Below are 115,343 nucleotides of genomic sequence, written 5' to 3'. Positions count from 1 at the left end.
GAGTGTTTGATGACAACTGTTGTCCAAGCTGCAACATGGTCTGTTGAAGTTGAGATGACTGAATCATCATGACTGGAATTTCGAGCGCTTGTGCTCTTTTGCTTAGTAATTCTAAATGATCGGCTAATGGCTGGTTCATCCAGTCAGGGGTATTTTCAAGTTCATTTAACCCAACCATGAGCAAAATACTTTGCGTAGACTCAATAGGCCAATTTGAAGTACTTGCGGCTAACTGGATTTTTCGAGGTAAGGGATAAAACATTGTTCTCTACAAATATAAAAATAGCTCAAATTAAAAAGCCCGTTTAAAACGGGCCTTTTTGCTTACTTCATTTCGGCAAATGTTTCTTTTGCAGCCTGAATCGTATATTCGATATCTTCATCAGAATGAGCAGATGAAATAAAGCCTGCTTCAAATGCCGATGGCGCTAAGTTTACACCGCGCTTTAACATACCATGGAAGAATTTTTTGAAAGCTTCAATATCACATGCCAACATTGAGTCAAAGCTTGTAATATCTTCTTGGTCTGTAAAATAAAGACCGAACATTGCGCCAGCTTGCTGAGTTTTAAATGGAATACCCGCTTCATTAGCTGCTGCTTGTAAGCCTGCAAGTAACTTTTCAAGTTGAGCAGATAATTTGCTGTAAAAGTCAGGTTGGCGTAAATGTTTAAACATCTCGATACCCGCACGCATAGCAAGTGGGTTACCAGATAACGTTCCTGCTTGGTATACACCACCTAAAGGTGCGATGCATTCCATGATTTCACGCTTACCGCCAAACGCGCCTACAGGTAAGCCAGCACCAATAATTTTACCTAAAGTCGTTAAGTCAGGTTTTACATTATAAACTGACTGAGCACCGCCCAATGCAACGCGGAAACCTGTCATCACTTCATCAATAATGAATACAGATTTATATTCATCACAAATATCACGAATGGCTTCTAAGAAACCGTCAATTGGTTTCACCATATTCATGTTGCCCGCTACAGGTTCAATAATAACACCCGCAATTTCATGACCGAATTTGGCAAAACACTCTTTTAATGCAGCAATATCATTATAAGGCAGCGTTAAAGTATGTTTAGCAAAATCGACTGGAACACCTTTTGAAGTTGGCTCACCCTCGCCTAAAGTCAGTAAACCCGAACCCGCTTTTACTAAAAGTGAGTCAGAGTGTCCATGGTAACAACCTTCAAACTTCACGATTTTGTCACGGCCAGTATAACCACGCGCTAAACGAATAGCGGTCATAGTCGCCTCTGTACCAGAGTTCGTCATACGTACCAATTCAATTGATGGCATGATTTCACAGATAATATCTGCCAAAGTCGTTTCGTGTACGGTTGGTGCACCAAAACTTAAACCATCTTCTGCTGCTGTTTGTACCGCTTTAATAATTTCTGGATGAGCATGGCCCAAAATCATCGGTCCCCAAGAGCCAACATAATCTACATAGCGCTTGCCATCGACATCCCACAAATACGCACCTTTGGCTTTCTCGATGAAAACAGGTGTTCCTCCAACGCCATTAAAGGCACGTACTGGAGAGTTCACACCACCTGGAATGTGTTTGCTGGCTTGTTTAAATAACTGTTCTTGCTTTGGAGATAAACTCATGGAAATGCTCGTCTTAAATATCTAAAAAATAATTTTGAAAGCTTAAGAAAATAATTGTGCCCAGGCCTGTACACGGGCAGGAATTTCAGCAGTTGATCGACCTAATATATCACTAATGACTGCACAGAGGTCAGCTCCAGCCTCAATCACGGGTTTTGAGTTTTCAACTGTTAAACCACCAATTGCACAAATAGGTAAATCATATTGAGCCGCTGCTTGCTTAATGACTTCAATACCGACATTGCCTGCTTCTGGTTTTGTGGCAGTTGCATACACAGCACCAAAGGCAACATAAGTTGCGCCATCGGCAATTGCTTTTCGAGCAAGATCTAAAGAGTTGAGGCAAGTACGGCCAATAATGACACCTTCAGGAAGTTTCGATTTTGCATCTGTGATTTCACCATCACTTTGTCCTAAATGCACACCTAAACCAAATTGAGCAGCCAGTTGTAAGTCATCATTAATGACAAAAGGAACCTGATATTTTTCACATAACTGTTTGATCTGCTCAACTTCAGCAGGCTGGTCGGCTTTTTCTACTTTTTTACGGCGGTACTGTAAAATTGCGACCTGACGAGTTGCGAGCGCGGCATCTAGTTTTTCTAATAATAATTGGATTGGGTCATCATTGGTAATGAGATATAAACCGCGCATACTCTACTCTCGCTTTAAAAAACTTCGCTAGTATAACGGATTTATAAGTCATCATAAGTACCGATTGATATAGGCTTATCAGTACCAATCGGTATATTTAGAATAGAAAGTAAAATTAACTTGGTATTTTGTCATGCTTGCGATCAATCAAACTTAATCGGCCAATTGCAACATCAGATAGCATTCGCCAATCAGAAATAAAGCTATACAGAGGCTGTTTAAAACTGGCAGGTTTATTTTTCTCAAATACGAAATGTCCAACCCATGCACATGCATAGCCAGAAACTAAACCATAAAGTGCGTATTTGACCTGTTTTTTACGAATGGCTTTTGAAAAAAAGTATATACCAATGCTGCTACCCACCACATGTAAGCGTCTGCTCATAATGTTACGGTGTTCGGTTAAATAAAAACGATAAAATTCCTGATAGTTTTTAATCGGTAATTCAAACTCTGGCTGAGCTTCATGATTGAAGTTTACTGGTGCATTCACGATCATCTTCCTGATTTTTATTTGATCAAAACATCACCTGATTGTACACCTAAAAGAAAGCCTAAAGTCATATGTTTGATTGTAACTTTCTCTATCAAAAGCATTATTTTTAGCGCTAAGCTATTATACTTATTCAAGATAGTTTAAATACCTGATTCAGGGAGATCCATTATGGTTGAAGTTGAGCTTAAGTTTCAGTTACCTGAATCGAAGAAAAAAACTGTTCAGCAGTATTTAAAAAAGCATAAAGCGCAGAATATTCATTTGCAGGCCAAATATTACGACACACCAAATCGCCTACTCGCGAAAAATGGTATGGCCTTACGTTTACGTAAAGAAAATGATTTGTGGGTACAAACCTTTAAAGCTGCGGGTCAAAGCCATTTACACCGTGTCGAAGAAGAAGTTTTTTTGGGTAAATGCGAACAAGAACCCGAGTTAAACCTTGAGCTATACAAAGATAATAAAGCAGTTACCGATTTACTTACTCAAGCTTTAGGCACTGAAGTTGAAAAGCTAAGCTTGCAGTTTGAGACCGATGTACATCGTACTTATCATGTGTTTGAAGCCGATGACACCGCTATTGAAGTCTGTCTTGATGACGGTGTAGTAAAAACGGCAACCACCCAAAGTAAAATTTGTGAAGTTGAGTTTGAACTTAAACAAGGTGCTGTTAAAACACTAATTCAATTTGCACAGCAATGGATTAATCGTTATGAGTTATGGCTCGATGTTAGAAGTAAAGCCGAGCGTGGTAATTTATTAGCCTTAGGACAAGCTGCTTCACCTGCTGTTCACGCAAAAGGTTTGAGCTTAGATAAGAACATTTCAGCAGAACAGGCACTCAAAAAGATTGTAGAAAACTGTTTAGGACAATTCTTACCGAATATGGCTGCAATTGCCGATGGCGTTGCCGAAGCTGAGCATATTCATCAGGCACGTGTGAGCTTACGTCGTTTACGCAGTGCACTTCATCACTTTTCAGCATGGTCAGACGATTTAAACCCTGCTTGGGAAGAACAAATTGCCGAGCTTTTCCGTAAGCTTGGAGACACGCGCGATGAAGATGCTATCCGTACTGAAATTTTACCGATGATTGTGCAGCATGGTTCACCTGAGCTTTTGCTTCCGATCTCTGAGCAGCCGTTAAAAGACCTTGCCACGCTGTTTAAATCAGCAGATACCATTAAGCTTATACTTGCCTTGCTAGCATTTGCTTATTCTGAAGAAGATGATCAAAACACCAAAGGAAAATTAAAAAAACAGATAGAAAAAAGCTTAGACAAGTTACATCATCAAGTCGTGAATCATGCCGAGCATTTCACCGAACTTGAAATCACTGAGCAGCACAAAATACGCAAAAAAGCAAAGCAATTACGTTACTGCATCGAATTTATATCGAGCTTATACCCTAGCAAAAATGTTCAGCAGTTTTTAAAACAATTACAACCTGTGCAAAATACCTTAGGGCTTTATAACGACTTGTTTATTGCTGAAGATCTATTTAATAAAGCAATTGAACACGACCCGCACTTTTGGTTTGCATTAGGATGGATTAAGGCCAAACAACCTTATTTACAAAATCAGTCTGCCGAAGCTTTGCAAAAATTTAAACAAGTAAAAACTTTTTGGTAAGCATCTTAAAGTCGCGACACATATGTCGCGACTTTTTATCTTATCGGTATTTACCAAATACTTTCCACACACCATTATCTGCTAACGGGTCATTATAGCTATCGCTACGTTGCTTTCTTGGTTTATCTCGGGCATCGACGAGTTCAAAGTGAGGTTCTACCCCTAGTACAATACCATTGGTATAAAAACGTGAACGTGTATATTCACTTTGACCATGCTGGAACACATAAGTTCTTAAATCGATAAATTCACGGTGAGCAACGAGTGCTGCCGTATCATCACTCTGCAACCATTCTTGCATGGTAAAAATCTGATCTGTTTCGAACTGACCGCATTTTTCAATAAGACTTGCCACACCACGAAAAGTTTTCGACTCTTTAGCACGTGTTTTATTAATACGAATGCGATCTACATGAAAAAAGAATAATGGTAAGTTCAAATGGCTTGGTAAATGAATTGCATCTGGTAATTCATCTTCCATAAAAGGCTGAAAAAGCTCTTGTGCCCTTTCGATTAAATCTTTCCATTGTTGGTAATAAGCCAAGACTTCGTCTTGTAAACCATAATAAATTGGCAGCCCTTCGACATGCTCTAAATATTGGGGTGGAAAAATATGCTGGCGTAATAGGGCAATGTCTGTTTTTAAACTTTGAACGGCTATCGCATCTTGCATAATTAGAACTTCCAACACTTAGGCTATTTACAGACTAAGGCAAAGGTTTTGTTTCCGCAAGCGTTTGCCTATAATAAGCAGCTCTATTTTTGCGGGAATATGTCATGTCTCAAAAGATTAATGCAACAGATATTACTGAAGAAGAAGCGTTAAATGCTGTTTTCTTTGAGCGTGCGGATGAATTCATTAAACAAGCGAATGATTTTTGTCGCCCGCCTAAAGGCCAAAAGCCTGACCCCGCTGAGCTTCGCGGCCAAGTGAGTGCAGCCATGTTATTTGCAACTGCCCGTTTTAATACGTGGGTGGCTGCAAACAATTTTAAAGATGGCAATGAAATGCGCGATGCAAAAGAGCAAGTAATGTCTTATTTGCTTCAGCAATTTCAAATGATGCTCGAAGATAACTTTGATGAGTATTGTGAACAGTTCGAAAACTACTTACGTTTCCGTAAGAATGAAGATTTCCATGCTCACAAACATGACCATGATCATTAATAAGTTTTAAATACTCAAATAAAAAGCCACTTCATGTGGCTTTTTATTTGATAAGTTAGTTATTGCTTTTGCGCTTGGCCATATTGGTCAGCCATTACTTCCACAAGGTTTGAAGGTTTAATATATTTTTTAATAACTGCGTTCACATCGGCAACGGTCAGCTTAGTTAAGTCTTGATCATGCTTAACACGGTCAAGTAAAGTTTTACCCGACTCAAGCTCAATATTTAACATACCGTGAATGTTGCGCTCATCTTCTAATGCAGTAACACGTTTCTTCATGAGATCTGCTTTAGCTGCTGCAAGCTCTTGCTCAGTAATACCCTTCGTTAACAAGTCATTTAGTACTTTATGAACTGAATCAGAGACTTGTGCTGAACGCCCAGCCGTATAATTTGCACTAATACTTAACGCACCAACATTCGTGTCCTGATCAAGTTGTAGACCTGTTCCAAAACCATATACCAATGCATTTTTTTCACGAAGCTCTTGAGCCAAACGTGATGAGATTTGAGAATCACCTAAAATATAATTCATTAAAATTAATGCAGGTGCATCAGGATGGTTTTTCCCAACTGGTAGTGTGATTAGACTTTGATAACTACCAAACTCACGTTGTTCAGATAAAGCATGTACCTTCTGAGCAGGAAAATCGACATGTTTAATTAAGATTTTTTCGTATGGTTGCTTACTGTTCCAGCTCCCAAACTCTTGATTCAAGAGATTTTTCATTTTCTTTACATCAAATGCACCCGTAATCGCAATTTGCGCATGGTTCATTGCAAAGAAATGCTGATATAGCTCTTTCACTTGCTCTTGGGTCACATTCTTTAATTGTTTTTTAGCCAATTCAGGTTCAAAGTGATAACGCAAATCACCTGGTTGGTATTCTTCAATTAAACGCGACAATGTTAAACCTGCCACGACATCCGGTTCAGTATATGGGCGATCAAGGCTAGATAAGCTTTGCGACTTAATTAAATCGAATTGAGATTGTTCAAATTTAGGATTTTTCATGACCTCTAAAACAAATTTGAAGAACTCATCAAATTTTTCAGTTTTAGATTGAATATTAATGGTCATGCCATTGCCGTCGGCACTCGCATAAGCTGCACCGCCTGCATCAATCGACTTATCTGCAATATCTTGCAAACTATATTTGTCAGAGCCACGCAGTAATAAATATGAAGTTAAATCAACAACTGTACCTTTATCAAATAAAGATTTTTCTGTACCAAAATCCATAGTAATAGTGGCATAGGTACGATCATCACGAGTTTCTACAGGGAACAAAGCATACTTCATTCCATTTTTAAGTTTGCCGCGAATAATCTTTTTCTCATTACTTTCGGCATATTGCTTAGAGGTTTTTAAAAACTCGTTAACTTCTTGTTGATAAACTTTCGGGTCTTTTAAAGGCTCTGGTTTAACATCGCTTTGATCTAAAGTTTTAGGCTTATCTTTTGGGTCGAGTTGCAATGCTTTCTTTTGATCTTCAGGTGTCGGTAAAATATCGCCATCAATACGATGCCCAGCAACAAGGAACTGTTTTAAGGTTTGATTTACTTCATTGAGTTTCACTTTCTCAACTGCATCTAAATCTTTAAAATATTGGTCCCACTGCCCACCAGCTACAGTGTAATCACTTAAACGCGAACCCAAAGCAACGGCGTCTTTATTGACTAACTCACCTTGCGTTTTCATTAAGCTTTTTATACGATTTAGCTCAGTCTCTGTAAAAGGTTTACCCTTTTCAATTCCAGAGAGCAAAGCATTTTCAACTTTGTTAGGGTCATTTTTTGGCGAGTAGACCGCACCTAAAAATACGACGTTAAAATCTTGGTCTAACCATGTTGATGCCTGAACGTCTGTACTAATACCTGTTTCAACCATGTTCTGGTACAAATGACCACTTGGCTGCATGGTATATAACATTGGTGCTAAAGCCAGTGTCGGCTGAATTTTTATATTTTTCCCATTCATATAAATATGGAATTTGGCCAAATCACTGCCCTTTTTTACCACAAACTCACGATCTTTCATTTTTGTGGAATCTAACACTGGCACCTGAACAGGCTTCGGCACAGCTCGCGCAGGAATTGGACTAAAATATTGGTCAATTGTCTTTAAAACATCTGTTTTATCAAACTTACCTGAAATCACCATAACCGCATTGTTCGGTGCATACCAACTGCGGTAGAACTGGTTCAATTCAGGCATTTTAATAGACTTAAGCTCAGGTAAATCACCAATTGGTAATCGCCCTAAATACTTGTTTCCATAAGCCGATTTCCACATTTGATCCATTAAGACAGCAAAAGGCTGATCCATACGGACTTCACGTTCACGCTTTACGATTTCAATTTCAGAAGGTACAAATTTTTCTTGTAGAACTAATTTATCCATACGTTCAGATTCAAGGTACAACACTTGATCTAACGCATTTTTTTCTGGACGAACAATATTGGTATATTTGGTTGAATAGTAATCCGTGCTCGCATTTGTCATTAATGTATATTGATCTAAACGGCGCTGAAATTCTTCACCCTTTACGTTTTGCGTGCCTTTAAATGCCAAATGCTCAAGTAAATGTGCTAAGCCACTTTTACCTTGTGGGTCATTTAAAGAACCTGTCAAATAGATAGTATTAATAAAGATTTTATTTTCTTTGTCATTCGGTGCAAGCACTACCCGAAAGCCATTATCTAATTTATATTCCTCAATATTTTGCTTACTTTTTACTAATGTCGTTTGTGCAAAAGACGCAGCACTTAAACCAAGAATACATAGGGAGAGAGTCAGTTGTTTAAACTGCATAAACATATAAATACCAATTAATTTGAATAATAAAAAATCAATAGTTGTGGGACTATAGTAGGAAATTTAAGCTGACATTAATAGTAAAGATTTGAAAAAAAAGCCGTTTATTTAAACGGCCTTATATTTTAAGGAAAAATTTCTGCTTGCATATAAAGTTTGCCATAGCCTGAAATTTCAATACGTTCCTGATTTAGGATATTGCAATATAAGACGCCTCCACGGCTAGAAGCCTGATACGCCACAATATTATTTTTAGCGAGTTTCTCTGCCCATAGCGGTGCTATTGCAGTATGAATTGAACCCGTAACGGGGTCTTCGTCAATACCCGCAATAGGCGCAAAATAACGAGATACACAATCATATTGCTGATCGGCTTTTGAGGTAATTGCAACCTCCATGCCTGTAGTTGTAATAGCAGTCCGTTTACCTAAAGTCTTGAGGAGGTTCATGTCAGGCTGCTCATCTAATACATCTTGAACTGACTCATATTCAACAATATAAGCTTGAACATTTTGATAAACCGCTTTAAAGGGTTTCGTTAATGCTTGACGTAAAACAGCCGGATAATCTTCAACTTGATGAGCCTTACGAATTGGAAAATTCATTCTGATTTTGCCATCATCATCTTGATGAACGATAAAAAGCCCTAAATTTCGGACATGAAAATTAATGGTCTTTTTATCAGTAAAATCTTTAAATATTATAAAAGCACTGGCAAGCGTCGCATGCCCACAAAAATCAGCTTCAACCGTTGGCGTAAACCAACGAATTTCATAGTTTTCAGCGTCTATGATTTTTACAAAAGCAGTCTCAGACAAATTATTTTCAAGTGCTATCTTTTGCATTAAATCTGCATCTAGCCATTCTTTTTCAACAATCACAGCAGCCGGATTGCCACGAAATAACTCTTTTGTAAAAGCATCGACTTGATACATTTTCATGATAGTGCTCTCTTTTGTAATAGGTTCATTTTCAAAAATTATTTAAAAGAAAAACAGATACAGTTTTTTAAAAATTAACATCACAGCGGCAATTTAAGCATATAAAAAAACGGCTCATCCAAAGTGGAGAGCCGTTTCATATTAACTTTTAATGATGTTGAGTTAACTCAATTTCATCTTCACTATTTAATATGTCTTTATCGGTCTGACCCATAAATTGGCTCGTCACTACACCCGCAGTCATTGAACCATTTACGTTCAATGCTGTACGTCCCATATCAATTAACGGTTCAATTGAAATAAGAAGTGCAACCAACGTTACAGGTAAACCCATGGCAGGAAGCACGATTAATGCTGCAAAAGTTGCACCACCACCTACTCCTGCTACGCCAATTGAGCTTAAAGTCACAATACCCACTAAGGAAGCAATCCACATTGGGTCTAGTGTGTTAATACCCATCGTTGGAGCAACCATCACGGCTAACATGGCAGGATATAAACCCGCACAACCATTTTGACCAATAGTAGCACCAAAAGAAGCAGAGAAGCTTGCAATAGACTCAGGTACGCCTAAACGACGAGTTTGTGCCTCAATATTCAGTGGAATACTTGCTGCACTTGAACGGCTCGTAAATGCGAATGTTAAAACTGGAGCAACTTTTTTAAAGAACTTAAGTGGAGAAACACCTGTCAGAGTCAAAATAATGGCATGTACGGCAAACATAATCGCCAAGCCTAAATAAGACGCCACCAAGAAACCGCCTAAGTTTAAAATGTCGGCAACATTTGAACTTGCCACAACCTTAGTCATAAGCGCAAAAACGCCATACGGAGTAAGCGTCATGACTAAGCGAACCAGCTTCATTACCCAAGACTGTAACGTCTGAATAGCAGTCAAAATACGCTCACCTTTCTCTGCGTCATCTTTCATTAGGTTGAGTGCTGCGATCCCTAAAAAGATAGCAAAGATAACCACGCTAATAATTGAAGTCGGATTTGCACCCGTTAACTCAGCAAAAGGGTTACTTGGAATAAAGGAAAGAATAAATTGCGGTACGCTTAAGTCTGTTACTTTACCCACATAGTCTGTCTGAATTGCAGTCAGACGTGCTGTTTCAGCGGCGCCTTGTACTAAACCTTTGGCAGTTAGGCCAAATAGGTTCGTCACAAATACCCCAACTAACGCAGCGATAAGTGTTGTAAATAACAAAGTTCCAATAGTGTAGACGCTGATTTTTCCTAAAGAGGAAGCTTGGTGTAACTTCGCTACCGCGCCTAAAATCGAAACAAAGACCAAAGGCATCACGACCATTTGTAAAAGTTTTACATAGCCGTTACCAACAATATTAAACCAGCTAATAGATTCAGCAAGAATCGGATGGCCACCGCCATAAATCAAATGTAGTCCTAAACCAAACACTACACCTAAAATTAAGCCAGCTAGAACTTTTTTAGATAAGCTCCAGTCTGTTTTACGTGTTTGGGCGAGTAAAAATATTAACCCGACAAAAACCACAATATTGATGATTAAGGGTATATTCATTCCCAAACTCCAAATTATTGCTTGTGTCATCTTTTAAGGGGGCATATTTGACCATAGCCGGTCTATATAAACTACCCTTTTCAACAATTTTCTAGCATGCAGATCATTACCGATCTGAATGAGAATATAAAATGACTTTTAAATACATATATATCACTTTTAAAACATAAGTTAAGTAGGATATTTATGTATAAAAATTAAGCGCATTTCTGTATAAACTGTTGCTCAATAAAACAAATAAATTGCTTTAAATTACTGCCCCATGTGTCAGCAGGCTGGGCAACTAAATAGGTGGTGAAATGTGCTGATTCAGTGTTAATTTCAAAACAACTTAATGAGACTTTATCGGCCACTTTAGTCAAATATGACTTTGGCAATAAAGCAAAACCAACACCTAATTCCACACAGCTTACAATCCCATCTAGGCTGCCCATTTCCATAATTTGCGAAGGCGGCACACTGTGATCATTTAAAAACAGCTCAATGGCATGGCGATATGAACACCCTTGTCGGAACGCAATAAATCGGGTTTTTGCAAGCGTAGCAATGTCGGGAAATTCAGTTTGTTGTTTTGGGCAAACCAAAACCAATTGTTCTTGCCACACCGGCAAGCTATATAGCTCTGGAATCACATATTTAGAAGCAACAAAAGCACAATCGACCTCGCCTTGTTGCACAGCATTTAACAAATATCCTGTCGGGTGAGTTTGAAGTTCAAGGGGCAAATTCGGATATTGCTGCATACATTCATTAAGCAATTGAGGCAGTCTTATCGCTGCTGTCGTTTCCATACTGCCCAAACGAATCGTTTCATTCGGGTCAATATCACCTTCTTGAAAGATCTTTTTAGCTTTATTGTGCAATGCAATCATTTGAACAGCGTAGCTATGTAGCTGTTGCCCTGCATTGGTTAATGTCACGGGATTATGGCGATTTAATAAAATCACACCTAACTCTTCTTCAAGCTTTTTCACATGACTGGTGATATTCGATTGAACCGTATACATTTTTTGTGCAGCCAATGAAAAACTTCCACTCTCTGCAACTGCTAAAAAAAACTCTAAAGACTTAAGCAACATACCACTATCTTAAAACAAGATAATTAATATCATATTAAATCATTTTTAAAGATTATAAAACTCGCTTTTAATAATAAAAAAATTGAGAGACTCCTCATGACTACGCTTTATCGAATGAGCCTGCTCGTCTTTCTAGCAACTTGCTTAGGTATTGGTATTTTTAGATTTTCTTACACTGCACTTATGCCCATCATGATTGTGCAATATGGATGGACTCATGACTTTGCAAGTTTCTTAGGCAGTGCAAATTTATTGGGCTACTTGCTTGGCGCTCTATTGGCCCTGTTTAGTATTAAAGAAAAATCTATTCCAACTCTTATTATAAGTTCTGCACTTGCAGGCAGCTTAAGCCTAATCTGCTGTGCCTTTATACACATGCCTTTGGCTTGGTTTGTGTTCTGGCGGACCCTCTCTGGTATTGCTGGTGGTCTACTCATGATTTTGGCACCAAGCTTTGCCATGAGAAGAATTGCAATAAGCCAAAGGCTTAAAGTCAACTTTTTAGGGTTTAGCGGTATTGGCGTGGGGGTACTGTCTGCGACCGTCATTATTCCTGCGCTCAAAAACATGCCTGTCCAATATGTCTGGGGTATTTTTGCAGCACTGTCTATTATTGGCAGTTTGGTACTTTTTCAGTTATTAAAGCACCAATCTACAGAGTCCGTACAAGCGGCCAATCAAGCACCTCAAAACAGCAAACATTCACGCTTGGGGCTGGTCATTATTATTGCCTATATGTGCAGTGCTTTTGCATATATTCCACACTCTTTGTTTTGGATGGACTACTTATCGGGAACCTTACATTTTCCATTAGAGCAACGAAATTTATTTTGGGTGCTTTACGGGGTCGGAAGCTGTATTGGCGCTTTTGTGGCGTATTGTTTAAGCCGCCTTACCGGATACTTACAAGCCATTAAATGGCTATATGGGTTCTACTGCTTGGCAGTTGCCCTACCGTTCTTTTCCCATGCTACTGCTTTGCTCGCTTTATCTTCATTTCTTACAGGTCTACTCACACCGGCCACAGTATTCATTAGTTCTTATAGCCTGCTACACATTTATGAGCAGCGTTATCAAAAAGTCTGGAGCCTTGCCACCATTGGCTTTGCCAGTACCCAACTGCTAGGTGGCGTAGTGATTAGTACTTTGCATCATTTGCATTGGTCTTATGCACATCTTTTTCTTTTGGGTGGAATCGTTCTTCTCTTTGCGGTTTGCCTTTTAATTCCCCTGCGCCCTTCTTTCACCTCAACTTTCAGAGAAACTAAATCATGAAAACTCTGCTCTTTCCTTTATTTCTAGTTGCTTTCGTTCTTATTATTCAAGCCCTAGACCAAAGTTATCAAAAGAAAATCGGGCTACCTAAAACTGCTAAACATCCCGAATTTATGCAATAAAAAATGCCCCGATATATCAGGGGCTTTTCCGATGAGCACTCAAATATTTCTGAAGTAGAAATTGATGAATACATCAACAGTCAAAATCACATAGCAACTATAATTTTAAGTCTTACCAAGAACACCTAGCTGACAAAAAATGTCACATTATGTCAATGTAGAGTGTAATTTTCTGATCTATATTCAATAAAAATTTATAATTTTTAATACTTAAAATAGAGTAAGACATGAGCAATAACAATTATATTGATGAGCTTTTAAAGCTCTTGGCGATGTTCGCTTTTATCTGTGTTTCATTATTGGCATTTAAATGCCGGACTGTTTTCGCACTGGATATGACTACATCATATGAGGTCTCTGTAAAGATTGTTATTTATATTGGCACGGCGGCTATTCTTGGTTTTTTAACACGCGATCATATTGAGTTTACAACACAATTTTTAATTGCTGTTCCATTCGCATACTTTTGGCTAGAGCCAGTTCTTGACTATAAAGCCATTCAAACTATTCCAGATGTTCCATTTTATCTGTCAGGTCATGGTCAAAGTTTAGGGCTATTGATCGTCATTATATTCTGTTTTGCCCTATGGGTATTTAAAGAAACAAGCTCAAATTCGCGTGAGTCTCAAAATGTCTAAATAGGTTTTTTTTGGGAGTTTTATAAAGTTAAAAATAGTCACTGTACTCTATGTTTTTATAATATATATTTTAAACAAATTACTTTATACCAATTAAAAACTTTTAAAAATGTTTAATGTATCAAACCCAGCAAATGCCGTTGTTGTAGGTATTATCACAATAATTGCTACAGTTAGCCTTCTTATATGGAAGTTTAATTTTTATCTTGGCATAGATATATATACCAGTGGAGAAGTGCTTTTTAAAACGCTGCTATATGCAGCCACAATAGGCCTATTTAGTTACTATTTTCGCTATACCATTAAAATTAGTAATACGGTGATCTTATCATTACCTCTTTTTTTCTTTTGTATTAGACCCATTCTGAACTACAAAATGACGCATACCATGGGCAATATTCCACTCTATGCAACTCATCATGGTCAGGGAGGAATCTTATTAAGTTTAACAATATTGGCTTGTATGCTATGGGCATTTACCGCTCACTCTTAGCTTAAATTCTACTATTCCATAAACTTATTTTTATTCATTTCAATACTATAAAAAATCTATAAATAACAATTCTTCAAAGTAATTAAAAAGCCCTCAATTGAGGGCTGTTCTATGAAAGATTAATCTTCCATGTGCTTAATAATAGCATCACCAAACTCAGAGCAACGTAACAAGGTTGCGCCCGGCATTAAACGCTCAAAATCGTAAGTTACCGTTTTAGCTGCAATCGCTCCTGAAATTCCTTTAATGATCAGGTCAGCTGCTTCAGTCCATCCCATGTCTCGCAGCATCATTTCAGCAGATAGAATAATTGATCCGGGGTTTACTTTGTCTTGTCCGGCATATTTAGGAGCTGTGCCATGCGTTGCTTCATAAACTGCGATTGCACCACCAATATTTGCACCAGGCGCAATACCAATGCCCCCTACTTCTGCCGCTAATGCATCAGAAATATAGTCACCATTTAAATTAAGAGTTGCAATCACTGAGTAGTCTGCAGGACGCATCAAAATTTGCTGTAAGAAAGCATCTGCAATCACATCTTTAATTATGATGTCTTTACCATTTTTAGGGTTCTTAATTTTAACCCAAGGTCCACCATCTATGAGTTCACCACCAAAACGATCTAGCGCTAACTCATATCCCCATTCTTTAAATGCACCTTCGGTATATTTCATAATATTTCCCTTATGAACAAGGGTGACCGATGGTTTGTCATTATCTATCGCAAATTGAATGGCTTTACGAACTAAACGTTGCGATCCTTCTTTAGATACAGGTTTGATTCCAATACCACATCCTTCTGGAAAGCGAATTTTTGTGACGCCCATTTCTTCTTGAAGAAATTTAATTACCTTCTTCGCTTCTTCAGAGTCTGCTTTCCATTCAATACCTGCATAAATATCTTCCGAGTTTTCACGGAAAATCACCATGTCGGTTAGTTCAGGGTGCTGAACAGGTGATGGAACGCCTTTAAACCAGCGTACAGGGCGTACACACACGTACAAGTCTAATTCTTGACGTAATGCCACATTAAGTGAGCGAATACCACCACCAACTGGAGTGGTTAAAGGGCCTTTAATTGAAACAACAAACTCACGCAGGGCTTCAAAAGTTTCTTCTGGCATATAGCTGCCATAAATTTTATTGGCCTTTTCACCGCAATAGAGTTCCATCCACTCGATGGAACGTTTACCGCCATAAGCTTTTAAAATAGCCGCATCGACGACTGTTTTCATTGTCGGTGTAATATCTACACCAATACCATCACCCTCAATAAAAGGAATAATTGGATGATTTGGTACATTCAGTGACAGGTCTGCTTTTACTTTAATTTTATCACCGTCGGCAGGAACCACGATCTTCTGATAACCCATTGTGTAGATTCTCCCTTTTATAATATTTAACTAACCAAACAAAAATAATTATCGATAAACAATACTTTCAACTTTTATTAACGCATAATAGCTTAATCGAATTTAATCCTTTTTGAGATTTATGTGGGAAATAAGCAAATTTCACACTTAAATATAGCTCAATGTTTTTACCGCTTATTTGAAAGAAGAAGCCATTTTTTATGAAAATTGTCATTCTCAACAAACCATATGACGTCCTCTCCCAGTTTCGTAAAGACGAAGCACACATGACGGTCTCTGACTTTGTAGATGACCCGACTTTACGCATAGCAGGCCGTCTTGATATGGACTCTGAGGGTTTAGTTTTCTTAACTGATCATGGTGGTTTGAATCAGTTCATTACCAACCCTGCGAATAAAAAATACAAAACGTATTTAGTTCAAGTTGATGGCGATGTAACCGAAGAAGCGCTTGAGCAACTTCGTAAAGGTGTAGAGCTTAATGATGGTATGACTTTACCAGCTAAAGCGATTAAGGTAAGTGAACCTGCATGGTTATGGGACCGTGACCCTCCTGTACGTTACCGTGCCAACATTCCAACGTCTTGGATTGAAATCTCTATTTGTGAAGGTCGTAACCGTCAAGTTCGTCGCATGACCTCTGCGGTAGGTTTCCCGACTTTACGTCTCATTCGTACTAAAATTGGTTCAATTGATTTAGTTCAATTAGGATTACAGCCGGGCGACACCAAAGAAATCGAACCTCTACTCTACCCAGACTTTAAAGATGTTCCAGCCGAGCAACCTTATCGTTCACGTTCTTATGTAAAAAAACCGGGTGGTACAGGTGGCAAACCAATGGTTCGTAAGAATAAAGATGGTTCTGTTAAAAAGTCTGGTACAAAACGTATTTGGCAAATGGATGAAAGTGAAAAACCACGTCGTAAGACCAATGGTACAACTCGTCCAAATACCAAGGCACCACGTGGTCGTGGCCGCAATGGTCGATAAAAACATTTAAGTTTTAAAGCTCACGTCAGTGGGCTTTTTTAATGTCTTTTATTTTTGGCAATAAAAAAACCGGTGCATAGGCACCGGTTTTAAGCTATTTACTAACGAATCAGTAATTAAGCTTGAACACTTGAAAGTGCTGCATTAAATGTAGCGCTTGGACGCATTACCGCATTTACTTTTGCAGGATCAACTGCATAGTAACCACCGATGTCAGCGGCTTTACCTTGTACTTGAGCAAGCTCAGCAACAATCTTCTCTTCGTTTTCAGCTAAAGCTTTCGCAAGTGGAGCAAACTTCGCTTTCAACTCAGCATCTTCGTCTTGAGCAGCAAGTGCTTCAGCCCAGTAAAGTGACAAGTAGAAATGGCTACCACGGTTATCAAGCTCGCCTGTACGACGTGATGGAGACTTGTCATTGTCAAGCAATTTACCAGTCGCTTCGTCAAGTGTCTTCGCAAGTAACTTCGCACGAGCATTGTTTTCTTTAATACCCATTTCTTCTAGAGAAACTGCAAGTGCAAGGAACTCACCAAGCGAATCCCAACGTAAGTGGTTTTCTTCAACAAGTTGTTGTACGTGTTTAGGTGCTGAACCGCCTGCACCAGTTTCGTACATTCCACCACCCGCCATAAGCGGAACGATAGACAACATCTTCGCAGAAGTACCAAGTTCCATAATTGGGAACAAGTCTGTTAAGTAGTCACGTAAAATGTTACCAGTTACAGAAATCGTGTCTAGGCCACGTACTACGCGCTCAAGTGTGTAACGCATTGCACGTACTTGAGACATGATTTGGATATCAAGACCAGTTGTGTCGTGATCTTTCAAGTATTTCTGTACTTTTTTGATCAATTCGTTTTCGTGTGGACGGTATGGGTCAAGCCAGAAGATCGCCGGCATGCCTGAGTTACGTGCACGAGTTACTGCAAGTTTTACCCAGTCACGAATCGGAGCGTCTTTCACCTGACACATACGCCAGATATCGCCTTCTTCTACATTTTGAGTCAATAACACTTCACCAGTGTCAAGATCAGTAATGTTTGCAATACCAGCTTCTGAAATTTCAAAAGTCTTGTCGTGAGAACCGTATTCTTCAGCTTTTTGAGCCATCAAACCAACGTTTGGTACTGTACCCATAGTTTTCGGATCGAAGTTACCATGCCATTTACAGAAATTGATCATTTCTTGGTAAATACGGGCAAATGTTGATTCTGGCATTACTGCTTTAGCATCGTATTGCTTACCATCAGCACCCCACATTTTACCACCAGCACGGATCATTGCAGGCATAGAAGCATCTACGATGATGTCGTTAGGTGAATGGAAGTTTGTGATGCCTTTTGCCGAGTCAACCATTGCAAGTGCAGGACGATGTTCTTGGCAAGCATGTAAGTCTTCGATGATTTCTTCACGTAATGAAGTAGGAAGAGTTTCGATTTTCTCGTATAACCCAGCCATACCGTTATTTACGTTAATACCTAATTCGTCAAATAACTTACCGTGTTTTTCAAAAGCTTCTTTGTAGTAGATTTTCACACAGTGACCGAAAACGATCGGGTGTGAAACTTTCATCATTGTCGCTTTTACGTGTAAAGAGAATAAAATTCCAGCTTCTTTACAATCATCAAGTTCTTTTTCATAGAAATCACAAAGTGCTTTCTTGCTCATGAACATTGAGTCGATGATTTCGCCTTCTTGAAGCGCAACTTTTGGTTTAAGAACAATGCTCTTACCACTGTTTGTGATAAGTTCCATTTTTACATTGCGTGCACGGTCAAGTGTCATTGATTTTTCACCGTGGTAGAAGTCACCTTCTTCCATGTGTGAAACGTGAGTTTGTGACCACTGTTTCCACTCGCTCATTGAGTGAGGGTGTTTCTTAGCGTAATTTTTAACGGCAGCAGGAGCACGACGGTCAGAGTTACCCTCACGAAGAACTGGGTTTACTGCTGAACCTAGGCATTTGCCATAACGAGCTTTAATAGTTTTTTCTTCTTCAGTCGCTGGGTTTTCCGGATAGTCAGGAATTGCAAAACCTTTAGATTGAAGTTCTTTAATACATGCTGTCAATTGCGCAACAGAGGCACTAATATTTGGGAGTTTGATAATGTTAGTATCTGGATCTTGTGTAAGACGACCTAGCTCAGCAAGGTTGTCGGATACCTTTTGCTCTTCACTTAGGTAGTCAGCGAATTCTGCGAGCACACGTGCAGCTACAGAGATGTCACTTTTAACAATCTCGATACCTGCTGGCTTAGTAAAGGTCTCAATGATCGGCAGTAGCGAATAAGTCGCCAATAATGGCGCCTCGTCAGTCAGTGTGTAAATGATAGTTGACTTTTCACCAGCCATATATAGCCCCTTCCGTTGAATTGAGTTTTGAGGACCGAGCTTTTGGCCCAGTGCCTACGAACCGATATGCTTAAATAAAACCCTGAGAGTATCGGCTCTCATTGGCTTTCAGTCAACGAAATATCCAGTGATAACGACATTTCGCAGCGAAATAATACATAATTTAAATCTATTGATAATAATCTTATACCTAACTTATGGTAATACATGTACGTTTACCAACTTTTTAGGTATAGGACATTGTTAAATTACATGAGATATCTTTCAGAGTTCTGACAAATATTATACTTTTCATTCAAAATAAACTCAAAGATAACACCTATTTCAATTTTTAAAATCTACTAAAAAGTAAAAAACCGATGTACGAAACATCGGTTTTTTATAAATTAATTCACTGTTATTTAGGCTTTTAACCATTTATCAGCTTTACTTTGATCTTCAACAATAAGTTCAACTTCAGTTAAGTTTATGCTGTCACCTGTCACTTCAAACGACAATAACTCATCACGGCGGAAAGCCAAAACTTGGTAACTACCCTTTTGTTTAGCATATTTCTCAATAAGTTTTGTGGTCGCTTTTAATCCATCAATTGCAATAATGACATCATTGGCAGAAATACCAGCTTTTGCACCCGCACCCTCACGGTGAGCATTTTGAACTAACACACCTTCAGGTTTATCAGTCAGCTTTAAACCATACGCCAATGTCTTATCATTTTTAAACGTATAACTTAAACCAAACTCAGGGAATAACTGATCTAGCGGTAACTCTTCAGTCGTGTTAATCAAATGATTGATTTGCTCAACCCAACTATCACCTGTTAACTCTTCGCACAAATCAAAAACGGTACGTTCATTAACTTGAATGCCGTTTTGGGTGTTTTCATACAAACGACGCATTAAGGCATCAAGACTAGAACCACGTAAACGCAAGCCTAAATCTAAACATAGGGCAACTAATGCGCCTTTGTTGTAATAGCTAGTGCCCGCATTATTGGTGTTTTCATCTGGACGATAAAACTTAATCCATGCATCAAAACTTGATTCAGCTACTGTTTGAACAAAGCGACCCGGATTTTGTAAATAACGATCAAGCTGTGACTTCAACAAATCTAGATAAGACTTTTGAGAGATCACACCACTACGTAATAAAATGAGGTCATCATAATATGAAGTGAAACCTTCAAAAATCCACAGTAGCGAGGTATAACCTTCTTTATGAAGATTATAGTTTGCAAAATTTTCTGGGCGGATAAACTTCACCAACCAAGAATGAAAATACTCGTGGCTACACAAACCTAAGAAACGTTGATAGTCTTTCGAAGGTTCAGTTGGTTCATTCGATTTTGGTAAATCATCACGTGGTGTAATCAAACTTGTGCTGTTGCAATGCTCTAAGCCACCATAACTATTCCCTGTTGCCATCGTCATAAAGGTATAGTTTTTAAATGGCGCTGAACCAAACATTTCAATTTCAGCTGCACAGATTTTTTCAATGTCCGCTTTTAAACGGTCCACATTGGTACTGTGCTGTCCTGAAATTGCAAATTCATGTGCAATTCCGTGCGCTTCGAAACTAAAACGTGTTTGATCAGCCAGTTCAAATGGACTATCAATCAGTTGATCATAATGATCAGCTTTTAAGGTAAAACGTCCCTTAACTAAGCTTTTTGAAGCTAAGCCAGTTGCTAATTGAAAGTGTTTTAATTCATCAGGCAAAAAGATTTCTAATTCACAAGCAGATTGCTCTTGTCCATCTAAACCTAAGCATACACAGGCTGGGTTAATATATAGACGTGTTTGATCTACATAAGCACCACGTACTGATAAATCGTATGCATAGACATCGTATTCAACAGTAATTAACTCATGATCGGTGTTAAATAAACGCCAGCGATTTTTTTCAGTTTTTTTAATATTGAGCATGCGTCCAGCTTCATCGTAAGCTTTTACAGCTTCAATATGCTTAGAAAATTCACGAATTAAATAACTGCCCGGAATCCACGTTGGTAACCATAGTTCCTGATTTGGATTCGCTAAAAAACGAATTGTTACGTGAACAAGGTGCTGTTTGTAATCATCGAACTCTATTTGATAATGCAACATAAATTCTTCAATTTAAAATAAGAACGGTTTCACCTTAGATTATCACTTTTTTGTATCGACTTGCGTAGATGTATTTTTTGGCAACAATTCAGACTAGCCTTCTACAAAAAAAAGGCATAGCATGCTGGGCATCTGTGTTCCGTATTTGCCAGTAAACGTCAAGGTCACCTAGTGAAATTCTTCCTATCTCTTTTTACGCTGTTTAGTATTTTCTGTACTACTCTTACCAATGCTGCTCTACTTAATATTGCTCCTGAAAGTGTTGAAGCCGCTGCATGGACAATTGTAGACACTCAATCTGGACAAATCATTGCTGAGCATAATAGTCATGTACAACGTGCACCAGCATCCCTAACCAAAATGATGGTTGCCTACATTGCATTAAAAGAGATTAAGGCTGGAAAATTAAAGCTAGATCAAGTCATTACTGCAACCCCTGTCGTAGGTGTGGTTCAGTGGGACGAATCACAAATGTACCTCAAAGCGGGTGAACAAATTTCAGTTGATCAGCTTTTGGCTGGTTTAATTGTGATGTCGGCAAATGATGCAGCTGTGACTTTGGCAGAAAAAATTTCTGGTGATGTGCCTCATTTCGTACAACGCATGAACCAAGAAGCTCAAGCTTTAGGTATGAAAGACACGCATTTTAGTAACCCTGCCGGGATTACAATGCCGGATCATTACACGACAGCTCATGATTTGAGCTTATTAAGTCAGGCAGTAATTCACCAAACACCTGAATATTTACATTATTCAAAAATGCCAAGCTTTAGCTACAATCAACGTTTTCACCATGCGACTAACCTTGCTTTGAAATATGATCCATCTGTAGATGGTTTAAAAACTGGCTATACCAAAGCAGCGGGTTATAACTTGGCTCTCACAGCTTCGCGTCCTTCATTTTCACCAAACTTACCGCAAAGACGTTTACTGGTTATTGTTTTAGGTACACCAAGTGCCGTGAAACGCGCTGAAATTGCCGATAAGTTAATGAATCTTGCGTATGCGTATACACGTGATGAAGTGGTTATTCCACAGCAAAAACTAATTGCTGAGCTACCTGTGATTAAATCAACTTTAAAAATGTTTAAAGTAGAAACTAAGCAGCCGACCATTGTCACGACTTCTTTATATGCAGAGCCAGCTGCAATCGATTTAAGTACGTTTGATTATGCTACACAGCGTATTCAAGTTCTTGATAGTAACAAGCAGCCTAAAACTATTGCTCCACTTGAAACCACTCAAACACGTGTAAACATTGAGTTAAATGAGCAAAAGTTAACTGCACCGTTAATGAAGGCGATGAACTTGGCAACTGTTTCAATTTATCAAAATAATCAATTGATTCGCAGCCTACAAATTGAAAATGATGTGCATATTGAAGAAGCTAACATTTTCCAAAGAATCATGATGTGGTTCTCTAATCTTTTCTCTATTTTTTCATCGAGTAACCATAGTGCAGCAAAACTCTACCCTGTAGATTCGCACTAAAAACATCAAATTGTGCACAGAGGCACAATAAATTTTATAAATAAAAGATGGCATAATTTAGCCATCTTTTTTTATAGAAAAATAATTAGGTGATAAAAATGGCCCAAAGTTTACATCATATTGTTATTGTCGGTGGTGGTGCGGGTGGTTTAGAACTTGCCACGCAACTCGGTGAAACTTTTGGGAAAAGTGGTAAAGCTAAAATTACATTAGTCGACCAAAATTTGACTCATATCTGGAAGCCCCTACTTCATGAAATTGCTGCAGGTTCTTTAAATCCTCACGAAGAACAAACCAATTATTTTGCCCATGCAGAAAAACATCATTACGAATTTGTATTAGGAACGCTTGTTGCAATTGATAAAGAGAAAAAAATAATAGATTTAGTGCCCCCTCAAGTGTCTAAAGAACAAAACAATCATGTTCAACAACTGAGTTATGACACGCTTATTTTGGCGCTTGGTTCTGTATCAAACGACTTTAATACACCGGGGGTACGTGAAAACTGTCATTTTCTCGATAGTCGAAAACAAGCTGATATTTTCCAACAAGACCTTTTGCATTTATACATCGAAGCACAAAATCAACCAGATCAACGTATCTTAAATATTGGAATCATTGGCGCGGGTGCAACTGGCGTCGAACTTGCAGCAGAACTTATTGAAACAACCAAAAACTTTTATCGCTATGGTTTGAAAAAAATCCATCCTAAACAAGTCAAAATTACACTGATTGAAGCATCAGGACGAATTCTTCCTGCCCTAAATGAGAAAACGGCTGAGCATAGTGCAAAACAGCTCCAAAAAATGGGCATCGAAATTTTAACTCAACACCGCGTTGAAAAAGTTGATAAGCATTGCATCTATTTCAGTAACGGTAATCAGCTCAAAAGTGATATTACGGTATGGGCAGCTGGGGTAAAAGCCCCCAAAGTTCTTGAAAGTTTTACCGATTTCGAACGTGACAACATTAACCGTTTAATGGTCTATGCAACCCTGCAAACTTATTCTGACCCAAATGTTTTCGCTTTCGGTGACTGTGCACATTGCCAGCTTGATGCACGAAACCCGCCTCTTGGACCACGTGCTCAAGTTGCTAGCCAACAAGCAAGCTTTTTAGTTGATGCGATGGCTGCCAGACTTAATGGCCGTTCACAGCCGATGTTCACTTTTAATGACAAAGGTTCACTTGTGTCTTTAAGTCGTAATAAAGCCGTTGGAGAATTGCTTGGGGATGTTAGTGTACAAGGATATATTGCTAAAACGATGTATGTATCTTTATACCGTTTACATCAAGCAACAATTCACGGATACACTCAAGCTGGACTACTCACAGTGAAAGATTTACTTACAAGACGAGTACGTCCAAAAATTAAGCTGTATTGAGTTGAATTTTTTAAGTTCATCCCTATATAGACAAAAACGCATTAGAAAAAGTGTTAAAGATTGAGATTTTGTAGTCTACAAAATTTATTTTTCACTTTATGATGTACGCTTTAATTGATTGAATGGATCAAAAACATGACTGCAATTGCAAATAACCACGTGGTTTCATTCCACTATAAATTAACAAACGCTGAGGGTGAAACACTTGATCAATCTCAAGGTGAACCACTTGCCTATTTGCATGGCGCAGGCAATATCATTCCTGGTTTAGAAAATGCATTAACTGGTAAGACTGTTGGTGAGAAATTCACTGTAAACGTACCAGCTGCTGAAGGTTATGGCGAATACAACCCAGACCTAGTACAAGAAGTTCCAGCTCAAATGTTCCAAGGTGTTGATAATATTCAACCTGGTATGCAGTTCCAAGCTCAAACAGATGACGGCGTTCAAATCGTTACTGTTAAAGCGGTTGAAGGCGACAACGTTGTAGTTGATGCTAACTTCCCACTTGCTGGTCAAGATTTAACTTTTGAAGTTGAAATCGTAGAAATCCGTGAAGCTTCTCAAGAAGAATTAGATCACGGTCACGTACACGGTGCAGGTGGTCACCACCACTAATTCATCTTTCACAAGATGATAAAAAGCAAAGCTTCGGCTTTGCTTTTTTTATGCCTTTATTTTATATAATATTCAGAGAGTTAATTTATTATTGGACGATGCATGTCAAATACTTATCCGTTGATTTGGTTCCGACAAGATTTACGAGTACACGATCATGCAGCTTTATGGCATGCCTGTCAGCAAGGACCTTCAATTGGATTAGTCATCTTATCGCCAGAGCAATGGAAACAACACGACGATGCTCCAATAAAAATTAATTTTTATTTACGACAACTCAGAGAGCTTCAAAAAGAATTAGCAGCACTTCATATTCCACTTGTTATCCAAGTCATTCCCAATTGGAAGGATATCGCTAAGTTTATTTCTGATTTCAGCCAGAAATATAATATTGAAAATGTTTATGCCAATATTGAAATGGGTGTAAATGAATTAAAAAGAGATAAAACAGTACAAGACTCTTTAAATAAAGGCAGTAAAGAACTTTTTTTATTTCATGACCGCACAATTTTTCCTCTGCGTTCAATTCGCAACAAATCAGAACAACCGTATCAAGTTTTTAGTGCATTCAAAAAAGCATGTTATGCAAAACTAGATACTAGCGGTTTACCTCAATGCTACCCTTTACCAAATAAACAAACTAAAGTTCCAACTGATTTCTTAAATGTGGAAAATGCAAACTTAGCTGAAATTGAAGAACTATTTTGTTCATCTATTTCTAAAGAACAGCAAGATTTATGGCCTGTTGGCGAGTCATATGCATTAGAACAATTAGATGAATTTATTAAAGACTCGGTGTCTCACTATAAAGTCGAGCGAGATTTTCCTCACGTAGAAGGTACAAGCAAACTTTCGCCTTATTTAAATATTGGCATTTTATCTATTCGACAGTGCTTACAAGCGCTCTTTCGTGCTCAACACGGTAACTTTCACTTAGCCAATGAAGGCCAACAAACATGGTTAGATGAACTTCTTTGGCGAGAGTTCTACCAGCACATTTTATTTGATTTTCCGTATGTGTCTAAACACATCCCATTTAAAAAAGATACTCAAAAAATTCAATGGAACCATAATCCAGAACACCTGAAAGCATGGCAAACTGGCCAAACGGGTATCCCTATCGTTGATGCCGGCATGCGTCAACTTTTAGAGACAGGCTGGATGCATAACCGAGTACGAATGATTACAGCTATGTTTTTATGCAAAAACTTACTGATTGATTGGCGTATTGGTGAGCAATGGTTTATGCAACATTTAATTGATGGAGACCTAGCTGCAAACAATGGTGGATGGCAATGGTGTGCCTCAACTGGAACAGATGCTGTACCTTATTTCCGGATTTTTAACCCCGTTAGCCAATCACAAAAATTTGATCCGAATGGAGACTATATTCGCAAGTGGGTGAAAGAATTAGCTCATCTGGACAATAAATCTATTCATGAACCTTATTTAAGTAAAACGAGTCTTCGCTTAAATTATCCAAAACCAATTGTAGATTTAAAAGAATCACGTATTAAAGCAATTGAAACATTCAAGAGTATTTAGATAAGAATTGAGTCTTATCTGTTTATTTTTGATTAACAATTAACAACAGGATTTGACTATAAAGGGACTTTCAACTACAAATAAATATATTAGATACTTAAAAAGGACATAAACAACAACAACTTCGCAAATCCACACCTTTCATTATAAAAGTATAAAAAAATTAACATTACAAAAAGGTAGCATAACCCGCATGCAACAAAAAAACCCAGGTAGAACACTCGTCTTATGGATTATCGCAGCTCACCTATTTATGGGAATGGTTGCATATGAGTGGTTGCCTGTGAGTTTTAGAGGAAGCTGGATTTTTATTCTTCTTCTTTTAATTTCTGGTGCTTTTTTAGAAGTCGGCTTGTCTTTAATTGTCGGTTTACTCGCATTTATTGGAGTTGCCGTATATTTTCTACTCGACTTAGGGGCTCAAACGCACATTGAACGACAGCTTCTCTTACTTTTTATTATTCCTCTTATTCCGCTCTTTTTAAGTGCTGTACGCCATAATATTGAAATTAATGTTCAAAAATATCGAGATATTCAAAGCTATGACCGAAATTATCGTCGTGATATTTTCCCATTAAGCGCTTTAAAATACTTCCAACGTAGTTTTTTTAAACTACTTGATCACCATAATGTCCAAGACTACGAAGTTTTTGTAATTAGGATTCTTAATCGTAGTTTAATAAAAGAAATGCTCGGTGATGATGTTTGGAAAACCACTCAAAATGAAATGATTAAAATTTTGAGCCAACATGAACCTAATGAGATTATTTTCCAGTTTGCTGATGATGACTTGGAAAATATATACAGTATTGTCATCCGCCAGCAAAAAACTGACGAAGAGCCTGACTTTATTAAAAAATTAAGAGAAATTATGACATTACGCCTTGAGGTGGAATATAAAATTATTCCAATTCCACCAGAGGAGATGAGCTAATGTCTAATCTTCTTAATATTTGTGGAATTGTGATTGCTTCTAGCCAATATCCAGACGCTACTCTACAGCAGTTCTATCAGCAATATTATCATTGTGAAATTAAAGCTGAACAAACAAAAGCCGAAATACAAAGTTCTAGTGATCTTTCCATGTTTTTTCCTTATCAAGATACATGGTGGCCAGTCTTTACCATTGATCAGATTAGTTCAGAAAGCTTTCAAAAGTTTGTCCATAATGGAATTCGACCCGGCATTATCTTGCCAGATGAAGTCTTTGGTTTCCCCCACTATTTTTTATTAAAAGAAGCAGTAAGCCAAGGCGCTATTCCGATCGTACTTTTTAAAACTGAACAGCCTCAATATTTTGCTGCTAAGGCGACATTTTCAACAGCTATTGGTTTACGGCCAATGGCTGCGTTTGTGAGTACAGGGTGGGATGAAAATTTAATTTCACAACCAGCGGGTAGTTATATTATCCAGTTAAATTCGACAAACTTACCTATACCCTCAAGAGAGGTTAAACAAGGTAAACATTTATTTTATTCGGCCAAAGGTTTTAACGGTCATGTTTCAGGTTATGAAATTATTATCAATCCTCCTGCCGATTTACCCCTCTCCAATATTCGCTATCCGCAACTCGGTATTTCGTGGAAATTTAATAATATTGATTATGTAAGCACCCCTGAACATGTCAGTACCAATCTTATTGGTTATATATTTATTGGTTTAAGTATAGTTGTTGTCCCTCTCGATCTGATTTTAACAACAACCTATCCAGATCTACTCGGTACATTTGGTAGTTACATTTCATGGATCTCCTTAGTAGTAGGATTAATTCTATTATTACTACTCATCTCTTCTATTATTAGGAGGGTCCGTAAAAATGGCTCCAATTGATATTCTGTTTTTATTTGGCTTTCTAGGTATTTGGATTCCACAGGCATTTTGGGCATGGTTAAGCTATCAAGCGTGGAAGTATTCCAAAACGGCTGAAAAGGAACTACAAAATCTGCCAATACCAGAAAGATGGCCAGTCTTAAGTGTTTTAATCCCTGCTTATAATGAAGGCGTAGTGATTGAGGACACTTTGCATGCCATTGCTCAACAAGATTATCCAGCAGAGTCTTATGAAGTCTTACTGATCAATGATGGCTCCAAGGACAACACCCTTGAAATTGCAGAAAACCTCGCAAAAATTTATCCGTGCATAAAGATTGTTAATGTCCCCAAAGGTATGGGTGGTAAAGGTAAATCAAGAACACTCAATAATGGCCTTCCTCATGCTAAAGGTGAGTTAATTGTTGTTTACGATGCCGATAGTACTCCTGAACCTGATTGCGTCCGATTACTCGCACAAACTTTACTGGCAGATAAAAAGTTAGTCGCTGTAAATGGCAAAGTAAGAACCCGTAACTGGCAAGATAGTATTTTGACTCGCTTTATTGCGATTGAATTTATCTTTTTCCAGTGGATTTTTCAGGGTGGCCGCTGGCAACGTTTTGAACTCTCAACATTGATGGGGACTAACTACGTTATCTGGCGCGATGCCTTAGAAACTTTAGGTGGTTTTGATGAAAAGTCGCTAGTCGATGATACAGAAATGAGTTTCCGAATTTTTATCGGACAAAAACGAATTAAATGGGTTCCCTATGCAATTGGGTGGCAACAAGACCCTCCTTCGTTAAGCGTATTCGTTAAACAGCGCTCACGCTGGACTCAAGGTAATTTTTATGTGACACGTAAATATTTACCTGTAGCACTGAGAACACCATTTCCCATCGGAATTGAAATTCTGAATAACATTATGTGCTACATCCTTTTCGTACCAGCTCTATTCTGGAGTCATATCACTTTAACGCTTGGCTTACTTGATATTGCGGGTATTTCAGTTCCGGGACCATTTACGCTCTTGTGGGGCCTTTCATTTTGCCTATATGTAGCGCAAATGTGGTTTACGCTATCTTTAGAAAAAGTTAAACCTGAACTCTATTTTTACTCTGTTTTATCTTACGTAAGTTACTCACAAATCTTCTTATTTATTGTATTTAAAGCCGCATTCGACATGCTAAAAAATAAAATACAGGGTAATTCCCTTCAATGGTACAAAACAGAACGTAGCAAGGAGAAAAAATAAATGAAAAAGACTTTCAAACTTTATCCACTCATACAAGCACTCCTTGCTAGCAGTTGCCTTATGTTAGCTGTGCCTGCTCATACCAACACATGGAAATTAGATGATATTAGTACATCAACTAAATATACGGTGGAGCCTCATTTTTTCTATGTGGGAAAAGGCGCTGAATGGCAAAATATCCAGTTTTCTACTGACTATTCCACTGAAAATGACACAACATTACTCGTGAAATATGACGATAAACTCATCTATAACACGACCTTAAATGGTGATGGCCAATTTAAATTTAATATTCCTGCTAGCCCAAGTGGTTTTCACCGTTTAGATTTTATTATTCAACAATATGCTAAACCGACAACTCTAAACCAGACAAAAGAAACATTCTGTACAGAAGATATCGACCATTTAACTTATTTGAGTAATTCCCAACTCGACTTTACGCCTATTCGTAATGTTTATCGTCTAAAAGATTTACCAGATGCTCTATTTAACCCACAAACTAGACGTCCTACGCCATTTGTTGGAATTTTAAAATATAACCGTAAGGAAATTACCGAAGCATCCATGCTAGCTCGGTTAGCGAGCTCTTGGAGTTCTGTAACTCCTATTGAATGGGTCGACTCAGGACAAACTAATTTAAACGCTGAAACAAACTTTATTATTGAAGTGATTCATTCAGCCAATCCCCTTAAAGGTGGTGCTTTAGTACAAATTGCAAAACCGGCACAAGGTGTTCCGACACTATCAATAACTTACCACACACCACAAGAGCTCACTTCTGCTATTAATGGGCTGATTAACCCAGCCTATGTACAACAGCTTAATACTGACAGTGCAATTTTCCCAACCACAATTTCAGCACCTACTTGGGCACAATTTAGAAAAATTGACACGCTTGCAGATTTGGGTATTAGTGACTTCAGACTCAACCATGCTGAAAAGAATCTCTTTCTTGATTTCCCAGCAGTCTGGCAACCAACTGATATCCTCCAGGGACAAATCGCACTTCGTATTCAAAGTGGCTTATTACAAGGCTCGAGTATCACTGCATGGTTGGATGGCGGCCTTGCTGGTAGTATGAAAACGGCGGATCTTGCTTCTGACCCCGTGAACCGACAGTTCAACATCTTTGCCAAGGAAATTTCAAATACAACAAACTTTAGCTTAAAACTTGAAAACTCGGTCATTGCCAACTCACAGTGTTTACCAAATGCTCATGGTTCACTTTGGGTTGATACCGCCAAGTCAACAGTAAAACTTCCACATAAGCTCAAAAATGGTGTGGCAGCACTTTCAATGACTTTAGCAACTAAGCCAACGATTGCAATTGATGACCAATCAGGAGCACTAAATATGGCTATTATTTTAGGGCAAGTTGCTAAAAATATGCTGCTTACACAAGCACCTATGCCATTAAATCTAGTACGTTTTTCACCAAATGCTCCTCAAGCAGTTAATGTCAGAGTCAATAAAGAGATTTATCAGCAACAAGTATCAATGCATCAAAATATTATTTATGCACCAGCAGCAGCAAATGGTTTTATTGTGAGTTATAACAATAACCGCTTTGATGTGATTACTGACTCTGAAAACGGTGCACTCACCTTTATGCATTTATGGGGGAAAATACAACATAAAATTCCAAACAATGTCACCAAAATGCTGGTTTCTGAAAATGGCAATATTTATGTTCTCCAAAAATTAATTGTAGGCAACCAAAAAGCACCTCTAGTTCAGCAATCATCATTCTTTTTGCTAGTTGTGATTATCTCTGCAATTATGATAATAGTGATCTTCTTGTGGTATTGGTTACGACGAAATAATGAGAAAACAGATACCAATTAAAATAACTGCTTTTATTATTTTAATTATATGTAGTGTAGTGGCGTATGCGGGGTTGTTCAAAAATCATGGACAACCTCCAGTTATTGAAGGTATTTTCTGGCAACCCGATAATAACACCACTCCTCCTAAAGGAAATTGGCATTACTTAGGAGTGAACACTTTTGTCCCCCAATGGTCAGTCGTCGAATCTAAATCTTGGTGGAAAAACTCCACTCTTCCTCAATGGGAAAATGCCATTGATATACAGAAAATTAAACAACAACCTTGGGCTAAAAATCTTATCTTGGGTTTAGCAGGTGAATATAACGAACGTGAAGCACGTGCAAATGTCATTGCTTTAGGAGAAAAATCTGCGCAAATTATTCAAGAACAAAAAGATGCACCATTAAAAGGTTATTATTTTCCAGTAGAAGCCGATCCAACATGGCTAAGAGTCAGTACATTAGGCCATGTTTTAGAGAAACTCCCTTCACCTGTTTGGGTGAGTGTTTACAGCGGCGAAAGTGAACCCGAAAACTATGATTTGTGGGTTAAAAGTTGGCTACCTCAACAAGCGGGCATCTTTTTTCAAGACGGCGTAGGTGTGGGAGTAAGGACTCCTCAACAAGCTAGACGTATTTTAGATCAACTTGAGCAAACTCTTGGAAAAGATAAAACGGTGATTGTGCTCGAAGCCTTTCGAACCAAGAAAAATGGACAATTCCGAGCAGCCTATCCTTGGGAAATCATTTCTCAGATTAAAGCTTATGAAGGCAAGAAAATTTATATTTTTGATGGTCCACACTACATGGGACGGTGGTCGGTTTACGTCGTCGGTTTATGGTATCGGCTCACTTATGGCAGCACATCTACCGCCATAAACGAATCGGAAATTTCAAAATAAATGACTTCTATTCATAAGTTTTAGCAATTTCATCCAATATTCGCTGAGCAGCACGCCCATCACCAAACGGATTTTCAACATTTGCCATTTTTTGATAATGCTGTGAATCTGTTAAAAGTTTCTCAGCTTCATCAATAATTTTTTGCTGGTTTGTACCAACCAGTACTCCAGCTCCCACCTCTACCACTTCTGGGCGTTCAGTCGTATCTCGTAAAATTAATACAGGTTTATTAAACGATGGGCTTTCCTCTTGTAAACCACCAGAGTCCGTTAAAATAAAACTAGAACGGTTTATAACGGCCAATAAACTTGGATAATCAAGTGGCTTAACCAAATGAATTTGAGCATGGTTTTTAAACTTATCATGTACTACATCATGTACAGCTGGGTTTAAATGCACAGGCCAAATAAACTGTAAATCAGGATGATGATTAGCTAAATGCTCAACTGCATTACAAATATTTTGGATTCCTTCACCAAAATTTTCACGGCGGTGAGCAGTTATAAGTACAACTTTATCGTTTTGTTTTAATTCAATTCCGTAAGGCTCAAGTTGATTTTTCAAACCCGTCTTTTCAGCTATGAGTTTCCTTCCTAAATATACAGCATCGACTACCGTATTCCCTGTCACTGTAATCAACGAAGGTGGAATCTGCTCATTTAACAAGTTACGCTTTGATTGTTCTGTAGGGGCAAAATGCCATTTGGTAATACGAGAAACTAACTGGCGGTTACCTTCTTCAGGAAACGGATGATCTAAATCATAAGAACGTAAACCTGCTTCGACATGGGCAACAGGTACCTTCATTGAAAATGCGACTAATCCAGCAGCTAACACAGTAGTAGTATCGCCCTGAATGACTATCGCATCTCTTTTTTGACCATCGGTATAGACATGTTCAAGTTGTGTCAAACCATGAATTAACAGCTGATTTAGGCTTTGTCCTGCATTCATAATTTTAAGTCGGTGGTCAATTTCGACCCCAAAGAAATCTATGGCATCTCGCACTAATTCATCATGCTGCCCCGTGAAAATAACTTCTACCTGAAATCGTGAGTCTTGTTTTGCTAATAGAATTACTGGAGCCAACTTTATAAGCTCTGGACGGGTACCAAAAACAATCGAAATAAAAATTTTTTTCATTATTAGAAGTCCTTATAAAAAACAAGTTCTACTCGGGTATTGTTGTAATGATCTTTTGTATTAACAGGCACGTCTTTAAAGTAGTTGCCATATAGACGTTCAACACGTAGTTTTATTGGTTGATAGTTAAAAGGCTGCCATGAAATCCCTGGGCCATATTCAAATAAATTATTGTAATATTCATTTTTACTGTCTGCTAAGCCATGCAATTTCACATAAGCCTGCACAGTTCCCTCATCTCCTTTATATAAATTTAAACCTGTGCGTAAGCGTAAATCTCCAATAACGTTATAGTCTTCTCTTGAATAAGTCGCGACATTACCATAGAGATCCGTAAAGTAATTATCTAAACAAAGTGTATGATTACATTTAGACTGCGAATACCATTCCTGATAACCCGTTACACCGCCTACAACACTTTCACGAAATTTTTTTCTATTTCGATCAATCAAGTCATAACTTCCACCAACTTCGACATAAGCTCGAACAGGAATTGAAGTCCATGGTTGATAATTTGCACCTACCCCAAGAGTAACCGCATTTTCATCAATAATTTCAGGTCGTACTCCACCTTGAGATTTAGTATCACGGTTTAAATTAAGAAAGCCATATACTTGAGCTCGTCCGTTATCGATGTTTTTACCGTACCGAACTTTTAAGGGAAAAATAACATCGTCATAACGTGACTCATAAGAGGGTGCAAAATAAATATCACCAAAATATGGTTTAACCTCACCCCCACTTAAATTTTTAACCGCTTGAGTTGCCTTTGCTGCAATTGCTGGATCTGAAGATGAAGTTAATTCTTTAAATAAAACCAATGCATCACGATCTTTTTTCTGCTGATTCAGCAAATATGCTTCTTGTAATTTTAAATTGTCGTCTTGAGGAGCTAAAGCTCTTGCTTGTCTTAAACTTTGTAAAGCCTCATCTCTTTTTTCGAGCCGAATTTGTAAATAAGTAAGACTTTTCCAGACTTTAATATCTGTAGGGGTCAACTTACTCAGCTCAACTAATATTTTTTCTGCTTCTTGAGGTTGAGACTGCTCTATTTTATAAAATCTGTCCCACTTATCATAAATGAGGTTGCCAGGTTTATAGTCTGAAGCTACTTGGTCCTGTGCATAAACAGAGCTCATACTCACTACCGTTAAAGAAGAGATCACCGCTCCCGTAAGTAATATTGAATGCGTTATAGAATTTATTGTTTTGCTATTTTTCATTTTCACCTCTGCAGTAAATTAGAGTTATTAGGAGCAATTTTTGGAATAATCAATAAATATCATAATTAAAAATAATGATTTAGATCGTTAAGTTAGGTTAAGGATGGTTTAATATAAATAATTTAGTCTCCATTTTTATTATTGATCTATTCTTTAGTATCCCTAAATTTCCTATAATGATGACATATTTTTTGATCAATAAATTGTAAAATTTCATAGCATCTATAAAACATTTATAAGGCAAAACACATGGCTTTTCCACATCATACAGAGCATCATGCAATTCACCGTTCAGGTTGGTTAAGAGCTTCGGTATTAGGAGCCAATGATGGAATTATTTCTGTCACTAGCTTAATTATGGGCATGGCAGCAAGTGGAGCCAACTCACATACCCTATTAATTACATGCATTGCTGGACTAATTTCTGGGGCTACATCAATGGCCGCCGGCGAATATATTTCCGTGAAATCTCAAGAAGATATTGAAAAAGCTGATCTAGCTATTGAAGCAAAAGAACTCTCGAAGCACCCACAAAAAGAGTTAGATGAATTAACTCAAATTTATATTTCTAGAGGCTTGTCTAAAGAACTAGCTCAAGAAGTTGCTTTGCAGCTAACCACTCATGATGCATTGGGTGCACATGCCCGTGATGAAATTGGTATCCATGAAAATACGGCAGCCAATCCTGTACAAGCTGCATTATCATCTGCTGCATCATTTTCTTTTGGGGCTTTTTTCCCCATGCTCGCTATATTACTGAGCCCGAATCAATGGATTATGCCTGTGGTTTTGGCTACCGGTATTCTTTCATTGGCGATTTTAGGCGCACTTTCTAGTTATTTTGCAGGTACATCAAAACTTAAAGGTAGTTTACGTATTACATTATGGGGAATTTTAGCAATGGCTTTTTCAAGCTGGATCGGTTCTTTATTTAATGTCACGCCTTTATAAAAAGATTTTTAAAATAGTCCTCTAGAATATTTAAAAATTAAATAGCCAATATTATTTGCTCTTCATTCTATTTTCACGTTATGGTGAAGTGAAAGAAGTGAGGTGAATAAAATGAGCCTATTACAACAACTTGCAATTAAACATCCAATTTTTCTGGCTCCCATGGCAGGGGTTTCTACACCAGAACTAGCGGCCGAGGTTTCAAATCAAGGAGGCCTTGGATCATTAGGCTTGGGAGCAAATACTCCACAAAGTGCACGTGAACAAATTTTAAGAACTCAAGCACTCACTGAAAACTCATTTCAGGTTAATTTTTTCTGTCATCAATCTACAGAACTTAATCTAGAAAAAGTAAAACAATGGATTGAATATCTACGTCCTCATTTCGAAAAATTTGGTGTTCAACCACCTCAAGAATTGCACTGTATTTATCCAAGTTTTTTAGACAATGATGACTTTTTAAATGTTGTTTTAGAAACTAAACCTAAAGCGGTGAGCTTCCATTTTGGTATTCCGCATCCGCATCAAATTAAAGCTTTGAAAGAAGTTGGTATTTTGACTATGGTTTCGGCTACCAACCTGATTGAAGCCCAAGCGATTGAGGCAGCAGGTATCGATATTATTGTTGCTCAAGGTATTGAAGCTGGTGGACATCGAGGAATTTTCAACCAGACTTTTGATGCAGCGATTAAAACCAGTGACTTGGTCCAATTGATTGTGAAGCATTGTAAGATTCCTGTTGTAGCTGCAGGTGGTATCATGACTGGTTTACAAGCCAAACATATGTTGGGCTTAGGAGCAACTGCAGTCCAGCTAGGTACAGCATTTGTTCAATGCCAAACTTCAAATGCTTCTGCTGAATATCGCAAAGCATTATTTACTGAACCTGTAACGCAAATTAGCGCGAGCCTTTCTGGGCGTCCTGCTCGCGGTTTATTCAACCATTGGCATACCAAAATCGATTCACCTACTCGACCTGCCCAACCAGAATATCCATACGCTTACGATTTAGCAAAGCAACTCAATGCTCTTGCGAGTAAACACCATGACTATGGTTTTGGTGCTTTTTGGGCAGGAAGTAATGTTGCACAAATACGTGAATTAGGCGCATCTGATCTGGTCAATCAACTCGTGGTTGAAATGCTAGATAATGAATAGATAAAGATTTTAAGCAACCAGTCCGTATACTGGTTGCTTTATTTTAGTGAGTAGCTAATAAATTAACTTGTTCAACCTGAACATCGCTCATCAAATTACCTTCTGCAAGTAATTGATTAAAATAACTCTCGACCACTAATGCTTGTTCAGCAGTGGTTTCAACTTTATACATATTTTGTCGGAACTCATTACTCGAACGTAAGCCTTTGGTGTACCAAGCAATATGCTTACGAGCAATACGACATCCGGAATATTCACCATAAAATTGATATAACTCAGACAAATGCCCTAAAAGTACATCTTTGACTTCTTCAATATTTGGAGCAGCCAAATGCTCACCAGTTTTTAAATAATGGGCAATTTCACGGAAAATCCATGGACGGCCTTGTGCGGCCCGCCCAATCATAATTGCATCGGCGCCAGTGTAGTCCAGTACATATTTTGCTTTCTCAGGACTATCAATGTCACCATTGGCAATTACTGGAATATTGATTAACTCTTTAACATGTTTGATTAATTCATAACGTGCTGTATTTAAATACATGTCTTCACGTGTACGGCCATGCAATGCTAACGCAGCAATCCCTGCCTCTTCAGCACGTTTTGCTACCCGTAAAATATTTTCTTGGCCATTTAAAAATCCCAAACGGGTTTTTAACGTCACAGGAACATCAACTGCTTCAACAACCGCATCTAATATTCGGGCAACCAAGTCCTCATCTTGTAATAATGCTGAACCTGCTAATTTATTACATACTTTTTTTGCAGGACATCCCATATTGATGTCAACAATTTGCGCCCCATTTGCAACTTGATAACGGGCAGCCTCAGCCAACTGCTCAGGATCAGAACCTGCAATTTGTGCAGAAATAGGAGCGAGCTCTCCATCAAAATTCGCACGATAAAGACTTTTTTTAGTCATCCGCAAAGTTTTGTCAGCAGTCATCATTTCGCTCACCGCATGACCCGCACCAAAATACTTACACAGTGTTCTAAATGGACGGTCTGTGACGCCGGCCATAGGGGCAACAATTAAATTATTTGACAGTTGATAGGGACCAATATACATATATATTCATACAATTGATGATCAACATAGTATACTTCATCCGCTTGATCAGCTCATCTTTTTTGCAGGTGCTTTCCTCTCCATGAACAAACCGTTGTCTTCCCGTTTTTTATTAAAATCATTCGGTGTAGTCACCGTATGCATGAGTTTAGCTGCTTGTGGAGATAAAGCCTGGTGGTCAAAAAATGATGAGCCCGATTTAGAAAGCCAGCAAATTAAAAAGTTAATTCCATCGCGCGTGCATGATCGTGAGTCATGGGCCAAAGATATTGAAGATATTATGCAGGAATTAAAAATTCCTAAAACCAAGCAAAATGTCTGCAGTATTGTTGCAATTGTAGATCAGGAATCTAACTTTGTTGCCAATCCTGTGGTACCGGGTCTTGGTAAAAAAGCGGTTGATGAAGTCAGTACCCGTTTAAATGAAAAGTTTGAAGACAAACTTGGTGAGAAAGTTGGCGGTACTGTCGCAGGCTACTTCGAAGAAGTATTAAAAACCCAGCCTTCCCCTGACAATAACTACATGAGTCAGATGCGTAAAGTCAAAACTGAAAAAGATCTCGACTTACTTTATCGTCAAATTTTTGATTTTATGACTCAACATTATCATGTCAGTGCATTAACTGGTGCAGCTAAATTGGTTGGACAAGATATTGGCGAGAAAATGAACCCTATTACGACTTTGGGTTCAATGCAAGTTCACATTAATTATGCCAAAGCCCATAAGCGTTCTAGCATGAATATTGCAGACCTTAGAAATGATCTTTATACGCAATATGGTGGCCTATATTATGGTATTCACCGCTTGATGGTATATCCAGCAGACTATGATAAGGCGATTTACCGTTTTGCCGATTATAACTCAGGTATGTACTCTAGCCGTAATGCTGCTTTTCAAAGCATGCTCGATGCCCTTACTGATACTAAACTTACTTTAGATGGTGATTTATTACTTTACAATAAATCTGGTGATCCACTCGCAGTTCAGAGTCAGTCAGAAAAAGAGTTAATGAAATTATTTACTGCAAATAATGTTTTAATTACTCCAAGACAACTTCGCGATGATCTGAAGTTAGAAAAAGAGAAAAAGTTTGAAAGTACAACAACTTATATTGCACTAACTAAACTTTATAAGGCTAAAACTGGCAAAGAACCGATCTATGCCATTATGCCTCAAGTGGTAATTTCTGGGCCTAAATTAAGTCGTGACTACAATACTAACTGGTATGCAACCCGCGTAAACGGACGATATGAATCATGTATGCAACGAGCGAAACGAATAAGACAATAAAAAATCTCGCCCTGTTCGATTTTGATGGGACCTTGTGTAGTAAAGACAGCTTTACAGGGTTCATCTTTTATGCGTTATCTAAGCGCCACATCGTTAAGCAAGGCTTGAAAATCCTGCCATGGATTCAAGCCTATTACCTTAATTTTTATCCCGCCCATGCGATGCGAGCTAAGCTGTTCCGAAGCATGTTCCGCAATACCCCGGCAATTGAGCTACAAAGGTTAGGTGAAGAATATGCACAAGAGCTCGTCTCGACGCTTTCACCTGAAATCTTTGCACAATTACAACAACATCAATTACTTGGTGACCAAGTGGTATTAGTTTCGGCTTCAATTGATATCTATCTTGCTCCACTTTGCAAATTACTTGATATCGAATTAATTTGTACTGAAACTCAAGTTAAAAATGGCATGATGACAGGTTACTACGCAACACCAGATTGTAGTAATGAACAAAAGAAGTTAAGAATACATGAACAATATTCTTTGCAGGATTATTATCAAATTTATGCTTATGGGAATACTTCAGAAGATTTAGACATGCTAAGCCTTGCCACCCACCCTTTTATGGTCGGTGAAGATCGAATCTTGCCTTCATTAACACCACAAAAAAAGCTCGCATGAAGCGAGCTTTTTTGATTGATCACAACTTAATAAATCGCCATATGGTCACGATGGATCATTTCAAGCGAACGGGCTTCTCCAAGTACTTGGTAAACCTTGTCTGAAGAAAGGCCTTTAATAATTTCAGCTGAACGAGAACTAAAGTTTACTCGTCCAACCGCAATACGTTTGCCTTGTTTATCCACACATTCAACCACATCACCACGATCAAAATGTCCTTCAACAGTTTTGACCCCAACAGGGAGTAAACTGCGATGTTTTGATTTAATCGCATCAACCGCGCCATCATCAATGACCAAGCGACCTGCTGTTTGTAAATGTGCAGCAAGCCACTGTTGATGTGCTGTCATACGGTCTTTATCTGTTGTGAATAATGTACCTAACATTTCACCAGCCATTACTCGTGACAACACATTGTCACTTTCACCACTAGCAATCAGTGTTGGACAGCCTGACTTGGCAGCTAAACGTGCAGCACGAACTTTAGTGACCATGCCACCTCGTCCAAGAAGCCCACCACCGCCAGCCATTTCAAATAAAACATCATCCATAGCACGCACAGTTGATAACAACTTTGCATCTGGGTTATGACGTGGGTCTGAATCAAACATACCTTGCTGATCTGTTAAAATGATCAGTAAATCAGCATGTACTTGACCAGCAACCATTGCTGCTAAGGTGTCGTTATCACCAAAACGAATCTCGTCAGTAGAGACTGTATCGTTTTCATTGATAACCGGAATAACACGCCAGTCAATCAAGTTCTGCAACGCATCGCATGAGTTCAAATAACGACGGCGATCTGCCAAATCGTCATGTGTTAATAACACTTGCGCTGTTCGAATACTATGATTTTCAAGCACGCTAGACCATGTATGAATTAGGCCCATCTGCCCAATTGCGGCACATGCTTGTAAACTGGGTAGATCGGTGGGTCGACTCGCAAGCTTCATACGAACCATACCTTCTGCTACAGCTCCTGAAGACACTAAAATAATTTCGTGTCCAGCATTGTGTAAATCTGCAATCTGTTTCGCCCAATGCGAAATAGCTTCCAGATCTAGCCCCTGCCCATTTGCTGTGAGTAAAGATGATCCGATTTTAACAACGATTCGTTTACACTCACTGAGCTTACGTTGCCCATCGACCACTTCTATCATGTTTTCCTCGGTTTTTTAGTCACGAACGTAGATGCTTTCTACATCATTGTCGTCTTCATCATCGTCAAAATCGTCATCATCGTCCATCATACTTTCGAGACGTTGTGCTCGACGCATCGCACGATATGCTTCTTTTGCCGCAATGGTTTGTTCACGTGTTTCAACTTCTAGTTGTTCACGGAAAGCTCTTACTTCTGCTGCGTACTCAGGATCTTCAACTTCGCGTTCACGTTGTTGTTCAATCTGATCCATCAAGTAATATACAACTTCTTTTGTTCCTTCGCTTAATAAGCCTGATGTCTTAAAGACAGGACCAGTCCACTCTAATTCATCTAGAATGTGCTGACACCACTCTTCACGGCTTTCTTCAGCAATTTGATCCAGTTTATTCAGCACCAAAACAACTGGTAGTTTCGCCAAAGTAGGTGAAAACTTAGCCAGCTCGTTCATAATAGCTTTTGCATTATGTGCTGGATCTGAACCATCAATTGGTTGTACATCAATGATGTGTAAAAGAATACGAGTACGGGCCAAATGTTTAAGGAAGCGAATTCCTAGACCTGCACCTTCTGCCGCACCTTCAATAAGGCCCGGAATATCGGCCATTACAAATGAACGATGACGGTCAGCATCTACAACACCCAAGTTTGGAACCATGGTTGTAAATGGATAGTCTGCCACTTTTGGCTTTGCAGCACTTACAGCACGAATGAAAGTAGATTTACCCGCATTTGGCATACCTAATAAGCCAACATCTGCCAATACTTTCAACTCAAGACGAATTTCACGAAATTCACCTTTAGTACCCGTAGTACATTTACGCGGAGCACGGTTAGTTGATGATTTAAAGTGAGTATTCCCCAAACCACCTTCACCACCACCTGCAACCAGAATTCTTTGGCCGTCTTCAACCAAGTCGCCAATAATATCGCCAGAATCTGTATCAACAATTGTTGTACCAACAGGTACTTTTAAAACCACATCTTCACCACCGCGTCCGGTACAGTTAGCACCTGCACCGTTTTTACCACGCTCAGCGCGGAATTTACGGGTGTAACGGTAATCGACTAGCGTACTTGTATCATCATCAGCTTGAATATAGATACTTCCACCACGTCCGCCATCACCACCATCTGGGCCACCAAATGGTACAAATTTTTCACGGCGAAAACTGGCTACGCCATTGCCACCGTCGCCAGCCTCTACGGTAATGACTGCTTCATCAACAAAGCGCATTTGCCAATCCTCTAAAAACTCTAAAACCGCCTATTCTGCCATATTTTCATAAAATTCTCGAATAGAAAATCGAGAGAATTCTACTTTCATAGGTCTTATTTTATTTCTTTTGATATTGATAAAAATTTAGAGCAGATCATTGCCTCTCTTTATGTGTTTATCACTTAAGGATGAACATTACGTAAAGGCAAATCCATCTTCATATCTAAATTAGCTTTTGTGTGCTGTACCGAGTTATACATAATCGCATTAAAGCTTGAGATATTACCCATTTCCATTGCATCGTTAATTTTTAAACTTGGATTAAACTGATGCTTAATTGGTAAGTTTACCGACTCATCAAACTCAAAATAAACCGGACCATTAAAAGCAATTTTAACGGGAATGGTATAACTACGTTTTAACTGAAATGGAATATCTAGATTGATGGGAATATTTAATTTTAACGGAAATCTAGGAAGTAATTTATTTTGATAAATTAAATCGGTGGTTGTTTCTAAAGGCATAACCTGATCGACTTTCAGTGTTGTCGCATAATCGACACTTACTGTAATTGGAGTCTCAACTTCAAACTCTAAATCAGCCAAATATCTTCCCTTTAATGGCACCGAAATCTGACGGTCAATATCAATTGAGGTATCTAGTTTACCTATAGACTGTACCTGTAAATTATTGCCAACATGAATTTTAGTTTCTAAGGACTCTGGTAATCGAATATCTGACTCGTGTGCAGAAACAACCACTGAAGCCTGTATGTTTAAATAGAGCCAAAATAAAATTGCCGTGAGTACCATAATCAGAAAGAAACTGATGAGCATACTTTTTATTGAACCCAACATAAGCCACCCACCTACTTTTTCTGGTTCTGAGCAGGTAAAGATGTAGCATTATCATCTTTAACTCGGTTAAGGCTCATGCTCGACAGTGGTATTTTTAACTCACCATGCTCAATTCTAACTGGCAAGGTGTTTTTCACATCTACCGAAGCATTTAAAGCAGTTTTTACAGGTACATTCAAACTCCCCTGAATTGGAATATTGGTCTTTAATTGAGCATTTAGAGGAATATGAAGATCTTCTTTTAAAACTGTTTTAACTGGAGCATCAAACTTCAAATGAACTTTTTGATCGAGTGGTACTTGAATATCAATAGGTACATCAAGCTTTAATGGAATATTACCTTTTAATGGCAAAGTGATATCCTTACCTAATACTCTGACTTGAACTTTAGTATCTATTGGCAGGCTCTGATCAACTTTTAATGTTTCTTTAACTGGAATAACAGTGCTAATTGGCACCATATTATCGAAATAGACACGAGGAGTTAATGTCTGTGTTAAAGGGATGGTTAACTTTTCATTAATAGGAATATTCGCATTTACTCTACCCTTTACATCAACATTTAAGGCATCTTTGACTTTAACCTGTACCTGCAAAGGTTCTTGTAAATCAATCGCTACAGCTTGGTTTTTCAGCGGGATATAAATATTAAAATGCTTGAAAACCCAAATGGCGATGAGTACACCACATATATTCGCGATGATGATGAAAAAGAAGACGATTAATAATCTTTTAAACTGCTGCAATTCCAATCCCTTTTGCTATTTCTTTTTGTTCCTTAAATCCTATTCTCATTGATTTTTAAAAAATAATCAGCATATATTTTGTACGGTTGTAAAAAAACCCAGTCTAAACTGGGTCTTTTTGTCACAATATTTTATCTAACGTTAAATAGAATTAAGCGTTAGTTTCTGCAGGAATTTTTGTATAGCTTACGCCACACATTTGTTCAGCGATACGTAATACTTGGCAGCTATAACCTACTTCGTTATCGTACCAAACATAAGCAGTTAAGCGGTTACCAGAAGTAATCGTTGCTTGAGCATCATATACACCAGCTGTACGAGAACCGATAAAGTCGCTTGAGACTACTTCTGTAGAGTTTGTATAACCGATTTGACCTTGAAGGTTAGAGTTAATCGAGATTTGACGAATGTATTCGTTCACTTCTTCACGATCAACTTCTTTATCAAGCGTTAAGTTTAAAATCGCTAGAGATACGTTTGGTGTAGGAACACGTACAGAGTTACCAGTTAACTTACCTTTTAATGCAGGTAATGCTTTAGCAACAGCTTTAGCAGCACCAGTTTCAGTAATAACCATGTTCAATGTAGCTGCACGACCACGACGATCAGCTTTGTGGTAGTTATCGATCAAGTTCTGGTCATTTGTAAATGAGTGAACTGTCTCAACGTGACCATTAAGAACTTTATATTTGTCATCCAATACTTTAAGAATTGGAGTGATTGCATTTGTTGTACAGCTTGCAGCAGAGATGATTTTATCTTCATCTAAGATGTCATTGTTGTTTACACCAAATACAACGTTTTTCATTTCGCCTTTACTTGGCGCAGTTAATACAACACGTGCAACGCCTGGGCATTTCAAGTGTTGGCTTAAGCCTTCAGCATCACGCCATTTACCAGTGTTGTCGATTAAAAGGGCGTTTTCAATACCGTATTGTGTATAGTCTACTTCGCTTGGGCTAGATGCATAGATCACTTTAATGAAGTTACCATTCGCAATGATTGCTTCGTTTTCTTCATCAACAGAGATTGTACCAGCGAAAGTACCGTGAATTGAGTCACGACGAAGTAAAGAAGCACGTTTTGCCAAGTCACCGTCAGAAGACTTACGAACAACAATCGCTTTAAGGCTTAAACCACGACCTAAACCTGATTGGCTAATGATTAAACGAGCTAAGATACGACCGATACGACCAAAACCGTAAAGAACTACGTCTTTAGGTTGTTCAGAAGTTGCGCTACCTTTAATTGACTCAACTGCTTGAGCAACAAACGCGTCAACATCACCGCCTTTTTCTTTATATTCAACTGCAAGTTTACCGATATCAACTTCTGCAGAACCAATGTTTTCAACTTTTGCTAAAGCTTCTAAAATTGGGAATGTATTTACAACAGAAAGCTCAACATCTACAACACGTGTACGACGGTGAGTTTTCAAAATTTGAATAACAGAACGGTTAATTAAAGAGCGACCGTAAACAGATACGACAATATTTTTTTCACGGTATAATTGACCGATTACTGCAATCATACGTTCCGCGATTTCTTCACGGTTTTTCCAACGGCCTTGGTGTTCAGCGTGCAGGGCGATGATAGTGTCTTTGCTCACAGATACGTCCTCTAATTAATTATATCTAGGCGTGATTTTTAAAACCCCGTAATTGTAATGGAATTATTAGCAAGAATGAATCAAAAGCTGACGTTAGTGGTTAGATTTTCCTAAAATTCATCATAAATTCATAAAATACCTATAATTATTTTTTATTATCTTATTGTTTAAAGCAGCTAAATTTTTGCTTTTTCTTACTTTTTAGATTCTGATGCTCTAATCGCGAGCATCATTTTTTAATCTTTTTTGATATTTTTCGATATTTAACTGCAAATTTTTGGCTTTTTGCTGCTGTTGATATAGATGGAATGCGCCTTCTAACACCAATACCAAAACGGCACACCAAATTGGAAGATAAGTAAACCATTCTTCTTTACCAATGCTTTCCCCTAGCACTAAAGATGCTAAAGCAAGTAACACTGGTTCAAGATATCCAAGCAGACCAAAAACAACCAAAGGTAAATAACGGCTTGCCAATATATAACATCCCAAGCCTATAGCACTAAGCACACCTAATCCTGCAATAACCAACCCGAGTGTCGGCTGATTGAAAAACTTACTATATGGCAATAACCCTGTATGTGTCAGATAGATTGCAACTGGCATAATAATCAGAAGGTCCCACCAAAAGCCTCCTAAATTATCCGTTTTAATTTTCTTACGTAACAAGAAATAAGCGGAATAACCTATAGCCACTAAAGCAGTTTCCCAAGCAATGCTTCCTAGACGAAAAATCTCATGACCTACACCCACTATTGCCAGAACAATAGCGACCCATTGAAATTTTGATATTTTTTCGCCATATAAGACACTGCCAGCTAACACTAAAACAAGCGGTAAAAGGAAATATCCCAAAGACACTTGTAGACCACGGCCGTGCATGGGTCCCCATAAAAAGAGCCATAACTGTACCGACGTCAAAACGGAGGTTGTGATGAGTAATAAGAGAAAAGAGGGTTTTGCCAAAATACGGTGATAGATATTTTTAATATGGCTTAAGTCACCACTCCACCACATAAACACAGTTAAAAATGGCAAAGTCGCAATAATACGCCACCCAAACGTCTGCTCACTATCGAGTTGACCAAGTAGTTGAGTATAGAAATAAAGCACACCGAAAGTTAATGATGCCATGACAGAGAAAATCACGCCTTTTAACATCACCAACCTCTTTATACTTTAATAAAAATAAAGCGATACAATACTTGATTTATCCACTATACAAAAGAAAAAACCATGTGAAGACATGGTTTTTTCTTAAGCAATTTTTTTATTCTTTGTGCTCAGAGTGGATAATATCTCGAATATCAAATCCTAATGTTTTTGCATAATTGAGATATTCATCAACTACTTCTTTTTTAGGATGTGGCGTTCGAGATAATACCCAAAGATATTTACGAGAAGGCTCTCCAACTAAAACTGTTTGATAGTCTTCATCTAATTTTAAAATCCAGTAATCCCCACGAATAACCGGAATCCACCTTACAGCCTCAGGTAAAAAACTCACTTTTAATTTTGTGTTATACGGTGGATTGACTACGAAAGCCTCACCAATAGATTGCTGTAATTGCTTGCGATTATCATAACAACGGTTATCTACAACGATATTTCCATTTTCATTCAAGGTGTAAGTTGCAGATACGTTGTAAGCACATTTTTTTTGGAAAAAAGCAGGTTTACGCGCGACTTCATACCACACACCTAAATAACGGTCTAATTCAACTTTATCGACAGTTGGTAACGGTTTTTGCTGAGCATAGGCATATGTTCCAACGGCTAAACCAGTCAGAACAATCCCGCCCAATGCAATTTTTGCCAAGCGCCAACTGGCTTGCGGAACATTTTTTCGAAATGCCATTGTTGCCCTCAACTATTAGTTGTGAATACAAAAATAACTTAAACACCTACAGTAGCTTGTTTTTTAAACAAATCATGTAGTGTTATGTATCCATTTATTGCAACATTTGCGCTTTTAAACGAACAATTTCATCACGAATACGTGCCGCTTGCTCAAACTGTAAGTCTTTAGATGCTTTTAACATTTCTTTCTCAAGCTTAGTAATATGCTTACTAAACAATTTAGGATCAGAAAGAATATGTCGATCATCGGCACTTAAAGCTTGTGCCTGCTCTAATACCTTCTCATCAATTTGATCATCTGAAAGCACTTCACCTGCATCAATTTCTTTGATGACCTGACGAACAGCACTACGAGGTGTAATACCATGTAGTTCGTTAAACTCAATTTGTTTGGCTCTACGGCGTTCAGTCTCATCAATTGCTTTTTGCATAGAATCGGTAATTCTGTCTGCATATAAAATTGCTTTACCTTTCACATTTCGCGCAGCACGACCAATAGTCTGAATAAGCGAACGCTCAGAACGTAAGAAGCCCTCTTTATCTGCATCTAAAATAGCAACTAAAGAAACCTCAGGCATATCCAAACCTTCACGAAGCAAGTTAATACCGACTAAAACGTCGAATACACCTGTACGTAACTCATGAATAATTTTGACACGCTCAACTGTATCGATATCTGAGTGCAAATAAGCAACCTTAACGCCATATTCTTTTAAATAAGACGTTAAATCTTCCGCCATACGTTTAGTTAAAGTGGTCACCAACACACGTTCATTTAAATTCTTACGAATATTAATTTCAGAAAGAACATCATCGACTTGAGTAAGGACTGGGCGAACTTCAATTTCTGGATCAATCAAACCTGTTGGACGAACGACCTGCTCAACTACTTGCTCTGATTTTTCCAATTCGTATTTAGCGGGCGTTGCACTGACAAAAATAGTGGTCGGAACAATACGCTCCCACTCTTCAAATTTCATAGGGCGGTTATCAAGCGCGCTTGGTAAACGGAAACCGTAATTGACCAAGTTTTCTTTACGTGAACGGTCACCTTTATACATTGCGCCAATTTGAGGAACCGTTACATGTGACTCATCAATAATAAGTAAAGCATCGTCTGGTACATAATCAAATAGTGTTGGTGGTGCTTCACCTGCTGGACGGCCTGATAAATGACGAGAGTAGTTTTCAATACCATTGGTATAACCTAACTGCTGCATCATTTCCAAATCATAACGAGTACGTTGCTCGATACGCTGAGCTTCAAGTAACTTGTCATGTTCACGGAAGAACTTAAGCTGGTCTTGAAGTTCATCCTTAATGGTATCAATAGCACGCGTTAAGTTGTCTTTTGGCGTTACATAATGACTTTTCGGATAAATCGTAACACGTGGTACTTTGCGCACCATTTTACCGGTGAGTGGATCAAACCAGCGAATTGAGTCTACTTCATCATCAAAAAGTTCAATACGAATTGCATGTTGATCCGATTCAGCTGGGAAAATGTCAATAATTTCGCCACGAATTCGATAAGTACCACGTAAGAATTCAAGCTCATTACGCGTATATTGCATTTCCACCAAACGACGAATGATTTCGTCTCGACTCACTCGGTCACCCTGCACCACATGCAATAACATTTGCATATAAGCATTTGGGTCACCCAAACCATAAATTGCAGATACAGAAGCAACAATAATTGCATCACGGCGTTCTAACAAAGCACGTGTTGCCGATAAACGCATCTGGTCAATATGGTCATTAATTGCTGCGTCTTTTTCAATAAATGTATCTGAAGAAGGAACATAAGCCTCAGGTTGATAATAATCGTAATAACTTACGAAGTACTCAACCGCATTATTTGGGAAGAAGGCTTTAAACTCACCATACAGCTGGGCTGCCAAGGTCTTATTGTGCGCCATCACAATGGTTGGTCGTTGGGTTTGGGCAATCACGTTTGCCATGGTATAGGTCTTACCTGAACCAGTCACACCCAACAGTAACTGATTACGAAAACCTTTTTCGACACCATTCACCAGCTTTTCAATTGCCTGTGGCTGATCACCCGCTGGCTGGTAATGAGTGACCAAATCGAAAGGTTGATTTTCGTTCACAGTTCTCTCTCTTTATAAAAAATTTGAATTTATCGTCTAGCAACTTAATGGGGATTTTTTCCCTAATTTAAAGTCTGTAGCCAGATTAATCTACGGCGAAAATATTAAGCATCTTGATACTTGACCAATGCTTTAAACGGTTGCAACATGGACTCATCCATTAGATAAAAAGCATAACCATGACCTATCAATATCATGATGAAAGTATTGTAACTGAACTCCCTGAAGATACAGTGTTTGTCTTCGGTAGTAATATGGCTGGGCAACATGGTAGTGGAGCTGCACGAGTTGCCAGTCAGCATTTCGGGGCTGTAGAAGGTGTGGGACGTGGCTGGGCTGGACAAAGCTTTGCAATTCCGACTTTAAATGAACATATTCAACAAATGCCACTCTCCCAAATCGAGCATTATGTTGAAGACTTTAAAATTTATGCAAAAAATCACCCTAAGATGAAATACTTTGTGACTGCTTTAGGATGTGGGATCGCAGGTTATAAAGTTTCCGAAATTGCTCCGCTTTTTAAAGGCATATATCACAACGTGATTTTTCCAGAATCATTTAAACCGTATGTTGAAGATAATGCTGTTTCACAGTTTCCGACACTCACTCAAAAAATGGTTCAAAGTTTCATTAACGATGAAGTTATTTTTTACTTTAATCACGGTAGTGACTCTTTTGAAGACGCTTTAGATAAAACTGATTTATCAAATGCTGAAAAAGCGATAGCACTGATTGTTTTAAATGAAGAATTATATCCTCGTGACCGCTATGGCAGAGGCCGAGACCACGAATTGAGTGATATTTTAGGTAAGCTCAATGGCAAGATTTTCAATATGCATGGTAACTCAGAAGGCGCAATGATTTTTGTCAGTGTCATTGTGGCATTGATGGAACTTTACGATTTCGATGAACAAGACTTCATTAAATTATGGCGCGGCGAGAAAAATATCGACCACCCAATTAACCGTTAATTTATTTTGATATTTTATGAGTAAAGCAGATAAATTCTGCTTTCTCATTATTTTAATTATTCTAAAGATTTAAACTGATTATTTTCCCAAATCCTAATTTTTCTCATTATACTTTAAGACGAACTGAATACTTAAAGAAACAAATGGAAACTTTAGATTCTTCAATTTTTGACTTAACCCCAATTCCAATGTGGATTGAAGACTTCAGTGAAGTTAAGCAGTTATTTGACCTATGGAGAAATCAAGGGGTCGAAGACCTATATGAATTTCTAAGTCAAAATGAAAATTTGATTGTTGAATGTGCCCATAAAATTAAAATTATTAAGGTCAACCAAAAAGTATTAGAACTTTTTGAAGCAAAAAACCAAGAAGAATTATGTGCCAACTTAAATCTTATTTTTAAAAAAGAAATGTTTGAAGCCCATATTCATGAACTCGAAGCGTTATGGAATGGTAAAACTCATTTCTCAAGTACCACTATAAATTACACGCTCTCTGGTAAACGTATTGATGTACAACTGCGTGGAGCAATTTTACCGGGTTCTGAAACTACATTTGACCGTATTTTAATTACCACCGAAGACATTACGCCTTATCAAAATGCACTTCGTCAGGAAGAGAAAAATCGACGCCTAGCAGAGTCAATGTTTATCTACTCCCCGACTTCTCTTTGGGTTGAAGATTTTAGCCGTATTAAAAATAGAATTGATCAGCTTAGGCTATTAGGTATTGAAGACTTTAGGACTTTTCTAGATGTACATCCTGAGTTTGTGCGTCAATGTATAGAAGATATTCTAATTTTAGATGTTAACCAGTCGACTCTCGATTTATTTAAAGCACCTGACAAAACGACTCTCTTAAAAAATACCCATAAAATTTTTGCTGAAGAGATGGTGGAAACTTTTAGAGAACAGCTGATCGAACTCTGGCAAGGAAATATTCACCACAAGCGTGAAGCCGTTAACTATGCATTAGATGGTCAAATTAGAAATGTCTTACTGCAATTTACCGTATTCCCCGGCTATGAAGAGACTTGGGGATTGGTACAAGTTGCGCTAACAGATATTACTGCACGAAAGAAAGCTGAAAATTATTTAGAATATTTAGGCCAGCATGATGTACTGACTAAGCTTTATAACCGTGCTTTCTTTACAGAAGAGCTTAATCGCTTAAATCGCAGCATTATTCGCCCTGTTTCTTCAATTTTTTTAGACATGAATGGTTTAAAAGAAACCAATGATCAACTTGGTCACGATATTGGCGATGGTTTATTGCGGCGTGTAGGTAATATTTTAAATCAGACAATCACAAATACTGCATATACAGCTTCTCGAATCGGTGGCGACGAGTTTGTGATTTTAATGCCTGGCGCTGATGAAGCGAATGTTTTAATGATGCTGCAAACTATTCAGGAGCTTTTCAATATAGATAATCAATATTACTCAAGCCATCCAATTAGTATTGCTATTGGACATGCAACCACAAAAGAAAATGAACAAGTGGAAGATATGCTAAAACGCGCAGATCACAGTATGTATCAAAAGAAAAAAAGTTATTATCAAGAAGTGCCACAACAATAAAAAAACAGGCATATTGCCTGTTTTTTAAATTAACGCTTACCCATAGAACGGCGCGTACCACGAGGTGGCATCCAAGTTCTATCTGCATATTGCTCTGGCTTCGGACGCACTTGGTTGTGTACAGCATCATCTGCTTGATTGCTTTCATTCGGCATTGGGAATGGCAATTTCACCAAAGCCTTTTTCTGTTTTGGCTGTTGCTCAGTCATAATTCAGTCTCGATATTTCGATTGCGACTTATTATAAAGGATTTTTCTCATTTCTTTCGAAAAAAGCTTCAATTGAGTAAAACCACAACAAGATCTTTCTTAAATTAAACTTTTTTACATCTAAAAATACCCACATCCGCAAATTGCCTAATTTTTGCGATAAGATAGTATGCTTTTTATTTTTTAATCCCATAAGAGGAATATTGCCGTGGACGTACGTCTTTCTGATCGTGTCAATGCTATCAAACCGTCCCCTACACTTGCTGTAACTAACAAAGCTGCTGAGCTTAAAGCTGCTGGCAAGAATGTGATTGGTTTAGGTGCTGGCGAGCCAGATTTTGATACCCCTCAACACATTAAAGATGCTGCAATTGAAGCAATTAATAATGGTTTCACCAAATATACGGCTGTAGATGGTACTCCTGGGTTAAAAAAAGCAATTATTGCTAAGTTTAAGCGTGATAATAATCTTGATTATCAACCAAACCAGATTTTGGTTTCATGTGGTGGTAAGCAAAGCTTCTTTAACTTGGCACTTGCATTATTAAACAAAGGTGATGAAGTGATCATCCCTGCTCCATTCTGGGTAAGCTATCCAGATATGGTGATTATTGCTGAAGGTACACCAGTTATTGTGAAATGTGGTGAAGACCAACGTTTCAAAATTACACCTGAACAATTAGAAGCTGCAATTACACCAAACACTCGTTTAGTGGTATTAAACAGCCCATCTAACCCAACAGGTATGATTTATAGCAAAGCTGAATTAGAAGCTTTAGCAGAAGTTTTACGTCGTCATCCACAAGTATTTGTTGCTTCTGATGACATGTATGAACCAATTCGTTGGGAAGATGAGTTCTACAACATTGCAACTGTTGCTCCAGATTTATATGACCGCACAATTGTTTTAAATGGTGTATCTAAAGCATATGCAATGACTGGTTGGCGTATTGGCTATGCAGCCGGCCCAGCAAAAATCATTGGTGCAATGAAAAAAATCCAGTCTCAATCAACTTCTAACCCAACTTCAATTTCACAAGTTGCTGCTGAAGCTGCATTGAATGGTCCACAAGATGTTTTAGAGCCAATGATTGAAGCGTTTAAACGTCGTCATGACTTAGTAGTTAATGGCTTAAATGACATCAAAGGTATCTCTTGTTTACCTGCTGATGGTGCATTCTATGCGTATGCAAACATTCGCCCTCTTATTCGTGCAAAAGGCTTAAAGTCTTGCACAGAATTCTCTGAATGGTTACTAGAAGAAACTGGCGTAGCAGTTGTTCCTGGTGATGCATTTGGTTTAGGCGGCTTCATGCGTATTTCATATGCAACAGCTGATGAAGTACTTGTTGATGCGTTAGCACGTATCAAAAAAGCTGCTGAATCAATCGAAGGTGTGGATGCTGCAATTGCATCTATCGAAGCTGAAAAAGCTGCTAAATAATTTGTAAAATTAAAAAGGCCTCGAAATTGAGGCCTTTTTTTATAATTAAAATTATTCTGGGTTAAACAATGCGAACACCTCAGCCTCAGTTAGTTTTTTTGTTTGATTTTGAAAAGTATAAAAATCGGGTTTTGAATCAATAAAAATTTCCATATCCAAATTCAAGCCTTCTACTGGCTCATTTAAAGAAAATGCATTGATATTGCAGTAGCTTTGATCTTTCGTTCTCCAAAAAATTGTTGTTCCACAAGCATTACAAAAGCCTCTTTCGCCCCATTCAGAAGAGTTAAATACGCTAAGATGCTTTTGCTGAATAAACTTTAAACTGCCTTTGACCACATCAACTGTCATATTGACACCACTAGTTTGTCTACGACACATCGAACAATGGCAAGCATGTACATCATGATTTTTTAATTCAACTTCAAAAGTTGTTTCACCGCATAAACACTGACCGTTCATTATTATTTTCCACAAGAAGTTTATATTTTTAGGGTTATAAAATATTCTACTCAACCACATTTTACAAGTTTATAAACTATAAAATAACCATATTTCTTGTACTTGCCAACTTGACAATATGCATTTTGACGCCTAATTTAACATCAAGTTCCATTTTAGAACTTTAATTACTGAAGGACTCAAAAAATGAAAAATCCTATGGAAATGACTGGCCTCGAATTTTTACAAGCTATGATTGAAGGTCACATTCCACCTGCCAGTATAAGCAAAACGATTCCAATGCAACCTACTGAAATTTCTGAAGGATCTGTGACTTTCAAAGCACAAGCAGATCACAACCATTTAAACCCATTAGGTGGTGTACATGGTGGCTTTACTGCCACAGTTCTAGATTCGGTAACTGGCTGTGCAGTACATACGATGTTACCTGCGGGTGTAGGCTATGGCACAATCGACCTTAACGTGAAAATGTGCCGCCCCATTCCAAAGAACCATCCTTTAATTGCGACAGGCAAAGTCATTAATTTAAGTAAAAATTTAGGTATTTCCGAAGGTAAAATTATTGATGAAGAAGGTAAACTTTATGCATATGCAACAGCAACCTGCATGATCATTCGACCATAAAAACTAAGGCAGCTTTAAATGGCTGCCTTTTTTATTAAGTCAGGAAGATCTGGACGGTCACAAGTTTGTGCAACCACATAAGGTGCCCAAATATTCTTAAGTTGAAGCTCTATCACTTTATGACACTGAGTAGACCAAGCTAAAACTTTATTTTTACCTAGTAATAATTCGCCTTCGAGCTGGAAAATATAGAGGGGTTTAGATTGATCTAATATGTTGGAAGACTTTAAAACTTTCAGTGAAGTATGCACATCCCATTTTGAACTAAACCAGAGTTGTAATAAGTCACCTAAGTACAATTCCTGCTTTTTAAATGGAAAAGCATTGATCCATGCATCTTCTACAAGTGTGTAATAAGATTCTGGTTGATTTAAAATATTGAGATAATTGCGTTGATAAAAATCAAAATTAGAAAAAATAGAAGCAACAGTAAGTGTTTTCATACTTATCTCCGATTTAGCCATTTTAGTGCTGGCAAGTTGGTTTAAATCCACACTGTTTGGATTACTCCAAACGCTTGTTCTTTTTTGAATCTAGCAATTGAGTTTTTAAAGTGCAAGTAATTTATATCCTCGCTACTCAACTTGATCAAATAAGAAGCATACAACACAAAAATGAAGGAAACATGACGATTTTCACTTGACCCTTGTCAAAATCTCCTTATAATCGCATGCAGATTCTCCCATAGCTCAGTCGGTAGAGCGACGGACTGTTAATCCGCAGGTCCCTGGTTCGAGCCCAGGTGGGAGAGCCAAATACTAAAAAGCCCGCAGCATTAAAGCGGGCTTTTTTATTGCCATTTATTTTGAATACCTATAAAAAATCCCCTACCTATTTGTAGAGGATTTGCTTTTCATAATTTGAATATTTACTAGATTTAATCATCAGATCTAAATTTAAAGAATATACCTCCATCTTTAGATCATTTTTAAAATTCTATTATTCCGCTTCTACAACTTTTAATGGGTTAAAAGACTGCGTTGTTGGCATCATTTCTATACGGTTAATATTAATATGGGCTGGTTGTGATGCAATCCACGCGACCGTATTTGCAATGTCTTCAGGCAAAATTGGATTTTTCTTATCATAGAGACTACTCACTTTCTCTTGATCCCCTTTAAAACGCACAAGAGAAAACTCAGTTCCCCCACACAGCCCTGGTTCAACGTTAGTTACGCGCACACCAGTACCAGCTAAATCAGCACGAAGATTTAGACTAAACTGCTCTACAAAAGCCTTTGTTGCACCGTAAACATTACCACCAGGATATGGATATGTACCTGCAATTGAACCCATATTAATGATTAAGCCTGATTTCTTCTTTACCATGCTTGGCAAAATTAGTCGGGTAACAGTAACAAGCCCCTTAACATTGGTATCAATCATCGTGTACCAATCATCTAATTCAGCCTTGTCTGCCGATTCTAGGCCTAATGCCAAACCTGCATTATTTACGAGCAAATCAATTTGATCGATTTGAAATTCATTTGGTAATTCTTTGAATATCTTATTTATATTTTCTGCTGTATCCGTCATATCAAATACTAATGGGTAGAATTTTTCACCAAGTTCTTGTTTTAGTTCTTCTAGTTTTTCTGCCCGTCTTCCACAACCAATAACTTTATAGCCTAACTCAATCAGCTTTTTTGAAATGCTATAACCAAAACCTGCCGATGCGCCTGTAACTAATGCTAACATTCTTATATCCTTAGAAATGATCAACTATTTCAGTTGAACTCATGATGAACATATCAGCCTTTATATTTACACAATATTTATTATTAGCCTAAAAAAATAAAAGTTTTTTTAAAAATTTTAAGAGAAATTAAAATCTATAAAAAATATATTTATTAAATAATTATATGCATTTAAAAACTAAAAGCAGAATATGTCTATAGCCAAAAAGATAACGCTCACCTAATAAAAAAGTTTACCTTTCACGGTAAACTTTTTTAACTGAAGCATTCAAAACTATGCAGGAACACCACTATGAAACCGGAAAGTATCATCCGGAGTCAAAATCAGATTTTTTTCAACTTCACGGATGTGTTCAATACGCTGCTGAATATCCTCTTCAGGATCTTTCATTTTTGCAGTTTTTGCGACATCAAGCGCTAGTGCCAAATAGTCTTCAAAATGACGAGATTCAGACTTAAGCAGGTAACGATAATAGCGTCCCAGTTCGTCATCTACACGCGGAGCAAGTGCATAAAAACGTTCGCATGAACGTGCTTCTACAAAAGCTCCTATAACTAGTACGTCAATTAAAGCTTCTGGCTCATATGTGCGTATCTCTTTTCGTAAACCACCTGCATAGCGGCCTGCACTTAAACCTTTCCACTCTTGCCCACGTTTCGTCATAAATTCGAGGACTTGTTCATAATGAAGCATTTCTTCACGTACAAGTTGAGCAAGTTTAACTTGTAGATCTGTAAAAAAACTATAGCGGAACATTAAGTTCATTGCCGTACCAGCTGCTTTTTTTTCGCAATTGGCATGATCTTGCATCAAGATATCTAAATTATTAACGGCCTCATCTAACCATTCATTTGGAGTTTGACACCCCAAAAATGCTAACACTGGCTGCATTAATTCATCGTAATTGATACTCGACATTACTAATTATCCTGCTGCCTGAATCGCTGTTTTCATATCTTTAACAGCTTGTGCCAGACCTACAAAAACACTATCTGCAATAATTGAATGACCAATGTTTAATTCATAAATTTGTGGAATTGCTGCGATTGGTGCAATATTTTTTAAGTTAAGTCCATGACCTGCATTTACAACTAAACCTTTTGAAGCTGCATATTCAACACCTTTTACGATACGTGCTAGTTCTTCTTGTTGTTCTTGCTCAGTTGCTGCATCAGCATATGCGCCTGTATGCAACTCAATTGTAGGTGCACCACATGCCACTGCCGCATCAATTTGAGCAAAATCCGCATCAATAAATAATGATACGTCACACCCCAGAGCAGCTAGGGCCTGAGTTGCAGCCTTAACTTTTTCAAAGTTAGTGACTACATCTAAGCCACCTTCAGTTGTTACTTCTTGGCGTTTTTCAGGAACGAAGCATACATGTTGCGGCTTAATTTCTTTTGCAAACTCAACCATTTCATCAGTAACAGCCAACTCCAGATTCATACGTGTTTTTAACAATGGACGCATGCGGCGCACATCATCATCTTGAATATGGCGACGATCTTCACGCAAATGTAAAGTGATACCCTCTGCACCAGCTTGTTCACAAATAAGCGCAGCTTCTACAGGGTCTGGATAAGTAGTACCGCGCGCCTGTCTTAAAGTAGCAACATGGTCTATGTTCACACCAAGCAATGCAGCCATAAATAAATCCTAATTACGATTGAGTTTGAGTATTTTGAATCCACAATTGTCGACTTTTTAGGGGACGGTCACCTAAAAGCGATGTAATCATTTGACGGTATAGTTTACCTAATAATTGCAATTGTTCGTGAGAAAAATCCTGCCCTTGCTCATAGTTCAGCATAGATAAAATCGCATTTCCGGACAAAGATGAACGGCCTGCCTGAACGACTGGAGCAAAACCTTCAGTCACTTGAAACTGATAAAACTGATGAGGCAAAATTTCTTTTTGTGCGCTATCAACTGAGAAATCAATCGCATAGCCTAGCTCTGGAAGTAAGACATGTTCAAACCGGCGCAAAATCTGTCTGAGAAAGAGATCTGGATTTTCGTGAGAAGATAATTGTTGTAACTGGAGCAAAGTTAACTGATATTGTTCAAAAGTTTGTGGCATTGCCTCTTCTAATGGGCAAAGTCGTAAAACAATTTCATTTAAATAAAAACCAGCAAAAAAAGCATCACCAAAAAAGAAAACTGGCTGATTTAATATTTCCAGCTTCGTAAAATTTTTAAGTTCACTTTTACCTGTGGCTTGCAACCGGATTGGTTGATATTGAGGAGGCGGAGTCTGTCTTAAAATACCATCAACCCGCCCATATTCCTGAGTGAAGAGATGCACAATATGGCTTTTTTCACGATATTTACGATGATGAATCATATATCCATGCAGGACTTCATTGCGCATCATAAAAAGAAACTATTCCTTAGATTCTTTTTCTTTCTTATCTTCATCATCACCATCAGGAATTACAGCTCCTACAACAGCAGCTGTACCCTTCACTACACCTTTCGTTGTTTTATAAGCAATACCTACTGGTACAGTTACAAGCTTATATACGCAACCTTGTAACATCAATGTACACCCAACAATAACCAATATTGATGTAATTGCTTTCATACCAGTATTCCCTGCTTATTAGATATCACTATATCCTAAACTTTTTAAAGCACGTTCATCATCAGACCAACCACCTTTAACTTTAACCCATAAGGTAAGCATGATCTTTTGTTCGAACATTTTTTCCATGTCTTTACGAGCATCCATACCAATCGTTTTAAGCTTGGCACCTTTTTCACCAATCACAATTGCTTTTTGGCCAGGACGATCTACAAAAATAGTTGCATCAATATAGGTACAAGCTGGCTTTAATCGACCAGTTTTCTCATTAACAGTTGCCTCTTCTGTTTTGAAAGATTCAATTTGCACTGTTAAATCGTATGGTAGCTCTTCACCCAACTGACGCATGATTTTTTCACGGATGATTTCACTTGCCAAGAAGCGCTCAGAACGGTCCGTAATTTGATCGAATGAATACAGTGGTGGCTGATAAGGAAGATATTTTTCAATCGTTTCACTTAAATGTTCCAAGTTTGCTCCACGAAGGGCTGAAACAGGAACAATCTCAGCAAAATTCATAAGCTTGGTACGCTCTTGAATCAAAGGAAGAATCTCTCTTTTATCTTCAAAAGTATCAGCTTTGTTAATTACCAAAATAACTGGCATTTCAGCATTCTTGAGTTTCTCAAGTACTAAATCGTCATTTTGAGTCCACTTATAAGCATCGATAACAAATAAAACTAAGTTAACGTCACGTAATGCAGAATGTGCAGCACGGTTCATCATTTTATTGATCGCGCGTACTTCTTTCTTATGCATTCCCGGTGTATCTACATAAACCGCTTGCATTTTTTCACGTGAATCAATACCAATAATTTTATGGCGTGTCGTTTGAGGTTTACGTGAAGTAATTGAGAGTTTTTGACCCAATAAATGGTTCATGAGGGTAGATTTACCCACATTTGGACGTCCCACAATCGCCACAAATCCGCTCTTAAAATCCGAAGGAATTGTAACGCCTTTGGAACTAAAAAATTGATCAATCAGATTGTTTGGATCTTGGTTTTCATTTGAATCTGGATTGATTTGATCAGAATGCATCGACATGCAGGTTATTGCTCCAATAACTTTAAAATTTCCGCCGCTGCTGCCTGCTCGGCAAAACGACGACTTGACCCCTCACCATAAATCTTTGGTAAACCATCTACCAAACATTCGACTTTAAAGTGTTGATGAGGTGCATCACCCTGAATATCTACAACCTCGTAAACGGGGAGAGGTTTTTTACGTGCTTGTAGATACTCTTGTAAACGTGATTTTGGATCTTTGAGTTGATCTGTTGGCTCAATATGATCTAAATAAGGTACGTACCATTTTAACACAATATCTTTGAGTAGGTTCAGATCACTACTATCAAGATAAATTGCACCAATAATCGCTTCTACCGTATCTGCTAATATTGACTCACGATGATGACCGCCAGATTTCAACTCGCCCGTGCTTAATATTAAACACCGACTAAGTTGCAAATCGGTTGCAATTTTACCTAATGCTTCTTGGCGAACCAAAGTTGCTCGCATACGTGTTAAGCGTCCCTCATTTTCATGTGGGTAAGCATGGTATAAATAATTGGCAATGATCATGCCCAACAGCGAATCGCCTAAAAACTCCAGACGCTCATAGTTATACTTATGACTCACCGAACGGTGAGTCAAAGCTAACTGTAGCAATTCAGGCTGCTTAAATTGATAACCGATTCGACTGAGTAAGCGAGGATCACTTAGTTTGAACTGATGTTTTGTCAAAACTCTTCTCAAATGTTAAAACTAAATCAATATTCAGTAAGAAAGGCTTTCTTACCTCATATTTCTTTTTGACCGTTAGACCAGACTGGTTAAACACTTCGGCAATCTCTTCAAAATGGAGATCACGAATATTATTCATTTCCAGTCTTTGATCCATCTGTGCCATAAATTTTTGGGGTGTCGTATCAGCTGAGCTTTGTTGCATAAGCTCGGTAATCTGATTATTAATCACACGATCATCCCAATACGCTGGCCAAACTGCAAGTACAGCTTTCACTGCAATTGCAAATATGACCACCCCAAATAAAATTGCTAAATACGAAGTACCCTGTTGTGCCTTACGCATTTTTGTTTTCCTAATGGTTGTTTTTAATCTATTTTCCCATTTCGGTTAAAGCTTGGCAGGTGGAAACCAGGTTCTTTATGCATCCAGACATAGAAAGCTCGGCCTGTTAAGTTTTCTTCAGGAACGAAACCCCAGAAACGACTATCAGCACTTTGATCGCGGTTGTCCCCCATTGCAAAGTAATGTCCTTTCGGAACGGTTACTTCCCAATATAAACCGTCTTGGTTTGAATATTTGCCATTATCAACATAGTTAATAAATGGTGCCTGACGCGCAACGTTTACGCCTTCAAGCTCACGCATCGTAAAGGTATGATCACCAATAGTTTCTTTATGATAAATAGACGTTGGTGTATCTAAAGCATCTTTTTCACGACTAAACTGTGTTGCTACTTTAGGAACTTTTTGACCATTAATAATCAATTGTCCATGATCATAAACAATATGGTCACCCGGCAAACCAATTACACGCTTAATATAGCTGATGGTTGGTTGAGGTGGGTAACGGAATACGATGACATCACCACGTTTTGGTTCACCTACATCAATCACTTTTTTATTTACGATAGGTAAACGCACACCATAGTCAAATTTATTAACTAAAATAAAATCGCCAGTCTCTAAAGTTGGAACCATCGAGTCTGATGGAATGTTAAATGGTTCATAAAGAAATGAGCGAAGTACAAGTACAACAGCTAAAACTGGCCAAAAGTCATAGGCCCATGTAATAACAAAATTTTCGTTCTCTCGGCCTTTATTCGCACGCTGTTTAAAAACAAGTTTATCTAACAACCACACTGCAAATAAAATCAGCGTAACTGGAACAAGAATTAAATTAAAATCAAAATCCACATGACCTCACTCGCAGCCTAGCTGCTTGCTTTATGGCTGGGAGAATATAAGTTCATCCCAGCCCTTTCTTTTATCTTTCTACTTTCAAAACAGCTAAGAACGCTTCTTGTGGAATTTCTACACTACCCACTTGTTTCATACGTTTCTTACCTTCTTTTTGTTTAGAAAGTAATTTCTTCTTACGAGACACGTCACCGCCATAACATTTTGCTAGAACGTTTTTACGCATCGCCTTAACGGTCGAACGAGCAATAATTTGAGCACCAATGGCAGCCTGAATTGCAACATCAAACATTTGACGTGGAATCAAGTCTTTCATTTTTTCAACTAAAGCAATACCACGATGGCGAGCATCGTTACGGTGACAAATCATAGCCAAGGCATCAACCTTTTCACTATTAATTAATACATCAACCTTAACTAAAGATGAACTTTCGAAACGTACGAAGTTATAGTCTAGCGATGCAAAACCACGTGAACATGATTTAAGCTTGTCAAAGAAATCCATTACGACTTCAGCCATTGGAATTTCAAAAGTAATCGAAACTTGATTACCTAAGAACTTCATGTCTTTTTGGACACCACGACGCTCAATACATAAGGTCATGACATTACCTAAGTATTCTTGCGGCACAAGAATATGACATTCAGCAATTGGCTCACGTAAATCTTCAACAACTGAACCATCTGGCATTTTAGACGGACTGTCGATATAGATCGTCTCACCTTTTTTGGTAACAGCTTCATAAACTACTGTTGGTGCCGAACTAATTAAATCGAGATCGTACTCACGTTCTAAACGCTCTTGTACGATTTCCATATGCAACATGCCCAAGAAACCACAGCGGAAACCGAAACCAAGTGCATCCGAACTTTCAGGTTCAAAGAATAGGGCAGAATCGTTAATTTGTAATTTCTGTAATGCTTCGCGGAATGGTTCAAAGTCGCTTGAATCGATTGGGAAAAGACCCGCATAAACCTGCGGTTTAACCTTTTTAAAACCAGGTAAAGTTGCAACGTCTGGTGTTGTTGCAAGTGTAATGGTATCACCTACTGGCGCACCAAAAATGTCTTTAATACCCGCAATAACAAAACCTACTTCACCAGCTTCAAGAATATCTGTTTCAGTATGCTTAGGATTAAATACACCTACAGAAGTTACCGGATGAGTTTGTCCTGTCGATTTAACCAACATTTTGTCGCCCTTACGGATACGACCTTGTTTAATACGAACAAGAGACACTACACCTAAGTAGTTATCAAACCATGAATCGATAATTAAAGCTTGTAAGGGAGCTTCACGATCACCTTCTGGCGCCGGAATAACGTCAACTAAACGCTCTAATACACCTTCAACACCTAAACCTGTTTTTGCTGAACAAGTCGGCGCATCTGTGGCTTCAATCCCGATAATTTCTTCAATTTCATGAATTACACGTTCAGGTTCAGCCTGCGGTAAATCAATTTTATTTAAAATAGGAAGAACTTCGAGACCTTGTTCAATCGCGGTATAACAGTTTGCAACTGATTGAGCTTCTACGCCTTGCGCAGCATCGACAACCAACAATGCACCTTCACATGCAGCTAATGAGCGAGATACTTCATACGAGAAGTCAACGTGCCCCGGAGTATCAATAAAGTTAAGCTGATATTCTTGTCCATTTGGATGGGTGTAATACAATGTCACTGAAGCAGCTTTAATGGTAATCCCACGTTCGCGCTCAAGCTCCATTGAGTCCAAGACCTGAGCTTGCATCTCACGATCTTGTAAGCCACCACACATCTGAATAAAACGGTCAGCCAAAGTAGACTTACCATGATCGATATGAGCGATAATCGAGAAATTTCGGATATTTTTGATATCAACTGATTTTTTAGCTTGCGCCATGGGCTACCTTGAGAAAATATAAAGTGCTATGTAGCTTGTTTTAATACATAGCCAAAGCGGTTTAACAAATTGCGAGAGATTATAGCAGATGGATATTTTAAAGTATCCAAAATAATCATGAGCTTTTTACTTATGTTCTAAAAAATGACAATTCAAAGCACATGTAATACTTCCGACTATCGAGCATATGAAATAGTAAAATCTAAAGGATTTATGCTTGAATCAAGGGGCTTATAAGCTTGTGTAAAAGTTGGCGACATTCGTTTTGGTCGACCCGATGCAATTTCAATACATGCCCACTTGGTATTCCCAACAAATAAGACTGCCTGATCAGACGGACGGAAAAACACATACTGGCGAAATGAATAAAGCGCATTGATATCGTCTAGCCATGTCCGCAATATAATTTCTTCGCCTTCAAACGCAGCCTTACGATATTGCACATGATGCTCAACAGCAACCATTGCATGCTTAAGCTCAAGGTATTTGGTTACGCCTACCCCTAATGTTTCAACATGAGCAGCAGCAACATCTTGCATCCATTGGACATACATTACATTGTTAACATGACCTAAAGCATCAATATGCTGTGGCTGAACCTGAATATGTAAATCGAAAATACTGCTCACAAAACAATCACCTTAATCATTAAATCCAAAGCTATATTTAGATTAGCTAGATCGAACATTATGCCGAATACAAATAATAAAAAACCACCCATTTTCAGGGTGGTTTAGTTTTATATCATTTTACTGAATGCGTAAACCAAGCATTGCTCGTTGTCCTTGACGAATGATTCCAACACGTGCAACCGTATTTTTTTGTAGGTTAGAAACAACTTTCGCAAAATCTTGGCTATTTAAAATTTGAGTATTATTAACCTGAACAATCACGTCACCCGGAATGATATTTGACAATGATGCCAAGCCACCACGGCGGACATCTTGAACATAAATACCGCCTTTTACACCTAACGTATTTTTCTCTGGTTCAGCTAAATCACGAATACTCATGCCTAACACTGGACCTTTAGAAGCAGAGGTCTGAGTACCTGTAGCTGGTGTTTCATCTGGTGCTGTTGCTAAAGTTGCAGTGATATTACGAGTTTTATCATCACGTAACACTTCAAACTGAACGGTTTGGTTTGGCTGAACTTTATTTAATGCATAGAGTAAATCACTTGTACGCAGCACAGAAGCACCATTAAGTTTTAAAATCACATCACCAGCTCTAAGCCCTGCTTTTTGAGCAGGTGAATTTGGCGTTACTTGTGTGATGAGGGCACCTTCCGGTTTAGGCAATTTGTAGGCATCGGCAAGGTTACGGTCAATATCTTGCATCATAACACCTAGGTATGAACGAGTAACTTTCCCTTTTGTTTTAAGCTGTTCAGCTACATCCATCGCAACATCGATTGGAATAGAGAAAGATAAACCCATATAACCGCCAGTACCACTAAAGATACGTGAGTTTACCCCGACCACTTCGCCATTTTGATTAAACAATGGACCACCTGAGTTACCAGGGTTTAGTGCAACGTCAGTTTGAATAAACGGTACAGAGGTTTCACCACTCATATTTCGTGATTTAGCACTGACAATACCTGCTGAAGCGGAATAATCAAAACCAAATGGTGAACCAATCGCCAAAACAGGCTCACCGACTTTTAAGCGGTCAACATTACCAACTTTTAAAGCAGGATAATTACCTCCATTGACTTTTAATAATGCAACATCGGTACGTTCATCACTACCAACAACAGTTGCATCAATTTCACGACGGTCATTTAAAGTAATACTAATGCGGGAAGCATTTTCAATCACATGATGGTTTGTGAGTAAGTAACCATCTTTACTAATAAAGAATGCACTACCGTATGCTGTTTTTTCTTGAGGACCTTGTTGCTGTGGAATGATGACCTGATTACCAAAGAAACGTTTTAAAATTTCAGGAACTTGCTGTTGTAACAGTTCATCCTGAGTCATTTTTTTTACGACGTTTACGCTCACCACAGCCGGACTAACTTGTTCAACGAGGTTTGAAAAATCAACAGCAGCATTTGCTTGAACAGCGGCAACTGTAAATACCGCTGCATACATTCCTTGTTGTAAATAGCGAGATTTCATTCGGTGCTCACCCACAATTGGTCTACGAGAATAAGAATAAAACTTTTGTATCACAATGCTTTGGAATTGTGCGTAACAATATGTTTATTTGTAAGACATCATCATCACGTTTATTTTACGCATTGCAATTTTTTAAGGTAATTGCAATTTTTCTGTGACTTAGAGCGCTTAAGCTCTTGCCTTTTTAGGTAAAAAGGGGTGTCATTAGCGGACGTTTTAAATTGATGCGAATGGACATGCCTAATCAACAGACAATTCACCACTTTGACGTGATTATTGTGGGCAGTGGCGGTGCTGGTTTAAGTCTGGCTTTATCGTTACCAAGTCATTTTAATATTGCAGTTTTAGCCAAAGCTGCTTTAACTGAAGCAAGTACCTTCTATGCACAAGGCGGTGTTGCTGCTGTTCTTGATGAAACAGACTCTATTCAACAACATATTAATGACACTATGATTGCAGGTGCTCATTTATGTGAAATGGATGCAGTTCAGCATACTGTCGAAGGTGGTCGCCCTTCTGTTGATTTTCTTTTAAAGCAAGGTGTTCAGTTCACCTTAGATGAAGATGAGCAGCTTCACTTAACTCGCGAAGGCGGCCACTCACAGCGCCGCATTATCCATTCTGCTGATGCTACAGGCAAAGCCATTTCAACTACATTGGTTGAACGTGCGAAAGAACGCAAGAATATTACTATTTTTGAAAACTACATTGCGATTGATTTAATCACGTCGCATAAATTGGGCCATACAGATCAGGCGAATCGCGCTATTGGTTTGTATGCCTTAGATGAAAATACAGAAAAAGTTCATACCTTCCTTGCACCATTTACCGCACTTGCTTGCGGCGGTGCGATGAAAGCTTACCTTTATACGTCTAACCCTGATATTGCTACAGGCGATGGTATTGCTATGGCTTACCGCGCAGGTTGCCGTGTTGCAAATATGGAATTTAACCAATTCCACCCAACCTGTCTGTACCATCCACAAGCGCGATCTTTTTTAATTACTGAAGCCATGCGTGGTGAAGGTGCTTACTTACGCTTGCCTGATGGCGAACGTTTCATGCTTCGTTTTGATGATCGTGCTGAATTGGCTCCTCGCGATATTGTGGCACGTACCATTGACCATGAAATTAAACGTCTCGGTATTCGCCATGTGTGGTTAGATATTACCCACAAATCACCTGAGTTTATTAAAGAGCACTTCCCTACACTTTATGCACGTTTGCTTGAGTTAGGTATCGATATTACTAAAGACATGATTCCAGTAGTGCCGGCAGCACACTATACATGTGGTGGTGTTGTAGTTGATTCAAATAGCCAAACTGATATTGAAGGTCTCTATGCAATTGGTGAAACCTCTTATACAGGTTTACATGGTGCAAACCGTATGGCGAGTAACTCATTACTTGAGTGCTTCGTTTATGGTATGAGCGCAGCAAAAGATATCGAAAATAAGTTTGATGAGAATTTCAAACTACCGAAAGTACCCACTTGGGATGACTCTCAAGTAACCAACCCAGATGAAGATGTGGTGATTTTACAAAACTGGGATGAGTTACGTTCTACCATGTGGAACTACGTTGGTATTGTAAGAACTACAAAACGTTTAGAACGTGCCTTACACCGTATAGAAATGTTAAAGCGTGAAATCACTGAATATTATCAAGACTACCGTGTCAGCAAAAACCTGATTGAACTGCGTAATCTTGTACTCGTTTCGGAAATGATTGTGCGCTGTGCCATGCACCGCAAAGAGTCACGTGGTCTACATTACACGCTCGATTATCCGGAAACTTCGAACGAGATTCGTAAAACTGTTTTAACTCCTCCAAATTTTGCAGTAGAACAACCATTGGTTAATACCGAAATTTAAACTATTTTTTTTATAAAAAAAGCACAGCTCTGGCTGTGCTTTTTATTTATGATCGAGGAGGAATTGAATAAGTCGCGGTTACATGCGCTACTGGTTCATCTAATCCTACTGAATAAATCCAGACCTCACCCACGACTAAGCTCTTCCCTACTTTCATGAGCTTACATTCGCTACGTAGATCTTTATCACCTGCGGGTTTTCTTAAAAAATTAATATTAAAATTAGTCGTGACAGCTAAACCAACAATTCCGATTTCACCGAGTATTGCAATATACAAAGCAAAGTCTGCCAAAGTCATCATGGTAGGCCCAGATATAGTACCGCCCGGACGTTGATGTCTTTGATCAACGTGATAATAAACGACAGCAGCTTTAGGCGTGACTGATTCAATCGTGCAATGTTCAAGACTTGGCGGAAATTCCTTTTCAAGAAACGCTACAATTTCTTCTTTTGAACTTTTCATCCTTGTTTTTCTTCGATTTCAGAACAATATTCAAAATAGCATAGAATACTGACTCATATTTTCTATGACCTTTTAAACCAGATTTATTATTATTTTTAACCACTCCCACAAAATATGAGAGTGGCTTTTATTATTACTTATCCTAAATATTGCAAAGCCTGCTCAAACACCTGATCAGGACTTTGCGTAGCATCTAAACGTTTAATACGTTCAGGTTCAGCTTTCCATAAGGTCTCATAACCTTCGCGAACTTTAGTAAAGAAACTTAACTTTTCTTGTTCAAAACGGTCTAAAGCTCCACGCTCACGTGCACGGTTCATACCAAGTTCAATCGGTGCATCTAACCAAAAAGTCACCTCAGGCATGCGTGAAACAAAGTTCTGATTTAAAAGCTGTAATTTATCTTGGCTTAAACCACGACCCGAACATTGATAAGCAAAGCTTGCATCGGTAAAGCGATCACTTAAAACAATTTTATTAGACTCTAGAGCCGGCAAAATGACTTGTTGTAAGTGTTGAGCACGTGCCGCATAAATTAAGAGTAGTTCAGTATCATGGCTCATATTTTCATCATGATTCACCGCCAAAAGCATTGAACGTATTTGTTCTGCTAATGGCGTACCACCCGGTTCACGGGTTAAAACAACTTGTTTACCTTGCTCTTCAAAATGCTGATGAATTTTTCGAATGAGTGTAGTTTTACCTACCCCTTCCGTGCCTTCAAAGCTAATAAACATCTCTTTTCCTTATTTCTTCGATCTCAACACGGATAAATACTGCTGCACCGCTTGATTATGAGCCTGCAAATCTGCAGTAAATTTATGACCACCATTACCAGTTGCCACAAAATAAATATTATTTGAGTCATCTGGATGTAATGCAGCTTCAATTGCTTTTTGACTTGGTAAGGCAATTGGTGTTGGCGGTAAGCCATTAATTGTATAAGTATTATATGGCGTTGGTGTACGTAAGTCTTCGCGAGTAATGTTACCCTTATAGTTTGCACCCATGCCATAAATTACGGTTGGGTCAGTTTGTAGACGCATACCAATTTTCAGACGGCGTACAAATACACCAGATACTTGCTCAAGCTCACTATCTAAACTTGTTTCTTTTTCAACAATTGAAGCCATAATTAAAGCTTCATACTTATCTTTATAAGGTAAGTTTGGTGCACGATTCGCCCAAGCTGCATCCAAGGCTTTCATTTGGTGATGATATAAATCCGTCAGGATTTTTTTATCAGTCTCACCTTTTGCAAAGAAATAAGTGTTAGGCGCAAATAAACCTTCCGGATGATGATAAGGAATTCCTAGCGCCTTCATGAGCTGATCATCAGGTAAGTCGAGTATTGTATTTTTTACATTTTTATCATTTTTGAGTGCAGTAATAAGCTGTTTAAAAGTCGTACCTTCAATCACCAAAATACGGTTCATTTGAGCATTATCAGCATTAGACAACATCTCTAATACTTGTCTTACACTCATTCCCTGCTCAACTTCATATACACCAGCTTTCATGCTGTCATGAATCATAAATCTTTGATAAAGCTTAAGTACAATAGGAAAATGGATTTTGTTTTCTTTTGCTAAATGATCGATAAAACCAGAGTAGGTCTCACCTGAAGTGATCGATAGCATCTGCTTTTTCCCTTCAATAGGATAAGCTTTAAATAAACTTGACCATAAAATAGCAAAAATAGAAATTAAAACGATAAAACAGCCAATGAGCACCAACTTTTTAGGAAAATGAGATGCTGTTTTCTTGCCCTTTTTTTTAGCATTTTTTGCTTTTGCGTTCACAGGTGGCTTCGGCATATTAATGAATCTGATTCAAGTTAAGAGTATGAAATAAATTTAGGCACGCCTGTGAATCTAGAGTTTGTTCACCGATTTGAGTAACCACTCGCATTGGATGTAAAGCATTACAAAAGAATAGACTCTGTATTTGTGGCACTTCATCTAGCTCAATTATTCTGACTTCGCAGGCAATTCCCTGGTGCTGCATACGTGCTAAAATTTCTGCACGCATCACACCGTGGACGCCATTATAGCGAAGTTCCGGTGTAATCCATCTATCATTTAAACGAATAAAACAATTACTGCTTACCCCTTCAACAATATAACCTTGTACATCAGATACTAATGCTTCTGCCCAGCCTTGTTGATCTGCTTCTTTTTTTAGCAGTACCTGTTCAAGACGGTTTAAAGATTTAAGTCCAACTAAACTCGGCATGGTTAAACCTAAGGCCTGATTTAAAACCCCACACTCAATAAAATCTGGTTGGAACTGGTCCAATGCTTTTCGATAGAACCAGACATAAATATCTGCTTCATGCTTTGGCAAACTATAACCACGGTCACCTTCACCGCGGCTAATCACAATTTTTAAAGTGCCGTTGAGTACAAGGTTTTGTTTATATAGATGCTGCAAACTCTGTTCAATGAAGTCAAAGTTTGCAGTTAATGCTAGTTTTTGACAGGCAAGTTTTAGACGTTCCGAGTGACGTGCTTTAAGCTCAATCTTATTTTGAAAAACACGAATTGTGGTAAAACATCCATCTCCATAATGAAATGCTCGGTCTAGTAACGGAATGGTTTCAACAGGTTGCCCATTTTTAAAACACCACATGCTTAATCCGTCCTTTCTTAAAAAACCGCCCAACAATACAACACCTTTCATTTAATTAATAAATGACTGATTTTAAAAAATTATACCGATTTAATCAGGACTTTTGAAACTTGTTATATATCAAGATTTAAGAATAGCTTATCCATTTTTTATATTTCTATATTTTTCATATTAAATTCGTTTTTTATTATTTTTTTAGAATAAAGACTAGCGCTATTCTGCGTTCATGTTTTGAACATTTCGTATTTTTGAGGGGTTATCTCATGCGTTTTTCTCAATTAAAAGTCGGGGTTATTGCTGCTCTTCTTTCTGTTTCATCATTTGCAGCTCAAGAATTCTTAAACGTTTCTTATGATCCAACTCGCGAGTTATATACAGACTTTAATAAACAGTTTGGTACTTACTGGAAACAGCGTACTGGACAAGATATTCAGTTTAAACAATCACACGGCGGTTCTGGTAAACAGGCTCGTGCAGTGATTGATGGCTTAAATGCTGACGTTGTGACATTAGCTCTTGCAGCTGATATCGATGAAATTGCAGAAAAAGCAAAATTGCTTCCTACTGATTGGCAGAAGAAGTTACCACAAAACTCTACACCATACACATCAACAATCGTGTTTTTGGTACGTAAGGGTAACCCTAAACAAATTAAAGACTGGGGTGATTTAATCAAACCAGGTGTAGAAATTATTACACCAAATCCGAAAACTTCTGGCGGTGCTCGCTGGAACTACCTTGCAGCTTGGGCTTGGGCAAAACATCAACCAGGTGGTAACGATGCTAAAGCACAAGAGTATGTCCGCCAAATTTATAAGCACACTAAAGTTCTAGATTCGGGTGCACGCGGTGCAACCACGACTTTTGCTGAACGTGGCATTGGTGACGTATTACTCGCTTGGGAAAATGAAGCTCACTTAGCTGTTCGCGAGCAACCAGGCAAATTTGAAATTATTACCCCGTCTCTTTCGATTTTAGCTGAACCACCAGTTGCTGTTGTTGAGAAAAACGCTGCCAAAAAAGGCAATCTCACCATCGCTAAAGGTTACCTTAACTACTTGTACTCACCTGCTGGCCAAGAAATTGCAGCACGTAACTTCTACCGCCCTCGTAATGCAGCTGTACTCAAAAAATACAGCAATGTATTTAAGCCATTGAAACTCGTAACAATTGATAAAGAGTTTGGCGGTTGGACAAAAGTGCAAAAACAACACTTTGATAATGGTGGTGTTTTCGATCAAATCGTGAAAATCAATAGTGCAGAGAAGTAATTCTTTGTACTAACGATAAGGAGAACAGACATGACTCACTCTGTAATTGTTCCAGGTGTAGGTGGAAGTGAACATCAACATTGGCAATCTTGGTTGCAGCGTCAACTCGTGTCTAGTTCTCGTGTTGAGCAAAAAAACTGGGATAGACCCGTATTAAGTGAATGGATTGAGCAATTTGTTAAAACTGTTCAAGCAGTACAAGCACCCGTGCAAATTGTTGCGCATAGTTTCGGTTGTTTAACAAGTGTTGCTGCTTTGGCTGAGCATCCTGAGTTACAAGTTCAAGTTAAAAAACTAATTTTGGTTGCTCCTGCAAATCCGGCACGTTTTGGTGAAGCAGGCTTTGCCCGTCATAGCTTGACTGACTACAAAGATTATTTTCATCAGTTAAAAATTAATGTGCCTACAACACTACTGATTAGTGAAAATGATCCTTGGTTAGATTTTTTTGATGCTTTACAACTTGCTAAAGCGTGGCAATTAAACCCAATTAATCTTGGGCAAGTCGGTCATATTAATGTTGCTTCTGGTTTTGGCCCATTCCCTGATTTACTGAACTATCTACTTCCTGAAGACTCGATGTGTAGCCACTCATCTATTGATCCGGTAAAGACACATTTCTCTTTGAAATTTGCTTAATACCCAGCTTTATACCGCCCCGTTTATCTTTATTTATTTGCTTACTGGTTTCAGCAGGCTTTTCTCTTTGAGGAAATATCATGTCGCAGCGATCCCGAGTGCTGCCTGGGTTTGGTCTATCATTGGGCTTCACCCTCGCCTACGTTTCTTTTATTGTGCTTATTCCATTAGCCGCAGTCTTTATCAAATCATTTGGAATCGGATGGGACGGACTATGGGAAATTTTAACTTCTGAACGTATTTTAAAATCGCTTCAACTCAGCTTTAGTTCAGCTTTAATTGCAGCGTTTATTAATGTTGTATTCGGACTACTTTTAGCTTGGTGCCTTGTCCGTTATAACTTTCCCGGAAAACGTCTGGTTGATGCCTTAGTAGACTTACCTTTTGCACTTCCAACAGCAGTTGCAGGTATTGCGCTTACTTCGCTTTATGCCCCTACTGGCTGGATTGGTCAATATTTAGAACCACTCGGTATTCATGTTGCTTATACACCTATCGGGATTACGCTAGCTTTAGTATTTATTGGTATTCCTTTTATTGTTCGAACTGTTCAACCCGTACTAAGCGATATCGAAACTGAGCTTGAAGAGGCTGCTTCTGCACTTGGAGCAAATCGCTGGCAGACTATTACTAAAATTATTTTGCCAATATTACTACCTGCTCTATTTACAGGCTTTGCTTTAGCATTTGCCCGTGGCGTGGGTGAATATGGTTCTGTAATTTTCATCGCAGGTAACCAGCCGTTTAAAACAGAAATTGCCCCGCTCATGATCATTTCTCGCCTTGAAGAATATGACTATGCAGGTGCAACCACTATTGCTGCGGTTATGTTAGTTCTCTCTTTCATTATTTTATTTGTCATTAACTTACTTCAAGCATGGGCAAACCGTCGTACAGGGAGAAATATCACATGAACCTACATACCGACAGCAATGCACTTGCTTTGAAGCTACAGTCTCGTGATGCAACTCGTGAACCGACTTGGGTACGTTATACGCTCATTACAGTTGCACTGATTTTTTTCCTTAGCTGCCTCATGTTGCCACTTATTTTGGTTTTTGTTGAAGCATTTAAACAAGGCCTTGAAGTCTATGTTCAGGCTTTAATTGATCCAGATACGTTGTCAGCGGTGAAATTAACATTACTCACCGCAGCGATTGCCGTACCGATTAACGTGATATTTGGTGTTGCCGCTGCATGGGCTGTTTCCAAGTTCCAATTTAAAGGCAAAGCCATTTTAACCACCATTATTGATATGCCTTTTTCAGTTTCACCTGTTATTGCAGGTTTAATGATTGTACTGATTTTTGGTGCTCAAGGTTGGCTAGGCGGCTGGTTAATGGACCATGACATTAAGATTTTATATGCCGTGCCTGGAATTGTTTTAGCGACCATCTTTATTACTGTTCCTTTTGTTGCACGTGAATTAATTCCTCTTATGGAAGCGCAAGGAACAGAGGAAGAAGAAGCAGCAATTGTACTTGGTGCCTCAGGCTGGCAAACCTTTTGGAAAGTCACTCTGCCTAACATTAAGTGGGGTTTAATTTACGGCGTGATTTTATGTAACGCGCGTGCAATGGGTGAGTTCGGTGCAGTATCGGTAGTTTCTGGCCACATTCGTGGTGAAACCAATACCCTGCCACTTCATGTTGAAATTTTATACAACGAGTACACCTTTAGTGCAGCCTTTGCCGTGTCCTCATTACTTGCTTTCTTAGCCTTATTAACACTGGTATTGAAAACTTGGTTAGAACTACATCAAGACAAACCAGAACCGCATTCAACTGATTCGTAAGGAATGAAATCATGAGTATTCAAGTTAAGAATATTGAAAAACACTTTGGTGCATTCCATGCGCTTAAAAATATTTCCCTAGATTTTCCAGAGGGTGAACTGGTTGCGCTACTCGGACCATCTGGCTGCGGTAAAACGACACTACTTCGTATTATTGCTGGCTTAGAGTCAGCCGATGGCGGTCAAGTGTTACTTGAAGGCGAAGATGCAACCAATGTACATGTTCGCGAACGTCAAGTTGGCTTTGTATTTCAGCATTATGCTTTATTCCGTCATATGACTGTATTTGACAATATTGCCTTTGGTTTACGCGTTCGTCCTCGTGCGACCCGTCCTTCGGAAGCTGAGATTAAAAAACGTGTTACTCGTCTGCTTGACTTAGTTCAACTGGGCTTTTTAGCAGACCGCTACCCTGCTCAGCTTTCTGGTGGTCAACGTCAACGTATTGCTTTAGCTCGAGCACTCGCTGTAGAGCCTCGTGTGCTATTGCTCGATGAACCCTTTGGTGCACTAGATGCTAAAGTCCGTAAAGAATTACGTCGCTGGTTACGCAACTTGCATGACGAATTGCATATTACTTCAATTTTCGTAACCCATGACCAAGAAGAAGCTCTTGAAGTGGCTGACCAGATTATTGTGATGAATAAAGGTAACGTTGAACAAATTGGTTCACCACGTGAAGTCTACGAAAAACCTGCAACACCATTTGTATTTGATTTCTTGGGTCAAGCAAATCGTTTTGAAGGTGAACATGCTGGCGGTATTATCCGTATTGGCAATGATCGTATCGAATTACCGACTACAGTTCAGGCACCGCAAGGAAAAGTGATTGCTTTTGCCCGTCCGGATGAGTTACATATTCATTCGCAACCACAGGCAAATACAATTGAAGCAACTTTTGTACGTGAAGTCTGGATTGCTGGAAAAGTAGTGGCGGAATTACAAGATCGTAATGGACGTTTAATTGAGATTGCTCTGAGCAGTGAAGCTGCAAAACAACATGCATTTAAACCAAATCAAACTGTTTGGGTGAGTGCATCTCAACTTCATCTATTTGCAGATCAAGTTGCTTAAGGAATTATTTGGTGAGGAGCCATCTCGTGGAATTTAAAGCCGTTCCTCACCTCTTTCGAGGAAAAGTGTAAATGAACTTTCAACAATTAAGAATTATCCGAGAAACAGTACGCCAAAACTTTAATTTAACGGAAGCATCTGCCGCGTTATACACCTCTCAATCAGGTGTAAGTAAACATATTAAAGATTTAGAAGATGAATTAGGTGTACAACTTTTCGTTCGTAAAGGTAAACGTTTACTTGGTTTAACGGAACCGGGCCAATCACTACTTAGCATTGTAGAGCGTATGCTTGTAGATGCGGAAAATATTAAACGTCTTGCCGATGACTTTAATAAAGTGGATGAAGGTACGTTAACAATTGCGACAACGCATACTCAAGCACGTTATGTACTACCACCAATCGTCAATCAATTTAAAAAGCTGTTCCCTAAAGTACATTTGATTTTGCAACAAGCCAGTCCTGTCGAAATTGCAGAGATGCTTTTACAAGGTGAAGCCGATATTGGTATTGCGACAGAATCTTTAACAACTGAAGAAAATTTAGCAAGTATTCCATACTATCAATGGCAGCATAGTATTATTACACCGCAAGAACACCCACTTGCCAAACTCGATAAGATTGATCTTGATGCGTTATCTGAATATCCACTGATTACTTATCATGGTGGTTTTACAGGTCGTTCTAAAATTGATAAAGCATTTGAAGATGCTCAAATCGATGCTGATATCGTAATGTCCGCTCTTGATGCCGATGTTATTAAAACGTATGTAGAACTTGGTATGGGTGTCGGAATTGTCAACGATGTTGCTTACGATGCAGAACGTGACTATCGTTTAAAGCAAATTAAAACTGATATCTTTGGTGTTAACACCACATGGATTGCTGTTCGTAAAGGTCATCTCTTACGTGGTTACGGTTATGAGTTTATTTCTTTATGCTCACCTGATGCCGACATTAAAGCACTGAAAAAAATTGCTTATCCAGATGAATAAAAATTAAGAATAAAATAAAAGAGCTAAATAGCTCTTTTATTTATTTTATTAAGTACAAAAAAACGAGCCGAAGCTCGTTTTTTTAGTATTAATTACCAGTAGAAGTTCACACCAACTTTACCCACTGGTAACCATTTGTATTTGTCATCGTTAGCAATTTTACGAGCTTCCGCATTTACTGCTTCTTCAAGTGATTGGTCACCAGTCGTAACTGCTGAACCTGTTGAAACAAGCTTAACTGTTGGGTTACCAGTATAGTAAGCGCCTACTTCACCAAATACACCCCAGTTTTTATTGATTTTAGGTGCAAAACCAAAACCTACGTATGGAGCAATATCATTTTTATATGACATTTGACCATTAATTTTTACACCATCAGCACCCGCAATAAAGTCTTGGTTATTTACACGGAATGAACGAGTCGCATCAACGTTACGAGTTAAATCATAATCGTTATCAAGGTAAGCTGCCCCAGCAGCTACATATAAGCCTTGAGCCCAACGGTTAGTACTTGCACCCCATGGACGAATCTCAGCATTTAAATAAACGTTGTTATTATCCATATCAAGGTCATATGTTGAACCATTGACTTTTACATCATCAGACCAAGAAATATCACCACCGTTATAACCCAATGCTAAACCAACGTATGGGTTTGCTTGCCATAATAAAGCACCACCGTAGCCCGTAGTACCAACTTCAGCACGAGCGCCCACTGGAATTAATTGGTTTTTATCGAATGCATAACTGTCATGAACAACAGCTTCATCTGCCATTGCAGCACCAGCAGCAAGTAAAGCTGTAGTTGTCACTAAAACACGTAATACTTTCATCGTTTTCTCCTCAAGAAAAGGCTCTGTTTTTAATTTATTCAGCTTGTGACAAAAATTATATTCAAGAGCATAGATTCTTTTTTATACAAAAACTGCTAGATTTCTGTTATTTTTTGATACAAATTGAGTTAAATTTTTATTTTCAAATCATTTTTGTGTAAAAAACACTTGATTATCTAATAAGCTTTTCCACTTTAACTCTCGCTTTAAACGTAACACGTTTTTTCAAAGATTCTTGTCACAAATTAGTGTAAAATCTTTAAAATTTTTTATGGAAGGAAGATCATGTCTCAGCTTTCTACGATCATTGAGCAAGCATTTGAAGACCGCGCAAACTTTACTGCAGCAGATTGCTCAAGCGAAATTCGCCAAGCTGTTGAAGAAGCAATTGCTGGATTAGATAACGGTACACTTCGTGTTGCAGAAAAAATCAATGGTGAATGGGTTGTTCATCAATGGTTAAAAAAAGCTGTTTTATTATCATTTAAACTCAATGACAATAAACCAATCGAGTCATGTGATCTTCGTTTCTACGACAAAGTTGAAACTAAATTCTCTGGTTGGACTGAAGAGCAATTTAAAGCTGCAGGTGTTCGTGTTGTTCCTCCTGCTGTGGCTCGTCGTGGTAGTTTCCAAGCTAAAAATGTGGTGTTAATGCCATCTTATGTCAACATTGGTGCTTATGTAGATGAAGGCACAATGGTTGATACATGGGCAACTGTAGGTTCATGTGCTCAAATCGGTAAAAACGTTCACTTGTCTGGTGGTGTTGGTATCGGTGGTGTTTTAGAGCCATTACAAGCTAACCCAACTATTATTGAAGACAACTGCTTTATCGGTGCGCGTTCTGAAATCGTTGAAGGCGTTATTGTTGAAGAAGGTTCAGTCATTTCAATGGGTGTCTTCATTGGTCAATCAACCAAAATTTATGACCGTGAAACTGGCGAAATCCATTATGGTCGTGTTCCTGCTGGTTCAGTTGTTGTGCCAGGTAACATCCCATCTGCTGACGGTAAATACAGCTTATACGCTGCAATTATCGTGAAAAAAGTTGATGCGCAAACACGTGCAAAAACAAGTTTGAACGATTTGTTACGCGCTGACTAATTTCAGTTTGATCAAGCATCTCTACGGTCAACACTGATCGTAGAGATTTTATTTTTTATATAGTGTGGTATTTCTAGAATGGCTTCCTTACGTTCCTCTGCAATTCCTGTCTCTGACCCTGCGTCTGGTTTACGCATTACCGAGATTTTTTACTCGTTGCAGGGTGAAGCAAATGCCTCTGGTTTACCGACTGTATTTATTCGTCTCACAGGCTGTCCTTTACGTTGTACATATTGTGATACCACCTATTCTTTTGAAGGTGGCGAGCGTTTATCACTCGAGCACATTATTGAAACGGCTGAAAAATATCAAACGCCTTATATTTGTGTGACTGGTGGTGAACCCCTAGCACAGCCAAATTGCTTAATTTTATTACAACGTTTATGTGATGCTGGCTTTGACGTTTCTTTAGAAACCAGTGGCGCTCTTGATGTCTCAAAAGTAGACCCACGTGTTTCTAAAGTTCTCGATTTAAAGACTCCAACTTCTGGTGAAGAACATCGTAATCTCATCAGTAATCTTGACTACTTAACCTCACATGACCAAATCAAATTTGTGATTTGTAACCGTGAAGACTATGAATGGTCAAAACAACAAGTTGAACAATATCAACTGCAGACCAAAGTCAGTACCGTTTGGTTCTCCCCTGCCTTTGCAGTTGAAAAAGGTGCTGTTGGCCTGCCACGTTTAGCACGTGATCTGGCACAGTGGATACTGGACGATAAACTGCCTGTACGTTTCCAGCTACAGTTACATAAACTGCTCTGGAATGATGAATCAGGTCGTTAATCGCTCAATAAAATAAATCATTCCGAATATGGAGAAAAATATGCGCCCTCGTGCCATTGTTTTACTTTCAGGCGGCTTAGACTCAACCACTTGCCTAGCTTGGGCACAAGCGCGCTATGAATGTATCGCTATTAGTTTTATGTATGGTCAACGCTCAACCACTGAACTTGATGCAGCAAAAGCATTAGCTCAGCGTGCAGGTGTTGAACACCGTGTAATCAATATCGATTTAGCCAATTTAGGTGGATCTGCACTTACAGACCATAACATTGCTGTACCAGAACAATTACAAGAAGGCATTCCTGTAACTTATGTACCAGCACGTAACACAATTTTCCTTTCATATGCCTTAGCTGCGGCTGAAGTATTCAATGCTGAAGCGATTGTGATTGGTATCAATGCTGTTGATTATTCAGGATATCCTGATTGTCGCCCAGAATTTATTGATGCTTTTGCCAATATGGCTCGTTTAGCGACCAAAGCTGGCGTTGAAGGAAAACCACTTAAATTTGAAACACCCCTGTTACATTTATCCAAAGCGAATATTATACGTTTAGGGATTGAACATGGCGTAGACTATAGCCAAACGGTATCTTGCTACCAAGCAGATGCTCAAGGACGTGCGTGTGGCAAGTGTGACAGTTGCCGTTTGCGTAAAGAAGGCTTTATCGATGCCGGCGTTACCGATCCAACACGCTATATACCGCAATAAGTAGGTAAAATTTATGAAGTTGTTAAAATCAAATCTTATTCTTTCATCTTTATTCTCAGCAGCTGCACTTATGGCTGGTTCTGCTCAAGCAGCTGAAAACCCAGTTCAAGCAGCATATAAAAGCACTAACGTTAAAGGTGCATTAATCAACGTTTGTAAAGACCAAACTGCAAAAGGCGGTAAATTAAGTTCAGCTGAAGTTAGCAAATTCTGTAGCTGCCAAGTTGATGCTCAAGGTAAAGTGACTGAAGCACAAAAATGGGAAATCCAAAGCGCAATTAATGCGAAGAAAAGCCCAAGCTCTTTAGCTTTTGTACAACAACAAAACCGTGATCTTAAAGCATGTTTCGGTCCTCAGTTAACAACTAAGCTTGAGAAATTAACTGAAGAAGCAATGAAAGCGGCTCAACAACAAGCTCCTAAAAAATAAGCTTTTGTTGCTCCAAATTAAGCCTGCATTTATGCAGGCTTTTTTTATTGCTCTGTTAAAATGACACCGATCTCGCCATTCGAAATAAGCCATGCAAGAACAATGGAAAACTAACGCAACAGATAAACGATCTATTGTCTCATTTAGTGGAGGCAAAGACAGTTCTCTTGCACTCTACCATGCTGTGAAAACTGGCAAGGTAATTGGTTTAATCGTTATGTTAGAAGAGCATGGTCAACGCTCTCGTTCACATGCAATGCCACTTGATATTATTCAGGCGCAAGCACAAGCAATTGGCTTACCTGTATTTATGGCTTCGTCTAGTTGGAATGACTATGAAACTAAGTTCATTAGCTTACTGAATGAAGCCAAACAAAAAGGTGCAGAGGTACTGGTTACAGGTGATTTAGATATGCCTGAACATGGTTGTTGGCATGACCGTGTCACTCAAACAGTGGGGCTTAAATTAGGCATGCCACTCTGGCTGCGTCCGCACCGTGAAGTGGTTGAAGAGTTCATTCAACTTGGATTTAAAAGTGTAATAGTCACTGTTAATCTTAAACTAGGAATGAAAGTAGAAGATTTAGGTCAAGTTTTATCTTTAGAATATATCCAAGAGCTTGAGAACCGTGGCATTGATCCATGCGGTGAAGGCGGTGAATTTCATACCACTGTCATTGATGGTCCAATTTTTAACAAAGCTATTCCTGTAAGAAAACTCGATATTGTTTATCATGAAGAATATGCTTTTCTACCACTTGAATTAGATCAAATTTAACTTTTAAAGGATAAGAAATGTCTGAAAATATTCAACTGCCAAATCAGGTTTTCCCAACTACACACGGCGAAGTTAATTTAGCTGAAGTCGACAATGAATGGCTGATTATTTACTTCTACCCTAAAGATTCAACTCCAGGCTGTACTACACAAGCTGTCGGTTTTTCTTGTTTAAAAGACCAGTTTGATACTTTAGGTGCTCGTATTTACGGTGTTTCGCGCGACTCAGTGAAAGCCCACCAAAACTTTACAGAAAAGCAAGCACTAACCATTGATCTCATTAGTGATAAAGAAGAAGTGCTCTGTAATCACTTTGATGTGATTAAAGAAAAGAATATGTATGGAAAAAAAGTAATGGGTATTGAGCGCTCTACTTTCATTTTCCATAACAAAACTTTAGTTAAAAGCTACCGTAAAGTAAAAGCTGCTGGCCATGCAGAACAAGTTCTAGAAGACTTAAAAGCATTGCAATCAGCTTAATAAACTTAAGTAATAAAAAGCGAGTTGAATACTCGCTTTTTTACACGCACATAAATTGCTCAGCCATTTTAATTTGGCGTATGATAAAAATGTTAAAATAATTCGAATAATGGCATAGCGATGAATCTACTAAAAGTTTGTACTTTATTACCTTCTAGCCTTGTTATTGCTGCTTGCTCCGTTAACTCATCAAGTAGACCTCCTCCCCTTAACTCATCTACCCCACAAGTTCAGAAATCCCCTATAGAAATAAGCTGCGAAGATTTACAAAACCCTGCTTATCAACAAGCTATTCTTAATACAATTAATCAGATTCGCCAGCAATCACGCCAGTGCGGTCAGCAATATTTTTCTGCCGCTCAACCTTTAAGTTGGAATAATAATTTATATAAAGGCGCACTTTCTCATAGCGAAGATATGGCGACACATAACTTTTTAAGTCATGTTAGCTCAACGGGTCTGGACTTAAAATCACGTTTGAAACTTTACAATACGCTTAGTAAAGCCAACGGTGAGAATGTCGCGAGTGGGCAGAAAACTTTAAATGAGGTGATGTCTAAATGGTTATCGAGTCCCCTACACTGTAGTAACCTAATGAACCCCAAATTCACAACTTATGCAATCGCTTGTGCTTCTGATCAGTCCGCTAAACAAAAGAGTTACTGGGCACAACAATTTGGTACACGTTAAAAGGAAAAATGATGCAATCTGGTTCGATTACCCCTATTTTAAGAATTTTTGATGTCGCGTTAGTTCAATCATTTTATCTTGATTTCTTAGGCTTTCAGCTTGATTGGCAACACCAATTTGAAGATAACTTTCCGTTGTATTTACAAATCTCCAAAGATGATTGCATCATTCATCTCTCTGAGCATTTTGGAGATGCGAGTCCTCATAGTGCAATCCGTATTTATTGGGAACATATTTATGAATTACATAGTGAACTCAGTCAAAAAGATTATAAATTTTCTAAACCTCAGGTTGAAAAAACAGATTGGGAAACACTTGAACTCAGCATCACCGATCCTTTTTCCAACCGTATTATTTTTTGGGCAGATGCTTAATCATTCAGTCCGCTAATATTTGATAATGGAATACTTTCGATATGATCTTCCATTTCCCATCTTCAAACACAAATGTAAGTGCATCATAAAAATATTTAGGGTGGATAACGCATTCAACATGTACTAGTGCCAACCGTTCATTAATCAAATTGATTGAATTGATTTTATCCTGTCGTGTTTGTCGCTTTGAAGCTGGAGAAATTCGACTCGCAACAATCGGAAAATATTCAGCCATGCTAAGTCGTAGTACGGGTTGCTCGGTTACATTGATATATATAGCATCAGGATGAAAAACATTATTTAGAAGTTGCACATCACAAAAATACAAACCATCAAAATATTGCTCTAGTTGTTTCTGAATCTCAGTAATAGGATTATTTTGCATTTTAAGTACTCAAACTTTGTCTTTTTCGTATCGCAGAAACAGTTTCACCTGCAACACCCCAGTTATCGGTTTCAACTTCATTAATGACCACAAATGTAGTAGCCGGATCTTTATCAAGTATGCGAACCATAAGCTCCGTTGCTTCTCGAATTAACTGTTGTTTCTGCTGTAGCAAGACATTTTCTTTAGTAATTTGAATTAAGATATAAGGCATACTCACCTCCTTTTATAATTTTCTTTCATAACAAGGAGATTCTGCTGCAATAGCATCTTGAACGGTTTGACGCTCGGCAATTCTCTGCATAAAACTTGCTAAATGCATAAAGTGCTTTAGATCAAGCCCAATAAAATCAGCCCAGCGAGTAACAACAAAAAGATAAATATCAGCAATCGTAAAGTTGCTTCCTGTTAAATAATTTTGCCCCTTTAATTGTTCATCAATCTGTGAATAGTGTTTATTGAGGATGATGCTATATACACTTTTGAATTGTTCATTATAAGAGTCATTGAAAAATGGCGAATACGCTTTATGAATTTCAGAAGCAATAAAATTCATCCATGAGAGAGTCTTGTAACGATCGGTGGTATTTATTTCAGCTAATAAATCTTTTCGTGACGACTGGTCAACAAGAAATTGGCAAATTACAGCGCCTTCCGTTAACAATGAACCATCATCAAGCTGTAATAAAGGTACTTGTCCTTTTTTATTAAGTTGGTAAAAGTCTTCACCCTTTTCTGTTAAATGCTGGTGTAAATCGACTTTGATTAATTCAAATGCAAATCCCAGCTCTCTTAAAACAATATGTGGCGCTAAAGAACAGGCATTTGGTGAATAAAATAGTTTCATAAAATAACTCCATACAAGGTATGAAAATCATCTTATTGTTTACTTATATGTGCTTAAATAGCCCGGAACTCAAATCATTTTTTACATGGTGTAATAAATGGCTCAACAGCTAAAAAGAATGATGTTTAGTAGCGTAGAGCTATTTTGCTTAGTCGCAGAAAACGAAAGCTTTTCCAAAGCAGCACTTCATGCAGGTGTTAGTCCAGCAGCGGTAAGCCGTTCAATTGCCCGATTAGAAAAACATTTAGCAACACCACTTTTTATGAGAACGACTCGACAAGTACGTTTGACACCACAAGGAAAAATGTATTTTGAGGAATGTAAACAAGCATTAAATCAAATTTTAGAAGCTGAGCAACAACTTAAAAACCAAAAGCAACAACCCTCAGGTTTGATTCGCATCAGCGTACCAACACCTTATGGGCATTACCGAATATTGCCATTATTAGCAAAATTCTCACGACAATATCCTGTCATCGAAGTTGATGTTCAACTCACCAATAAAAATGTGGACTTTATTGCTGAAGGATATGACTTAGCAATTCGTGGACGACAATTTGCTGATTCGAATTTAATTGCACGTCAGCTTGAACAAGCTGAGCTAATTGTGGTGGCTTCACCAGAATACTTAAAAAATTTCGGCACACCGCAGATCCTTGACGATTTACAGCATCATCAATGCATTCAATTTGTGTTACCTAGTACAGGAAAAAATGTACCTTGGTTATTCAATTCAAATCATCAAACTATTGAATATCAAAGCACAGGTAAGATTCGTTGTTTAGATGATATTTTAGGTACTGTCACCTTAGCAAAACATAGTGCAGGATTATTACAAACCTACCGTTTTATAGTAGAAAAAGAGCTTAAAAATGGAGAGTTGCTTGAGGTTCTTACAAAACTTTCAGGAACTTCACGTCCTTTTTCTCTCCTCTACCCACATAAAAAACACGAATCTTTTCATATTCGTGTTTTTATTGATTTTTTGATTCAAGAATTAAAGCCACAAACTGAGTTAATTTAAATTACTTTTATCATCTATGAGATATTTGCGTTGTAGTTCAGCATAAACTTCAGTTTCTTTAAATTCATCTAGAAATTTAATCGTTCCTACTGGAAAAAATTCCGTTTGGATTTCCCCACGATAATATGCTTCACGCATTGGAGTGGCTGAAATAGAATCCTTTAAGCTATCCAGTTCCACCATAATCCACTCAGGAAATAGTCTCAAATAATAAGAAGACTCATCCTTAAAATGCCCAATCAAACCAACTTTTGAGTTCGGTTCTATTACACCATTTACCAGTGATTTGACTTGTTTTACCCACTTCTCATCATTATAAACATCTACGACATGTACAAACCGAATACGCTTTTGCTCATCCGGTGAAAAATTTGACAAGATCATTTGCTCGCGCTCTACTGCTAAGAACGGATTCTTAATATTGCGCTCCATTTGAGCAGAGCCTAATGCTAAAACGACATAATGGCTTTGCTGCAAAGCAATTTCAATTGTCTGCATATGAGCCAAATGAAATGGTTGAAAACGCCCTATAAAAACGAGATAGTCAAATGTATACATAATGAGTTTTTCACTTTTTATGAACTCACCAGTTACGCTTATTACAAAAAATATGCGCCATAATGAGAACCTAAAAATCAACAACGTGGTTTAAAGCAAGGATAGTACGATGACACTTAGCTGTATTCAACAACCTCATCAACATTTACAAGCAAATTTACAAGGTGGCGTACTCACCTTAGCCATAAATCGCCCAGAAGCAAAAAATGCATTATATGGCGAACTTTACTTATGGATTGCTCAAGCACTTGATGAAGCTGACCAAAATAAAGATGTACGAGTAGTTGTTTTACGTGGTGTTGAACAAGATTTTACCGCTGGTAATGACATGAAAGACTTTATGGGTTTTGTACAAAATCCTAATGCAGGTCCAGCTGGTCAAGTTCCTCCATTTGTACTCCTTAAATCTGCTGCCAAATTATCAAAGCCGCTTATTATTGCAGTAAAAGGTGTAGCAATTGGTATTGGTGTTACGATTTTATTACATGCAGACTTAGTTTTTGCTGATAACACTGCCCTATTCCAAATTCCATTTGTAAGTCTTGGTCTTTCTCCTGAAGGTGGTGCAAGTCAATTATTGGTTAAGCAAGCAGGTTATCACAAAGCAGCTGAATTACTGTTTACTGCAAAAAAATTCAATGCAGAAACTGCTCTACAAGCAGGCCTAGTGAATGAAGTGGTGGAAGATTCTTATGCATCCGCTCAGGCAACTGCTCAGCACTTAACAGCATTACCGCTTGCTTCGTTAAAACAAACAAAAGCATTGATGAAGCATGATCTGGATAAGATCATTGCATGTATTGATCATGAAGCTGAAATCTTTATGCAACGCGTTCAATCACCTGAAATGCTAGAAGCTGTACAAGCATTTATGCAAAAACGTAAACCAGATTTCTCACAATTTAACTAATATCTAAAATTTGGATAAATTCAAAGGCAGGCTCTTCATAAGGATGGCTTGCCTTTAATGCTTTCGCAACCTCACTTGCCTTTTCTTCTAGTACAATTGTTTCAACGCGCCATTCTTCAACTTCTTCGAGTTCACCCAACTCACCAATATAAGGATCAGCGCCTTTGACTGGTTTAAACTGCCCTATCCCTTTGACTTGCCATGCGCAGTGTTCATAGTTACCTATACCACCTGCTCCAGCAGCAAATATAGACTGTTTAGTCGACTCAAGATGTGACTCGGGTACGTAATAAACCAACTTTAACATGAGTGGAATAACTCAAAACTATTGAACTTGCTTTAAATCATACCGTTAAAAAAGCTTCTAAATCAAAGTCAGCTCATCAGTGCCAAATAATTTGCTCCAATAAAAAGAATTTGAATAGCAAGCGCCAAGCCGAATAAGCGCCAGCCTCTGTCCTTTGTATACATCGTTCCTATATGATTTTTGTTTTTCATCATTTTGATCTCCGATTTTTATCGTTGTTACAGAGAAAGCAAAAATTGAACCAACCTCAATCCAAGCATAAGGGGTTAAATATACATATGTCTATACTCTTACAAATTTTCTTAAACTTTATAGAACTATAATCACTGACCTTAAGCTCAAAGAACTTTTAAAATTCAGAAAGCTATCATTATTTCTTAACTCTTTTAGACATTAGATTTCTTTAAATATCTATTCTCATATACGGTCATCATAAATGCTAAACCACATAAAATGACGAAGCCGCAAGTCATTGGAATTAATGTACCGTTATATAACTGCCCAATAATAGAGGCAAGAATAAGTGACAATACAGACGAAGCTGCACCAATAATGGCCGATGCCATTCCAGCTACATGTCCCATAGGTTCCATTGCAATCGCGTTTAAATTACCAAATAAAGTTCCAAATAATAAAAATAAAATGCAGGCATAAAGCATAAACATCCAGAATGACACAGCCACGCCTAAAAGTTGAATTCCTAAGAAAACCAAAGAAATTAAGCACAAACCTAGAAAGCCATAAATACAAATTGGACGCATACCAAACTTCATCACAATTTTAGAGTTGGTAAATGAAGCAATTCCCATCACACCAGCAAGCACAGCAAAATAAGCACTGAATTCTTGCCCAGTTTTACCAAATTGCTGCATAAAAATTTGTTGAGAAGTTCCCAAATAGCCAATAAACCCACCAAAGCAAAAACCTGCACATAGCAAATAACTCATGGTGGTCTTATTACTTACGACTTCTTTAAAGCCCTCTTGAAATGCTTGGAAACGCATAGGTAAACGATTTTCAGGGTGCAAGGTTTCTTCTAATCGTAAAGCGACCCATGCCCCAACCACTGTGGCATAGACCATGTATAAAACAAAAATGTCGCGCCAACCAAAAAAATGAATAATAAGCTGCCCCAGACTTGGTGCAATCGCTGGCGCAACCATAAACACCATCATAATTAAAGACATGATACGGGCCATTTGAGCACCGCTGTATTTATCTCGCACAATTGAAATAGAAGCAACGTAAGGTCCAGAAACCCCAATACCTTGAATAAAGCGCCCTACTAAAAACCATTCAAAACTTTGTGTGGTAAAACACAATAAACTTCCCAAAAAGTAAATGATGATGCCAGTAAATAAAATGCGTTTACGCCCGATCGCATCGGATAGTGGTCCCGCAATAAGTTGCCCTATCGTCATACCAGAAAAAATACCAATAATGACCCACTGCGACTGGTTATTATTTTTTAAGTCAAAAACTCGTCCAACCTCACCTAAAGCGGGTAGGACTGCATCTATCGAAAAAGAAACAATAGACATGAGTAATGCCATCAGAAGTGCAAACTCACGGAAATGGATTTTTGATTTCATTTTTCTTCTCTACTATTTATTCTATTTACATTGTACTACATACAAATAAGCCACCTTACGGTGGCTTATTTCAATTTTTATATTAACCGATAAATTTACGTGCGTTACGGAACATACGTAACCATGCACCATCTTCAGTCCACTCTTCTGGACTCCAAGAGTGTTGAATGGCACGGAAAGTACGCTCTGGGTGTGGCATCATGATCGTTGCACGACCATCTTTAGATGTTACACCAGTAATCGCTTCAGGTGAACCATTCGGGTTCAATGGATAATGTTGAGTCGGGTTACCGTGACTATCAACATAACGCAAAGCAACTTGGTTCGCTGCATTCAAGTTTGCAATATCAGTTTCACTCGCAACTGCACGACCTTCACCATGTGCAACAGCAATTGGTAAAATCGAACCTTCCATACCATCAAGTAATACAGAAACAGATTTTTCAACACGAACGTTTACGCTACGCGCTTCAAAAACTTCTGACATATTGCGGTGGAAACGTGGCCAATGTTCAGCACCCGGAATAAGCGGTGCTAATTGTGACAACATTTGGCAACCATTACAGATACCTAAGCTAAACGTACCTTCACGGTGGAAGAATTGTTCAAACTGATCACGTAACTTCGCATTGAACAGAACTGATTTTGCCCAGCCACCGCCTGCACCCATTACGTCACCGTAAGAGAAACCACCACAAGTCACTAAACCTTCGAAATCACTTAGGCTCACACGACCAGCAAGTAAATCGCTCATGTGTACGTCAATCGTATTAAAGCCAACTTTGTCGAAAGCTGCTGCCATTTCAATATGACCATTTACACCTTGCTCACGCAAGATTGCCATATTAGGACGACGGCTATTAATAAACGGCGCTTCAATAGGTTCATTTAAATCAAATGTAGGTTTTGCAATTAAACCTTGATGTGATTTATCAGTAATTAAAGCAAATTCTTGATCAGCAGTTTCAACGTTATCACGTAAACGTTGGATCTGATGAGATACCTCAGACCAAGCTTGTTGTAACTCTGCACGCTCTAGTGTTAAGCCATTTACAGATAATTGATCGGTGTTATTTACGCGACCAACTACAGCAATTGCATCTTTCAAGCTAGAAGCAGCAACTTCTGCTTGTAAAGCTTCCCAATCAGCTGCTTTGATTTGAACTACTGCACCAATTTCTTCTGCAAATAAACCAGCAGTAGTTTGGTTTTCTAATGCCACACCTAAACGTGAAGCAAACATCATTTCAGCTACAGTTGCGAGTAAACCACCATCACCGATGTCATGGTAAGCTTGAATCAAGCCACGGTTATTCCAGTCTTGAATTAAAGCAAAGAACGCTTTGAAATCATCAAAACTATCAACATCTGGAGTGATTGAACCAATTGCTTTATATACTTGAGCAAGAATCGAACCACCTAAACGGAACTGACCTTTAGATAAATCAATACGTACAAGTACTGAATCTTCTAAATTCTTAAGTTCAGGTGTTAAAGTCTTACGAACATCAGCTACAGGAGCAAATGCAGTAATTACGCCAGTCATTGGAGATGTTACAGCTTTATCTTCGCCGTTATCGTTCCAAGTGGTACGCATTGAAAGTGAGTCTTTACCTACAGGAATTGCAATTCCCAAAGCAGGACACATTTCCATACCAATCGCTTTCACACCTTCAAACAGTGCTTGGTCTTCACCTTTTTGACCAGCAGCAGCCATCCAGTTTGCAGAAAGTTTGATATCGCTAATTTGTTCAATGTTTGCACATGCAATATTGGTAATTGCTTCAGCAACTGCCAAACGAGCAGACGCTGCTGGATTTAACAATGCAACTGGTGGACGCTCACCCATTGCCATTGCTTCACCAGTGAAGCCTTGTAGGCTTGTAGTTGTTACTGCTGCATCTGCAACAGGAATCTGCCAACGACCAACCATTTGGTCACGTGCAACCATACCAGTAATTGAACGGTCACCAATGGTGATCAAGAATGACTTAGACGCAACTGTAGGATTTTTCAATACACGGAAAATCGCATCTTTCAAATCAACTTTTGAAGCGTCAAATTCGTTACCTTTACGCTCAATTGTTTCATAAGAACGTTGCATACGCGGTGTACCACCAAGCATCACTTGCATTGGGATATCAACTGCATTGTTTTGGAACAATGGATCTTCAACAGTTAAATGACGTGCTTCTGTTGCTTCACCCAAAACAGCAAATGGACAACGTTCACGTGCACAGATTGCTTCGAACTGTTCTAAAGACTCCGGACGAATTGCAAGAACATAACGCTCTTGTGCTTCATTTGACCAGATTTCCATTGGGCTCATGCCCGGCTCTAATGAAGGAATCTTACGAAGATTAAGAACTGCACCTAACTCGTGGTCATTTACAAGTTCAGGCATTGCATTTGATAGACCACCCGCCCCAACGTCGTGTACAGAAACGATTGGGTTGAAGTCTTCTAAGCGCCAGCATGTATCGATCACTTCTTGACAACGGCGTTCCATTTCTGGGTTTTCACGTTGTACAGAAGCGAAATCAAGGCTTTCACCCATTGTACCGCTGTCTACAGAAGATGCTGCACCGCCACCAAGGCCGATTAACATTGCAGGGCCACCCAATACAATGAGCAAGTCACCTGGTTGAATCGCATCTTTTTCTACATGGTCAGGACGAATGTTACCGTAACCACCAGCGATCATGATTGGCTTATGGAAGCCCTTCACTTCACCATTTACGTTTTGTTCGAAAGTACGGAAATAACCATTTAAAGCAGGACGACCAAATTCATTGTTAAATGCCGCGCCACCTAATGGACCTTCAATCATAATTTGTAATGGCGATGCCATACGTGAAGGTTTACCGTAGTTTTCTTCCCAAGGTTGTTCAAAACCAGGAATATTTAAGTTAGAAACTGTAAAGCCTGTTAAACCAGCTTTTGGTTTACCACCACGACCAGTTGCACCTTCATCACGGATTTCACCCCCTGAACCAGTTGCAGCACCAGCAAATGGAGAAATTGCTGTTGGGTGGTTGTGAGTTTCAACCTTCATTAAAATATGAGCAGCTTGGCTCTTATATTTATAAACAAAGTGACCATTTTCATCCGCTTTTGGATAAAAACGCATAGTGTCATAACCAACAATTACAGAAGCGTTATCTTTATATGCTGATAACACATCAGTTGGTGATTCTTTATAAGTATTTTTAATCATTTGGAACAATGATAATGGTTGTTTTTCACCATCAATTGTCCATTCAGAACCGAAGATTTTATGACGACAGTGTTCAGAGTTTGCTTGTGCAAACATCATTAACTCGATGTCATTTGGGTTACGACCAAGTCGAGTGAACGCTTCGGTTAAATAATCAATTTCTTGCTCAGATAAAGCAAAACCAAATTCGTTATTGGCTTTTACTAATGCTTCTTTACCTTCACCCAAGATATCAATTGAGTTTAAAGGTTTTGGAGCTGTTTCTGAAAAGAGCGCTTTTGCATCATCAATTTGAGCAAAAACAGTTTCTGTCATACGGTCATGAAGTACTTGTTTTACTTCATTAGAAATTTCAGAAACACCTTTTAACGTAAATAAAAGACCACGTTCTAAACGGTGAACTGGCGTATTACAGTTCTTGAAAATATCAGTTGCTTTAGAAGACCAAGGTGAAATAGTACCCACACGTGGTGTTACTAAAATCTGAATCTCATCACTTGCAGGTTGACGAAGTTCAAAAGACTCACCGTCATTTAATAATTGCAAAGCAGATTGATGTTGCTGCTCGTTGAGCGCTTGATCAAACAAATAGACCCATTGGCTGTCAAAAGATTGAACAGAACTAATTGACGATAAACGTGTTAATAGTTGAGCTTTCTTAAAAGAAGAATGTGCTGCTGCACCGGCCACGATAAACATGTTGATTTTGGCTCCACGGGCAGGTCTTGTGAACCTTACCGCAATGTGACTTTAGAGAGAGCGCATATTCTACTGTGTCTTGCTAAAATCAGCTAGATGTAGAATCAGTATTCTGTAACCTAATTCTGCAAGAAGTGATGTGTTTTTTGTTCAAAATCATTTTTTTAAGCATTATAGGTAAAAATAAATTGTTTCATGTTTATTCAATAACATAATAAAACCTGAACTAAGACAAACTATGTCGCACCACGCTAGTGCTTTTAAGTTTTTTTTGGCATGATCAGGCTTTATAGTTTTGAATAATGATAAATGGAACAAATGCGTTGGTTAGAACTGCTTTCTGCGGTTCGTTTAGGCAGTAAAAAAAGCAGTACAGAGTTGGCTCGTAGCCCCTTTCATAAAGATTATGACCGCATTATATTCTCGCAAAGTTTTCGTCAGTTAAACCGTAAAACTCAAGTTCACCCTTTAGCACAGCATGACGGTATCCATACCCGTTTAACTCACTCCCTTGAGGTTTCCTGTATTGGCCGTTCCATGGGTATGCTGGCAGCCGAAAAAATAAAAGATGAATTGCCCGTTTGGATTTCTCCTGCCGATGTCGGCGCAATTATTCAAGCAGCCTGCCTTGCTCACGATATTGGCAACCCACCCTTCGGTCATGCAGGTGAATATGCAATTCGTGAATGGTTTGACGATGCATCACATAATGATTTTCTAAAAAAATTAACGCCCGAAGAAGAAGCCGATGTTCGTCAGTTTGAAGGTAATGCTCAAGGTTTACGCCTATTAACCCGTATTGACTATCATCCAGATGATGGAGGCATGCGTTTAACTTACGCGACCCTAGGCGCATATTTAAAGTATCCTTGGCTTTCAAAAACAATAGCTTCTCAAGGTGATCGTCCATCACACCAACGAGCCAAATTTGGTTGTTATCAGTCTGAAAAAGAAATTTTAAAGCAAATTGCTGAACAGCTTGGTCTCATTCAATTAGGTGAATATCACTACTGCCGTCATCCACTCACCTATTTATTAGAAGCAGCAGACGATATTTGTTATGCCCTCATTGATTTAGAAGATGGCATTATTTTAAATATGCTGAATTACCAAGAAGTTGAACCGATTTTCCTCAACTTAATTGCAGATTATGGCCAACCTGAAGAGTTATCAATGCCAAGTAGTACATGGCAACAAAAAATTTCGGCATTGCGTGGTCGTGTCATGAAACGTTTAGTTGATGAAGTCACTACCGCTTTTGCCAAACATCAGTATGAAATTATTACAGGTCAGCTGCAAGGTAGCCTTTTACAATACTGCTCACCAGATATTGCTAAAGGGATTGAAACAGCCAAAAATCTGGCGCGTGAAAAAATCTTTGAACACCCACAGAAGTCTGGTTTAGAAATTATTGCACATCAAAGTTTGCAAACTATTCTTGACGCGTTTGTACCATTAACCATGCCGCATAAATCTTTAAGCTTTAAAGAACAACGTTTAATGTCGATCCTTCATTTGTACGGTGCCCGCTTTAGCAATAACCACTACAGCAATATCATGCAGGTACTCGATATTATTAGTAAGTTTTCAGATCATCAGGCTTATAGCTTGGCGCAAGAGCTACAAGGTAATAAAATAGGTCTGTTTTAATGATAAGTAGACATGTTGATAGAGGGCTTTATCCATCATCTTTTATGTATTCAGATCAGTGGGTAAAATGTCCTAAGTGTTCTCATCTGAGTATCCTGAAATATGACAGTCCTTTGTCACCAGTAAATGCGCCTTATCAAGGAACTTTTTCTTTTAGTTGTTTAAATTGTTGTTATCAAATTAAAGCTGAAGAGAGCTCAATATCGAGTCGTCACAATGGTCATTTTTACGCCACAGCTTACCAGCGTTGCCAAAGTTGTGGTGGGTCATGGATCAAGGCAAATCAAAAGCTGAATAATTCAGGAGCTTATCCTCCGTATATTCAAGCTAAATGTCATCTATGCCAAAAATTTTCAAAATTTGAAAAATATAATGTAGCTTTTGTTTTAGACCAAAAATTTGGTTTTACAAACTATGGTCTTGAACTTTATCTAAAAACTTCAAGTAGGCATGGAGACATATACGTTTATAGCCCTGCACATTTAAAAGAATTAAAAATATTCATTGACGCTAATTTAAGAGAAAGAACTAAACAGACTGGTAATAACAGTTATTTTTCACGTCTACCTGCATGGATAAAATCCACACGAAATCGAAAAGAAATTTTAAAAGCCATTTTGCGTTTAGAACAAATGGCATCTACTATTCAACCATTAACAAATAAGTGAAAGATTCAATGATCGGATGTTTAATTGGCGAAGTGTTTGCCCTAGAAGCCCCAACTGTCTTACTTAATGTAAATGGTGTGGGTTATGAAATTGATACTCCACTTTCAACATTTTGCCAATTACAAAAAGGCCAGAAAGTTACGCTATGGACGCATTTAGTTGTGCGTGAAGATGCACAGCAGCTCTACGGTTTTAGCGATGCTCAAGAAAAAACTATTTTCCGCACCTTATTAAAAGTAAATGGTGTTGGTCCGAAAATGGCATTAGGTATTTTATCAACGTTAAGCGTTGAGTTATTGGTTCATACCATTGAACATGATGATATTAATACATTGGTTAAAGTTCCGGGCGTTGGTAAAAAAACAGCTGAGCGCTTAATGATTGAACTACGTGACCGTTTTAAAACCTTGGCTCAAGGCACTTCAACTGCGGCGGCCATACCTCAAATTCAATTTGCTGCAAACTCTCCTGTTGCAGAAGCAGAAGCTGCGCTGCAATCTTTAGGTTATAAGCCACTTGAAGCACAAAAAGCGGTTGCTGCAGTTAAAGCCGATTACACTGAATCAGCCGATATTATTCGTGCTGCTCTTAAATCAATGATGAAGTAAACACACCTATGCAAGACCGTCTAATCAGTGGAACAGAAAAACCTGAAGATCATTTTGATCGGGCTATCCGACCAACTTCCCTTGCTGACTATATTGGGCAACCTGTTGTACGCGAGCAAATGGAAATTTTCATCGGTGCTGCTCGGGGTCGAGGTGAAGCTCTCGATCACACGCTGATTTTTGGTCCGCCGGGCTTAGGTAAAACCACACTTGCGAACATTATTGCACGTGAAATGGGCGGTAACTTAAAGTCTACTTCGGGTCCTGTTCTAGAACGTGCTGGTGATTTGGCTGCGATGCTCACGAATCTTGAAGAAGGTGATGTTTTATTTATTGATGAAATTCACCGTCTTTCACCAGTAATTGAAGAAATTCTGTATCCAGCTATGGAAGATTACCAATTAGACATCATGATTGGTGAAGGCCCTGCTGCTCGTTCAATTAAACTCGATTTGCCGCCTTTTACCCTAGTTGCTGCAACTACACGTGCGGGCTTACTCACCTCACCTCTACGTGACCGTTTTGGTATTGTGCAACGTCTTGAGTTCTACTCTGTAGAAGACTTAACGCATATTGTGTCACGCTCTGCAAACTTAATGGATGTACCGATTACAGTGGAAGGTGCAGAAGAAGTAGCTCGTCGCTCACGCGGTACACCGCGTATAGCTAATCGTTTATTACGACGTGTTCGTGACTACGCACAAGTGAAAGGCACAGGCGAAGTAACCCATGAAATGGCACAACGTGCGCTTGATATGCTCAATGTTGATAAAGCTGGCCTAGATACCCTAGACCGTCGTTATTTGAGCATGTTACTCGAGCGTTTTGATGGCGGTCCTGCTGGAGTTGAAGCGCTTGCAGCAGCTATGGCTGAAGACAGTGGCACACTTGAAGATGTGATTGAACCTTATTTAATTCAGCAAGGTTATGTCATGCGTACTGCTCGAGGTCGCATTGCAACCAACCAGTCTTATTTACAGTTTGGTATGACACCACCTGAGCCTAAAAACTAATCAAAGGAAGAGAATTTTCTCTTCCTTTTTTAATTTAACGGTTCTTCTTAACTCAAATAAAAATTGCTTTATCAATAATTTAGCCACTCCATACCTTTTAAGTCTTTCTTTATACCTTATTGATTTTTTAATATTTTTAAAAACTGAATTATAAGCAATCTAGATATTAAATCTTATGAACAATAATATTTTTAGGATAAGGACATGTATAAGAAAGCCGCTTTAGTTTTTCCACTCGCCTTAATGAGTCAACTGAGCCTAGCAGATTGGGTCAAAGATGCCGCACAACAAAATGAAAATCAGGTCATTCAATTAAGACAACATATTCATCAAAATCCTGAACTGGGCAATATGGAAGTTAAGACATCTGCCCTTGTTCAAAAAGAATTAAAGTCTTATGGCATTCAAGTCAAAACAGGTTATGCAAAAACAGGTGTTGTAGGTATTTTAAAAGGTAATAAACCCGGCCCTATTATTGCGCTTAGAGCAGATATGGATGCGCTACCTATGGAGGAAAAAAGTGGTGTTCCATTTGCGAGTAAACAAAAAGCAATTTATCAAGGTAAAGAAAATTACGTAATGCATGCTTGTGGACATGATGCCCATACCGCAATGCTATTAGGTGCGGCAAAAATTCTGGCTGCCAATAAAGATAAAATATCAGGTACGGTTGTCTTTGTTTTTCAACCTGCGGAAGAAGGTGGAGCAGATATAGACAACTTCACACAAGGTGATCAAATCGGCTCCAGAAAAATGATCGCAGATGGCGCATTTAAAGATTATAAACCTGAAGCCATTTTTGGAATCCATGTCATCTCTGGTATGCAAAGTGGCCATCTTTATTATAAAGATGGCGCCATTTTAAATAGTGCAGACCATTTACGTATTCAGGTCAACGGCAAGCAGGTACATGGTTCTACCCCTTGGTTAGGTAGAGATTCAATTTATGCATCGGCACAAATGATTAATAATTTACAAAGCCTTATTAGCCGGAGAACCGACCTTACCCAAGGCATGGGCGTAGTGAGTATTGGCAATATTCAAGGTGGTACAGCAGGAAATGTTATCCCTGAACAGGTCAATATGGTTGGGACTATTCGCTCTAATAACGAACAGATACGAGCAAATATCTTAAAAAGTTTACCAGTCATGATAGAGCATAATGCTCAAGCCAATGATGTGACTGCTAAAGTTGAAATTGCACCTTATGCTCCAGTAACTATGAATGACAAAGCACTGACTCAGCTTATTCAGCCAACTTTAGTCAAGGTTGTTGGAAACTCAAAACTCCATGTTTTAGATCATAATGCAAGCGCAAGTGAAGATTTTGCCTATTATGGCAAATTAATGCCGTCATTCTTTGTTTTCTTAGGCGCAACACCAGAAAATCAGGACTTAACTCAAGCTGCACCAAATCATAGTCCTTATTTTATTGTAGACGACAAGGCCTTAAAAACAGGAACTGAGCTGCATGTAAGATTCGTATTAGATTATCCGAATATATCAAAACAAGTTCAAACCTCATGGAAGCCCTCTTAACTCAAAAGCATGCTAGCCATAAGATGTACCGTTTTTAGATTATAAATAGAGCAATCGCAATTGAAAGGTTGTGCCATAGGACTTAGTATGCAATCTGCTAAACTGCCCCGTATTTAAAAGCAGATGTATGACTTTGATTAGAACTGATGTTTTATTCAGCAGTCATATTTTAAATATAAAGCTCTATAGTGAACTAAAGCGGAATACTCTCATGGCGAATCATTTTGAATTCAATATTCGTGTTTATATCGAAGATACGGACGCAGGCGGTATCGTTTACCACGCCAACCACATTCGCTATATGGAACGTACCCGTACAGAATGGCTCCGTGCTTCTGGCGTTGATCATTACTGGCATCAAAAAGACTACAACTTTGTTGTCCACAAAATCGACGTAAAATACATGCGCCCTATCTTAATGGATGACCTAATTACTGTTACAGCACGTGTAGTTTCATGTAAAGCTGCGTCATTTGTGTTGCAACAAAATATTTATCGTGGTGAAATCTTGCTTGCTTCTGGCGAGGTTGAGTTGGCATGTTTAAGTAAAGAACTGGTAGCTCGTCGTCTTCCAGAAGAAATACGTGATCTTATTCGTAAAGAATTGGAACAAGACTAAAAAAACAACCGGCATATGTAACTATGGCAACAAACATTGAATCAACCCTGCATATTTCTGACCTTATCTTACAAGCAAGTCCAGTCGTCCAATTGGTCATGCTGATTTTATTGTTAGCATCAATCTTTAGTTGGTACCTCATTGCCAAGTTACATATGGGTTATAAAAAAGCACGTCAAGGCGATGAACATTTCCAGAAAATGTTCTGGTCTGGTGCTGAACTTAATACTCTCTATAACAATGCACAACTCAACTCAAAACGTTCAGGCCTTGAAGATATTTTTTATCAAGGATTGAGTGAGTTTTTTAAACTTAAAAAACGTCAAGCATCTACTTCTCAAACGATTGAAGGCACCGAGCGTATTTTACGTGTAGGTTTAAGTCGTGATCAGGGTACTCTTGAATATGGTCTAGGCACTCTAGCAAGTATTGGTTCTGTTGCCCCATATATCGGTTTATTCGGTACTGTTTGGGGAATCATGAATGCTTTTATTGGTTTGGCTGCCGTTGACCAAGTGACGTTAGCTACGGTTGCACCAGGTATTGCTGAAGCACTTATTGCAACTGCAATTGGTTTATTTGCTGCAATTCCTGCGGTATTAGCTTTTAACCACTTTACAGCTAAAAGCGAAAGCGTCTACTCTGACCGCGCACTATTTGCCGAAGAGATGATTGCTTTATTGCAACGTCAATCTGTGGGTTCATCACAGGAAGATGCATAATGGCCATTCAACGTTCAGGGCGCTTTGAGCGCATAAAAAAACCATTAAAAAGTGACATGAACGTCGTGCCTTATATCGATGTAATGCTAGTACTTTTGGTTATTTTCATGGTGACTGCGCCCATGATTACTAGCGGTATCAAAGTCGATTTACCTCAGGCAAATAATCGTCCAATTGAATCCAAAGATATGCCAGCCATGGTAACGATTGGTAAAGATGGCAATATTTATCTTCAATATCAAGATTATAAAGACAACGAGCCACTTTCTCGTGAAAAGCTTGAATCTGTTCTAAGTGAAGCACAAAAGCAAGCTGAGCAAGAAAACAAACAACTTACGGTTTTAGTGAATGGTGATAAGTCGCGCCCTTACGGTGAAGTCATATCATTGATGGCAAGTTTACAAGAAGCAGGTTTAACTCAAGTTGGCCTTCTGACAGAGCCTTTAAAATAAGCTATGAACAAAAATCAAAAGCCTCCTTTTAAACAAAATGCGATTGCATTGGGCTTCACACTTGGAGTTCATGCAATTGCCATTGTCGGCTTGCTTTTTTTAGGCTTAAGTAAACCACCTGAACAGCCAAAAAAGCTGACGACTATCTTAGTTAAGCCAGAAGATTTACCACCACCTTTAGCAAAAGAAGTTGAGCAACAAACTACTGCAGAAAATCAGGCGGAAGAAGTTTTAAGCCCAATTGTGGATGAAAATCTTCCTCAAAATCTTCCAGCAGTACCATCACCTCCTCTTCCGCCCACAGCACAACATCTGGTTGCCCAAAAGCAAAAAACTGAGCAAGCAAAATTAGCTGAGGAAAAACGTAAAGCCGAAGAAGCTGCTAAAGCGAAGCAAGCTGCGGAACAACAACGTTTAGAGGAAGCTCAAAAACAGCAGGCTGAAGCTAAGCGTCAAGCTGAGGCAAAAGCTGCAAAAGTTGAAGCCGAACAAAAGCGTAAAGCTGAAGCTGAGGCAAAAACCAAACATGAGCAAAGTGAGGCTCGCAAGGCTGAAGAAGCTGCTAAACGTAAAGCTGAGGCCGAGGCAAAACTGAAACGTGAAGCTGAAAATGCAAAACTTCAAGCACAGCAAGAAGCAAAACGTAAAGCTGAAGCTGAGGCAAAAGCTAAACATGAAGCTCGTAAAGCTGCTGAAGATGCTAAACGCAAAGCTGCTGAGGATGCGAAAGTTAAACAGCAGAAAGCGGCTGAAGATGCCAAGCGTAAAGCTGAGGCTGATGCAAAAGCTAAACATCAAAAAGCAGCTGAAGATACCAAGCGTAAAGCTGAAGCTGATGCAAAGGCTCAAAAGCAGAAAGCGGCTGAGGATGCCAAGCGCAAAGCTGAGGCTGATGCAAAAGCTAAACACCAAAAAGCAGCTGAGGATGCCAAGCGTAAAGCTGAAGCTGATGCAAAGGCCCAAAAGCAGAAAGCGGCTGAAGATGCTAAGCATAAAGCTGATGCTGACGCAAAAGCGAAACAGCAAAAAGCTGCTGAAGATGCAAGACGTAAAGCTGAAGCTGAGGCCGAAGCAAAAGCTGCATCTGTTAAAAAAGCACAGGAAGAAGCTGCTCAGAAAAAGGGTGAAGCCAAAAAAATTGCATCTTCAGCGAAGCGTGATTTTGAGCAGAAAATTAGAAATGCTTGGGATATTCCAGCAGGAACATCAGGTCAAAAAGCAACTGCGCGTGTAACGTTAAGTGATAGTGGAGCTGTATTATCAGTTATTGTTAGCTCTAGCAACCCAGATGTTAAAGCCAGTGTAGAAGCTGCTATTCGTTCTGCTGCGCCTTACCCTATGCCATCTGATCCTGATGCTCGACGCGAAGCAAGATCATTCAGTTCAACATTTACTGCAAAATAAGTATCTTGTTACATGCTTTAAATAGTTTAAGGCATGTAACTATGTTACAAAATCCACAGTCACAAAAATGCCTTCAATGACTTTAAACCTATGAAAACGAGCCGCAAACACCTTTTAGCCTTAACGCTGCTTACAGCATTAAGTCCTCTTGCACCGACAGCTGCCTTTGCTCAACTACATTTAGAAATTGCAAAAGCACCTGATCAGGCACCTAAAATCGCTATTGTTCCTTTTAATAATGACAATGGACTTTATCCAATTGTTGAAACTGACTTAAACCGTTCAGGACGTTTCACAAGTTCATCGAAAAACTTACCTGCAAATGCTGCCATTAATCAGATTCAAGCATCTGATTGGCAAGCTGCTGGTATTCCATATGTTGTTACTGGGCAAATTAAGCAAACAGCTGATGGGTTTGAAGTCCATTACCAACTTTATGATGTACAAAAACAGCAATATCTTCTCAATGAGTTGTTGAATGTTCCTGCTTCACGCATCCGTCAAGCTGGTCATATGGTTAGTGACGCTATTTATCAAGCATTAACTGGTATTGCAGGTGATTTTAGCGGTCGTATCGCTTATGTATTACGTAACCCGGCAACTCCTGCGGAACGTTACACTTTACAAATTGCCGATACAGATGGTGAGCAACCAAAAACTGTTCTCTCTTCACGCGACCCAATTCTATCTCCAGCATGGACTCCTGATGCTAAAAAAATTGCTTATGTTTCTTTCGAAACTAAACGCCCAGCAATTTACTTACAAGATCTATCTACTGGAACACGTGAAGTACTTACCAGCTTTAAAGGCTTAAATGGTGCGCCAAGCTTTTCACCAGATGGCAAATCAATGCTATTTACAGCATCGATGAATGGTAACCCTGAAATTTATCAAATGGATTTATCAACTCGCCAAGTCAAACGTATGACAAATGACTCTGGCATTGATACAGAAGCACGTTACACACCAGATGGGAAAGCTTTTATTTTTACATCTGACCGTGGAGGCTCTCCTCAAATTTATCGCTATGATTTTGGAGATGGCTCAGTAAAACGCTTAACATTTAAAGGGTCATTTAATGCTCGTGGTACTTTAAGTGCAGATGGCAAAAAAATTGCACTAGTGCATCGACCAAGTGGTAGTAACTATAAGGTTGCTATCCAAGATATTAATACAGGCATTGTCAATATTCTTACCCCAACGAGTTTAGATGAATCACCAAGTTTCTCACCAAATGGGCAAATGGTGGTTTACGCAACTCGTGAAGGGAACCGTGGTTTACTGTCTATCATGTCCACTGATGGTCGTTTCCGTATGAATTTACCGAGTGAACAAGGTGAAGTACGTGAACCAGCCTGGGCACCTAAATAACTTTTTATTCCATTGATGGAGATGATGATGAAATCAATCAAATATTTGGCCCTTCCTCTACTTAGTGTAGCGCTTGTCATGACAGGTTGTGCGAGCCGTAAGCCTGCAACAACGGCAACTACTGGTACTACAAACCCAAGTACAGTAAACACAACCGGTTTAAGTGAAGATGCTGCATTAAATGCCCAAAATTTGGCAGGTGCTTCATCAAAAGGTGTAACTGAAGCAAATAAAGCTGCTTTAGCTAAACGTGTTGTTCACTTCGATTACGACAGTAGTGATTTATCTGCTGAAGATTATCAAACACTTCAAGCCCATGCTCAGTTCCTCATGGCAAATGCAAATTCAAAAGTTGCATTGACAGGTCATACAGATGAACGTGGTACACGTGAGTACAACATGGCTTTAGGTGAACGTCGTGCAAAAGCAGTTCAAAGTTATCTCATCACAAATGGTGTAAATCCACAGCAACTTGAAGCTGTAAGTTATGGTAAAGAAGCTCCTGTTAACCCAGGCCATGACGAATCAGCTTGGAAAGAAAACCGCCGTGTTGAAATTAACTATGAAGCGGTTCCTCCTCTATTAAAATAAGACACTCCAAAAAATAAACGCCCACATATGGGTGTTTATTTTTTGATTCTTAATTTAAGAGGATTTGTTTTCCTCTTCTTCTGAATGTTGCATCGACTCAATCAAATCATGCTTATTAAAAGCTTTATATTCAGGTTTTGCTTCATAGTCTTTCCAAGCTTCCTGAACACTTTCTTTCGAAATTTCTTCTAAATTGATTGGTTCGCCTGCCGTGGGGGTCGCATCAAACTTCTTAGTTGTCATTTCGATTCTCCTAAATATACATTCCTTTGCTATGCAAACAACATACCATGTAAAATGAGGCTTGTAAGCATAAATGCAACACAAATAAAGTAAGATAATTTTTATTTTCCGGCATTCTCATCTAGAATATGCCACGTATTTATTTGACTCATTTTGATGCTTGCGCACAGGAGCGTTTTTTTATGTCCAACCTCACATTGTCCCAATTTTTACAACAAGAAAAAGGGAACCTTACACCTGAGTTGGCCCAAGTCATCGACACGATTGCTACGACTTGTAAAACCATTGACCAAGCCCTACAAAAAGGTGCTTTGGCTGGAATTTTAGGTAGTGCAGGTAATGAAAATGTTCAAGGTGAAACACAGAAAAAACTTGATGTGATTTCTAATGATTATTTAATTGATGCGTTAAAAGTTCATCCTCATGTTGGTGGTCTTGCATCTGAGGAACTTGATGACTTTACACCTGCGCAAGAAAACGGCGAATACTTAGTATTATTCGACCCATTAGATGGTTCAAGTAACATTGATATCAACATGTGCGTAGGAACAATCTTCTCGATTCTTCCTGCAAAAAATGCAGTAACACAAGCACAAGATTTCATGCAAGCAGGTACTCAACAGGTTGCTGCTGGTTATGTGTTATATGGCCCATCAACAATGATGGCTTTAACCGTTGGAAATGGTGTAGCGTTCTTTACTTTAGACCCAGAAACTCAAACATTCTTACTTACTACAGAGAATGTTCAAGTATCAGCAGATACTCAAGAGTTTGCTATTAACGCATCTAATCAGCGTCATTGGGAACAACCAGTAAAACAATATATTGAAGAGTTACTTGCAGGTAAAACATCTGTACGTGAAAAAGATTTCAATATGCGTTGGGTTGCATGTATGGTGGGCGATATTCACCGTATTTTATGCCGTGGTGGTATTTTCCTTTATCCATATGATCTAAAAGATCCGAAAAAAGCTGGTCGTTTACGTTTAATGTATGAAGCTAACCCAATGAGTATGCTCATTGAACAAGCAGGCGGCGCATCAACTACAGGCCGTGCTCGTATTTTAGATATTGAACCAACAGAGCTTCACCAACGTGTTCCGGTAATTATCGGTTCTAAAAACGAAGTTGAACGCGTAACAAGCTATCATTAATAATTAAATTATAGAGGGCGTCATATAGTATGATGACGCCCTTTTGGATATATCCTTATGGCGGTTATTTTTTTAGAATCAAAAGACAATGCAAAAATTAAACATTTGCGTGGTTTAATTGAACTCAATAGCGCCCGAAAAAAGCATCAGCAAACAGTTCTTGAAGGTACTCACCTTTGCCTAGCTTGGTTACAACAACAGAAAAAGCTCTTTTCGTTGTTTACGACTGAACAGGCGTTGGAACATGACGATTTAAAGAAAATAATTGAACTCCATCAGGGTCATGTCTTTATTATCAGTGAAGTTTTATATAAAGATTTAAGTACTTTAGGTAATACCCTTCCTTGTTTAGCTATTATTGATCTGCCTAAAACTGCATTAACGATTGACTATAACGTAGATACGTTAATTCTAGAGAATGTACAAGATCCAGGTAACGTAGGTACATTATTACGTTCAGCAGCCGCGGCAAATATTAAACAAATTATTTGTACGCAAGGCTCTGCTTCTCTTTGGTCTCCACGCGTTTTAAGAGCAGGTATGGGGGCTCATTTCAGCTTACATTGTTTTGAAAACTTCCAATTGACCGATATTCTTCCTAAATTCGATATTCCTGTTTTCGTTACAAGTTCTCATCGCTCGACCAGTCTTTATTCAAAAGACCTTTCAAAGCCATGTGTTTGGATTTTAGGTAATGAAGGACAAGGCGCAAGTGATTATGCTTTAGAACACGCACAATCCGTGACAATACCGCAACCAGGTGGTCAAGAGTCATTAAATGTAGCTATTGCAGGATCTATTTGTTTTTTTGAGATGGTTCGCCAGCGCCAATAAAACGTTAATTTATTTTACATCGCTCATATTTGTGAAAAAAATCATTTACACTACTAAAAAATAGCCGATTGTTGTCAACCTCCCACCTCTTTTCAACGTTATATAAGAGATATATTGAAGATAAGGTGGGTACGTCCAATGACAGGATTTTCCATCTCCATGGATTTAGCACCGAAAAAGTCTCGATCGGAAACATCTAGTGTTCATGCCAGCACGGCTGAACAACGCCTAAAGGTTTTTATGCAAGATGTTACTGGTCGTGCTTTAGTGATGATGGAGAGTGCTACCCAAGGTCAACAAGGCATTGCCATGGACTTGGTTCAAGAAGCATTTATTGCTTTACACAAGTCTTACGCCGATCGAAGTACTGAAGAATGGTATCCGCTGTTTTATACTATTCTAAACAACAAACTTCAGGATTGGCGCCGCAAAGAAGCACGTCGGGCAAACCCATTTTCATTCTTCAAAAAAGTTAGTCTAGACAATGATGATGAAGAAATCATTGATATTGTCGATGAAAAAGCAATCAATCCAGCAGATTTTCTAGATCAAGCAGTGACCATAGAAGAAATTCAGGAAGCGATTGCAAAACTACCTGTTCGTCAACAACAAGCTTTCATGTTACGTGCGTGGGAAGGTTTCGACACCCATACTACAGCACAAATTATGAACTGCACTGAAGGTAGTGTAAAAACCCATTATCATCGAGCAATTCAGGGACTTAGAGAGTACTTAGCGCATTTAAATCCCATGGGAGGTTCTAATGAATCATGATGATTTCACTAAAAAGGTGACGTCTAAACTCGATAGTTTAGCCCATCACCATAAAAATAAAACAGTGGTGATGAATCATGTGCTTGACCATATCCAACAAAAACCAGCCTCTTTTTACAGTGTCTGGAAAATGACTGGTTTTGCACTTGCTGCAGCGATTACTGGTTTTGTTATTTTACCAAATTCGGTAGATATGATGGATAAGCCACAAAATCAAGTTGTTGTAAATCCTAAATTATCTCCACAAATGGTGGAAGATTTAGAAATGCTGATGGTGTTGGGTGAGGATAAAGTTCAACATGGTAGCTAAAAAGTTAGCACTTATCCTTTGTTCATTAAGTTTCCTGCAAACCAGTTTTGCGGGTTTTGAACGTTTCTGGATTTTTTCTAAAGATGCCAATACTCAAGTAGACGATACTTGGAATGCTCTATCTGAAGAAGAGCAACGAGCAGTAATTAAACGTTATCAAAGTTTAAAAGAATTACCACCAAACCAAAGCGCTAACTTGCAACAACGCATGGATTGGTTCAACCAACTTCCAGATGCAGAAAAGCAAAAAATGCGCGAAGCTTGGCAAAAAATGAGTACACAAGAGCGTAATGATTTACGTCAGCGTATGTTAAAAGCAAGTGCTGATGAAAGAACTGCTATACGCGAAGAATATATCAATAAATATTTAGAGCACTAAAAAATCACTTTTTAACAATGTGCTATTTAAACATCTAATAACAAATAAAAAAGCCTCCGATGGAGGCTTTTTTATTTTGCTTTTACTTACGATAACGTCTATAAGCAATCAAACCTAGCAGTGATGTAAGAGAGAAGATTCCGATACTTCCTCCACCGCCACCACTTCTAGAATCATCGGTTGTAGTTGCTGTGCTTACTAAGTTAATTGTTCCCGCTTTGGCTGAAATGGTTCCATCTGCGTCATAAACATAGTAAGTCAATGTATCATTGAAAGTATTAAATACATTTTTTGCTTGAATATAGATGTTGCCACCATAACACGTATTTTTACTATCTTTGCCTGGACATGGACCTTCCCGATCAGCTTTGATTACCGTAAAAATTCCATCTTTTGATGTTTTACTCGGTAAGTAAATTGGTAGCTCAGCACCTTGATCATTTACCCAAAATGAAGGTTTATTAGGTTTAGTACTAAGTGTATTAACGGGTCCATCACCATCATCATTTGCATATTTAAGTAAATTTAGTGGAATAATTTCATTAGCTAAGTATTTAAAGCTTATCGTACCATCTCCTGAAACAGGGGCAATATTTGCAAATTTCGCTTTAATCAACCCGCTACTCAGTTCCTCCCCAGTTTTAGTGGTAATTGTATATTTACAAAATTCATATGTTGTATTTGAAGTAACATCATCATCAACACGATAAAAGAGAATTTGCTGTACTGTCGGATTCCACTCACACCGCTGATTTTTCTTAGTCTCAGTATCTGATGTTAAATCTTCTACTTTCTGTCCAACACCTAGTGGTTCTGCTTTAACGCTATAATCAGTCGTATTAAAAAACTTCAATACATGATTCGTGTCTTCACTTGGCAGTGGAAAACCATAGTTTTTTAAATCTATATAGATAGCTCGATATTTTGTATTTACATGAGCAGTATCATTCTTAAATTTATCAAGTAAATCCTTAAATTCAGCTAAACGAACTTTATAATAAACAATAAAATTTGATGGTGTAGTTGGATCTTTTAGCAAACCATCATACAAATCGTAACTTTTCTGAAAAGTATCTAATAAAGTCGTAAATGAGATATTGCCTAAACCTTCTAAGTCACCTGCTGTAAGCTTCATTAATTCAATTGAACCAATATCACAACTATTTTTAATGTTGCCTAGCGTTTGATAATAATACGTATTACTTACCAATCTGGATAATCCACGTTGGTCTTGATTTTGACATGTACCCTTATTTTCTGCATCTACATCGATCAAATCTGTTGCTGAGAAATTATTTTTAGGGTAATAAATTGGTAAAAAACCATTATTCTCATTAGCTTCTTTTAAAGGCTCTAATAAAGTACTAAAGACTTCATTTTTTATATCAATATTTGTATTGCCTGTAGGAATTAATTCTGTAGGTACATCACATTTTGGACTATTACCTGTTAAGTTTAATGCATTAAATTTCAAATTTAATCCAGTATCTTTTTCTGCTGCCGCCGCTCCTAATAAGTATCGACATGCGTAAGTACCAGTATTAAATGCTAATATATTAAAATTTAAATCTTTTTTTCCTAATTTATCATATAGGAAAGTTGTATTTGCAGAGTTCTCAACTATTGTATTGTTTTGCAATGCTAAACTACTAGATGAGCTTAAATTACTAGTTTGATTCTGTGATGGATCAGCATCTCCAGTAAATTTAAGAATACTACCATTAGTAAGGCTGGCTATATTTTTCGCAATTGTATTATTTGTAAAAGTCGCTGTAGGGCTACCACAAAAGTCAAAAGTACTTATAGAATCTGTTGCCCCATTATCTATAAAGCTATTTGAGTCAAGCGATAAAGTACGTGCGCTGTATGTGTTATTAAACATACAACTCATTGCAAGAATACTACCTTCAATAGAAGACTTACCATTGCCTTGGATCAAGGAATGATTCATCGTTAAACTAGCATTACTTCCTCCAAGATAAATTGCTCCACCTTTAGGAGCTTGCGAATTTAGAATCTGGCTATTTTTTAGAGTTATATCCGCACCAGCATAAATTGCACCACCTTGTTCAGTACTTTTGCCATTTTCTAAAATGATATTAGTCAACGCTAAAGGTTGTTGGGAAACAGCTGTATTAAAGATACGTGATTTTCCACCAGCATTTATATGGGTTTGAAGCGGTTTTTGAGCTGGATAGTCATTAGTTAAGACCCCTTTTCGCTCCCAATCTGTTGCCTCTTTACCAATGATATTTAAAGCAACTTTAGGAGTTAACTCTTTATTTAAAGTATAAGTACCAGCTTCGAGTTGAATTGTATAATTCTTATCAATTGCGGGAACTTCACATCCTCCATAAGATTTTCGCATTTCTGCTGCTGTAATAGCTTCACGTAAAGAACATGCATTCATGTTCTCATTATCTTCATCATCAAATGTTGTAACTTTTATTGTGGTTTGAGCCATTAAAGGCATTGCTGCGATAACAGCAATCACACCTAGTGCTTTTTTATAATTCTTCATAGTCCTCATCCCTGATTATGACTTGAAACGGCGTAATGCAATTAATCCAAATAACCCTAAAATTAATCCACTACCAGCACTTCCCCCTCCACCTGTGCTCACAGACTTATCTTCGATGCCAGATACAGGTTCTTGGACTACAGTTGCAGGAATAGTAATATATTGGAAATCTGAACCATCATTAAATCTTGATACACTCGTAACAACTTGAATTTTAAAAATGTCTGCACCATGCCAATTTCCATTTGGTGTGTAAACAACATTTCCATTCTGATCTAAAGTAACAGTACCTTTAGAAATTGGTGTATCAGTACTTTGTATAACTTTAAGACATCCAGGTTGCCATTCTTTACCATCAGGACGGTCACCAAATAAACGTTTACATGTAGCAGGAGTGACCAAATCTGCTTCACTCAAAGAGCCTAAAATACTAAATTTTGCAACTTGACCATATTTAATATCTTGGCCAACTGGAGCAATTTGGTTATCTAAAATATATTCAATTGCACCTAAATCACAAAGTTCATCGTAACCACTACGATTTTTACCACGTTGATCATATCTTTCACAGCTTGCTAAACCAATTGAAGAACCATCACTATAAAGACGTCCTTTATTTATGATTAATGAATCAGATAAACTTTGATAACTTTCAAGTAACCGTGGTCTAAAGAAACCGAGAAAACTATCTTTTGGCGTATTGTAAGGGCATAATAATCCAGTCGGAGAGGTTACATCACATACACCTTCATCACTATCACCCGCAATCAGCTTCTCACTCGCGGGATAAAGAATATTAGGGAGCTTTGCAGTAGCATTACGATTACATTCTGCTGTAACTAAATTACTTTGTATGACGGCCTTGTCAGTCGTACTTACCTGACAATTAACAGTATTTCCTACTAATATACTATTTGAAACCGAGGCATTACTTTGTGGAGCATCAAGAAATAGCCCTTTATCATTTTTAATCATTGTAATGTTATTAACAAACATTCCGTCTCGGATGTTCGCAATAAAACCACCTTTATTATGAAAAATTGTACTATTACTTATACCAATTGCTCTGGAAGTTAAATATCCTCCCGTACTTTCATCGGCAAATTTAGTTTGTGTATAAAGTAAAGCATTATCTGCCGTTGTAACTTCATTATCACGTATTACAGATTGAGTAATAAAATAGAGCGGCATTTCACTATATAGAACGCCACCTTGAGCTGCTTTATTATTCTGAATTAAATTATTGATAAGCGTAACTGCACCAGCAGTATTTGTCGTATTAGATAAATTACCTGCGTTATAAATTGCACCACCTCGTGTTGCATAACCATTTATCAAACGTGAATTTCGAATAATTAATTGTTCATGGTTATAAATCAACCCGCCTTCTAATGCTGTCGTGTTAGGACCTGCACCTTGTAAATTAAGATCGCTTAAAGAAACAGAAAAAGATGCTTTTTCAACATTCTCATCATCAATCTTAAATAGCTGATCTGTACCCACCATTTTTATTGTCGCGTTATGCGAACCTGGTTGATCATCTACTAAAGTAGAATCATTTTTTGCTGTACTAATTGTAAGAGGAGCTGTAATCGTTATTCGGGTATTTAATGCATATTCTTTATCACGCTGTAAAATAATATTTGATGAAGCATCTTTATTTCCACAGCCATGGTAACCATTTGCATATTTTTCTACATCGGCTGCATTAGATGAACCACGATAATTTAGAAACTGTACAGCTTCTCGTAGCGTACATACCGTATCATCTTTATCTTCATCAACTAAGCTTGTGACTTGAATATCAGCAGAATAAGCGTGCCCAGCAGCAGCCAATAATGCAAAAGCAATGCTCCGTTTGAGCATACCCTTCTCCTTACCTATTTTTTTCATTTTTCTTTGTCAATATTGCAAAGTTTCCACTTTTGCAAACGCATCCTTTGTGCGTACTTTGTCACAGGAATCAGAATTTCTCAAGATGTTTTGATCGGTCTATAGCGTCATTTTAGATAAGTAGCTTTATAAATATTTGGACAATTAAACATCTATTGATATATGGAAATTTTACTTATGAAAAAATTTAACATTTCACTCTAAGGCTTAAAGAATAAGTATTTAATAGTTCTTATTTTATTTTTATATTAGAAAACCGAACTTAGTCTAACCAACAAAAAAGACAGAATATAAGAAGTGTTTATTGTTGGTATTCATCAATCAAAGCATAGATTTGTCTTAAAGTTGCATTTGAAAGCTTAGTCTTCTCACCTTTAAGAAGTTTCTCTAGTTGAGCTACGGTCTGCAACAATACAGAAGCCTGATGAGGTCCATGTAAAAGTAAATAATCTACAATCTGCTGATCGAAATGGATACCACGTCTCGCCATAACAGAAGTGACTAAAGCATAGCGGTCCGCATATAAACTTCCACTTGGCACTTTTACGCTGACTGCTTGAGTAAGACGTGATTGTAAGTCTGGCAGCTCCAGTTTTAATTCAATCGGTGCAACACGTGAAGAAAATACAAGTTGCCCTTCATGGTTATTCATTAAATGAAAAACCGCTTTTTGCCAGTGCGGCACACCACTAATAGATTCAATGTCATCTAAAGCAACTAAATCATAGTGCTCTAAACAGGTAATTGCCTCTATGGGAGCATCAAGAAGTTCTAGCAAAGAAACTTTAATCGCAGACTTACCCACTTCCAAATAAGAATCACAAATCGCCGAAAGCAAATGACTCTTACCTGTTCCTGCACCTCCATAGATATAAAATCTATTTACTAGACCCGCATGTAGTTGACGCACTGCATCGACTACATGCCCCCAACCTGGTCCCGAAAAATCACTGATTCGGGCATCAAGTTGAGGTTCTATATCCAGTTGGAGTTGACGCATATAATGAATTGGCCTTGAAATTATTTCTGATCTGAAAGATTCGGGGTATCTGTATCTTGCTGTGTTTTAACTTCAAGATCAAGTTTAGTATTTCCAGTTTCTACATGAATTTGCTGAATATTACCCTCTTGTACAAATAATTCCGAGTAAGCGCCATAAAGACTACTTTTTTCATAGTTATCTCTTAGATGTTTTAAGAGTACAACAATGACGGCAGCCACAGGTAATGCAATGAGCATTCCTAAGAAACCTGCAAGTTGGGCACCTGCCAATACAGCAAATACAACCGCAACAGGCGAAAGACCAATTTTATCACCGAGTAGAAAGGGTTGTAGAATATAGCCTTCTACTGCTTGACCAATCATAAAAACCACACCAACGAGTAGTAAGTGGGTCCAGTCCAGTCCAAACTGGAACAAACTTGCAATAACGGCTGCAATAATACCGACAGCAAATCCCAAATAAGGAATAATACTGGCAAGGCCAGCCACCATCCCAATAATAAGTCCGACCTCTAGCCCAATTAACTGTAAACCTACGGCATAGACTACGCCGAGTAAAAGCATAACGAGGAACTGACCTTTAACAAATGCTCCTAAAACGCTATGGCACTCACGAACGATTTGTAAAGTAGTCTCTTCATATGGTCGTGGAATGAGACGACGTAAGTTCAGTAACATACGGTCCCAATCAAGCAAGAAATAGAAAGCAATAATTGGAATTAAAACAATTGTTCCACCAATCTGAATAAAATTCAGACCTGATTGTGCAAGCTTTAATAAAACAGCTTGAATACTATCGGCACTATAATTGGTCTGAACATAATCCATGACCGCTTTGGACATTTGATCGGTATCAATTTCCATTTGCTGAACATGGAATGTTGAAGAAATCCATGGTAACAGCTCTGCATTAATCCAATGAATTCCGGCCGGTATACTATCTCGTGCATAAACAAATTGTTTCCAGATGAGTGGAACCAAATACCATAATGCGACAGTCAAAGTTACACCAATACCGATAAAAACAATGCTAATTGCCAACCAACGAGGTAGCTTAATTTTGACTAGAACATCGACCAGTGGACTAAATAAATAAGCCAGGAAAAAAGCACCAAGAAATGGAATGACCACAGGCTTGAGCAAGTATAATACCCATACCAGCAATACAATACCTGCGAGTAAGAAAATACGGCGCAGTATACGATCTTGCATAAAATATAGCCTTTTTTGATTTAATCGTTATAAATGGAAAAATATTTTTATTAAAGATAGCATTTTCGAGCATAAATAACATAAGAGTTTCGTATATTCAGGTTATAATCTGCCGCCAATGCGGAGACTTCATTTATGAGCAACTCAACTTCTACCCCAAATACCGGTTTAAGCTACAAAGATGCGGGTGTTGACATTGAAGCGGGCGACGCACTGGTCGATCGTATCAAGTCAGTCGCTAAACGTACAACTCGTCCAGAAGTAATGGGCGGACTTGGTGGCTTTGGTGCACTATGCAAAATCCCTAAAGGTTACGAAGAACCTGTTTTGGTTTCGGGAACTGACGGCGTAGGTACTAAATTACGTTTAGCTCTTAACCTTAATCGTCATGACACAATCGGCCAAGACCTTGTCGCGATGTGTGTTAACGATCTTTTGGTTTGTGGTGCAGAACCATTATTCTTCCTCGATTACTATGCTACTGGTCACTTAAATGTAGACGTAGCTGCCAATGTAGTTACAGGTATCGGTAAAGGTTGTGAACTTGCAGGTTGTGCACTTGTAGGTGGTGAAACAGCTGAAATGCCAGGCATGTATGAAGGCGAAGATTACGATCTTGCTGGTTTTGCCGTAGGTGTTGTTGAGCAAAGCAAAATTATTGATGGCTCTAAAGTAAAATCTGGTGATGTACTTATTGGTGTTGCATCAAGCGGTGCTCACTCAAATGGTTATTCATTACTACGTAAAATCTTAGATGTTAAGAATGTAGACTTAACTCAAGTGGTTGATGGTCGCCCTCTTGCAGATGTTGCAATGGAACCAACACGTATTTATGTAAAACCAGTTCTTGAGCTTTGCAAACAAGTTGATGTACATGCTATGGCACACATCACTGGTGGCGGTTTACCTGGTAACTTACCACGCGTATTACCAAATGGTGCTCAAGCTGTAATTAATGAAGCTTCTTGGGAATGGCCAGAATTATTCAAACTTCTACAACGTGAAGGCAATGTAGAACGTTTTGAAATGTACCGTACCTTTAACTGTGGTGTAGGTATGGTGATTGCAGTTGATGCAAACGATGCAGAAAAAGCAATTGAAGTGCTTAATGCTCAAGGTGAAAAAGCTTGGAAAATCGGACATATCCAAGAAAATGCTGAATCAGTGGAAGGTGCAGACGAAAAAATTCGTGTGATCTTTGAATGATGAAAATTGCTGTTCTAGTCTCTGGGAACGGCAGTAACTTACAGGCCTTGATAGATGCACGTCTATCAGGGCAAATTGTAGGTGTATTGTCCAATAAAGCCGATGCTTATGCCCTAGAGCGTGCTCAAAATGCTAATATCGCAACAGCGGTAATCTCGCATAAAGACTTTCCTAGTCGTACCGATTTTGATGAAGCGATGCATCAGCAACTTATGGCGTGGCAAGCTGATATCGTTATTTTAGCCGGTTTCATGCGTATTTTAACTGCAAACTTTGTCGATCAATGGCAAGGTAAAATGCTTAACATCCATCCTTCGTTATTACCTGCTTATAAAGGTGTTAATACACATCAGCGTGTATTAAATACAGGTGATCGATTGCATGGTTGTACAGTTCACTTTGTAACTTCCGAACTTGATGCTGGTCAAGCAATTGCTCAATCTGCAATTGAAGTCAAAGAACATGACAATGTTGCCTCTTTGGCAGAACGTGTACATAAACTTGAGCATTTCATTTATCCTCAAGTTGCAGAGTGGTTATGTAATGGCCAACTGACATGGAAAGATGGACAAGCCTATTTCCGTAATCAAATTCTTGAACACCCTATACGTTTTGCATCTTGGTAAAAGCTTTGCTCAACGTAAATTAAAAAAGGACATGCATGCATGTCCTTTTTTAATGAAAGTCTTATTAGTGTGAATTGCTATGAATAAGCTTCTTAATATAATTCACTGTGTCAATCGGATGCTCTAGTGGGAACATATGCCCTCCTTCAACGACACTAAATGGAATTCCCATTTTACGCTTTGCCATTTGAGGGAAACCTCTTTTTAAGAAGGCACTCTCTTTACCTACAACTAAATGTACAGGCATTTTCGGTTTTGGCATAGGTAGCCACCACCAAGAAGGATTTTTACGGAATATCGCAACTTCATCTTCACGAGAAATAGTTAACGTTACGCCGCCACGTACTGAATCTTCTTTCAAAGCATAATCAATGTAAGCTTGAAAG

At 38.4% G+C, this 115,343-nt stretch carries 115 protein-coding genes, 1 tRNA gene and 1 pseudogene (2 of these 117 running past the window's edge); 59 read left to right on the top strand and 58 right to left on the bottom strand.

What is annotated here, in order from left to right:
* The 4 genes from AC1PJ9_RS10130 to AC1PJ9_RS10115 all read right to left on the bottom strand — a co-directional run.
* Nucleotides 1-262, bottom strand: the start of a protein-coding gene (locus AC1PJ9_RS10130; RefSeq protein WP_311069386.1) for an acyl carrier protein. The gene continues 443 nt to the left of window position 1, outside the view; the window shows 262 of its 705 coding nt (coding positions 1-262); its start codon is at nt 260-262; its stop codon lies off the left edge, out of view.
* A gap of 62 nt (nt 263-324) precedes the next feature.
* A complete protein-coding gene (gene hemL / locus AC1PJ9_RS10125) occupies nt 325-1,623 on the bottom strand; it encodes a glutamate-1-semialdehyde 2,1-aminomutase (RefSeq protein WP_068933609.1) in 1,299 nt (432 codons plus the stop codon).
* 42 nt (nt 1,624-1,665) lie between these two features.
* On the bottom strand, nt 1,666-2,277 hold the full coding sequence (gene thiE, locus AC1PJ9_RS10120; RefSeq protein ID WP_311086832.1) for a thiamine phosphate synthase: 612 nt from the start codon (nt 2,275-2,277) through the stop codon (nt 1,666-1,668).
* A gap of 115 nt (nt 2,278-2,392) precedes the next feature.
* The gene (locus tag AC1PJ9_RS10115) at nt 2,393-2,776 is read right to left on the bottom strand and encodes an Mpo1-like protein (protein WP_311086831.1); all 384 of its coding nucleotides are present in this window, start codon (nt 2,774-2,776) and stop codon (nt 2,393-2,395) included.
* A gap of 165 nt (nt 2,777-2,941) precedes the next feature.
* Here AC1PJ9_RS10115 and AC1PJ9_RS10110 point away from each other — a divergent pair, with 165 nt between their 5' ends.
* On the top strand, nt 2,942-4,405 hold the full coding sequence (locus AC1PJ9_RS10110) for a CYTH and CHAD domain-containing protein (protein ID WP_311086830.1): 1,464 nt from the start codon (nt 2,942-2,944) through the stop codon (nt 4,403-4,405).
* Between the two features lie 40 nt (nt 4,406-4,445).
* Here the strand turns inward: AC1PJ9_RS10110 and AC1PJ9_RS10105 are convergent, their stop codons facing one another.
* On the bottom strand, nt 4,446-5,078 hold the full coding sequence (locus tag AC1PJ9_RS10105; protein ID WP_311086829.1) for a hypothetical protein: 633 nt from the start codon (nt 5,076-5,078) through the stop codon (nt 4,446-4,448).
* A gap of 104 nt (nt 5,079-5,182) precedes the next feature.
* Between AC1PJ9_RS10105 and AC1PJ9_RS10100 the strand changes: the two genes are divergently transcribed.
* Nucleotides 5,183-5,572: a DUF3144 domain-containing protein gene (locus AC1PJ9_RS10100; RefSeq protein ID WP_004700075.1), complete on the top strand. Its 390-nt coding sequence runs from the start codon at nt 5,183-5,185 to the stop codon at nt 5,570-5,572.
* A 59-nt stretch (nt 5,573-5,631) separates the two neighbouring features.
* On the opposite strand, the gene AC1PJ9_RS10095 is transcribed toward AC1PJ9_RS10100, so the two are convergent.
* The 4 genes from AC1PJ9_RS10095 to AC1PJ9_RS10080 form a co-directional block, all read right to left on the bottom strand.
* Nucleotides 5,632-8,394: a M16 family metallopeptidase gene (locus tag AC1PJ9_RS10095; protein WP_311086828.1), complete on the bottom strand. Its 2,763-nt coding sequence runs from the start codon at nt 8,392-8,394 to the stop codon at nt 5,632-5,634.
* Nucleotides 8,395-8,516: 122 nt separating this feature from the next.
* Nucleotides 8,517-9,332, bottom strand: coding sequence for a PhzF family phenazine biosynthesis protein (locus AC1PJ9_RS10090; protein ID WP_311086827.1), 816 nt, complete (start codon nt 9,330-9,332; stop codon nt 8,517-8,519).
* A 148-nt stretch (nt 9,333-9,480) separates the two neighbouring features.
* On the bottom strand, nt 9,481-10,875 hold the full coding sequence (locus AC1PJ9_RS10085; protein ID WP_311086826.1) for an L-cystine transporter: 1,395 nt from the start codon (nt 10,873-10,875) through the stop codon (nt 9,481-9,483).
* Between the two features lie 197 nt (nt 10,876-11,072).
* Complete coding sequence (locus AC1PJ9_RS10080; RefSeq protein ID WP_311086825.1) at nt 11,073-11,954, bottom strand: LysR family transcriptional regulator; 882 nt, start codon at nt 11,952-11,954, stop codon at nt 11,073-11,075.
* Nucleotides 11,955-12,050: 96 nt separating this feature from the next.
* Between AC1PJ9_RS10080 and AC1PJ9_RS10075 the strand changes: the two genes are divergently transcribed.
* The 3 genes from AC1PJ9_RS10075 to AC1PJ9_RS10065 all read left to right on the top strand — a co-directional run bounded on the left by AC1PJ9_RS10075 (nt 12,051) and on the right by AC1PJ9_RS10065 (nt 13,989).
* The gene (locus AC1PJ9_RS10075; RefSeq protein ID WP_311086824.1) at nt 12,051-13,229 is read left to right on the top strand and encodes a YbfB/YjiJ family MFS transporter; all 1,179 of its coding nucleotides are present in this window, start codon (nt 12,051-12,053) and stop codon (nt 13,227-13,229) included.
* Nucleotides 13,226-13,351: a hypothetical protein gene (locus tag AC1PJ9_RS10070; protein WP_311086823.1), complete on the top strand. Its 126-nt coding sequence runs from the start codon at nt 13,226-13,228 to the stop codon at nt 13,349-13,351. The genes AC1PJ9_RS10075 and AC1PJ9_RS10070 overlap by 4 nt, the downstream gene beginning before the upstream one ends.
* Nucleotides 13,352-13,578: 227 nt before the next feature.
* Nucleotides 13,579-13,989, top strand: coding sequence for a hypothetical protein (locus AC1PJ9_RS10065; RefSeq protein ID WP_311086822.1), 411 nt, complete (start codon nt 13,579-13,581; stop codon nt 13,987-13,989).
* Between the two features lie 612 nt (nt 13,990-14,601).
* Here AC1PJ9_RS10065 and icd read toward each other — a convergent pair.
* Nucleotides 14,602-15,858: an NADP-dependent isocitrate dehydrogenase gene (icd, locus tag AC1PJ9_RS10060; RefSeq protein WP_311086821.1), complete on the bottom strand. Its 1,257-nt coding sequence runs from the start codon at nt 15,856-15,858 to the stop codon at nt 14,602-14,604.
* A gap of 200 nt (nt 15,859-16,058) precedes the next feature.
* On the opposite strand from icd, the gene AC1PJ9_RS10055 reads away from it, so the two are divergent.
* Nucleotides 16,059-16,847 carry an rRNA large subunit pseudouridine synthase E gene (locus AC1PJ9_RS10055; RefSeq protein ID WP_191028931.1) on the top strand — a complete coding sequence of 263 codons (789 nt, stop codon included), beginning with the start codon at nt 16,059-16,061 and terminating at the stop codon, nt 16,845-16,847.
* A gap of 116 nt (nt 16,848-16,963) precedes the next feature.
* Here AC1PJ9_RS10055 and AC1PJ9_RS10050 read toward each other — a convergent pair whose 3' ends face one another.
* Nucleotides 16,964-19,201 (bottom strand): NADP-dependent isocitrate dehydrogenase, encoded by a 2,238-nt coding sequence (locus AC1PJ9_RS10050; protein ID WP_263614325.1) that lies wholly within the window; start codon nt 19,199-19,201, stop codon nt 16,964-16,966.
* A gap of 401 nt (nt 19,202-19,602) precedes the next feature.
* On the bottom strand, nt 19,603-21,306 hold the full coding sequence (locus AC1PJ9_RS10045; protein WP_311086820.1) for a M61 family metallopeptidase: 1,704 nt from the start codon (nt 21,304-21,306) through the stop codon (nt 19,603-19,605).
* 171 nt (nt 21,307-21,477) lie between these two features.
* Between AC1PJ9_RS10045 and AC1PJ9_RS10040 the strand changes: the two genes are divergently transcribed.
* From AC1PJ9_RS10040 to AC1PJ9_RS10000, 9 genes are all read left to right on the top strand, one after another.
* The gene (locus AC1PJ9_RS10040; RefSeq protein WP_311086819.1) at nt 21,478-22,797 is read left to right on the top strand and encodes a D-alanyl-D-alanine carboxypeptidase PBP6B; all 1,320 of its coding nucleotides are present in this window, start codon (nt 21,478-21,480) and stop codon (nt 22,795-22,797) included.
* Between the two features lie 98 nt (nt 22,798-22,895).
* Nucleotides 22,896-24,182 (top strand): NAD(P)/FAD-dependent oxidoreductase, encoded by a 1,287-nt coding sequence (locus tag AC1PJ9_RS10035; protein WP_311086818.1) that lies wholly within the window; start codon nt 22,896-22,898, stop codon nt 24,180-24,182.
* Between the two features lie 135 nt (nt 24,183-24,317).
* The gene (locus AC1PJ9_RS10030; protein ID WP_263614329.1) at nt 24,318-24,800 is read left to right on the top strand and encodes an FKBP-type peptidyl-prolyl cis-trans isomerase; all 483 of its coding nucleotides are present in this window, start codon (nt 24,318-24,320) and stop codon (nt 24,798-24,800) included.
* A 102-nt stretch (nt 24,801-24,902) separates the two neighbouring features.
* Nucleotides 24,903-26,345, top strand: coding sequence for a deoxyribodipyrimidine photo-lyase (phrB, locus tag AC1PJ9_RS10025; protein ID WP_311086817.1), 1,443 nt, complete (start codon nt 24,903-24,905; stop codon nt 26,343-26,345).
* A 193-nt stretch (nt 26,346-26,538) separates the two neighbouring features.
* A complete protein-coding gene (locus tag AC1PJ9_RS10020; RefSeq protein ID WP_311069403.1) occupies nt 26,539-27,279 on the top strand; it encodes a hypothetical protein in 741 nt (246 codons plus the stop codon).
* Complete coding sequence (locus tag AC1PJ9_RS10015) at nt 27,279-28,175, top strand: hypothetical protein (RefSeq protein WP_311086816.1); 897 nt, start codon at nt 27,279-27,281, stop codon at nt 28,173-28,175. The genes AC1PJ9_RS10020 and AC1PJ9_RS10015 overlap by 1 nt, the downstream gene beginning before the upstream one ends.
* Nucleotides 28,162-29,412 (top strand): glycosyltransferase family 2 protein, encoded by a 1,251-nt coding sequence (locus AC1PJ9_RS10010; RefSeq protein WP_000035257.1) that lies wholly within the window; start codon nt 28,162-28,164, stop codon nt 29,410-29,412. Before AC1PJ9_RS10015 ends, AC1PJ9_RS10010 begins: the two co-directional genes overlap by 14 nt.
* Nucleotides 29,413-31,257, top strand: a complete 1,845-nt coding sequence (locus tag AC1PJ9_RS10005; RefSeq protein ID WP_311086815.1) for a hypothetical protein — start codon at nt 29,413-29,415, stop codon at nt 31,255-31,257.
* A complete protein-coding gene (locus AC1PJ9_RS10000; RefSeq protein ID WP_311086814.1) occupies nt 31,235-32,140 on the top strand; it encodes an alpha-amylase family protein in 906 nt (301 codons plus the stop codon). Before AC1PJ9_RS10005 ends, AC1PJ9_RS10000 begins: the two co-directional genes overlap by 23 nt.
* Nucleotides 32,141-32,147: 7 nt before the next feature.
* On the opposite strand, the gene wecB is transcribed toward AC1PJ9_RS10000, so the two are convergent.
* Together wecB and AC1PJ9_RS09990 are read right to left on the bottom strand one after the other, a co-directional pair.
* The gene (gene wecB, locus AC1PJ9_RS09995) at nt 32,148-33,284 is read right to left on the bottom strand and encodes a non-hydrolyzing UDP-N-acetylglucosamine 2-epimerase (protein WP_311086813.1); all 1,137 of its coding nucleotides are present in this window, start codon (nt 33,282-33,284) and stop codon (nt 32,148-32,150) included.
* Nucleotides 33,285-33,286: 2 nt separating this feature from the next.
* Nucleotides 33,287-34,507: a tetratricopeptide repeat protein gene (locus AC1PJ9_RS09990; RefSeq protein ID WP_311086812.1), complete on the bottom strand. Its 1,221-nt coding sequence runs from the start codon at nt 34,505-34,507 to the stop codon at nt 33,287-33,289.
* 249 nt (nt 34,508-34,756) lie between these two features.
* On the opposite strand from AC1PJ9_RS09990, the gene AC1PJ9_RS09985 reads away from it, so the two are divergent.
* Both AC1PJ9_RS09985 and AC1PJ9_RS09980 read left to right on the top strand, forming a co-directional pair.
* Nucleotides 34,757-35,458, top strand: a complete 702-nt coding sequence (locus AC1PJ9_RS09985; RefSeq protein ID WP_049066550.1) for a VIT1/CCC1 transporter family protein — start codon at nt 34,757-34,759, stop codon at nt 35,456-35,458.
* A 111-nt stretch (nt 35,459-35,569) separates the two neighbouring features.
* Nucleotides 35,570-36,616, top strand: coding sequence for an NAD(P)H-dependent flavin oxidoreductase (locus AC1PJ9_RS09980; protein ID WP_311086811.1), 1,047 nt, complete (start codon nt 35,570-35,572; stop codon nt 36,614-36,616).
* Between the two features lie 43 nt (nt 36,617-36,659).
* Here AC1PJ9_RS09980 and dusB read toward each other — a convergent pair whose 3' ends face one another.
* Complete coding sequence (dusB, locus tag AC1PJ9_RS09975; protein ID WP_019457683.1) at nt 36,660-37,685, bottom strand: tRNA dihydrouridine synthase DusB; 1,026 nt, start codon at nt 37,683-37,685, stop codon at nt 36,660-36,662.
* Nucleotides 37,686-37,767: 82 nt separating this feature from the next.
* On the opposite strand from dusB, the gene AC1PJ9_RS09970 reads away from it, so the two are divergent.
* Both AC1PJ9_RS09970 and AC1PJ9_RS09965 read left to right on the top strand, forming a co-directional pair.
* On the top strand, nt 37,768-38,976 hold the full coding sequence (locus AC1PJ9_RS09970) for a DUF1615 domain-containing protein (RefSeq protein ID WP_263614339.1): 1,209 nt from the start codon (nt 37,768-37,770) through the stop codon (nt 38,974-38,976).
* A complete protein-coding gene (locus tag AC1PJ9_RS09965; RefSeq protein WP_199999605.1) occupies nt 38,943-39,599 on the top strand; it encodes an HAD-IB family hydrolase in 657 nt (218 codons plus the stop codon). Before AC1PJ9_RS09970 ends, AC1PJ9_RS09965 begins: the two co-directional genes overlap by 34 nt.
* A gap of 26 nt (nt 39,600-39,625) precedes the next feature.
* On the opposite strand, the gene proB is transcribed toward AC1PJ9_RS09965, so the two are convergent.
* The 8 genes from proB to uvrB form a co-directional block, all read right to left on the bottom strand.
* On the bottom strand, nt 39,626-40,759 hold the full coding sequence (gene proB, locus AC1PJ9_RS09960; protein ID WP_022575289.1) for a glutamate 5-kinase: 1,134 nt from the start codon (nt 40,757-40,759) through the stop codon (nt 39,626-39,628).
* Nucleotides 40,760-40,774: 15 nt separating this feature from the next.
* On the bottom strand, nt 40,775-41,995 hold the full coding sequence (gene cgtA / locus AC1PJ9_RS09955; protein ID WP_191010286.1) for an Obg family GTPase CgtA: 1,221 nt from the start codon (nt 41,993-41,995) through the stop codon (nt 40,775-40,777).
* A 164-nt stretch (nt 41,996-42,159) separates the two neighbouring features.
* Complete coding sequence (locus AC1PJ9_RS09950) at nt 42,160-42,834, bottom strand: hypothetical protein (RefSeq protein WP_311069411.1); 675 nt, start codon at nt 42,832-42,834, stop codon at nt 42,160-42,162.
* A gap of 11 nt (nt 42,835-42,845) precedes the next feature.
* Nucleotides 42,846-43,580 (bottom strand): MFS transporter, encoded by a 735-nt coding sequence (locus AC1PJ9_RS09945; RefSeq protein ID WP_311086810.1) that lies wholly within the window; start codon nt 43,578-43,580, stop codon nt 42,846-42,848.
* A 151-nt stretch (nt 43,581-43,731) separates the two neighbouring features.
* The gene (locus AC1PJ9_RS09940) at nt 43,732-45,189 is read right to left on the bottom strand and encodes a glyceraldehyde-3-phosphate dehydrogenase (protein ID WP_311086809.1); all 1,458 of its coding nucleotides are present in this window, start codon (nt 45,187-45,189) and stop codon (nt 43,732-43,734) included.
* Nucleotides 45,190-45,405: 216 nt separating this feature from the next.
* Nucleotides 45,406-46,353, bottom strand: a complete 948-nt coding sequence (gene rarD, locus AC1PJ9_RS09935; RefSeq protein WP_311086808.1) for an EamA family transporter RarD — start codon at nt 46,351-46,353, stop codon at nt 45,406-45,408.
* Between the two features lie 106 nt (nt 46,354-46,459).
* Nucleotides 46,460-47,047 (bottom strand): lipocalin family protein, encoded by a 588-nt coding sequence (locus AC1PJ9_RS09930; RefSeq protein ID WP_311086807.1) that lies wholly within the window; start codon nt 47,045-47,047, stop codon nt 46,460-46,462.
* 94 nt (nt 47,048-47,141) lie between these two features.
* Nucleotides 47,142-49,163: an excinuclease ABC subunit UvrB gene (gene uvrB / locus AC1PJ9_RS09925; RefSeq protein ID WP_016804922.1), complete on the bottom strand. Its 2,022-nt coding sequence runs from the start codon at nt 49,161-49,163 to the stop codon at nt 47,142-47,144.
* 179 nt (nt 49,164-49,342) lie between these two features.
* Between uvrB and AC1PJ9_RS09920 the strand changes: the two genes are divergently transcribed.
* Both AC1PJ9_RS09920 and AC1PJ9_RS09915 read left to right on the top strand, forming a co-directional pair.
* Nucleotides 49,343-50,134 carry an A1S_2505 family phage non-structural protein gene (locus tag AC1PJ9_RS09920; RefSeq protein ID WP_311069414.1) on the top strand — a complete coding sequence of 264 codons (792 nt, stop codon included), beginning with the start codon at nt 49,343-49,345 and terminating at the stop codon, nt 50,132-50,134.
* Between the two features lie 143 nt (nt 50,135-50,277).
* Entirely contained in the window at nt 50,278-51,714 is a 1,437-nt protein-coding gene (locus AC1PJ9_RS09915) for a sensor domain-containing diguanylate cyclase (protein WP_311086806.1), read from the top strand.
* Nucleotides 51,715-51,743: 29 nt separating this feature from the next.
* Here the strand turns inward: AC1PJ9_RS09915 and AC1PJ9_RS09910 are convergent, their stop codons facing one another.
* Nucleotides 51,744-51,923 (bottom strand): hypothetical protein, encoded by a 180-nt coding sequence (locus tag AC1PJ9_RS09910; protein ID WP_002118942.1) that lies wholly within the window; start codon nt 51,921-51,923, stop codon nt 51,744-51,746.
* A 208-nt stretch (nt 51,924-52,131) separates the two neighbouring features.
* Between AC1PJ9_RS09910 and AC1PJ9_RS09905 the strand changes: the two genes are divergently transcribed.
* Nucleotides 52,132-53,367 (top strand): pyridoxal phosphate-dependent aminotransferase, encoded by a 1,236-nt coding sequence (locus tag AC1PJ9_RS09905; protein ID WP_279970084.1) that lies wholly within the window; start codon nt 52,132-52,134, stop codon nt 53,365-53,367.
* A 51-nt stretch (nt 53,368-53,418) separates the two neighbouring features.
* On the opposite strand, the gene AC1PJ9_RS09900 is transcribed toward AC1PJ9_RS09905, so the two are convergent.
* The gene (locus tag AC1PJ9_RS09900) at nt 53,419-53,829 is read right to left on the bottom strand and encodes a GFA family protein (protein ID WP_272235722.1); all 411 of its coding nucleotides are present in this window, start codon (nt 53,827-53,829) and stop codon (nt 53,419-53,421) included.
* Nucleotides 53,830-54,015: 186 nt separating this feature from the next.
* Between AC1PJ9_RS09900 and AC1PJ9_RS09895 the strand changes: the two genes are divergently transcribed.
* Nucleotides 54,016-54,453 carry a PaaI family thioesterase gene (locus AC1PJ9_RS09895; RefSeq protein ID WP_311086805.1) on the top strand — a complete coding sequence of 146 codons (438 nt, stop codon included), beginning with the start codon at nt 54,016-54,018 and terminating at the stop codon, nt 54,451-54,453.
* Between the two features lie 14 nt (nt 54,454-54,467).
* Here the strand turns inward: AC1PJ9_RS09895 and AC1PJ9_RS09890 are convergent, their stop codons facing one another.
* Together AC1PJ9_RS09890 and AC1PJ9_RS09885 are read right to left on the bottom strand one after the other, a co-directional pair.
* Nucleotides 54,468-54,896, bottom strand: coding sequence for a hypothetical protein (locus AC1PJ9_RS09890; RefSeq protein ID WP_311086804.1), 429 nt, complete (start codon nt 54,894-54,896; stop codon nt 54,468-54,470).
* 41 nt (nt 54,897-54,937) lie between these two features.
* Nucleotides 54,938-55,082, bottom strand: a pseudogene (locus AC1PJ9_RS09885) (hypothetical protein); the annotation flags it as partial.
* 49 nt (nt 55,083-55,131) lie between these two features.
* On the opposite strand from AC1PJ9_RS09885, the gene AC1PJ9_RS09880 reads away from it, so the two are divergent.
* Nucleotides 55,132-55,207 (top strand) — tRNA-Asn (locus tag AC1PJ9_RS09880).
* 185 nt (nt 55,208-55,392) lie between these two features.
* Here AC1PJ9_RS09880 and AC1PJ9_RS09875 read toward each other — a convergent pair.
* The 12 genes from AC1PJ9_RS09875 to AC1PJ9_RS09820 form a co-directional block, all read right to left on the bottom strand.
* Nucleotides 55,393-56,151, bottom strand: a complete 759-nt coding sequence (locus tag AC1PJ9_RS09875) for an SDR family oxidoreductase (protein WP_016804929.1) — start codon at nt 56,149-56,151, stop codon at nt 55,393-55,395.
* 273 nt (nt 56,152-56,424) lie between these two features.
* Nucleotides 56,425-57,069: a MiaE family protein gene (locus AC1PJ9_RS09870; protein WP_151739120.1), complete on the bottom strand. Its 645-nt coding sequence runs from the start codon at nt 57,067-57,069 to the stop codon at nt 56,425-56,427.
* Nucleotides 57,070-57,075: 6 nt separating this feature from the next.
* Nucleotides 57,076-57,801, bottom strand: a complete 726-nt coding sequence (gene pdxJ, locus AC1PJ9_RS09865) for a pyridoxine 5'-phosphate synthase (RefSeq protein ID WP_311086803.1) — start codon at nt 57,799-57,801, stop codon at nt 57,076-57,078.
* A 13-nt stretch (nt 57,802-57,814) separates the two neighbouring features.
* A complete protein-coding gene (gene recO / locus AC1PJ9_RS09860) occupies nt 57,815-58,528 on the bottom strand; it encodes a DNA repair protein RecO (protein ID WP_311086802.1) in 714 nt (237 codons plus the stop codon).
* Nucleotides 58,529-58,537: 9 nt separating this feature from the next.
* Entirely contained in the window at nt 58,538-58,738 is a 201-nt protein-coding gene (locus AC1PJ9_RS09855) for an NF038104 family lipoprotein (protein WP_311086800.1), read from the bottom strand.
* An 18-nt stretch (nt 58,739-58,756) separates the two neighbouring features.
* Complete coding sequence (era, locus tag AC1PJ9_RS09850) at nt 58,757-59,779, bottom strand: GTPase Era (protein WP_080593587.1); 1,023 nt, start codon at nt 59,777-59,779, stop codon at nt 58,757-58,759.
* An 11-nt stretch (nt 59,780-59,790) separates the two neighbouring features.
* Nucleotides 59,791-60,483 carry a ribonuclease III gene (gene rnc / locus AC1PJ9_RS09845; RefSeq protein ID WP_004707545.1) on the bottom strand — a complete coding sequence of 231 codons (693 nt, stop codon included), beginning with the start codon at nt 60,481-60,483 and terminating at the stop codon, nt 59,791-59,793.
* Complete coding sequence (locus AC1PJ9_RS09840; RefSeq protein ID WP_311069417.1) at nt 60,455-60,829, bottom strand: DUF4845 domain-containing protein; 375 nt, start codon at nt 60,827-60,829, stop codon at nt 60,455-60,457. The genes rnc and AC1PJ9_RS09840 overlap by 29 nt, the downstream gene beginning before the upstream one ends.
* 23 nt (nt 60,830-60,852) lie before the next feature.
* Nucleotides 60,853-61,680: a signal peptidase I gene (gene lepB, locus AC1PJ9_RS09835; RefSeq protein WP_016804957.1), complete on the bottom strand. Its 828-nt coding sequence runs from the start codon at nt 61,678-61,680 to the stop codon at nt 60,853-60,855.
* A gap of 70 nt (nt 61,681-61,750) precedes the next feature.
* The gene (gene lepA / locus AC1PJ9_RS09830) at nt 61,751-63,568 is read right to left on the bottom strand and encodes a translation elongation factor 4 (protein WP_004699962.1); all 1,818 of its coding nucleotides are present in this window, start codon (nt 63,566-63,568) and stop codon (nt 61,751-61,753) included.
* A 176-nt stretch (nt 63,569-63,744) separates the two neighbouring features.
* A complete protein-coding gene (locus AC1PJ9_RS09825; RefSeq protein ID WP_016804958.1) occupies nt 63,745-64,197 on the bottom strand; it encodes an acyl-CoA thioesterase in 453 nt (150 codons plus the stop codon).
* Between the two features lie 120 nt (nt 64,198-64,317).
* On the bottom strand, nt 64,318-65,694 hold the full coding sequence (locus AC1PJ9_RS09820) for a Do family serine endopeptidase (protein WP_311086799.1): 1,377 nt from the start codon (nt 65,692-65,694) through the stop codon (nt 64,318-64,320).
* Between the two features lie 230 nt (nt 65,695-65,924).
* Between AC1PJ9_RS09820 and nadB the strand changes: the two genes are divergently transcribed.
* The gene (nadB, locus tag AC1PJ9_RS09815; protein WP_311069419.1) at nt 65,925-67,568 is read left to right on the top strand and encodes an L-aspartate oxidase; all 1,644 of its coding nucleotides are present in this window, start codon (nt 65,925-65,927) and stop codon (nt 67,566-67,568) included.
* A 46-nt stretch (nt 67,569-67,614) separates the two neighbouring features.
* Here the strand turns inward: nadB and AC1PJ9_RS09810 are convergent, their stop codons facing one another.
* From AC1PJ9_RS09810 to pabC, 4 genes are all read right to left on the bottom strand, one after another.
* Complete coding sequence (locus AC1PJ9_RS09810) at nt 67,615-68,031, bottom strand: PaaI family thioesterase (protein ID WP_311086798.1); 417 nt, start codon at nt 68,029-68,031, stop codon at nt 67,615-67,617.
* A 137-nt stretch (nt 68,032-68,168) separates the two neighbouring features.
* The gene (tmk, locus tag AC1PJ9_RS09805; RefSeq protein WP_000470764.1) at nt 68,169-68,768 is read right to left on the bottom strand and encodes a dTMP kinase; all 600 of its coding nucleotides are present in this window, start codon (nt 68,766-68,768) and stop codon (nt 68,169-68,171) included.
* 9 nt (nt 68,769-68,777) lie between these two features.
* Complete coding sequence (gene mltG, locus AC1PJ9_RS09800) at nt 68,778-69,848, bottom strand: endolytic transglycosylase MltG (RefSeq protein ID WP_134261985.1); 1,071 nt, start codon at nt 69,846-69,848, stop codon at nt 68,778-68,780.
* A gap of 1 nt (nt 69,849) precedes the next feature.
* Nucleotides 69,850-70,662: an aminodeoxychorismate lyase gene (gene pabC, locus AC1PJ9_RS09795; protein WP_311086797.1), complete on the bottom strand. Its 813-nt coding sequence runs from the start codon at nt 70,660-70,662 to the stop codon at nt 69,850-69,852.
* 263 nt (nt 70,663-70,925) lie between these two features.
* Between pabC and AC1PJ9_RS09790 the strand changes: the two genes are divergently transcribed.
* From AC1PJ9_RS09790 to AC1PJ9_RS09765, 6 genes are all read left to right on the top strand, one after another.
* The gene (locus tag AC1PJ9_RS09790) at nt 70,926-71,933 is read left to right on the top strand and encodes a sulfate ABC transporter substrate-binding protein (RefSeq protein ID WP_002052521.1); all 1,008 of its coding nucleotides are present in this window, start codon (nt 70,926-70,928) and stop codon (nt 71,931-71,933) included.
* A 30-nt stretch (nt 71,934-71,963) separates the two neighbouring features.
* A complete protein-coding gene (locus tag AC1PJ9_RS09785; protein WP_016804963.1) occupies nt 71,964-72,572 on the top strand; it encodes an RBBP9/YdeN family alpha/beta hydrolase in 609 nt (202 codons plus the stop codon).
* Nucleotides 72,573-72,652: 80 nt separating this feature from the next.
* A complete protein-coding gene (cysT, locus tag AC1PJ9_RS09780; RefSeq protein WP_004707527.1) occupies nt 72,653-73,486 on the top strand; it encodes a sulfate ABC transporter permease subunit CysT in 834 nt (277 codons plus the stop codon).
* Entirely contained in the window at nt 73,483-74,367 is an 885-nt protein-coding gene (gene cysW, locus AC1PJ9_RS09775) for a sulfate ABC transporter permease subunit CysW (RefSeq protein ID WP_002052783.1), read from the top strand. The genes cysT and cysW overlap by 4 nt, the downstream gene beginning before the upstream one ends.
* Nucleotides 74,368-74,378: 11 nt before the next feature.
* The gene (locus AC1PJ9_RS09770) at nt 74,379-75,440 is read left to right on the top strand and encodes a sulfate/molybdate ABC transporter ATP-binding protein (RefSeq protein WP_002052588.1); all 1,062 of its coding nucleotides are present in this window, start codon (nt 74,379-74,381) and stop codon (nt 75,438-75,440) included.
* Nucleotides 75,441-75,511: 71 nt separating this feature from the next.
* Complete coding sequence (locus tag AC1PJ9_RS09765; RefSeq protein WP_263614360.1) at nt 75,512-76,435, top strand: CysB family HTH-type transcriptional regulator; 924 nt, start codon at nt 75,512-75,514, stop codon at nt 76,433-76,435.
* 92 nt (nt 76,436-76,527) lie between these two features.
* Here AC1PJ9_RS09765 and carO read toward each other — a convergent pair whose 3' ends face one another.
* Complete coding sequence (carO, locus tag AC1PJ9_RS09760; protein WP_311086795.1) at nt 76,528-77,268, bottom strand: ornithine uptake porin CarO type 3; 741 nt, start codon at nt 77,266-77,268, stop codon at nt 76,528-76,530.
* Between the two features lie 285 nt (nt 77,269-77,553).
* On the opposite strand from carO, the gene dapD reads away from it, so the two are divergent.
* From dapD to AC1PJ9_RS09720, 8 genes are all read left to right on the top strand, one after another.
* Nucleotides 77,554-78,375, top strand: a complete 822-nt coding sequence (dapD, locus tag AC1PJ9_RS09755; RefSeq protein WP_002052807.1) for a 2,3,4,5-tetrahydropyridine-2,6-dicarboxylate N-succinyltransferase — start codon at nt 77,554-77,556, stop codon at nt 78,373-78,375.
* 78 nt (nt 78,376-78,453) lie between these two features.
* Nucleotides 78,454-79,164: a 7-carboxy-7-deazaguanine synthase QueE gene (gene queE / locus AC1PJ9_RS09750; protein WP_311069425.1), complete on the top strand. Its 711-nt coding sequence runs from the start codon at nt 78,454-78,456 to the stop codon at nt 79,162-79,164.
* Nucleotides 79,165-79,204: 40 nt separating this feature from the next.
* Complete coding sequence (queC, locus tag AC1PJ9_RS09745; RefSeq protein ID WP_001247780.1) at nt 79,205-79,876, top strand: 7-cyano-7-deazaguanine synthase QueC; 672 nt, start codon at nt 79,205-79,207, stop codon at nt 79,874-79,876.
* Between the two features lie 13 nt (nt 79,877-79,889).
* Complete coding sequence (locus tag AC1PJ9_RS09740) at nt 79,890-80,306, top strand: hypothetical protein (RefSeq protein ID WP_263614363.1); 417 nt, start codon at nt 79,890-79,892, stop codon at nt 80,304-80,306.
* 91 nt (nt 80,307-80,397) lie between these two features.
* Nucleotides 80,398-81,084, top strand: a complete 687-nt coding sequence (locus AC1PJ9_RS09735) for a Dph6-related ATP pyrophosphatase (protein WP_311086794.1) — start codon at nt 80,398-80,400, stop codon at nt 81,082-81,084.
* Between the two features lie 17 nt (nt 81,085-81,101).
* Nucleotides 81,102-81,563, top strand: coding sequence for a peroxiredoxin (locus AC1PJ9_RS09730; RefSeq protein WP_311086793.1), 462 nt, complete (start codon nt 81,102-81,104; stop codon nt 81,561-81,563).
* Nucleotides 81,564-81,683: 120 nt separating this feature from the next.
* Entirely contained in the window at nt 81,684-82,253 is a 570-nt protein-coding gene (locus AC1PJ9_RS09725) for a CAP domain-containing protein (protein ID WP_311086792.1), read from the top strand.
* An 11-nt stretch (nt 82,254-82,264) separates the two neighbouring features.
* The gene (locus tag AC1PJ9_RS09720) at nt 82,265-82,627 is read left to right on the top strand and encodes a glyoxalase superfamily protein (protein WP_311086791.1); all 363 of its coding nucleotides are present in this window, start codon (nt 82,265-82,267) and stop codon (nt 82,625-82,627) included.
* Between the two features lie 4 nt (nt 82,628-82,631).
* On the opposite strand, the gene AC1PJ9_RS09715 is transcribed toward AC1PJ9_RS09720, so the two are convergent.
* Genes AC1PJ9_RS09715 through gstA form a run of 3 tightly spaced genes read right to left on the bottom strand, consistent with a single transcriptional unit; the run spans nt 82,632 to nt 83,859 of the window.
* Nucleotides 82,632-83,012 carry a nuclear transport factor 2 family protein gene (locus AC1PJ9_RS09715; protein WP_311086790.1) on the bottom strand — a complete coding sequence of 127 codons (381 nt, stop codon included), beginning with the start codon at nt 83,010-83,012 and terminating at the stop codon, nt 82,632-82,634.
* Between the two features lies 1 nt (nt 83,013).
* The gene (locus AC1PJ9_RS09710; protein ID WP_311086789.1) at nt 83,014-83,226 is read right to left on the bottom strand and encodes a 2-hydroxymuconate tautomerase family protein; all 213 of its coding nucleotides are present in this window, start codon (nt 83,224-83,226) and stop codon (nt 83,014-83,016) included.
* 12 nt (nt 83,227-83,238) lie between these two features.
* Complete coding sequence (gstA, locus tag AC1PJ9_RS09705; RefSeq protein ID WP_311086788.1) at nt 83,239-83,859, bottom strand: glutathione transferase GstA; 621 nt, start codon at nt 83,857-83,859, stop codon at nt 83,239-83,241.
* Nucleotides 83,860-83,956: 97 nt separating this feature from the next.
* Between gstA and AC1PJ9_RS09700 the strand changes: the two genes are divergently transcribed.
* A complete protein-coding gene (locus AC1PJ9_RS09700; protein ID WP_311086787.1) occupies nt 83,957-84,883 on the top strand; it encodes a LysR family transcriptional regulator in 927 nt (308 codons plus the stop codon).
* On the opposite strand, the gene AC1PJ9_RS09695 is transcribed toward AC1PJ9_RS09700, so the two are convergent.
* Nucleotides 84,875-85,441 (bottom strand): nicotinate-nicotinamide nucleotide adenylyltransferase, encoded by a 567-nt coding sequence (locus AC1PJ9_RS09695; protein WP_004699920.1) that lies wholly within the window; start codon nt 85,439-85,441, stop codon nt 84,875-84,877. The two genes, AC1PJ9_RS09700 and AC1PJ9_RS09695, sit on opposite strands and share 9 nt — an antisense overlap.
* 109 nt (nt 85,442-85,550) lie before the next feature.
* Here AC1PJ9_RS09695 and AC1PJ9_RS09690 point away from each other — a divergent pair, with 109 nt between their 5' ends.
* Nucleotides 85,551-86,351: an enoyl-CoA hydratase gene (locus AC1PJ9_RS09690; RefSeq protein ID WP_311086786.1), complete on the top strand. Its 801-nt coding sequence runs from the start codon at nt 85,551-85,553 to the stop codon at nt 86,349-86,351.
* On the opposite strand, the gene AC1PJ9_RS09685 is transcribed toward AC1PJ9_RS09690, so the two are convergent.
* The 4 genes from AC1PJ9_RS09685 to purL form a co-directional block, all read right to left on the bottom strand.
* Nucleotides 86,344-86,658 (bottom strand): YqfO family protein, encoded by a 315-nt coding sequence (locus AC1PJ9_RS09685; RefSeq protein WP_311086785.1) that lies wholly within the window; start codon nt 86,656-86,658, stop codon nt 86,344-86,346. The genes AC1PJ9_RS09690 and AC1PJ9_RS09685 overlap by 8 nt on opposite strands.
* Before the next feature lie 68 nt (nt 86,659-86,726).
* The gene (locus AC1PJ9_RS09680; RefSeq protein ID WP_311086783.1) at nt 86,727-86,852 is read right to left on the bottom strand and encodes a KGW motif small protein; all 126 of its coding nucleotides are present in this window, start codon (nt 86,850-86,852) and stop codon (nt 86,727-86,729) included.
* A gap of 192 nt (nt 86,853-87,044) precedes the next feature.
* Nucleotides 87,045-88,250 (bottom strand): multidrug effflux MFS transporter, encoded by a 1,206-nt coding sequence (locus AC1PJ9_RS09675; RefSeq protein ID WP_311086782.1) that lies wholly within the window; start codon nt 88,248-88,250, stop codon nt 87,045-87,047.
* A gap of 82 nt (nt 88,251-88,332) precedes the next feature.
* On the bottom strand, nt 88,333-92,166 hold the full coding sequence (gene purL / locus AC1PJ9_RS09670) for a phosphoribosylformylglycinamidine synthase (RefSeq protein ID WP_311086781.1): 3,834 nt from the start codon (nt 92,164-92,166) through the stop codon (nt 88,333-88,335).
* Nucleotides 92,167-92,475: 309 nt separating this feature from the next.
* On the opposite strand from purL, the gene AC1PJ9_RS09665 reads away from it, so the two are divergent.
* From AC1PJ9_RS09665 to pal, 11 genes are all read left to right on the top strand, one after another.
* The gene (locus AC1PJ9_RS09665) at nt 92,476-93,816 is read left to right on the top strand and encodes a deoxyguanosinetriphosphate triphosphohydrolase (protein WP_004699901.1); all 1,341 of its coding nucleotides are present in this window, start codon (nt 92,476-92,478) and stop codon (nt 93,814-93,816) included.
* Entirely contained in the window at nt 93,816-94,484 is a 669-nt protein-coding gene (locus AC1PJ9_RS09660; RefSeq protein ID WP_311086780.1) for a hypothetical protein, read from the top strand. Before AC1PJ9_RS09665 ends, AC1PJ9_RS09660 begins: the two co-directional genes overlap by 1 nt.
* Before the next feature lie 8 nt (nt 94,485-94,492).
* Entirely contained in the window at nt 94,493-95,092 is a 600-nt protein-coding gene (gene ruvA, locus AC1PJ9_RS09655; RefSeq protein WP_311086779.1) for a Holliday junction branch migration protein RuvA, read from the top strand.
* A gap of 8 nt (nt 95,093-95,100) precedes the next feature.
* Nucleotides 95,101-96,105, top strand: a complete 1,005-nt coding sequence (ruvB, locus tag AC1PJ9_RS09650; RefSeq protein WP_002052424.1) for a Holliday junction branch migration DNA helicase RuvB — start codon at nt 95,101-95,103, stop codon at nt 96,103-96,105.
* A gap of 204 nt (nt 96,106-96,309) precedes the next feature.
* Nucleotides 96,310-97,644, top strand: coding sequence for a M20 family metallopeptidase (locus AC1PJ9_RS09645; RefSeq protein ID WP_311086778.1), 1,335 nt, complete (start codon nt 96,310-96,312; stop codon nt 97,642-97,644).
* Between the two features lie 211 nt (nt 97,645-97,855).
* Complete coding sequence (gene ybgC, locus AC1PJ9_RS09640; RefSeq protein ID WP_004699892.1) at nt 97,856-98,263, top strand: tol-pal system-associated acyl-CoA thioesterase; 408 nt, start codon at nt 97,856-97,858, stop codon at nt 98,261-98,263.
* Nucleotides 98,264-98,286: 23 nt separating this feature from the next.
* Nucleotides 98,287-98,985: a protein TolQ gene (gene tolQ, locus AC1PJ9_RS09635; protein WP_311069436.1), complete on the top strand. Its 699-nt coding sequence runs from the start codon at nt 98,287-98,289 to the stop codon at nt 98,983-98,985.
* Nucleotides 98,985-99,437, top strand: a complete 453-nt coding sequence (gene tolR / locus AC1PJ9_RS09630; RefSeq protein WP_311086777.1) for a protein TolR — start codon at nt 98,985-98,987, stop codon at nt 99,435-99,437. Before tolQ ends, tolR begins: the two co-directional genes overlap by 1 nt.
* A 3-nt stretch (nt 99,438-99,440) precedes the next feature.
* The gene (tolA, locus tag AC1PJ9_RS09625; RefSeq protein ID WP_311086776.1) at nt 99,441-100,841 is read left to right on the top strand and encodes a cell envelope integrity protein TolA; all 1,401 of its coding nucleotides are present in this window, start codon (nt 99,441-99,443) and stop codon (nt 100,839-100,841) included.
* 90 nt (nt 100,842-100,931) lie between these two features.
* Complete coding sequence (tolB, locus tag AC1PJ9_RS09620) at nt 100,932-102,212, top strand: Tol-Pal system beta propeller repeat protein TolB (protein ID WP_263614380.1); 1,281 nt, start codon at nt 100,932-100,934, stop codon at nt 102,210-102,212.
* Nucleotides 102,213-102,239: 27 nt separating this feature from the next.
* Nucleotides 102,240-102,803, top strand: coding sequence for a peptidoglycan-associated lipoprotein Pal (gene pal / locus AC1PJ9_RS09615; RefSeq protein ID WP_263614381.1), 564 nt, complete (start codon nt 102,240-102,242; stop codon nt 102,801-102,803).
* A gap of 54 nt (nt 102,804-102,857) precedes the next feature.
* Here pal and AC1PJ9_RS09610 read toward each other — a convergent pair whose 3' ends face one another.
* On the bottom strand, nt 102,858-103,046 hold the full coding sequence (locus AC1PJ9_RS09610) for an NF038105 family protein (protein WP_002052586.1): 189 nt from the start codon (nt 103,044-103,046) through the stop codon (nt 102,858-102,860).
* A 182-nt stretch (nt 103,047-103,228) separates the two neighbouring features.
* Here AC1PJ9_RS09610 and AC1PJ9_RS09605 point away from each other — a divergent pair, with 182 nt between their 5' ends.
* The 5 genes from AC1PJ9_RS09605 to AC1PJ9_RS09585 all read left to right on the top strand — a co-directional run bounded on the left by AC1PJ9_RS09605 (nt 103,229) and on the right by AC1PJ9_RS09585 (nt 106,497).
* Nucleotides 103,229-104,200, top strand: coding sequence for a class 1 fructose-bisphosphatase (locus tag AC1PJ9_RS09605; RefSeq protein ID WP_311086775.1), 972 nt, complete (start codon nt 103,229-103,231; stop codon nt 104,198-104,200).
* 57 nt (nt 104,201-104,257) lie between these two features.
* Nucleotides 104,258-105,034 carry a TrmH family RNA methyltransferase gene (locus tag AC1PJ9_RS09600; RefSeq protein WP_311086774.1) on the top strand — a complete coding sequence of 259 codons (777 nt, stop codon included), beginning with the start codon at nt 104,258-104,260 and terminating at the stop codon, nt 105,032-105,034.
* Nucleotides 105,035-105,193: 159 nt separating this feature from the next.
* Nucleotides 105,194-105,808 carry an RNA polymerase sigma factor gene (locus AC1PJ9_RS09595; protein WP_311086921.1) on the top strand — a complete coding sequence of 205 codons (615 nt, stop codon included), beginning with the start codon at nt 105,194-105,196 and terminating at the stop codon, nt 105,806-105,808.
* On the top strand, nt 105,798-106,118 hold the full coding sequence (locus tag AC1PJ9_RS09590; RefSeq protein ID WP_002052599.1) for a hypothetical protein: 321 nt from the start codon (nt 105,798-105,800) through the stop codon (nt 106,116-106,118). The genes AC1PJ9_RS09595 and AC1PJ9_RS09590 overlap by 11 nt, the downstream gene beginning before the upstream one ends.
* Complete coding sequence (locus AC1PJ9_RS09585) at nt 106,108-106,497, top strand: DUF3106 domain-containing protein (protein WP_022575263.1); 390 nt, start codon at nt 106,108-106,110, stop codon at nt 106,495-106,497. Before AC1PJ9_RS09590 ends, AC1PJ9_RS09585 begins: the two co-directional genes overlap by 11 nt.
* A gap of 82 nt (nt 106,498-106,579) precedes the next feature.
* Here the strand turns inward: AC1PJ9_RS09585 and AC1PJ9_RS09580 are convergent, their stop codons facing one another.
* The 4 genes from AC1PJ9_RS09580 to cxpE form a co-directional block, all read right to left on the bottom strand.
* The gene (locus AC1PJ9_RS09580) at nt 106,580-109,018 is read right to left on the bottom strand and encodes a CSLREA domain-containing protein (RefSeq protein WP_311086773.1); all 2,439 of its coding nucleotides are present in this window, start codon (nt 109,016-109,018) and stop codon (nt 106,580-106,582) included.
* Between the two features lie 15 nt (nt 109,019-109,033).
* Nucleotides 109,034-110,884: a rhombotarget A gene (rbtA, locus tag AC1PJ9_RS09575; protein WP_311086772.1), complete on the bottom strand. Its 1,851-nt coding sequence runs from the start codon at nt 110,882-110,884 to the stop codon at nt 109,034-109,036.
* Between the two features lie 328 nt (nt 110,885-111,212).
* The gene (gene hda / locus AC1PJ9_RS09570) at nt 111,213-111,911 is read right to left on the bottom strand and encodes a DnaA regulatory inactivator Hda (RefSeq protein ID WP_001249536.1); all 699 of its coding nucleotides are present in this window, start codon (nt 111,909-111,911) and stop codon (nt 111,213-111,215) included.
* Nucleotides 111,912-111,931: 20 nt separating this feature from the next.
* Nucleotides 111,932-113,125 carry a chloramphenicol efflux transporter CxpE gene (cxpE, locus tag AC1PJ9_RS09565; protein WP_311086771.1) on the bottom strand — a complete coding sequence of 398 codons (1,194 nt, stop codon included), beginning with the start codon at nt 113,123-113,125 and terminating at the stop codon, nt 111,932-111,934.
* 135 nt (nt 113,126-113,260) lie between these two features.
* Here cxpE and purM point away from each other — a divergent pair, with 135 nt between their 5' ends.
* Complete coding sequence (purM, locus tag AC1PJ9_RS09560) at nt 113,261-114,331, top strand: phosphoribosylformylglycinamidine cyclo-ligase (RefSeq protein ID WP_191001246.1); 1,071 nt, start codon at nt 113,261-113,263, stop codon at nt 114,329-114,331.
* Nucleotides 114,328-114,957, top strand: coding sequence for a phosphoribosylglycinamide formyltransferase (gene purN / locus AC1PJ9_RS09555; protein WP_263614387.1), 630 nt, complete (start codon nt 114,328-114,330; stop codon nt 114,955-114,957). The genes purM and purN overlap by 4 nt, the downstream gene beginning before the upstream one ends.
* A gap of 64 nt (nt 114,958-115,021) precedes the next feature.
* On the opposite strand, the gene AC1PJ9_RS09550 is transcribed toward purN, so the two are convergent.
* Nucleotides 115,022-115,343 carry the 3' portion of an alpha/beta fold hydrolase gene (locus AC1PJ9_RS09550; protein WP_263614388.1) on the bottom strand. 488 nt of this gene lie beyond the right edge of the window, so the window shows 322 of its 810 coding nt (coding positions 489-810); its start codon lies off the right edge, out of view; its stop codon occupies nt 115,022-115,024.

Source organism: Acinetobacter sp. 70_2, from assembly GCF_056736115.1.
Note: the sequence above shows the minus strand (reverse complement) of the source record. Positions and strands in the feature narration are given on the sequence as shown.

What these genes read in the sequence shown, in the direction of transcription:
- AC1PJ9_RS09690 (WP_311086786.1), top strand. Translation starts at nt 85,551, where the DNA reads ATGACACTTAGCTGTATTCAACAACCTCATCAACATTTACAAGCAAAT.
- AC1PJ9_RS09930 (WP_311086807.1), bottom strand. Translation starts at nt 47,047, where the DNA reads ATGGCATTTCGAAAAAATGTTCCGCAAGCCAGTTGGCGCTTGGCAAAA.
- AC1PJ9_RS09870 (WP_151739120.1), bottom strand. Translation starts at nt 57,069, where the DNA reads ATGTCGAGTATCAATTACGATGAATTAATGCAGCCAGTGTTAGCATTT.
- AC1PJ9_RS10105 (WP_311086829.1), bottom strand. Translation starts at nt 5,078, where the DNA reads ATGCAAGATGCGATAGCCGTTCAAAGTTTAAAAACAGACATTGCCCTA.
- AC1PJ9_RS09965 (WP_199999605.1), top strand. Translation starts at nt 38,943, where the DNA reads ATGTATGCAACGAGCGAAACGAATAAGACAATAAAAAATCTCGCCCTG.
- AC1PJ9_RS10050 (WP_263614325.1), bottom strand. Translation starts at nt 19,201, where the DNA reads ATGGCTGGTGAAAAGTCAACTATCATTTACACACTGACTGACGAGGCG.
- AC1PJ9_RS10090 (WP_311086827.1), bottom strand. Translation starts at nt 9,332, where the DNA reads ATGAAAATGTATCAAGTCGATGCTTTTACAAAAGAGTTATTTCGTGGC.
- AC1PJ9_RS09985 (WP_049066550.1), top strand. Translation starts at nt 34,757, where the DNA reads ATGGCTTTTCCACATCATACAGAGCATCATGCAATTCACCGTTCAGGT.
- cysW (WP_002052783.1), top strand. Translation starts at nt 73,483, where the DNA reads ATGAACCTACATACCGACAGCAATGCACTTGCTTTGAAGCTACAGTCT.
- mltG (WP_134261985.1), bottom strand. Translation starts at nt 69,848, where the DNA reads ATGCCGAAGCCACCTGTGAACGCAAAAGCAAAAAATGCTAAAAAAAAG.
- AC1PJ9_RS09735 (WP_311086794.1), top strand. Translation starts at nt 80,398, where the DNA reads ATGCAAGAACAATGGAAAACTAACGCAACAGATAAACGATCTATTGTC.
- ybgC (WP_004699892.1), top strand. Translation starts at nt 97,856, where the DNA reads ATGGCGAATCATTTTGAATTCAATATTCGTGTTTATATCGAAGATACG.
- rbtA (WP_311086772.1), bottom strand. Translation starts at nt 110,884, where the DNA reads ATGCTCAAACGGAGCATTGCTTTTGCATTATTGGCTGCTGCTGGGCAC.
- AC1PJ9_RS09660 (WP_311086780.1), top strand. Translation starts at nt 93,816, where the DNA reads ATGATAAGTAGACATGTTGATAGAGGGCTTTATCCATCATCTTTTATG.
- AC1PJ9_RS09585 (WP_022575263.1), top strand. Translation starts at nt 106,108, where the DNA reads ATGGTAGCTAAAAAGTTAGCACTTATCCTTTGTTCATTAAGTTTCCTG.
- AC1PJ9_RS09685 (WP_311086785.1), bottom strand. Translation starts at nt 86,658, where the DNA reads ATGTTAAAGTTGGTTTATTACGTACCCGAGTCACATCTTGAGTCGACT.
- dapD (WP_002052807.1), top strand. Translation starts at nt 77,554, where the DNA reads ATGTCTCAGCTTTCTACGATCATTGAGCAAGCATTTGAAGACCGCGCA.
- AC1PJ9_RS10095 (WP_311086828.1), bottom strand. Translation starts at nt 8,394, where the DNA reads ATGTTTATGCAGTTTAAACAACTGACTCTCTCCCTATGTATTCTTGGT.
- AC1PJ9_RS09840 (WP_311069417.1), bottom strand. Translation starts at nt 60,829, where the DNA reads ATGCGTAAGGCACAACAGGGTACTTCGTATTTAGCAATTTTATTTGGG.
- tolR (WP_311086777.1), top strand. Translation starts at nt 98,985, where the DNA reads ATGGCCATTCAACGTTCAGGGCGCTTTGAGCGCATAAAAAAACCATTA.
- tolA (WP_311086776.1), top strand. Translation starts at nt 99,441, where the DNA reads ATGAACAAAAATCAAAAGCCTCCTTTTAAACAAAATGCGATTGCATTG.
- proB (WP_022575289.1), bottom strand. Translation starts at nt 40,759, where the DNA reads ATGATAGAAGTGGTCGATGGGCAACGTAAGCTCAGTGAGTGTAAACGA.
- nadB (WP_311069419.1), top strand. Translation starts at nt 65,925, where the DNA reads ATGGACATGCCTAATCAACAGACAATTCACCACTTTGACGTGATTATT.
- tolQ (WP_311069436.1), top strand. Translation starts at nt 98,287, where the DNA reads ATGGCAACAAACATTGAATCAACCCTGCATATTTCTGACCTTATCTTA.
- pabC (WP_311086797.1), bottom strand. Translation starts at nt 70,662, where the DNA reads ATGTGGTGTTTTAAAAATGGGCAACCTGTTGAAACCATTCCGTTACTA.
- phrB (WP_311086817.1), top strand. Translation starts at nt 24,903, where the DNA reads ATGTCAAATACTTATCCGTTGATTTGGTTCCGACAAGATTTACGAGTA.
- AC1PJ9_RS10035 (WP_311086818.1), top strand. Translation starts at nt 22,896, where the DNA reads ATGGCCCAAAGTTTACATCATATTGTTATTGTCGGTGGTGGTGCGGGT.
- queE (WP_311069425.1), top strand. Translation starts at nt 78,454, where the DNA reads ATGGCTTCCTTACGTTCCTCTGCAATTCCTGTCTCTGACCCTGCGTCT.
- AC1PJ9_RS09980 (WP_311086811.1), top strand. Translation starts at nt 35,570, where the DNA reads ATGAGCCTATTACAACAACTTGCAATTAAACATCCAATTTTTCTGGCT.
- purN (WP_263614387.1), top strand. Translation starts at nt 114,328, where the DNA reads ATGATGAAAATTGCTGTTCTAGTCTCTGGGAACGGCAGTAACTTACAG.
- AC1PJ9_RS10115 (WP_311086831.1), bottom strand. Translation starts at nt 2,776, where the DNA reads ATGATCGTGAATGCACCAGTAAACTTCAATCATGAAGCTCAGCCAGAG.
- era (WP_080593587.1), bottom strand. Translation starts at nt 59,779, where the DNA reads ATGCATTCTGATCAAATCAATCCAGATTCAAATGAAAACCAAGATCCA.
- AC1PJ9_RS09720 (WP_311086791.1), top strand. Translation starts at nt 82,265, where the DNA reads ATGCAATCTGGTTCGATTACCCCTATTTTAAGAATTTTTGATGTCGCG.
- AC1PJ9_RS09970 (WP_263614339.1), top strand. Translation starts at nt 37,768, where the DNA reads ATGAACAAACCGTTGTCTTCCCGTTTTTTATTAAAATCATTCGGTGTA.
- gstA (WP_311086788.1), bottom strand. Translation starts at nt 83,859, where the DNA reads ATGAAACTATTTTATTCACCAAATGCCTGTTCTTTAGCGCCACATATT.
- AC1PJ9_RS09820 (WP_311086799.1), bottom strand. Translation starts at nt 65,694, where the DNA reads ATGAAATCTCGCTATTTACAACAAGGAATGTATGCAGCGGTATTTACA.
- AC1PJ9_RS09785 (WP_016804963.1), top strand. Translation starts at nt 71,964, where the DNA reads ATGACTCACTCTGTAATTGTTCCAGGTGTAGGTGGAAGTGAACATCAA.
- purM (WP_191001246.1), top strand. Translation starts at nt 113,261, where the DNA reads ATGAGCAACTCAACTTCTACCCCAAATACCGGTTTAAGCTACAAAGAT.
- AC1PJ9_RS09610 (WP_002052586.1), bottom strand. Translation starts at nt 103,046, where the DNA reads ATGACAACTAAGAAGTTTGATGCGACCCCCACGGCAGGCGAACCAATC.
- AC1PJ9_RS09895 (WP_311086805.1), top strand. Translation starts at nt 54,016, where the DNA reads ATGAAAAATCCTATGGAAATGACTGGCCTCGAATTTTTACAAGCTATG.
- AC1PJ9_RS09770 (WP_002052588.1), top strand. Translation starts at nt 74,379, where the DNA reads ATGAGTATTCAAGTTAAGAATATTGAAAAACACTTTGGTGCATTCCAT.
- AC1PJ9_RS10085 (WP_311086826.1), bottom strand. Translation starts at nt 10,875, where the DNA reads ATGAATATACCCTTAATCATCAATATTGTGGTTTTTGTCGGGTTAATA.
- AC1PJ9_RS10030 (WP_263614329.1), top strand. Translation starts at nt 24,318, where the DNA reads ATGACTGCAATTGCAAATAACCACGTGGTTTCATTCCACTATAAATTA.
- AC1PJ9_RS10080 (WP_311086825.1), bottom strand. Translation starts at nt 11,954, where the DNA reads ATGTTGCTTAAGTCTTTAGAGTTTTTTTTAGCAGTTGCAGAGAGTGGA.
- hda (WP_001249536.1), bottom strand. Translation starts at nt 111,911, where the DNA reads ATGCGTCAACTCCAACTGGATATAGAACCTCAACTTGATGCCCGAATC.
- pdxJ (WP_311086803.1), bottom strand. Translation starts at nt 57,801, where the DNA reads ATGGCTGCATTGCTTGGTGTGAACATAGACCATGTTGCTACTTTAAGA.
- queC (WP_001247780.1), top strand. Translation starts at nt 79,205, where the DNA reads ATGCGCCCTCGTGCCATTGTTTTACTTTCAGGCGGCTTAGACTCAACC.
- AC1PJ9_RS09920 (WP_311069414.1), top strand. Translation starts at nt 49,343, where the DNA reads ATGACCTATCAATATCATGATGAAAGTATTGTAACTGAACTCCCTGAA.
- cxpE (WP_311086771.1), bottom strand. Translation starts at nt 113,125, where the DNA reads ATGCAAGATCGTATACTGCGCCGTATTTTCTTACTCGCAGGTATTGTA.
- AC1PJ9_RS09725 (WP_311086792.1), top strand. Translation starts at nt 81,684, where the DNA reads ATGAATCTACTAAAAGTTTGTACTTTATTACCTTCTAGCCTTGTTATT.
- AC1PJ9_RS09590 (WP_002052599.1), top strand. Translation starts at nt 105,798, where the DNA reads ATGAATCATGATGATTTCACTAAAAAGGTGACGTCTAAACTCGATAGT.
- AC1PJ9_RS10005 (WP_311086815.1), top strand. Translation starts at nt 29,413, where the DNA reads ATGAAAAAGACTTTCAAACTTTATCCACTCATACAAGCACTCCTTGCT.
- purL (WP_311086781.1), bottom strand. Translation starts at nt 92,166, where the DNA reads ATGTTTATCGTGGCCGGTGCAGCAGCACATTCTTCTTTTAAGAAAGCT.
- AC1PJ9_RS10110 (WP_311086830.1), top strand. Translation starts at nt 2,942, where the DNA reads ATGGTTGAAGTTGAGCTTAAGTTTCAGTTACCTGAATCGAAGAAAAAA.
- AC1PJ9_RS09675 (WP_311086782.1), bottom strand. Translation starts at nt 88,250, where the DNA reads ATGAAATCAAAAATCCATTTCCGTGAGTTTGCACTTCTGATGGCATTA.
- AC1PJ9_RS09790 (WP_002052521.1), top strand. Translation starts at nt 70,926, where the DNA reads ATGCGTTTTTCTCAATTAAAAGTCGGGGTTATTGCTGCTCTTCTTTCT.
- thiE (WP_311086832.1), bottom strand. Translation starts at nt 2,277, where the DNA reads ATGCGCGGTTTATATCTCATTACCAATGATGACCCAATCCAATTATTA.
- AC1PJ9_RS10055 (WP_191028931.1), top strand. Translation starts at nt 16,059, where the DNA reads ATGAAAATTGTCATTCTCAACAAACCATATGACGTCCTCTCCCAGTTT.
- lepA (WP_004699962.1), bottom strand. Translation starts at nt 63,568, where the DNA reads ATGGCGCAAGCTAAAAAATCAGTTGATATCAAAAATATCCGAAATTTC.
- hemL (WP_068933609.1), bottom strand. Translation starts at nt 1,623, where the DNA reads ATGAGTTTATCTCCAAAGCAAGAACAGTTATTTAAACAAGCCAGCAAA.
- AC1PJ9_RS10015 (WP_311086816.1), top strand. Translation starts at nt 27,279, where the DNA reads ATGTCTAATCTTCTTAATATTTGTGGAATTGTGATTGCTTCTAGCCAA.
- AC1PJ9_RS09600 (WP_311086774.1), top strand. Translation starts at nt 104,258, where the DNA reads ATGGCGGTTATTTTTTTAGAATCAAAAGACAATGCAAAAATTAAACAT.
- AC1PJ9_RS09810 (WP_311086798.1), bottom strand. Translation starts at nt 68,031, where the DNA reads ATGAAAAGTTCAAAAGAAGAAATTGTAGCGTTTCTTGAAAAGGAATTT.
- AC1PJ9_RS09765 (WP_263614360.1), top strand. Translation starts at nt 75,512, where the DNA reads ATGAACTTTCAACAATTAAGAATTATCCGAGAAACAGTACGCCAAAAC.
- ruvA (WP_311086779.1), top strand. Translation starts at nt 94,493, where the DNA reads ATGATCGGATGTTTAATTGGCGAAGTGTTTGCCCTAGAAGCCCCAACT.
- AC1PJ9_RS09605 (WP_311086775.1), top strand. Translation starts at nt 103,229, where the DNA reads ATGTCCAACCTCACATTGTCCCAATTTTTACAACAAGAAAAAGGGAAC.
- AC1PJ9_RS09680 (WP_311086783.1), bottom strand. Translation starts at nt 86,852, where the DNA reads ATGATGAAAAACAAAAATCATATAGGAACGATGTATACAAAGGACAGA.
- recO (WP_311086802.1), bottom strand. Translation starts at nt 58,528, where the DNA reads ATGATGCGCAATGAAGTCCTGCATGGATATATGATTCATCATCGTAAA.
- AC1PJ9_RS09700 (WP_311086787.1), top strand. Translation starts at nt 83,957, where the DNA reads ATGGCTCAACAGCTAAAAAGAATGATGTTTAGTAGCGTAGAGCTATTT.
- AC1PJ9_RS10065 (WP_311086822.1), top strand. Translation starts at nt 13,579, where the DNA reads ATGAGCAATAACAATTATATTGATGAGCTTTTAAAGCTCTTGGCGATG.
- AC1PJ9_RS09990 (WP_311086812.1), bottom strand. Translation starts at nt 34,507, where the DNA reads ATGAAAAATAGCAAAACAATAAATTCTATAACGCATTCAATATTACTT.
- ruvB (WP_002052424.1), top strand. Translation starts at nt 95,101, where the DNA reads ATGCAAGACCGTCTAATCAGTGGAACAGAAAAACCTGAAGATCATTTT.
- AC1PJ9_RS09950 (WP_311069411.1), bottom strand. Translation starts at nt 42,834, where the DNA reads ATGTTGGGTTCAATAAAAAGTATGCTCATCAGTTTCTTTCTGATTATG.
- AC1PJ9_RS10010 (WP_000035257.1), top strand. Translation starts at nt 28,162, where the DNA reads ATGGCTCCAATTGATATTCTGTTTTTATTTGGCTTTCTAGGTATTTGG.
- AC1PJ9_RS10100 (WP_004700075.1), top strand. Translation starts at nt 5,183, where the DNA reads ATGTCTCAAAAGATTAATGCAACAGATATTACTGAAGAAGAAGCGTTA.
- carO (WP_311086795.1), bottom strand. Translation starts at nt 77,268, where the DNA reads ATGAAAGTATTACGTGTTTTAGTGACAACTACAGCTTTACTTGCTGCT.
- wecB (WP_311086813.1), bottom strand. Translation starts at nt 33,284, where the DNA reads ATGAAAAAAATTTTTATTTCGATTGTTTTTGGTACCCGTCCAGAGCTT.
- AC1PJ9_RS09890 (WP_311086804.1), bottom strand. Translation starts at nt 54,896, where the DNA reads ATGAAAACACTTACTGTTGCTTCTATTTTTTCTAATTTTGATTTTTAT.
- AC1PJ9_RS10070 (WP_311086823.1), top strand. Translation starts at nt 13,226, where the DNA reads ATGAAAACTCTGCTCTTTCCTTTATTTCTAGTTGCTTTCGTTCTTATT.
- pal (WP_263614381.1), top strand. Translation starts at nt 102,240, where the DNA reads ATGAAATCAATCAAATATTTGGCCCTTCCTCTACTTAGTGTAGCGCTT.
- tmk (WP_000470764.1), bottom strand. Translation starts at nt 68,768, where the DNA reads ATGTTTATTAGCTTTGAAGGCACGGAAGGGGTAGGTAAAACTACACTC.
- AC1PJ9_RS10075 (WP_311086824.1), top strand. Translation starts at nt 12,051, where the DNA reads ATGACTACGCTTTATCGAATGAGCCTGCTCGTCTTTCTAGCAACTTGC.
- cysT (WP_004707527.1), top strand. Translation starts at nt 72,653, where the DNA reads ATGTCGCAGCGATCCCGAGTGCTGCCTGGGTTTGGTCTATCATTGGGC.
- cgtA (WP_191010286.1), bottom strand. Translation starts at nt 41,995, where the DNA reads ATGCGCTTTGTTGATGAAGCAGTCATTACCGTAGAGGCTGGCGACGGT.
- AC1PJ9_RS09910 (WP_002118942.1), bottom strand. Translation starts at nt 51,923, where the DNA reads ATGACTGAGCAACAGCCAAAACAGAAAAAGGCTTTGGTGAAATTGCCA.
- AC1PJ9_RS09715 (WP_311086790.1), bottom strand. Translation starts at nt 83,012, where the DNA reads ATGCAAAATAATCCTATTACTGAGATTCAGAAACAACTAGAGCAATAT.
- AC1PJ9_RS09695 (WP_004699920.1), bottom strand. Translation starts at nt 85,441, where the DNA reads ATGTATACATTTGACTATCTCGTTTTTATAGGGCGTTTTCAACCATTT.
- AC1PJ9_RS09875 (WP_016804929.1), bottom strand. Translation starts at nt 56,151, where the DNA reads ATGTTAGCATTAGTTACAGGCGCATCGGCAGGTTTTGGTTATAGCATT.
- tolB (WP_263614380.1), top strand. Translation starts at nt 100,932, where the DNA reads ATGAAAACGAGCCGCAAACACCTTTTAGCCTTAACGCTGCTTACAGCA.
- AC1PJ9_RS09915 (WP_311086806.1), top strand. Translation starts at nt 50,278, where the DNA reads ATGGAAACTTTAGATTCTTCAATTTTTGACTTAACCCCAATTCCAATG.
- AC1PJ9_RS09665 (WP_004699901.1), top strand. Translation starts at nt 92,476, where the DNA reads ATGGAACAAATGCGTTGGTTAGAACTGCTTTCTGCGGTTCGTTTAGGC.
- AC1PJ9_RS09730 (WP_311086793.1), top strand. Translation starts at nt 81,102, where the DNA reads ATGTCTGAAAATATTCAACTGCCAAATCAGGTTTTCCCAACTACACAC.
- AC1PJ9_RS09855 (WP_311086800.1), bottom strand. Translation starts at nt 58,738, where the DNA reads ATGAAAGCAATTACATCAATATTGGTTATTGTTGGGTGTACATTGATG.
- AC1PJ9_RS09595 (WP_311086921.1), top strand. Translation starts at nt 105,194, where the DNA reads ATGGATTTAGCACCGAAAAAGTCTCGATCGGAAACATCTAGTGTTCAT.
- AC1PJ9_RS09900 (WP_272235722.1), bottom strand. Translation starts at nt 53,829, where the DNA reads ATGAACGGTCAGTGTTTATGCGGTGAAACAACTTTTGAAGTTGAATTA.
- AC1PJ9_RS10020 (WP_311069403.1), top strand. Translation starts at nt 26,539, where the DNA reads ATGCAACAAAAAAACCCAGGTAGAACACTCGTCTTATGGATTATCGCA.
- AC1PJ9_RS09645 (WP_311086778.1), top strand. Translation starts at nt 96,310, where the DNA reads ATGTATAAGAAAGCCGCTTTAGTTTTTCCACTCGCCTTAATGAGTCAA.
- AC1PJ9_RS10000 (WP_311086814.1), top strand. Translation starts at nt 31,235, where the DNA reads ATGAGAAAACAGATACCAATTAAAATAACTGCTTTTATTATTTTAATT.
- icd (WP_311086821.1), bottom strand. Translation starts at nt 15,858, where the DNA reads ATGGGTTATCAGAAGATCGTGGTTCCTGCCGACGGTGATAAAATTAAA.
- AC1PJ9_RS09740 (WP_263614363.1), top strand. Translation starts at nt 79,890, where the DNA reads ATGAAGTTGTTAAAATCAAATCTTATTCTTTCATCTTTATTCTCAGCA.
- AC1PJ9_RS09710 (WP_311086789.1), bottom strand. Translation starts at nt 83,226, where the DNA reads ATGCCTTATATCTTAATTCAAATTACTAAAGAAAATGTCTTGCTACAG.
- dusB (WP_019457683.1), bottom strand. Translation starts at nt 37,685, where the DNA reads ATGTATATTGGTCCCTATCAACTGTCAAATAATTTAATTGTTGCCCCT.
- AC1PJ9_RS09580 (WP_311086773.1), bottom strand. Translation starts at nt 109,018, where the DNA reads ATGAAGAATTATAAAAAAGCACTAGGTGTGATTGCTGTTATCGCAGCA.
- AC1PJ9_RS10045 (WP_311086820.1), bottom strand. Translation starts at nt 21,306, where the DNA reads ATGTTGCATTATCAAATAGAGTTCGATGATTACAAACAGCACCTTGTT.